Origin of the sequence: Vibrio sp. V30_P3S12P165 (genome assembly GCF_009904905.1) — a bacterium.
GTDB classification, from domain to species: Bacteria; Pseudomonadota; Gammaproteobacteria; order Enterobacterales; family Vibrionaceae; genus Vibrio; species Vibrio fujianensis.
On record NZ_WXWH01000018.1, the window covers coordinates 1 to 115343 of the forward strand.

Genomic DNA, 115343 nt, shown 5'->3' on the forward strand with positions numbered 1-115343 from the left:
GCCTTTTGATTCGATAATATTTTTATACCACCAAAAGCTCTTCTTCCGCTTACGCTCTAAAGTACCGCGACCTTCATCATCACGATCAACATAAATAAAGCCATAACGTTTTGACATCTGTGCGGTTGAAGCACTCACTAAATCAATCGGCCCCCAAGAGGTATACCCCATCACTTCAACGCCATCTTGAATCGCCTCACCCACTTGATACAGATGATCATTCAAGTATTGAATACGGTAGCCATCTTGGATTTCTCCGTTATCATCCAACTGGTCCTTAGCGCCCAAACCATTTTCTACAATGAATAACGGTAACTGATAGCGGTCGTATAAGATGTTCAGCAGGTAACGCAAGCCTACGGGATCGATTTGCCACCCCCACTCAGAAGCTTTGAGATGTGGGTTGGGAATCATATTAACCATATTGCTACAAGCCTTCTCATTCTCTACCGGATCCGCACTGGCGCAACCCGTCATGTAGTAACTGAATGAAATAAAGTCGATGGTTTCTTTTAAAGACGCTTTATCATCTTCTGTAATATTGAGCTCAACCCCTAATTCTTTGAATTTACGAGTCATGTAGCTGGGGTAGTAACCTCGCGCCTGAATATCCCCAAACATGAGCCATTCACGGTTCAGCAGCAATGTTTTCATGACATCATCGGGTTTACAAGTCAGCGGGTACTGCATTGCGCCTAAAATCATATTACCAATTTTTGCATCTGGAATGATGTCATGGCACAATTTTACCGCTTTTGCACTACCCACGAGTTGGTGGTGAATGGCCTGAAAACGGGTTTGCTCACTACAATTACGCGGCAAACCTGCGCCAGTAAATGGTTCGTGCAAGGTCACATTGATTTCGTTAAAAGTCAGCCATAGTTTGACTTTATCTTTATAACGGTTAAACACCACTTTCGCGTAATTTTCAAAAAAACCTATTACTTCGCGGCTAGCCCAGCCCTGATATTTATCGGCTAAATTGAGCGGAATCTCGTAATGAGAAAGGGTTACCAGTGGGGTAATATCGTGCTTAGCCATTTCATCAAACACACGGTCGTAGTATGCAAGGCCCGCTTCATTTGGTTCGGCATCATCACCATTTGGGAAAATGCGACTCCAAGCAATCGATACACGTAAGCAGGTAAATCCCATTTCTGCGAATAATGCAATGTCTTCGGCGTAACGATGATAGAAATCAATCGCCACATCTTTGATATTGAAGTCACCGGCTTCTCGGTAAACTAACTCTCCGAAAGCACCAAATGGTTGGACATCAGACGTTGACAGACCTTTACCATCGGTAACGTGTGAACCTTCAATCTGGTTAGCGGCAGTTGCCCCCCCCCAGAGAAATGAATCGGGAAAACAAAAACTCATTGAATTAATCTCCTTAGTTAACTTACTTTGGTTTTAACAGCGTCGTGAGCGGTGACTCTAGTTTCGCCATTTACCTGACCAAATATAACCGTCAGAATAATGGCTAACACAATCGATAAAATTGAGGCAAAAACAGTGACCCATAGCGTAATATCAACGCCTGTCGGTGGAATCACTTGTGGGAAAATCAATAGACTTGGCATCGCGAATGAATAAACGCGTGCATTGAAGTAACCGATAATGGCTGCGCCGATAGCACCTGAAATACATCCGATAACGAAGGGACGTTTTTTCGGTAAATTAACACCGTATATGGCAGGTTCCGTAATACCGAAAAGACCGGCAGTAGAAGCAGAGCCTGCAATAGCTTTCAGTTTGACGTCTTTAGTCATTAGGAACACACCAAATGCGGCCCCCGCTTGTGCAAGTACAGCAGGAACCAGTAACGGCATCATGCTATCTGAACCAATGACGGCCATGTTGTTAAGCAGAATCGGTACAAAGCCCCAATGTAAACCGAAAATAACAAAGATCTGCCAACAGCCTCCCATGATAAGTCCTGCGATAACGGGGCTGGCAGCATAAATGTGCTCATAACCGTGTGCTAAAAACTGGCTGGAATGAGTCGCTGCGGGACCAATGACCAAAAACGTCAGAGGGACCGTAACAATAATACACAGTAGGGGTGTGAAGAAGTTTTTGATTGCACTTGGTAATATTTGATTAAATATAGGCTCAAGCTTACACGAGATCCAAGCGGCAAAAATAATAGGGATGACTGAAGAAGCGTAGTTCATAAAGGTAATAGGCATACCCAAGAATGTTAGTTCTTCGTACCCAGGCACTTGCGACGCGTCAAAGGCTGCTATCATCGTCGGGTGTACTAAAGCTCCCCCTATCGCCATAGTGACAAATGGACTGCCACCAAATTTCACGCCTGATGTGTATCCCAAAGCTAGTGGGAAGAAAAAGAACAATGCATCGCTTCCGGCAAATAATAGTTGATAGGTACCACTGTCCGTCGTTGTCCAGCCAGCCGCTATAGCCAATGCTAGGCCACCTTTCAAAATTCCGGATGCAGCCATAATTCCAAGTAAGGGAGTAAAAATGCCCGAAATAATATCGATAAAAACACTCAATACGCCATCCTTGGCTTTTTTCTCGGTCGGTTTTATAACCTCTTCACTGCCCATTGTCGCCATTACCGCACGAAAAACTTGATTTACCTGGTTACCGATCACCACCTGAAATTGTCCACCACTTTCTACCGCAGCAATAACTCCGTCCAAAGCCTTAACTTGCTCTTTGTCAGCCTTACTGTTGTCATTAAGTTTGAATCTAAGACGGGTTGCACAATGTACAACACTCGTTACGTTATCGGCCCCACCAACATTGTGTATGATCTTTGCCGCAAGTTGCTCGTATTCCATAAAATGCCCTATTCAATAAATCAGGTTACCCAGTGACAAAAAGGAATAAAAAAACCCGAGAATATCCAAACTAAAAGTGGATATTCTCGGGTTTTGCCCAGCCAAAGGTAACAATCCCAAATACTAAAATTTATGTATAAAAAAACCTGACTTCTTACTCCGTCAACACTGTGAAAAGAGAAGTAAAGTCAGGTTTTGCTCGCTATTGCGATAACAATCCGTTTTGATGTCAGTGACGTTATTCTCACCGGTTTATTCGGTCAACGCCATAAAGCATCAACCGTGATTTAGATCGCTAAAAAGGCGCGTACCAGCAACAAAAAATTAGAGACAAATCACATACAACATAAGTCTAATGATCAGATCATAACACGTTGCCTCGAAATCCCCCTCATTAAACAAACTCAATGATAAATGTGTACTCATTCACACATTATCTGCTATCAATTTGAGAACACCCAATAATCCCTATAAACTAGATTTAAATAAGGATTGTTACTGATAAAGCAGGCAAAACCTAAGCTGGGTAAGATATAATTATACCTTACCCAGCTTAGGTTTTTTTATACACAAATTTAGCCAAGTAGTTTATAAATCATGCGTGTATCAAAAGTATTAAATAATAATGTACTCATTTCTACCGATGCCAATCAACGAGAAGTCGTTGTTATGGGGCGAGGAATCGGATTTCAAATGAAAATTGGAATGGAAATTGATGCAACAAAAATAGAGAAGGTGTTTACTCTCGCCTCTAGCGATACAGCTATTGATGCTCGTTATCACGAACTGCTAGAAGAAATACCGCTTGAACTTCTTGCTACGGTAGAACAAATCTTGGAACTTGCAAACTCCTCACTCACAGGAAACCTGCATTCTAGCCTCCGAATAGCTTTAGCGGATCATCTACACTTTGCTATTCAAAGACTACAAACTGGTCAGAAAGTTAAAAATGGAATGTTGTGGGAGATCAAGCAATTATATCCTGTGGAATATGAGGTTGGATTACAAGCATTGCAATTAATCAAAAAAGCATCCGGCGTTCAATTTGATGAAGATGAAGCAGGCTTTATTACTCTGCATTTAGTGAATGCACAACTGCATGAAGATATGAATAACACGATCAGTGTAACCAACCTAATCCGTGATATTATTCATATGATTAAATACAATCTCAGTCTGGATCTCAATGAAGACAGTGTCGAATTCAGGCGCTTAGTGACCCATCTAAAGTTTTTTGTTCATCGACTACTCCATCAGACAACGATCTCCGATCAAGATGATTCCTTATTCCTTTCTGTTAGAGAGAAATACCCCACTGCTTTTTCCTGTGTTGAAAAAATCAGTCAGTATGTAAACAAAAAATTCCAACATGACATGACTTCAGAAGAAATGATGTTTTTGACTATTCATGTAGAAAGAGTCAGACGAGCTACATCTTCTAGGCAAGGAGAGAGATAGTCTAATGACAGCTTACCATGATAACCTTGCTAATCAGATAGTTAAACTACTTGGTGGCTCAAGTAATATTGTCCGAGTCTCCCACTGTACAACTCGGCTAAGATTTCAGCTAAAACAAACTCCGATCGAGAACATTAAAGAAATAAAAATTCTGCCAGATGTCATTTCCGTCATTCATACTGGAGGACTGTTTCAGATCGTTATTGGTACACACGTAGAAAAACTTTATCAATCCATTCTGCCACTACTCAAACCACAAAAGCACACTAGCGTTTCTCATTGGATGGGAGCTATCATCAATACCATCACAGGGATTTTTCATCCTTTGCTGTGGCTATTAAGTGCTGGTGGAATTTTAAAAGGTTTTGTTGTTCTATTATCTAACCTTGGCTGGATAACCACAGATAGCGGCACATATCGAATTCTCTTTTCTGCTGCAGATACGATTTTTTTCTTTCTTCCTATCTTTCTCGGTTATACCGCAGCCAAATATTTCAATAGTAATCCTTTATTCAGTATGACTATTGCTGGAGCTCTGGTACACCCAGAAATTATCACCCATGTTAACTGGTTATTTTCTCAGCAAATAACAGGTCAAGAAGTCCCGTCAGAAAATTTTATGGGATTACCTATTCTTTATTTGAATTATTCTACATCCGTGATACCTATTTTATTTGCGACTTGGTTTAATGTTCGTCTAGAGCAAGCTCTGCCAAAAAATTTATCGACCTTCCTGTATAATTGGTTAACACCTTTCTTATGCTTAATCCTAACAATACCTATAACATTTTTAGTCATTGGCCCATTAAGTACTTTGATTGCAAATATGATTTCGAATGGAATACTATATCTCTACCATGCTAGTCCTGAACTAGCGGGGGGCGTAATTGGTGCAACCTGGCAGATACTGGTTGTATTTGGTATTCATTGGTGCTTAGTCCCCATCATGATGAATAATATTGCTGTAGACGGCTACAGTTTAATCATACCTCTTCTTATTCCGGCTATTTTTGGTCAAGTTGGAGCTTGTTTAGGTGTGTTTTTTAAAACTCAAAATAGAAATACTCGTGGCTATGCGGGGTCTGCTGCCATTACCGCATTATTTGGTGTAACAGAACCGGCAATTTATGGTATTACTCTCTCTAGAAAATGGCCATTTATTTTCGCCTGCCTTTCTGCAGCAATAGGATCCAGTATCATTGCCTCATTCCATGTGAAATCTTATTCAATGGGTTTATTAAGCCTTTTCTCTTTTATTCAGGTCATTTCACCACAAGGGGTAGATAACACGGTTATCGTGTGTATTTTAGCAGCATTATTAACCCTAATTTTATCGTTCATATTAACTTATTTTTTTTCGCCTCATAGTCATGATGATGCCAAAATCATAGAGCAAAACTCACCTTCGATATCTTCACTACCCTCTTCTTACCCAAAAAACTATCTACAAATAGCTAGCCCATTAAGTGGCGAGGTGATCCCCTTATCTATGGTTGATGACCCAACATTTTCCAGTGAAATCATGGGAAAAGGCATTGCTATTCGCCCAGATAACGGCACCTTATTTGCCCCTTTTGATGGCTATGTCACTTCCATCTTTAACCCTCATCACGCAATTGGCTTAAAAAGCGAACAAGGTATAGAGCTTCTTATACACATCGGCCTAGATACTGTAAAATTACAAGGTGATGGCTTTTCTTTACTGGTTCATACAGGAGAGCAAATTACCGAAGGGATGCCTCTTATCCAGTTTGATTTAAACAAAATCACTCAGTTGGGATTCGATTCCACAACCCCTATTTTAATTACTAATAGCCATGATTATTTTGAGGTGCTGAGTACAAATGAGACTTATGTAAATGCCGGCGATCGATTACTCACCACCTTATAATTTTTAGTCACACTTTAAAAGCCATTCGACCCAATGCCTTATTTGCTGTTTCAGATCATGAACGTGAATTGCTTCTACGCACACAGAAGTAAAGATTGCCGCCATCAGATAAGCGATAGAGCTTATCTTTGGGCTTTGCCGTTTGGATTTCCCTAGCCGTGAGATTATTCGCCATTTGATCCCTAAGTAATACCTGAACAAAGCTCAATTTTCGAAAAATCTAGGTATTACTCTAGACAAGCGCTTTTACGACACTTTATGGAACGCTACGAAACGGTAACTCATTGATTTTAATAACCTTAAGGCGTAAAAAAAGACGCCCTAGGACGTCTTTTTTTAGAATATGGCGGTGAGTGAGAGATTCGAACTCTCGATACGTTGCCGTATACACACTTTCCAGGCGTGCTCCTTCAGCCACTCGGACAACTCACCGTACTGGGTTAACATCTCATGCTAACGAAGCGCTAATTTAATGATTATCGAATCAATGGTCAAGCAGAAATCAGGAAAAAAGCTTAGCTTGCGCTTCATTTGCTCACTTATTGATTAATTTGCCTAAAATCAAAACGATAAACGTCTGTTCGGGAGAATAGTCATGGGTAATATTACGATAAACACTGTTCTCACGTCCAATCGCCAAGAAATAACCGTTAGGTTTTATGAGGAAAATGCCACCATGTCATCATGGCTCGCATTCTCAGCCTATTTAAGGTTAATATAAGCGCAAACTTTTCGCTGTTTATATGGAATCTCACTTTGACCTTACACGACATTCTAACGTTACCTGAATTCAAAGATAAATTACTTAATGAAGCTAAAACACATGGTTTTATTACCGCTATGGCCCTAGCACCCAATGAACTCCCACCTGAAGAGTGGTTGCCTTTTTTGTGGGGAGGAGATGATGTTGCTCCCTTTCAAGATGGTGAGATGCTAGAACGTTATTTAGAGCAAATCATCCACTTATGGAATGTATATCGCCCGGCTTTGTTTGATGGCGTTTGGGCTTGGCCCGAAGGATGTGAGCTAGATGATAACGATCTTGTCAATCAAACAACGCGAGACTTTTGTGAGGGGGTATTGCAAGGCTGGCAACTGACCCGAGATGATTGGGAAGTACTAATGCCAGAAGAGAGCCAAGATAATGCACTACTCGGGGGAGTTTTGCTCTCACTAAGCATGCTTTACGATCCTGAAACATCACTTGCAACGTTAAGCCAACAGGGGATTGACGATTTAGATCAGTTTGAGGAAATTTATAATGCAATTCCTGTCATGCTCTGTGGGCTAGCAAAGCGTGGCGGACAACTTGCGCAGGCACAATAATTAAACATCGATACAGGCATTTTAACGAGTAAAAAGCCCGCTTTTTCAGTGCGGGCTGTGGTGATCTATAAAAGCCGTATTAGGCATTGCCTTTCACTTCTTTTTTGATTTGCTCGGCAAAATCTAACATTCGATTCAATGGAATTAATGATTTTACTCGAATCGCCTCATCGACAAAAATTTCGTGTGCTTGCCCGCCTTCAAGCAGAGCTTTTTCTATTGCTTTTAAGCCATTCATTGCCATCCACGGACAATGGGCACAGCTACGACAAGTAGCTCCAGCTCCAGCGGTTGGCGCTTCGATAAGCTCTTTATCTGGCACCATTTGTTGCATCTTAAAGAAAATACCTTTATCTGTTGCAACAATCATCTGTTGCTGAGGTAGCGTTTTCGCAGCGGTAATAAGTTGACTGGTGGAACCAACCGCATCCGCAAGTTCAACCACACTGGCTGGAGACTCAGGGTGTACCAATACTGCCGCATCGGGATACAACGCTTTCATTTTACGCAACGCATCAGCAGAGAATTCATCATGAACAACACATTCTCCTTGCCACAATAGCATATCAGCGCCGGTTTTATTAGCGATATAGGAACCAAGATGTCGATCGGGGGCCCATATGATTTTTTTATCTTCAGAATCTAGATGCTCGACAATGTCTAATGCGATACTCGAGGTTACCACCCAATCGGCTCGTGCTTTAACTGCGGCGGAAGTATTCGCATAAACGACCACCGTATGCTCAGGATGAGCATCACAAAATGCCGTAAACTCATCCACGGGACAACCAAGATCTAATGAACATTCCGCTTCGAGTGTTGGCATCAAAATTCGTTTTTCCGGAGTGAGTATTTTTGCCGATTCGCCCATAAATCGCACGCCAGCAATCAATAAGGTCTGTGCTGGATGTCGATGACCAAATTTAGCCATTTCCAGCGAATCACCGACAAAGCCACCGGTTTCTTCAGCCAAGGCTTGAATCTCTGGGTCAGTATAGTAGTGAGCAATCAAGACGGCGTCTTTTACTTTTAACAACTGCTTGATATTGGCTACATAGGCTTGCTTTTCCTCTTCCGTTAATCGAACAGGTTTAGCAGGAAACGGGTATACCGTGTCGATTTTATCCAGTATGTGACTCATTGATCTTGCTCTGTGCAACGTTATGTAATACGCGCATTGTACACTGTATCAACAAAAATAGGCAAAAGTGATTCGATCACGGGGCTTGGTAAAACAAAGGCCGCTAAAAAGCGACCGATAATCGTAAACTCAAAAAGCTATCGCTTTAAGTGCTCTTTGGCAACTTTTGCCGATGCACTATTAGGATATTCATTAACGACTTGCTGATAATATTTTTCGGCTTGCGCTGAATTGTTATTTCGCGCAGCCAAATCACCTAATTTGACTAACGCATCTGCACGTTTATTTGAGTTTGAATAACTGATAACCGCAGCAAAACTTTTTACCGCTTCTTGGTCTTTTTTCTGCGCAAAATAGAGCTGACCTAGCCAGTAATGAGCATTCGGTGCAAAACTTGAGTTCGGATAGTCTTGCTGAAATTGCTGGAACGCGGCAATGGCACCAGCGTAATCCCGTTTTTTCAAGATAAGATCAACCGCATTTTGGTAAGCGGCTTGTTCATCCGCATCACTGCTAAAAGTACCGAGTGGTACTTCATCTTGACTATCATTAGCAATGTTTTCTGTAGCCGGACGTTTGGCTGCCTCACGACGCAAATTATCTAATTCAACAAACAATTCTCGCTGACGCTGCAACATCTGCTGCATGTCATAATTACTTCTTTCTATTTGCCCACGTAATTCGTTGATTTCGAGGGCCATATCATCCAACTGCTTTTGCATTCGCAGTTGCATTCGATTACGATTTTCAAGCAAACGTTCCAAGCGAGCAACCTCAGTTTCTGCCGGTGCATTGGAAGACAATGAAGCTCGTTGGGTGCTACTTCCTAGATCAGATACTGGAGCTGGTGCAGCGAACACGATGTTCGCCGCACTTGCCAGTAACGTAAGCGTAAATACGCGCTTAAGGTTACTGAACATGAGGGATACCTCAATTAGTAGACAAGAACAGCACGGCGGTTCTTAGCATAAACTTCTTCAGTTTGGCCAAGTAATAGTGGTTTTTCTTCACCATAACTTACAATCGCAATTTGGTTGGCTTGTACGCCCATTGCTTCTAAGTATTTCGCCACAGCTTGTGCACGACGCTCACCCAGAGCAATGTTGTACTCTGGTGTTCCACGCTCATCAGCATGGCCTTCAATCGTCACTTTTAAACTTGGGTTTTTACTTAAATAAGTGGCGTGAGCTGAAAGCATTTCTTCATAATCACGCGCAATTGTTGCATTATCGAACGCAAAATAAATGGTTTGAGTTTCGCGTAATGCTTGTTCCTTAAGCTCTTGCTCAGAAAGTTGTGCATTCTCATCAATGGGTGACACAACCGTTGTATCTACACTGTTTGCTTCACCAGATGTGGATTGGTTAGTTTGTGACTGAGAAGAAGCGTTTGCTGCTTCATCACTTGAACTACATGCTGTAACCGCAAGAACAGGTAGTGCAATGAGTAGCCCTTTAAGAACCTTGTTTAGTTGCATCTTATTTTCCTTACTATGAAATAATTAGTTGCTCAATTGTGAGTTTGCTATAAAAACGGAGACCATGCTGGAGCCCTAACGCGCCCATTGGTTGCTGGTAACCTTGCTTTAAATCGCCCATCTATAGAAACCATAGACAAGACATTAGCCTGATTATACATTGAACTGTAAATAACCATGCCACCATTTGGGGCAATACTTGGAGATTCATCCAACAATGTTTTTGTTAGAATTTGTACTGCTCCGGTTTCCAAATCTTGTTTTGCTAAGTTAAAACCTGAATTATTACGGTTTACCATGATAAGGAATCGCCCATCAGGGGTGATTTGCCCACCAAGATTCTGACTTCCCTGCCATGTTAAACGCTTCGTGACGTTATCGCTTAAATTTACTTGATATATCTGTGGGTTACCACCCCTATCAGACGTAAATATCAAGGATTTGCCATCTGGACTCCAGAAAGGTTCGGTATTATTTGAGCGACCTCGCGTAATTTGGGTCAATTTTCGAGTGGCAAGATCAAGCGTATACACCTGCAAGCTACCTGTTTTTGATAGCACTAAAGCCATGCTTTGTCCATCAGGTGAAAAACGCGGCGCACCATTATGACGAGGAAAAGAGGTCAGTTTCTCACGTTCGCCAGTATAAATATTCATCAAGAAAATTTCAGCTTGCCCATTCTGGAAACTAACATAGGCTAACTGGCGGCCATCGGGTGACCAAGCAGGTGACATCAGCGGTTGTTTAGAACGTAAAACGAGACGCTCATTATAGCCATCGTAGTCGGCAACTCTTAACTGGTAAGGGTAGCTATCTTTATCATTCACAACAACATAAGCGATTCGAGTAAGGAAGGCTCCTTTTTCTCCGGTTAGTTCTTCATAGACTAAATCGGCAATACGGTGAGCATACTCACGCATCCGTTTTTCAGGCACCGTCGCCACTTTATTAAATAGCACGTGATCTTTCGATAAAACCAACTGTCCATCGGCACTGAGTGCACGACTTTGACCTTGGGTCAATTGACCGCGAACAACATCAACCAGTTGATAATTAATTACATAATTGCCTTGATCATTTTGAGTAATTGATCCAGTCAACAAGGCATCAACGCCAATTTGAGTCCATGCATCAAATTTAACGTCCGCTTCATGATACGGCGTTTGTGGCATGCGGTTTGTTGCAATCGGGCTAAATTTACCACTGCGTTGTAAATCTGAGGCGATCACTGCAGAAATATCTTGAGGAAGGGGTTGATTCCCCGCCCATTTAAAAGGCACTATCGCAATGGGACGAGCTGAGTTGACGCCATCCGTTATTACCAATTCAAGCGCCCCATGGGCCAGTTGTACGCTACTGGAAATAACCAATAGCCATCCTACTAATAATCGCTTTAACACGAGCTTTTCCTTTTAATCTGGAACTACGGTTAAGTTAATATTTTTAAGCTTCTCAATGACGTCCGACTCGCCAGTTTTCGGCAGTGGGAAATTCCCTACCTGCGCAACGGCACGTTTAGTCGCAGCACAAAGACGAGAATCCCCTTCTACGATTTGCAAATCGCCAACAATTGCATCAGCGCCTGCCGGAATCAAGCGAAGGTTAACCCGGCATTGTTTACCTCGAAAACTGTCTTCTAATAATAAATTTTGCTGAATAAGTTGAGTATAAATCGCCCCCCAGCGCTCAGCTTCTGTTGCTATATACTGAGCGCGAGCGGCTGAAATATTTTGCGCTTCACTTTCCAGCCCAGAAAAAATGCTGTTTAGGGCCGCTTCTTGTTCTTTACGCTCCCGTTCAGCTTGTTGGGCGCGCTCTTTTTCAATACGCGCTTTTTCAGCGGCAGCTTTCGCCGCTTTTTCTTTGGCAATCCGTTCTTTTTCGGCTCGCTCTGCGGCTTCGCGTTCACGTTGTGCTTTCTCTTTAGCTTGCTGAGCCGCTTTTTCGCGAGCAATTCGTTCTTGTTCAGCTTTGGCCGCTGCAGCCGCTTTGGCCGCGCGTTCAGCTTCCGCCTTTTTGGCGGCCTCTTCTTTCAACTGACGCTCCGCTTCCGCTTTCGCTGCTCGGTCTTGCGCTTGACGGGCTTTTTCAGCAGCCACTTTTTGCTCTTGTTCTTTCTGTTGTCGCGCTTTTTCCGCTTCACGTGCAGCTTTAGCTTCTCTGGCTTGTTGCTCTTTTAACTGACGTACTCGCTCTTCGGCTTCTTTACGATTTCGTTCCAACCGTTCACTTTCTCGGCGCAATTTATCTAACCGTTCTTGTTCTTTTCTCGCAGCAGCTTCACGCTGGCTACGAATATGCTGAGCTTGTTGTTTGACGAGGTTAGGGTCAATAACGACCGCTTGTACCGCAACACCTCCCGCAGAGGGCGTTGTGGGAGAAAAAGTAAAATCGGCTTGCCACGCAAGAATAACCAGCAAGGCTATATGCAATACCAGCGATACCAATAAAGGGGTTTTATCTGATGCTTTGTTCGATTTATTTGCTTTCATCAACGCTTATCAGCCCATTCTTTGATATCCGTGAGTAAGCCTACTTTCGCTATACCAGCTCGACTTAATTCATCTAGCACTAAAACAATATCAGCATAAGGTGTGGCAGCATCCCCCCCAACTGCAACCGGTGAATCAGGTTTTAGGGATAATTCAGCTTTCACGCGCACAATAACATCTTGTAACGACAGTCCTCGTTGAACGTCTTCGTCATTGACACTTAACCCTAAATTTCCCGCTTTATCAATTTCAATAATGATATAGCTTGCATCACTGTTTTCGGCCAAATCTGCCGTCGATTTCGCGGTTGACGTTTTGGGTAGCTCAACCTCTACACCTTGGGTAATAAACGGTGACGTCACCATGAAAATGATCAGCAAAACCAGCATGACATCAATGTAAGGAACCACGTTGATTTCAGCTGTCATCTTCCGCTTTTTCGGTTGATAACCTGCCATCGATTATTCCTTACCCGCCATCGCTTGGCGGTGTAATATACTATGAAACTCTTCGGAAAAAGTCGCATAAGTATGCTCTAACTTGCTGACTTTACTGCTAAATCTATTATAAGCCATTACTGCAGGAATTGCGGCAAACAACCCCATAGCGGTAGCAACTAGCGCTTCAGCAATCCCAGGAGCCACCATAGCTAACGTGGCTTGCTTTACTTCCCCCAGTGCGATGAAGGCATGCATAATACCCCATACCGTACCAAATAAGCCGATATAAGGGCTAATTGACCCCACCGTTGCCAAAAAGGGTAAATGCGTTTCTAGTTCATCAACTTCACGAGAAACTGCGACCCGCATAGAACGCCCAGTCCCTTCCATCACATAGTCGGGGGAAGCTGCGTGCAATTTATGTAAGCGAGCAAACTCAGTAAATCCAGAATAAAAGATCTCTTCTACCCCTTCGATGCTGTCTTTACGCTTTTTTATGTCTTGATATAAAATTGATAAATCGTTACCTGACCAGAATTTATCTTCAAATTTTTCTGCATTTTTTTGTGCTTGAGAGAGCACTTTGCTACGGGAAATGATCATTGCCCAAGACGCAATAGACATACCAAGTAAAATCAGCATGACTAATTTAACTAATAGACTGGCCTGCAAGAACAGATCGAACATGGAAATATCAGCGGTCACTCTTTGTTAACTCCAAAATAATTGATTGAGGTATGGCTCGGGGTTTCATCTTTTGATTGTCAATACATGCTACCTTAACTAATGCTTTACACAATAGTTGCCCGTCAGGATTGACCAGCTCTTGACAGAAAATCAAGGAGGCTTTTTTCAATTCAATCAGCATACTTTTTACTTTAAGTTGCTCATCCAACCGAGCTGCGCGTACAAAATCGACGTCCGCGTGTCGGACCACAAAACCTAGGTTTTGTTCCAGCAAAGTATGTTGTGAGATCCCAATCGAGCGCAGCATCTCGGTTCTTGCTCGCTCAAAGAACTTGAGGTAGTTAGCATGATAAACCACGCCTCCTGCATCGGTATCTTCATAATAAATAGTGATAGGCCAATCGAATACTTGCATCGTCTCACAGTTTCCACGTCAAAAATGAAGCAGTTAGACTAGGTACTATACCGTATCTCTTGATGGTAAGTACAAACTGAAGCGTAAGATTTTATGCTAATATGATAAAAAAATAGCGTTACCTCAAAGAGACAACGCTATTTTTTACTCAGTTTTAACGAGTTGACTAATAATCCGTAACGGTTAACCGAACAGCCGAACTAAAAAAAAGCCCGCCATGATCGGCAACGAAAAGTATGGACTAAAAAAAATCTGCCAAATCCAGCTACGTGGTTTAAAACCAACACCAAATACCATACTAGAGCATATTCCCCAGATCAGTAATGGTGCAACCAGTACATTAAATCCACCGATACTCGCCGCATACGCTTCAGGATCCCACATGACCATCGCAACATGATAAAATCCGAGTATGATCGACAAGGCCCTAAATAAGGCCTTATCGACCCACTGGTGCAGTTTTGTCAACAAGACAAAGCCGTTATTCACTGTCTTTATCCATCATTTCACTGTGCTCTAACCAAAGAGCATTGATGATGCCAAAAGCACATGCCAGCAATACACCAAGAATCCATGCAAAATACCACATCGTTTCGCTCCTTAGTAAAGTGAGTTTTTATTATCTTCGATATACTTGTTATCCAAGCGACCGAACATTTTATAGTAAGACCACGCGGTATACGCGAGGATAATAGGCACCATCACAAACGCGATAAATGTCATTACATTCAACGTTAGCTCACTCGACGTTGCGTCCCACATGGTTAAACTATGACTTGGCTCTAAGCTTGATGGCATCACAAACGGGAACATAGCGAAGCCTGCAGTAAAGATGACCCCAGCATTTCCTAGACTAGAGGTAAGGAAAGCCAATGCACATTTTTCAAAACGAGAAGCCAAGACCGCCAATAGCGGCATAAATACCCCTAATGCGGGCGCTAGCCACAAAATTGGATACGTTTCAAAATTATGCATCCAAGCACCCGCTTCACGAACGACTTCTTTATTTAATGGGTTTGACGCCGCCGCACCGTCAATGGCACTCACTACAACATAACCGTCGATATTTTGAATCCAAAAGCCGGCGGCAACAAATAATAGACAGGTTAATAGACCCGAAAATTGGGCTGTCGCACGTGCACGAGTATGCAATTCACCCGTTGTTTTCATTTGTAGCCAAGCAGAACCTTGCATCAAAATCATAAACAAACTCACCAAACCACACACAAGTGCAAATGGATTCAATAACCCAAAGAATGAGCCGTGATAACTCGGCATAATTAGCTCATTTAATTGGAATGGAACACCTTGCAGCAGGTTACCAAACGCCACACCAAAGATAATTGGTGGCACGAATCCACTGATCGAAATACAGATATCCCATGTGTTTCGCCACTTTGGATCTTCAATTTTTGAACGATAATCCAAACCGATTGGGCGTAGCCATAATGCAGCCAATGTAACAATCATCGCGAGGTAAAAACCTGAGAACGATGTTGCGTAAACCAGTGGCCAAGCAGCAAATAAAGCACCACCTGCAGTAATTAGCCAAACTTGGTTTCCATCCCAGTGCGGAGCGATCGAGTTAATCATGACTCGGCGCTCTGCGTCATTTTTACCAAGAACAGGAACCAGCGCTCCTACTCCCATATCAAAGCCATCTGTAATGGCAAAACCTACTAGTAGTACGCCGATCAGCACCCACCAAATAAGTCGTAAGATTTCGTAATCAAACATATTGCTTTCTCCTTGGCTAGGCTTCTACTTGACGATTGACTTGATCTTCAACCGAGCTGCCATTTTGTTCGAAATGATAGCGACCTGTTTTCAAGCTGCTTGGTCCTTTACGAGCAAACTTCACCATTAAATAAACTTCAGCAATGAGGAACACAGTGTACAGCGCCAAAATCGCAAACAACGATGTCCAGATTTGACTTGCTGACAATGCAGAGGCGGCGATATTTACAGGTAAAATTTCACCTACCGCCCATGGTTGACGACCGTATTCAGCCACAAACCACCCAGCTTCTACTGCAATCCAAGGTAAAGGAATGCTCCAAAGCGCCGCTTTAAGTATCCACGGTTTTTGTTCAATTTTTTGACGACAGGTTTGAATAAAGGCCGCACCAAAGACAAACAGCATGATGAACCCACAGGCAACCATGATGCGGAAAGACCAGAACAATGGCCACACCGTTGGAATCGAGTCATCGGCAGCCGCTTGGATCTGCGCTTCTGTTGCATCAGAAACATTCTCAGTATAACGCTTAAGTAGCAGACCATAGCCAAGATCATTTTTCACTTCATTAAATGCTTGAATATTGTCTTCGGATTTGTCACCCGCTCGAAGTGCTTGTAGCAATTCATAAGCGTACATACCATTACGAATGCGATCGATATGCTCTTCACGTAAATCACGTAGACCTGTCACCTCTTTATCTAAAGAGCGAGTGGCAATAATCCCCATCACATAAGGAATCTTGATCGCGTAATCAGTCTGCATGGTTTCTTGATTTGGTAAGCCAAATAGGGTGAAGGCAGCAGGAGCTGGTTCGGTATGCCATTCAGATTCGATGGCGGCCAGCTTAACTTTTTGCACATCGCCAAGCTCATAGCCGGACTCATCACCTAGAATGATAACGGAAATAATTGCTGCCATACCAAATGAAGCGGCAATAGCAAATGAGCGGCGAGCAAACGCAACATCTCGACCTTTTAATAGGTAGTAAGCACTAATGCCCAAAATAAACATTGCCCCTGTGGTATAGCCAGAAGCCACAGTATGAACAAACTTAACTTGCGCAACTGGGTTAAGCACAACCTCAGCGAAACTGACCATTTCCATGCGCATGGTTTCAAAGTTAAATGCTGAGCCAACTGGGTTTTGCATCCAGCCGTTTGCCACCAAAATCCACAACGCAGAGAAGTTGGAACCTAAAGCGACCAGCCAAGTTACCGTTAGATGCTGACGTTTGGAGAGGCGATCCCAGCCAAAGAAGAACAAACCGACAAAGGTTGATTCTAAAAAGAAAGCGACCAGTGCTTCAATGGCGAGCGGAGCCCCAAAGATATCACCAACATAGTGTGAATAGTAAGACCAGTTAGTACCGAACTGGAACTCCATCGTTAGGCCGGTAGCAACACCAAGCGCAAAGTTAATACCGAAAAGCTTACCCCAGAACTTGGTCATGTCCTTATAGATTTGCTTATCAGTCATTACATAAAGTGACTCCATAATGGCAAGTAAAAATGCCATACCTAAAGTCAGTGGAACGAACAAGAAGTGATACATCGCTGTCAGTGCAAACTGCAACCGCGATAGATCAACGACATCAATCATGGTAACTCCTTTGTGTCGGCTGAATGACACTTTTGACATAACGCAACAACACGCATAAGTTAACGAACCATATCCAACTGTTAACTTTTTGCAATACTTTGTTGCTTTTATGTACCATTGTGGTTAGTTAATTGTTAAGCTTCAGCTAATATAGCTGTGACTAATACTAATGCCAAACCCCTTGAGTTTCAAAAGGTTTATTCATACAAAACGCTTTGATTTGGATCAATTTTCCTTACGAGAAAGCGGTTAAAAAAACAACAAAATGATATAAATCAAGAAATGTGGATATTTATCCTATAAACGAGGGCAAAATGAATCATAACAGAGCACAAATTAAACACAGATGGTTAACACCAACCTAAAATTGATTACGAATCATGCATTTTAGAAATATGTCAAAATGTGACATATATTGATAAATATTTCTCTTATCGAACTCTAGGGTCTGTTGATCTTTCGCGGTTAAATTTTGTTCGAGATAAAAGCGTTTTAATCGCGGCGAGAGGTTTGTCGCCTAGTTATTCTAAGCAAAACACCGCTCAACAAAGAGTAAAACGCTTTTAGCCGAACCCTTCGGGCAGCGTTTGTGGCTCCTTTCTACGGCGTTATCGGCTTCTCAGGTAGAGTCACTACATTTCAAAGCCTCTGCCTTGTATAAAGAAGCCACAAACGGCTGCAAAAATCAGCTCGAAAGGTCAACAGACCCTAGGTCGATAATTTTATGATTTTGTTAAACCAAAATGTAAATAAGCACGATCCGTTGCAATCCGACCTCGAGGTGTGCGCTGTAAATAGCCTTGTTGAATCAAAAATGGTTCAAGAACATCTTCAATTGTATCTTTCTCTTCGCCAATGGCTGCCGCTAAGTTATCCAGCCCAACAGGGCCACCTGAAAATTTCTCCATAATGGCGAGTAAAAGCTTTCTATCCATATAATCAAAGCCTTGATGATCAACATCAAGCATATCTAGCGCTTTATCTGCTGTTTGAGCGCAAATATGTCCGTTGCCTTTCACTTCAGCATAGTCTCGCACGCGACGTAGTAAACGGTTAGCAATACGTGGAGTTCCTCGAGCACGGCGCGCTATCTCCAATGCACCATCCGAGTCCATCGACAACCCCAAATGGTGAGCACTGCGCTGTACAATATGTTGTAAATCGGCCACGTTGTAATACTCCAAACGCTGCACAATGCCAAATCGATCTCGTAAGGGGGAAGTCAATGAGCCTGCCCGAGTGGTCGCACCAATCAGTGTAAAAGGAGGGAGATCAATTTTGATCGAGCGAGCGGCTGGGCCTTCACCGATCATGATATCTAACTGATAATCTTCCATTGCTGGGTAGAGAACTTCTTCGACCATAGGGCTGAGTCGGTGAATTTCGTCAATAAATAAAACATCATTCTCTTCTAAGTTGGTCAATAACGCGGCAAGATCGCCTGCTTTTTCCAAAACTGGGCCAGAGGTGGTCCGAATATTGACATCCATTTCATTAGCAACAATATTGGCTAGAGTCGTTTTCCCTAACCCAGGAGGGCCAAAAATCAACAGGTGATCGAGCGCTTCACGACGTTTTTGGGCCGCTTGAATGAAGATTTCCATTTGGTCTCGAACGTGATCTTGTCCTTGATAGTCAGCAAGTTTCTTCGGTCGGATAGCACGATCAATCACTTCTTCGTCCTTAAACGAAGGGTTTATCGGCGCAATAAGGCGATCGGCTTCAATCATAACAAGGTATCCATAGAGTTAGGGGCTATGTGAAAGGCAACCCTTAACGTCATCATCCATTCGGCACAGTATAGAAGATCACGTAAGGTCGATATGTCACGCCTGGCGAAAAGCAAGGTGAAATACATAGGCTTATCTGGCATTAAACCATTGATTTTAAAGCATCACGAATTAACTGCTCACTACTCATGCCGGCTTTCGCGAACTGAGCAACTGCTTTTGAGGCTTGAGCGGGTTTATACCCTAATGCCAACAAGGCACTAACCGCTTCTTCCTCTGCATTTTGTTCAGCGAATATGACTTGATGATCCAATGGGGCTGCATCTGTTGCTGGGGTCAGTAAATCTCCCGTTCCCCACCCTTTTAAGCGGTCTTTCATTTCGACCAACAGACGTTCTGCTGTCTTTTTCCCAACGCCTGGTAACTTGATCAAGGTTGATATATCTTCCCGTTCAACACATGCGACAAACTGACTGGCCGTCATGCCGGAAAGTATACCTAGGCCCATTTTAGGTCCGACACCGTTCGCTTTAATGACTTCTCGAAACAGAGCGCGCTCGCTTACGCTATTAAAACCGTAAAGTAACTGTGCATCTTCACGTACAATAAAATGGGTATAGATAATCGCCTCTTCTCCCACATCGGGTAGCTCGTAGAAGCAGCTCATTGGCATTTGTACTTCATAACCGATCCCCCCTATTTCGATTAACACTTGAGGAGGTTGTTTTTCAATCAATATTCCGCGCAGACGGCCAATCACAGTGAATTCCTTTGTTTGTATGTCAAACTTAATGGCAAGGATGATAATAAAGAACTGGATGGATAGCCAGTAAAACTCTGTGCGTCATACCAACAATATCAGCGTTACCTATAACGACCACGACGAGCACTGGTTGCTTGCCCTGCCAATGCAATCAAGGTGTTGTTGGTATTGGCGTGGCAAATCGCGACGCCTAAAGCATCTGCTGCATCAGCCTGAGGCCTCGCAGGTAATTTTAAGATCTGCTGTACCATATGCTGAACCTGAGATTTATCCGCTCCCCCAGTTCCAACCACCGCTTGCTTAATTAACCTTGCCGCATATTCATGAACCGGTAACTCGGCATTGACCGCAGCCACAATGGCACAGCCTCGTGCTTGTCCGAGCTTTAATGCTGAATCAGCATTTCTCGCCATAAACACCTGTTCAATGGCAAAGACATCCGGTTGAAACTGAGTGATGATCTCGCTCACCCCCGCATAAATCTGTTTTAATCGTAGCGGTAACGCCTGATCAGACGTTCGGATACAACCACTGCCTAAGTAGATGAGATGCCTCCCTTGTTGTCGGATCACCCCATAGCCGGTAATTCGCGATCCTGGATCAATCCCCAAAATAATTGACATCGTTGATTCCTAGTTACAGCGTCTCGTTATCTTTTTGATGATTAGAAAGATAACAGCGAGGCATTCACCTCGCTGTTTATAATAACGTCCCGGAGAACCAATTACTTACGTCGCCAAGTGGTACCGTTAGGGCCGTCTTCCAAGATAATACCTAATTCATTCAGTTTATCTCGTGCCAGATCGGCATTGGCCCAATCTTTGGTCGCACGAGAATCATTGCGTAACTTGATTAAGGCTTCAATCTGTTCGACCTGCTCTTGGCTTTCGGCTTCTCCTTGCATAAAGTGCTCTGGATCTTGATACAAGATACCGATCACATCCGCTAACTCACGCATTAATGATCCTAGCGCACTCGCTTTAAGATGATCTTCATTTTTCAATCGGTTAATTTCACGGGCCATATCAAATAACACAGAGTACGCTTCTGGTGTATTAAAGTCGTCGTTCATCGCCGAGGTAAAACGGCTAACGTACTCTTCACCACCTGCTGCAGGAACCGTCTTATCTAAGCCACGAAGCGCAGTATATAGACGCTCTAAAGAAGCACGAGCTTGAGTAAGATTCTCTTCACTGTAGTTAAGCTGGCTACGGTAATGACCCGACATCAAGAAATACCGTACGGTTTCTGGATCATAGTGCTGTAATACATCTCGAATGGTAAAGAAATTACCCAGTGATTTAGACATTTTTTCTTTATCTACCATCACCATGCCGCTATGCATCCACGTATTCACGTATTGAGTCTCATGAGCACAGCAAGATTGTGCAATTTCATTTTCATGGTGAGGGAATTGAAGATCTGAGCCCCCCCCATGAATGTCAAAATGTTCACCCAAAATAGCAGAATTCATTGCCGAGCACTCGATATGCCACCCAGGACGTCCAGATCCCCATGGAGACTCCCAGGTCGGTTCACCCGGTTTGGACATCTTCCATAATACAAAATCTAAAGGACTGCGTTTGGCGATCTCGATATCAACTCGAGCTCCTGCTTGAAGTTGAGCGAGATCTTGCTTAGAAAGTTGACCATACTGTGCAAATTTACTCACTTCAAACATCACATCGCCATTGTCTGCAACATAAGCAAATCCGCGCTCAATAAGACGCTCGACAAGGGCGATAATCTCATCGATGTATCCGGTGGCTCGAGGCTCAACATCAGGGCGTTGGATGTTTAATGCATCAAAATCAGTATACATTTCTTGAATTAAGCGCTCCGTTAACGCTTCACAGGATTCCTGGTTTTCAGCGGCACGTTTAATAATTTTGTCGTCAATGTCGGTGATATTACGTACAAAGGTAAGGTCATACCCTAAATAACGTAAGTAACGAGCCACCACATCGAAAGAAACAAACGTACGACCATGACCGATATGACAGAGATCGTATATGGTGACGCCACAGACATACATGCCGACTTTTCCGGCTGTAATGGGTTTAAATTCCTCTTTTTGTCTTGTGAGTGAGTTATAAATTTTCAACATGATCTCTATCTAATTTACCGTTAATCCCAAAATAGTTTTAGAGTATAACAACTCTATTATCGCTAGGTCATCCATTTGGTGTTTTGAATGCACAAAAAGTTAAGCTAAAATCTGTCATTCACACAAAACAAGCAAAGGTAATACACATGATCACGCTGCATACTAATTTTGGTGACATCAAAATTCAGCTTAACGAAGAGCAAGCACCAGAAACCAGCGCAAACTTTTTACAATACTGCCGTGATGGTTTTTACGACAATACCTTATTCCATCGTGTTATCGACGGTTTTATGATCCAAGGTGGTGGTATGACTTCGGGTCTACGTGAAAAAGCGACTCGTGCGCCTATTCGTAATGAAGCCAATAATGGGTTAAGCAATAAAACAAGTACTCTTGCTATGGCAAGAACGATGGATCCTCATTCTGCTAGCTCACAGTTTTTTATTAATGTAAATGACAATACTTTCCTTGATTTTAAATCCGAAAGTCGTGACGGCTGGGGATACTGTGTATTTGCAGAAGTCGTTGAAGGCATGGATGTGGTCAATAAAATCAAAGGCGTTAGTACTGGATCTTATGGCATGCATCAAGACGTTCCCCTTGATGAAGTGATCATTACCAGTACCACCATCGAAGACTAAGCTCGCCAATCAAATTACCGACGGATGGAGTGCATTGAGCACTCCACTAATTTTTATGCATACTTTATTTATTTCAGATCTTCACCTGTCACCGGCTCGTCCTGATATCACTCAATGCTTTACTCATTTTATGCGCACTGAAGCTCGAGATGCCGACGCACTTTATGTCCTCGGAGATTTGTTTGATTTTTGGATTGGTGATGATGACCCGACGCCTTTTGCCCAACAGATCAAAGCGGAATTTCAGCAACTCACTGCCGCCGGAGTCGCTTGTTTTTTTGTTCATGGCAATCGAGATTTTCTTATTGGTCAGCGTTTTGCGAAGGAAACCGGTATTGTTTTATTAGCTCAAGAAACCGTCATCCACCTTTATGGTACTCCTGTTGTGATACTGCATGGTGATACCCTGTGTACTGAAGATGTGCGTTATTTAGCATTTCGTGAAAAAGTTCATAAACCTTGGCTACAATGGGTATTTAATCGTTTACCTTATGCGATTAAAAAACGTATTGTGCAACGCGTTCAGTCAGATATCCGTCACGATAAGCAACAAAAAGCGATGGAAATAATGGATGTAACCCCCAGCGAAGTGATTCAGGTACTTAATCATCATCATGTCGATATCATGATTCATGGACACACGCACCGCCCTGCCATCCATCATTTGCCTCAGCTAGGCCATAAAACACGTATTGTACTCGGTGATTGGTACAGTCAAGGCTCGATCTTGCGTTATGCTCCACAAGGGTATGCATTGGAGTCGCGACCATTCGAATAAATGCGCTAAACTTTCTTTGAATGTACTCACAGCAATCGGCTTAAAAATCATTCATAGTGGTACATGCATGGTGTTAAGAATAACAATCACTCCAAGAAGAGCGGGTTTATGAAAAACTCCTACATTGCACGGCAACCTATTTTAGATCGCGATAAAAAAACGATCGGCTACGAATTATTGTTCAGAGATGGTCCACAAAATCGCTTCCCCGATATTGACCCTGAACTTGCTACCAGTCGACTACTTTCCGATCACTGCTGGTCGACGCATTACAATGTATTAGGGCCCTATTTGGGATTTGTTAATTTTCCTTATCAAAGCCTACTCAACCTTGTTCCAACCCTGTTTCCATGTGACAATTTGGTGGTTGAAATCCTTGAAGACTGCCCACCAACGGAAGCGTTACTTGATGCGATAAAACAATTATCCCAACTTGGTTATAAAATTGCCCTTGATGATTTTATTCCAAACCGAGCTTGGCAAGCTTTCCTTCCTTATGTTTCCATCATTAAATTCGATATTCGCCTGTTCCCGATAGAAAAAGCGCGATTTTTCATGCACAAACTCCGCGGTTCTCATATTCAATTTCTCGCTGAAAAAGTAGAAACGTATGAGGAGTTTGAACAAGCAAAGCAAGCCGGATTCGTTTATTTTCAAGGTTATTTTTTTAGTAAACCTGAATTAATCCAGCGTAAAGCACTAGAACCTTCTTTTATAACCATTATTCAATTATGCAAAGAAATAGCAAAAGAAGAGATTGATTATCAGGTGTTAGAACAACTGGTGGCAAAAGATCTTACGCTTTCTTATAAATTACTCACCTTTGTCAACGCCTCTGCCCTGGTCAGCACAAAAATACAATCGTTTAAACAAGCATTAGTCTACCTAGGGGAAGAACGATTACGTCGTTTTATCTCTTTGGTAGCGATCGCATCGACTCATCGAGATAAACCTGATTCGTTATATGGTTTATCTATTCAACGCGCTCGGTATTGTGAGCAACTTTATCAAAAAATCAACGGAACACAGACGTCAGGCAATGCGTTTTTAACCGGGATGTTCTCATTATTGGACAGCCTACTCGATCAACCGCTTGACGAGATCATTAACGACATGCCCATCGAAGATACGGTTAAGCAAGCATTATTAAACGGCGATGGGCTACTAGGACAACTTCTCAAACTCGCCAAAGCGCATGAAAAAGCCGAATGGTCTCAGGTTGCTCAACTGACCAAGCAGCTCAAGCTGACGGAGTCCGATGTCGCTTATAGTTATGACGAAGCGATCAGCTGGACTGCGGATTTATTAAATATTACCCCCTAGACGCCATCACAACATCCACTTACACTCGCTAACTCTTTTTTTATTGGATGACAGCTATGACAACTTGTTACTGTGGCAGCGGTAAAGAATATGACAATTGTTGCCAGCCTATTCATAGTGAGCCCGCTCAAGCACACAAACCAGAGCAGCTAATGCGAGCTCGATATAGTGCCCATGTATTGGGACTCATTGATTTTATTATTAATACTTACCACCCATCGTGTCTGGCTGATCAACAGCGCAAGGAGCTTGAAGATTCAATGAATAGCCAGTGGCAAAAGTTAGAGATTCTAAAGACTTGGCCAGGACGCGACGAACATGAAGGCTTTGTGCATTTCAAAGCTTTTTATCGTGCAGGACAACAGACATACTGTCTTGAAGAACAATCTCGCTTTGTGCGCGACAACCATCAATGGTTCTATATTGATGGTACATTTCCTCAACAAAATAAAATTGGCCGCAACGATCCTTGTCGCTGTGGTAGCGGTAAGAAATTTAAAAAATGTTGCGGCTAAATCATCCATCGCTAACTCGCCAAGAGCAGAATGATTATTCTTGATCGATCATCCACTTACGGAAGGCTTTGCGTTGTTCTTTATCCGCTTTTAAATAGAGAGCTTGCAGATCATCTAATAACGCATCGGAGGAAGCGGGAGCGGGGTTATGGGAGTTTACTGAAGGCTTCTCTAATGAGTTATCGATGGTTAAATAGCTCATCGTAATGGCTGCTTTTCCCGCTTGTTTATTGTATGTCACAATATCATCAACAAAATTTTGTCCAAGTACAAAACCGCTAAGAGGAACAACGTCACTCACCTGCTCAACCGGTTTTTGATTATCAAGGTCAATCAACTGCCATTCAAAATGAGCGATCTCTTTCTTGGCTTGCTGGGCGTTACGATAGTTAGGCATTTGAAAAGTTAAGGTTTGATCAGTCGCATTAAAACGTAGCACCACCAAATCACTATACACATTATCCACCGTATCGCGATTTACAAAAGGTTTTGCATAGCGAAACGCGATTTGATTGACCCCATCCGGCAGCTCAACCGTTTTGTGACTGCTTAGAAAACTGCCTTTCATCTGCGGTTTTTCTAAATTTACCACCGCTAAACTGATCTCCTCTGGTACCGTCAGTTGCACTTTAGCTTGTACTGTTGCCGTGAGAACGACTCCGACCAATAATCCCTTTATGATATGTTTCATCATGACCTCCACCTCATCCATCTCCCATAAAAAAAGCTCGGCAGCGCCGAGCTTATCTTTAACGATAAATCGCTAGATTACCAGTATACACGAGCACCGATAGCAAGATTGTTAACATCATCTTGACCGTCAGTATCATTGAAGTTGTATTCAACGTAAGTACGTGCCCACTTAGCAAACATATACTCTGCACCTAGGTATAGGTTAGTGATGTCAGCCGCTTCTTTTTTACCATTGATAAACTGAGCACCGCCGTACAGTGACGTTTTGCTCGCCACTTTGTATTTTGCACCAAGGTGGAAACCATCAGATTCCTCTTTTGTGCTGTTGACTTTATTTTTATCTTTATTGTATGCGTAAGTAATACCAACCACGCCTTTATCAGTCAGCGCATATTCCGCCGTGGCTTCAAAATAAGTTGAGTCGATATCACCGGCTGTTTTATCAGACATTGATGCACCACCAATGTGTAAAGAAAGAGCATCATAAGAACTACCAACGTACAGTTCGAACAACTCAGCATTCTCGTTATTCTCAGCTAGGTTGTACTGAGCTTTTACCCAGCTTTTACCAAGTTCCAATTGGTATTTGATCGCACTGCTTTGCCAGAAATTGTTATCTAGCCCACCACGATATGGTGCCAAGTCATATTCATAAGCGTAAATTGCGCCATAAACATCATCATAAAGCGGTGAATGTTTACCATAGGTCATCACGCCGTATTCTGTACTCATGCCAATATAATGCTGACGAAGTTCCCAGTCTTCATCGACACGATATTCTACTTTACCAATGACATCTAAGCCTTCTTCAACTGCATTGTAGACAACGTTAACACCAACACGTGAAGAACCTTGATCAATTTTTGCATCAGTATTGCTTTCATCAGTAAACTTAACGCTTTGACGAAGTTGACCATAAAAATCAACGGATACGTCATCCGCTTTAAATACTTCTGCTGCATTGACTGATGTTGCTGCTGAAGCAACCAGTAGTGCTACTAGAGTCTTTTTCATATTAATCCACTGCCTTTTCTTAGATGGGAATTCCATTTCGGTTCCCTTTGTTTTAGATGATGGTTGGCTAGCTCTGCGGCTAGTTACCATCGCCACTAAATTCGCACTTAAGATTGCAAAAGAATATGCTACATGTCAAATGTGCAAAAAAATATTTATAAAAACAACATAAAAACTTAATAAACAAAAACTTACATATAAATTTCACTTTCTTTCGAGCAACTTCTAACCAAAAAGGTCATGATTAATAAATGTAAACAAAATTAACATTTCAATATTAAACACCAATACTATTAAAAATAAGACATTGATGTAGAATATAATTTCTGTTTTAAAACAAAATTAAGAATTTATATTCGATGGATATCACTTTAATGGCATGCGCATAAAGGTTCAGTTTTTTTTTGTGAGCAAGATCTAGAATTGATTCAAAAGCATACTATTTTAAGTAACTGGGGATCGAAAGTCAGTTATCCCGCCATCGTTTAACCGGTAAAAGTGTTTAACAGGTAAAGGAACGTAGCCGAGTGAAGATCAATGAACAGCAACTGGCTGTCGTCACAAATTATGTTACTATCGCGGCTCTGCTGTTTAGGTCTCGCTATGCTCACAACAAAAATCCAACAATCCATCCGTACGAGTTATCACAATTTACAAAGTCAGTTAGATAACTTTATTCCACGCCGGGCACAGAACTACCTCGTGGCTGAAATCACCCACACCCTCTGTGGTCGCTATCACCCCTCCACACGCATGATTGTGGCAGAAGCAGGCACTGGGATCGGTAAATCACTTTCTTATTTGATGGCCAGTATTCCCGTCGCGATACTCAACCAACGTAAAGTGGTCATTTCTACCGCAACCGTTGCACTACAAGAGCAATTGGTACAAAAAGATCTCCCGCTTTATCGACGGATCACCGACCAAAATTTTTCTTTTCTCTTAGCCAAAGGACGCCAACGTTATTGCTGCACCGAAAAGCTTGCCTCAGCCAGTGGCGTTGATGGTGGCCAACTCGCGATGTTTACTGACAAGCCTGATATTCAGGATATTGAACTGCTACAAGCACTTTATCAACAATTACTAAGTGGGAAATGGGATGGCGATCGAGATGCTTGGCCAACGCCTATCAGTGATTCAATTTGGCATATGATTGTTAGTGATAAACATAGTTGTAACGGAAGTTTTACCGCTCATCGAAACTGCCCATTTCAAAACGCGCGGGCAGAACTCGACAAAGCAGATGTCATCATTGCCAATCACAGTCTGGTCATGGCAGATGCCGATCTCGGTGGTGGCGTTATTCTTCCTGAGCCAGAAAATACCATCTATGTTTTTGATGAAGCTCACCACCTTCCGCAGGTCGCACGCGATCATGCTGCGGCTTCTGCGGCCATGAAGGGCTCAGTAACTTGGTTAGAAAAACTCAACCAATCGTTAGCAAAATTTATCGCTTTGAGCGACGAAAAGCGTGCGTCTCGCTTTCATCGTGAGGCTCAAGATGCGCTACAACAATTGATCCCTGCTCTGAATCGACTCCCAAATCAATTTGAAGCCTCCGCCTTTGACGAAGGGGTTTATCGTTTTGAACATGGGGAATTGCCGGAGTGGTTAGCAACCCAAGCACAAGAACTAAAAAAAGCCAGCCAAAAACTGAATCAAGCGGTCGGCAAAACTGCCGATTTAATTGCCGAAGCCGTTAAAGATGGCACGATAGCAGCAAGATTAGGTGATCCGGCATTATCAGAGCTAGGATTTTATTTACAGAGACTAGAAAACCTTGCACAGGTGTGGCACTTGATGGCGCAACCAAACCGAGAAAAAGGCGCTCCGCTGGCGCGCTGGCTGCAAGTGAGCACTGAACGAGAAAACGATTATTTCGTTAATATTTCACCGCTGGAAATCGGTTGGCAACTTGATCAACAAATATGGAGCCGCTGTGTCGGCGCTGTCCTCGTCTCCGCAACACTCCGAGCACTCAATTCATTTCAGTTTTTTTGTCGCCAAGCTGGGATCAGTGAAAAAAATGAGGATGGTGTCCGATTTTTAGCACTTGCTTCACCTTTTGACTATCACAATCAAGCTGAGTTGCTGATTCCCAAAATGGAGTATGAACCACAAGCACCGCAATATACCGGATATCTTGCTGAGAAAGTGATCGAATATATTCAACCCAATAAAGCGAATTTAGTTCTATTTGCTTCTTACTGGCAAATGAAAGAAGTCGCAGAGAAAGTGCATACTCAATGCATTAAAAACGGTTGGTCTTTACAGCGACAAGGCGAAAAGTCGAGAAAAGAGATTTTAAACCAGCATAAGATGCTGATTCAATGTGGAAAAACCAGCATTCTTTTTGGTACAGGTAGCTTTTCGGAAGGGTTAGATTTGCCCGGTAAATTATTAGAAAATTTAATTATTACCAAAATCCCCTTTGCCGTGCCAAGCTCACCGGTCGAGCAAGCTCATGCAGAATATATTCAGCAACGAGGCGGTAATCCGTTTTTACAAATTAGTGTACCGGAAGCCAGCAAAAAATTGATTCAATCGGTTGGACGTTTACTGCGTCAAGAACAAGACTCTGGTAGAGTCGTGATGCTTGATCGTCGGATAGTCTCTAAGCGCTATGGCAAATCGTTACTCGACTCTCTTCCACCGTTTAAACGTTGCATTGAATAGGCTTGATTATTAAATATTGCTATTATACGCGGCTAGCTTTTAGGATTACCGCTTATTTTCTCGGTGACTCGCCTGTTGATTGGTTAATCTTTCTATCATCGGAGTACCATAGAGGCTGAAAACCGCTTAAGTGGCTAGCGACCGTGATGCGTTGCGATCCGTTTTACCGTTATGATTAGGACCGAACCATTCATGGAACTTGTTGAACCAACCACGTTTTTTATTCTTGCGATCGTTGCCTTTGTCGCTGGATTTATTGATGCTGTTGCTGGCGGAGGCGGAATGCTGACCGTACCAACACTTCTCTCCTTAGGGTTACCACCTCATATTGCGCTTGGCACTAATAAGCTAGCCGCAACCTTTGCCTCTTCTACGGCGGCGGTGACTTACTATCGTAAAGCTCTATTTACACCCCGTTTTTGGAAAAGAACGTTTATTGCGACTTTTATTGGTGCGGTGATCGGCACCTATGCTGTGGATGCCATCAGTACCGAGTGGTTACAAAAGGTCTTACCGCTGATCATCTTGGCCGCGGCTATTTATACCATATGGCACAAAACACCCCACACTAGCGACACTCATTTGCCTGACACCTGTACGCGAACGCACCGAAAACAGTATACGCAAGGCTTTATCCTTGGATTTTATGATGGCTTAGCCGGCCCAGGAACGGGCGCATTTTGGACCGTCAGCTCAATGGCGTTATATCGTCTCAATATTTTACTTGCTTCTGGCTTAGGTAAGGCCATGAACTTTACCAGTAATTTTACCTCATTGATAACCTTTGCTATTTTGGGTCATATCGACTGGATACTGGGACTAACCATGGGGATGTGTCTCATGGTCGGCGCTTTTGTCGGTGCTCATTCAGCGATCCGCTTTGGTGGGAAATTCATTCGCCCTGTCTTTGTGTTCGTCGTTAGTGTGTTAGCGGTTAAGTTAGCCTATGACGCTTGGTTTATTGGACTATGAAGCAACGTTTGTCTCAACTGATGGCACAACTTGAGCAGTGGAATCAGCAAGCTCAGATCATCGATCAACAGGAAAACATCGACAGCCAAGCTTGGTTTGACCCTCACTTATTTAACGCAGATCGTCGTCAACTTGCCGCTTGCGTTCAAGAAACACAACAAAACTTAACCAGACTGCAGCACTTGACTCAAACCAAAATGTCGACCACCAACACCAACCAGATAGCGCACCTTACCGAGCATTTATTTGCTCAAATAGAAGCGCTACATCGGGTCATCACTCATGGGTTAGATACGCTATATGCTGAGTCGAAGAGATTTAAAATGGGTGATGATTTCACTGATCCGCTCTCCAAGGAAGCGCTCCAGCACCAATTCGTCAAGCACCAAGAATGGGAGCAACGACTGCGACAATTAGTCCTGAATAAACAGTATGAATTTGACCATGCGCCAGCTCGTTATCATACTTCAAGATTACAAGCCTTAACGGTTGCAAAACAGCGATTGATCCGCTGTCAGCAAGCAAAAGCGGCTATCGAAGCCCAGCTTCTTATTGATCCCCGTAACTAAGAGTATTTGATCCATGAACCATCCTCCACTCAGTGATGCCCCTGATGAAGTGAAATTAGCGGTTGATCTTATTTATCTACTCGAATCGAATCAAGTTGACTTAACGGTTGCTCTTAAGGCGATTGAGCTAGTTAAACAAGATTTGGAAACTCAGTTGGCACAATCGGTGTCCCCTCCTCAGTCATAACTCGACCCCATCATAGGTTGTCTCAAGCAGTTAAATACGTACTATAGACAGCATAAAAAAATACAGCCGGTGAATAACAACGCGTCAAAAGGGATAAGAAATGAAAGTAATTAGCTTTAATATCAATGGATTAAGAGCAAGACTCCATCAACTTCAAGCCATAATTGATAAACATCAACCCGATATCATCGGTCTACAGGAAATCAAAGTCCATAATGAGGCCTTTCCGATTGAGGATGTTAAAGCTATGGGTTATCACGTTTATTTTCATGGGCAAAAAGCCCACTATGGCGTTGCTCTGCTCTGTAAACATCAGCCGATCAAAGTGATGAAAGGTTTCCCAACCGATACTGATGACCATCAAAAACGGATGATTATGGCCACTTTTTTGGATGACCAAGAAAAGCCATTCACCGTATTAAATGGTTATTTCCCCCAAGGAGATAATATCGCCCATGAGACCAAGTTTCCTTATAAGCGTCAGTTTTACCGCGATTTAATGCATTATTTAACCGAATCTCATACTCCAGATGAACAGCTTATTGTGATGGGAGATATCAACATCAGCCCTCTCGACTTAGATATCGGTATCGGTGAAGCCAACCGTAAACGCTGGTTGAAAACGGGTAAGTGCTCTTTCCAACCCGAGGAACGCGAATGGTTAGCACGCTTGCTCAACTGGGGGTTTGAAGACACGTTTCGTCAGCTGCATCCTACCGTTGAAAATCAATTTTCTTGGTTTGACTATCGTTCACGAGGGTTTGATGATAACCGCGGGCTAAGAATTGATGTCATTTTAGCCACGCCCAGCCTAGCGGCTAAATGTGTTGATGCGGGAATTGATTATCCTTTAAGGGCGATAGAAAAACCTTCCGATCATGCGCCTATTTGGGCGACGTTTGCATCAAACAATTAATCGAATATAACTAGGGTCTGTTTATCTTTCGCGGTTAAATTTTGTTCGAGATAAACAGACCCTAAACTTGTGCCCAAAGCTGAGACCAAGCAGGGCACAAGGTGTTATTGCCGTGGTGCTAAATAAGCCAAATAACGTTTTTCCGCTTGTTTAAAGCAAGCAATCACGATGAAGGTTAACCCCATATAAAATAACCCCGCAGTTAAAAACGATTCAAATGGCGCATAGTGCCGAGAGTTCACCAATCTCGCCACTCCCGTTAAATCCATAATGGTTACGATCCCTGCTACCGCGCTACCGTGTATCATAAAAATCACTTCGTTACTGTACGCAGGCAAAGCACGACGCATAGCGCTAGGTAAAATAATCCGCCGATAGGTTAACCACGGTGTCATTCCATAAGCCTTGGCCGCTTCTAACTCTCCTTTATCCAAACCGTTAATCGCCCCACGAACAATCTCTGCGGTATAGGCTGATGTATTGAAGATAAAAGCAACGAGTGCACAAAACCATGCATGCTCCCACCATGTATCTTTCACTGGAAAAAATTGATCCATCCCATAATAAATTAGGTACAGCTGAACGAGTAACGGTGTCCCTCGGAAAAAATAGATATATCCCCAAGCCGGAATCCAAACCAGTGGGTGTTGATGATTACGAGCAATCGCAAGAGGAATTGCCACCGCTAAGCCAATGATCAGAGATAACCCAACCAACCACGTTGTGATCCATAATCCACTAAAATAAAGTGGCAAACTGGCAACGATCACTGAAAAATCCATCACGACCTCGTATGCATGCTGAATTTACGTTCAACTAATTTCAGTAAACCAGTCGATACGCTGGTAAAAAATAAGAAAATCAAAGCAACGGTGAGATAAAAAGTAAAAGGCATTTTGGTTGAACCGGCAGCCATCGCACTCACCCGAACCATGTCTTCTAATCCAATAATAGAAACTAAGGCTGTCGTTTTTAATAAGACTAACCAATTGTTGCCAAACCCTGGCAGGGCATGACGAATCATCTGAGGCAGCAATATTCGTCGAAACACTAAAAATCCGCTCATTCCATAAGCTTTTGCTGCTTCTAACTCCCCTTTATCGACTGCCATAATCGCGCCGCGGAACGTTTCAGCCATATAAGCACCAAATATGAAGCCGATGGTTAACACCCCGGCAATAAATGGGCTAACATCAATGTAATCAGGGAGATAAGAAGTCCATTGGTGGTTAGGATAAAAATAAGCCAAACCGCTATTTAGCCATTCATTGAGCGAATATAAACTGTGATTCAGGAGAATTTGCCCCCCAAAAAAGATCAACATCATCAGGACTAAATCAGGGATACCACGAATGATGGTGGTATAGAGGGTCGCAATGGCCCTTGCCCAGCGAAAAGGAGCCAATTTAGCCAGAGCCCCTAACATCCCGAGTAGTATGGCAAATAGCAGCGATAATAAAGCCACTTCAATCGTCAGCAGCGCGCCTTTTAAAATCGCTACTTCGTATCCCTGTAGATTAAGCAAGCATAAACCCTCTTTCTAGGCCCTGGGAGGTTGGATACCGTGTTCAACGAGTAACCAACCTCCTAGCTTAGCCTCTAGCCAAAACATTCCCGTAGTAGATAGCCAGCAATATCACTCAATCACCATAAACATCATAGCTAAAATACTGCGCTGCTATTTTTTGATAAATGCCTTGCTCACGTAAAGATACAATGGCTTGATTGAGTCGCTTCGTTAAGTCTTTATCCTGTTTACGAACCGCAATGCCAAATCCTTCTCCAAACCACTGTGGATCCGTTAATGAAGGGCCAACAAATTCATAAGCCTCTCCTCCCACTTTATTCAAGACCCCTTCTTCTAACGCAGACGCATCACCTAACACAGCGGAAATACGCCCATTCGCTAAGTCAAGATAGGCCTCGTCAAACGAACCATAACGTACAATATTGATCGACTTACCATAGTTATCGGTCAAATATTTATCGTGAGTTGTTGCTCGCTGCACACCTATTTTTACGTCTTTCAAACCTTGCGGGCTAAAATCCAATTCGGCTCCTTTTTTAGCAATAAATCGATTAGGGATCAGTGCATATTTGTGCGTAAAATCAATTCGTTTTTTACGCTCTTCGGTAATCGACATCGCAGCAATAATCGCATCATATTTCCGTGCCAGTAGCGAAGGGATAATGCCATCCCAATCTTGTGGAACGATGCGACATTCCACTTGCATTTCTTGACAGAGAGCATTAGCCATATCCACATCAAAACCACGTAATGATCCATCCGCTTCTGTCCAACTAAAAGGAGGATAAGCGCCTTCGATGCCAAAGCGAACAACTTTCCACTCTTTTGCTTGGGCCAGCCCAGAAATGGCCGTTGCTGCCACTGCCGCCATTAATAACCACTTTTTCATATCCATACTCCTGTGATTGTTTTACTGTCTTTATTATCCATAAATATCGTCGAAATAGATGGGTGTTTATGCCCGTGTCGCTTGAAGTGACACTCGTATTAACTCGGTAGGTAACTAGGGTTTGTTGACCCTAATAAATTGATGAAATAAACTGCTTCAGCCGCTCTGACTCAGGGTAGATGAATAATTTTTCAGGCTCCCCTTGCTCTTCAACGATCCCTTGGTGTAAAAACATGACATGGCTAGAAACATCACGAGCGAATGCCATTTCATGGGTGACAACCAACATGGTTCTTCCCTCTTGAGCAAGATCTTTCATCACGCCTAAGACCTCACCCACTAATTCAGGGTCGAGCGCAGACGTAGGTTCATCAAACAATAAAACCTCAGGTTCAACCGCTAATGCACGAGCAATCGCAGCTCGTTGCTGCTGCCCTCCTGATAGGTGTCCGGGGTAATAATCTCGGCGTTCATAAAGCCCCACTTTTTTTAACAAAGCTTCAGCATTCGCGATGGCTTGATCCTTAGCAATATTGAGAACATGCACAGGTGCTTCAATCACATTTTCTAGCACTGTCATATGGGACCAAAGATTAAACCCCTGAAAAACCATCGCTAAACGTGAACGAATACGCTGAACCTGTTTATCGCTCACCGGCCTAATGTCACCTTGGCGAGTCATTTTCATTTCAATCAGTTCATTGTTAACCCAAATTTCACCAGATGTTGGCGTTTCGAGTAAATTAATACAACGTAGGAAGGTACTTTTCCCTGAGCCGGAAGAGCCAATGATCGAAATAACATCCCCTTTATTTGCCTGTAGTGAAATTCCTTTGAGCACTTCATTTTGAGCAAATGTTTTATGCAAGTTTTTGATGTCCAGCGCGGGTAGATCGGTCATGCGCTTTAACTCCCTGTATTGATTCACGTCAAGCAATCCAGCTTGATTTTTCTACAAATTAGCACTCAACCCTAACACGTGCAACATGTTATTAACCCTCTAAATAAAAATATCTAATCATTACACATGAATATTAATTCAACAAAAGCCCACTAAAGATCATATTTCTGGTCTTGCAACACACAAATAAACGACAAGATATGCAACACTTTAACAACAACACACATAGAATTTATATTGCAACGCGTTTCTTAAGTAACAATTGTTACACTCAAAAAACATCATCGACAGTTATCTATTTAGTTACAAATTGTAATATATGAAAGAAAATTTCATGAAATATCTTTCTATGTGGCTGATTTTTCTATGTTTCTGTAGTTTTATTTCATATTCATAATTAAAGTGATCAAGATCAATCACCCTATAGAATGAGCACGTTAAACTCGCTAACCAATAAAAGAGTAAATAATGCTCTATATTCATAATGTTGGTCGCTAGAAAATGCATAAGACTAATGATTATGCAACGAATACATTGTTGTGTTAGCAAGTTAAATAAAATTCAATAAAAATTTACTAACTTTTATCAATATGAGGAATCTATGTCAGACGTAGTCAATCAAGAGCGCTCAGACATCGAGACGAAAAGTTATCAAGAACTGCATCGTCCAGCATCTGAGTTTACCAGCCGCTCCGATTACTTAGATCATGAGTTGCAAATCATGAAGCCACGCCGCTTCGGGTTAAACCTTCCCGGGCGAGACTTCCGTTTTGAGTTGGAAGACTTTGTTCCTGCACTTGCAGGAACGATTGGCATTATTGCCATGTACTCTGCCGTCAGTATGTCGTGGGCGGAAGGGTTAACTCAAACTTGGGATCACATTAATCTGGGGAAAGACTTCGCTATCGAAGTGGCGCGGGTGGAAATGTTATTCCCAGCTTTACTCTTCTGTGTTCTTGCCTCAGGTTTTTTTAATCCACGAGCTAACCTAGCAGGTAACCATGGCCCAATGATTCCACTCATCGGTACCATCGCGCTTGCCGGTGCCCACCCTCTTGCACTTGCCATTTTACTGGGTATCTTCGGGTTAATATTGAGCTATTTTAAAGGTGGCTCCAAATTGGTCAACCTGACCTCGGAGGGAACAGCCGGTGGTTTGCTTATTTTCCTCGGTTTTACCGGAACCATGAGCCAAATCACCTCTATACAAGAATGGGCAACCAGTTTACAGTCTGCAAATATTGCCGCCGGTGATATGGGCTATATCGGGCTCATTGTACTGGGCGTCAACATTGTGCTTTATGCCTTCCTTGCCAAAATTAATATGCGCTGGCTGGCCATTCCCGTTTGTGCCTTTACTGGATTACTGCTGGCATTAATTTTTGGTGCGGGTTTTGATCTAAAATTTGAAACACAAACAGGTTTGCCGAATCTTAACCCTATCTACTGGTGGGGAAGCACTGAACAAGGATGGATGCTTGGTTTGCCTACCCTTGAGCACTTCATCGCCTCTTTACCTTTCGCTATTCTTGCCGTAGCTATGTGGTCACCTGATTTCTTAGGCCATCGTATTTTCCAAGAACTCAACTACCCTCGTAAAACGGAAAAAGTATTGATGGATGTGGATGACACAATGACGATGTGTTCAATCCGACAAATGGTTGGCACTGCCTTAGGCGGCGGTAATATCACTTCATCTTGGGGTACCTATATGATCCCAGCTGCGATTGCAAAACGTCCTATTCCTGGTGGCGCGATCATTCTTGGTTGTTTAGTGATGACTATCGCTATCTTAGGCTTCCCAATGGATGTTGCGGTGTGGCCTCCAGTTATGCGTGTTGCTCTACTTGTTGGGGTATTCCTTCCTTTACTAGAAGCGGGGATGCAAATGGTCAGAGACACAAAAGATTCGCAAGCAGCGGGGATTTGTATCTTTGGTTCTGCGGTTGTCAACCCTGTATTAGCTTGGGCATTAACGATGTTGCTGGACAATAACGGTCTGATTGGCGATAAATCACGTGCAGAGAAACTTTCCTTCGTCGATAAGATAATCATCCCAGGTGGTGTACTGATTATTTGTTTAATCGCCATGTTAGCGGTCGGCATGCTGGATGGTCAGTACGGGATTAAAGCTTGGCTACATTAAGCCATCGCATTGACAGAGTGAACAAGATCGGGAAACCTGTCTATACTCACTAAATATAAAGGATAGCAATTTGGGTAGTGTGAAGACACTACCCAAACTTTATCTATATTTTTTAAGTTTTATTGATTTAGTTTAAGGTTTACGATTTTTTTTTAGCTTAAATTGGCTATCAACAGGAACCAATGACAATATTTATATTCAAACTAATGTGTATGTCGATTCGACTATAGATATTGTTATTCATAGAGTGTACTGCCTCTTGTGTGATGCAAGATAGCTGGCTCAACGGCGAAACAGTACGTGTTTTTTCTACTAAAAAGGTAGGTATGTCATGGCAGAGCAATTTGCTAAAGCTTGGGAAGGTTTTGTTGCAGGTGACTGGCAAAACGAAGTCAATGTTCGTGATTTTATTCAAAAGAACTACACACCGTATGAAGGTGACGAATCTTTCCTAGTTTCTGAAGGTACTGAAGCAACCAAAAAGCTTTGGGAAAAAGTAATGGAAGGAATCAAACAAGAGAACTCAACACATGCTCCTGTTGATTTCGACACTTCTGTTATTTCTACCATCACTGCTCACGATGCGGGCTACATCGAAAAAGACCTAGAAAAAATCGTCGGTCTTCAAACTGAAAAACCTTTAAAACGTGCTCTTATCCCTAACGGTGGTATCCGTATGATCGAGAGTTCGTGCAAGGCTTATGATCGTGAACTCGATCCTGAAGTAAAAAAAATCTACACCGAATACCGTAAAACACACAACCAAGGTGTATTTGATATTTATACACCAGAAATTTTGGCTTGTCGTAAATCAGGTGTTCTGACTGGTCTTCCTGATGCATATGGCCGTGGCCGTATCATTGGTGATTACCGTCGTATCGCTCTATACGGTATTGACTACCTAATGAAAGATAAATTCGCTCAATTCACTTCTCTACAAGAGAAATTTGAAAATGGCGAAGATCTTCACATGACCATGCAACTTCGTGAAGAAATTGCCGAGCAACATCGTGCTCTAGGCCAAATGAAAAAAATGGCTGAAAAATATGGTTGTGACATCGGTCGTCCAGCAGAAACAGCTCAAGAAGCTATCCAATGGACTTACTTTGGCTACCTAGCTGCCGTTAAGTCTCAAAACGGTGCTGCAATGTCTCTTGGCCGTACTTCTACTTTCCTTGATGTGTATATTGAACGCGATATGAAAGCGGGCAAAATCACAGAAGAAGAAGCGCAAGAGATGATCGACCATTTCGTCATGAAACTACGTATGGTTCGCTTCTTACGTACACCAGAATATGATGAACTGTTCTCTGGCGACCCAATTTGGGCAACTGAATCTATGGGTGGTATGGGTCTTGACGGTCGTACTTTAGTTACACGTACCAACTTCCGCTTCCTCAATAGCTTATACACTATGGGGCCATCTCCAGAGCCAAACATCACAGTTCTATGGTCTGAACAGCTACCTGCTGGCTTCAAAAAATTCTGTGCTAAAGTGTCTATCGATACTTCATCTATTCAGTATGAAAACGATGACCTCATGCGTCCTGACTTTGAGTCTGACGACTATGCCATCGCATGTTGTGTATCCCCAATGATTGTGGGTAAACAAATGCAGTTCTTTGGCGCACGTGCAAACTTAGCAAAAACCATGCTTTACACCATCAACGGTGGTATGGATGAGAAGCTAAAAATGCAAGTTGGCCCTAAAATGCCTAAGATCACTGATGAAGTGCTTGACTACGCTGATGTGTGGGACAAGATGGATCACTTCATGGATTGGTTAGCAAAACAATACGTCACAGCATTGAACTCTATCCACTACATGCATGATAAATATAGCTATGAAGCGGCATTGATGGCTCTGCATGATCGTGACGTAAAACGTACTATGGCGTGCGGTATCGCAGGTCTATCTGTTGCTGCTGACTCTCTGTCTGCCATTAAATATGCCAAAGTAAAACCAATTCGTGATGAAGATGGTATTGCTGTCGACTTTGAAATCGAAGGTGATTATCCTAAATTTGGTAACAACGATCCTCGCGTGGATGACATCGCTTGTGAATTAGTTGAAGTCTTCATGAACAAAATCCGTTCACTGAAAACTTACCGCGATGCGATTCCAACCCAGTCAATTCTAACCATTACTTCAAACGTTGTTTATGGTAAGAAAACTGGTAATACACCAGATGGACGTCGCGCTGGTGCCCCATTTGCTCCTGGTGCAAACCCAATGCATGGCCGTGATGAAAAAGGTGCAGTGGCTTCATTGACCTCTGTCGGTAAACTTCCATTTGCTCATGCTAAAGATGGTATTTCTTATACTTTCTCTATCGTACCGAATGCACTTGGTAAAGATGAAGGTTCACAACGTGCTAACTTGGCTGGTCTAATGGATGGTTACTTCCACCATGAATCAGGCATTGAAGGCGGTCAGCACTTAAACGTGAACGTGCTTAATCGTGAAACGCTATTGGATGCGGTTAAACACCCAGAGAAATATCCACAATTGACTATTCGTGTATCAGGTTACGCCGTTCGTTTTAACTCTTTAACTGCTGAGCAGCAACAAGACGTTATCGCACGTACGTTCACTGAATCACTATAATCACTTAGTCGTTATTATTGACATCAAACCTCGCTCTTTGAGCGAGGTTTTTTTACTTGTGAACAACGTAAAATAGATGCGTTACTTTTATCTTGAGCGGTGAGATCTTGTTCCCGTGAAACGAGTTTTAAGCACAACGAAAGGTTTGACGAAGCAACTGTACCGCTACAAACCCCTATTTAATCCTCACCTTTTGTAATAAAATAACAATTAAATACAGTAAATGAGAGCAGCTTATGTCTACTATTGGTCGTATCCATTCATTTGAGTCTTGCGGTACTGTCGATGGCCCAGGTATTCGATTCATTATATTTTTACAAGGTTGCTTATTTCGTTGTAAGTATTGCCATAATAGAGATACATGGGATACCCATTCTGGTAAGGAAGTCTCCGTAGAAGAAATTATTGCTGAAGCCAAATCTTACCGACATTTTATGAATGCTTCTGGAGGAGGTGTCACCTGCTCCGGTGGTGAATCCATGTTACAACCAGAGTTTGTCCGTGACTTTTTTAGAGCAGCAAAAGCAGAAGGTATTCATACCTGTTTAGATACCAATGGCTATATTCGTAAATATACACCTGTCATTGATGAAGTTTTGGATGTGACCGATCTCGTTATGTTAGATATCAAACAAATAAAAGATGATGTTCATCAAGATCTGATTGGCGTTTCCAACAAACGCACCTTAGATTTTGCACGTTATCTGCATAAAATAGGCAAGGCTACTTGGATCCGCTACGTCGTGGTTCCCGGTTATACTGATGATGAAGAATCCGCTCATCTACTTGGTCAGTTTATTCAAGAAATGGATAATATTGAAAAAATAGAGCTTCTTCCTTATCACAAATTAGGTGCCCATAAATGGGAAGCGATGGGAGAAACCTATCCCCTAGAAGGGGTAAACCCACCCAGTAAAGAAACCATGGATAAGATTGTTTCGGTATTGAAGCAGTACCATTCAAACGTCAAATACTAAGCTTTAACCATAAAAACACCGGGATATTCCTGGTGTTTTTTTGTTCACTCTCATCGTCTTACCAACCCGAAAATGACCATCTCTACAGGTCAATCCAAACGGTTCTTGGCGCTCTATTCTAATAACGTCGATATTTTATTCTTTTAACATTAAATCTGTGTTGAGATCATGTTTCAAAAACATCGATTGCTGTTAACCTTATCTTAAGCAAATTGACCAATATTAAGTATAATGAGGCCAGCCATGGAAATGACTAATGCACAGCGTCTAATTCTATCAAACCAATATGTTTTAATGTCTCAACTCGACCCGACCAATGCCGATAAATATAAGCGTTTACAAACGATCATTGAGCGTGGTTACGAACTACAGATGTGTGAGTTAAACAAAGAGTTTGGATGCTTATCTGAAGCCGAATGTCGCGAAGTGATCGACGTAATGGAGATGTATCATGCGATGCAAGAATCTTATAAAATGCTTGATGACAGCCATCGCCAACATCTTGATGCTCGCCGCTTAAATTTTCTTGGTTATGATATTGCTTCTGAAGCACAATTAGTCAACTATGTCCGTTTTCTAGTGAGCACAGAAAAACTTTACCCGCAATTTGAGCCGAATGAACACCAATTTAACAGCCAAATTCCTATGCAAGATAAATATCGTCGCATGCTAGTAACATGGAGAAATTGCCCAAGACAATACCATTTATCGGCCAATGAACTAATGCAAATCATCAAAGCTTAATGCATCACCAACAGAACAGGGAAGCGATATCGCTTCCCTTTCGTTTTGAGTTCTAAAATAAGTAAACGATACCGATTGTGCCCATCGTGCCGGCATCACGTCCTACAACGGGGCTTTCGGAAATCCCCCCCGCTAAGTTGGTGTAACGAACGCCGCCAGAAATACGTATATTATGCGCTACCGCCCAATAAGCGCTCGCGCCAACAAAGTATTGCCCTTCCCAATTGGCATCGTATTTCTCTAATCCACTGCGAACAGCTTCTTGTGCTGATACACCATATAAATGGTTATTGAGGTTGTCAGAGTTATAAGCATACCCAATAGCAGGGGTAATCCCCCAACCTTTAAAACGCAGCGGAAAACGCCAAGCTAACTCACCATAAACACCGTTGTGCCTGCCGGCAATATCTGAGCCAATACTCGCTTCCCACATCCCGAGCATCGTGTATAGCTGGTAGCTTACTCCACCTAAAACCGTCGCTTTACGTTTATCGAGTAAACGTATTTGCGGATCATCGGAATCAGAAGGCTTAAGCGTTCTAGGATCAAAAGCAACGCGAAAGACAATATTTTGCGATGCTCCCCGCGGAAATAAACGATACCCAGCATCAAAACCGCGAAGAAAAATATGCTCACCTTCATAGCCAATGACTGGGATCACGGTTCGATTCGATGGCGTATCTTTATAAACGGCAGGAGAATAAGCCGCCGCTAATCCTAATGACCACTGAGACACTTCTGCATTCACTGCCGAAGAAATGAGCAGAAAAGAAAAAAACCATCGTCGTTTAATCCTTAAATAACGCATATTCACCCTACATTCTGTATCGATAACAAACAATAGGATAATCATAGAGCCTGAAATCTATTGATACAATCTTTGTTACACCCAAACAACTTACCGGTTCAAGTTAGTCGTCATTAAATGAATGCCCCCTGAGCATCGCCCATCATTTTCACTACAAAATTCATATTTCAGTTTTTTTAATGGGAAATACACCAGCCAAATTTCATCCCCAATTTTAAATAAACACATAATCTTTAAGCAAAATCGCTAAACTCGATCTAGGCTTAACATGTTAGGGAGTTATGTTTTTCAGCGGTTATATGTCCGATAAGACATTTAAAGAGGGGATGCACAATGAGTATTTTTGACCACTTTCAGGCCCGCTATGAAGCAGCCAAGGATGAAGAACTGTCCATACAAGCCTTTTTAGATCTATGCAAAGATGACAAAAGTGCTTATGCAAATGCCGCTGAGCGTCTACTACTGGCGATCGGCAAACCTGAACTCATCGACACCTCTAAGGATCCTCGGTTGAGTCGGCTTTTTTCTAATCGAGTAATATCTCGCTATCAGCCCTTTGCCGAGTTTTATGGCATGGAAGAAGCGATTGAACAGATAGTTTCTTATCTAAAACACGCCGCTCAAGGGCTAGAAGAACGTAAACAGATTCTATATCTACTTGGCCCTGTTGGTGGGGGAAAATCGTCGTTAGCTGAAAAGCTCAAAGCCTTGATGCAACAAATGCCTATTTATGTTCTTTCTGCTAATGGCCAACGTAGCCCAGTGAATGATCACCCATTTTGCCTGTTTGATGTGACTGAAGACGGCGATCTTCTTAAACGTGAATATGGCATAGAAAAACGTTATTTACGCTCGATTATGTCTCCGTGGGCCGCCAAGCGATTACATGAATTTGGAGGCGATATTACCCAATTTAAAGTGGTGAAGGTGCGTCCTTCTATTCTAGACCAAATCGCGATCGCAAAAACCGAACCTGGTGATGAAAATAATCAAGACATTTCCTCTCTGGTAGGAAAAGTCGACATTCGTAAACTGGAGCACTATTCCCAAGATGATCCAGATGCTTATAGCTATTCTGGTGCTTTATGTCGGGCAAACCAAGGGTTGATGGAATTCGTCGAAATGTTTAAAGCGCCCATCAAAGTGTTACACCCACTGCTCACCGCAACTCAAGAAGGAAACTACAACGGTACAGAGGGCTTATCAGCCCTGCCCTTTGATGGCATGATCCTCGCTCACTCCAATGAGTCAGAGTGGCAAACCTTTCGTAATAATAAAAATAATGAAGCTTTCTTGGATCGAGTGTATATCGTCAAAGTGCCTTATTGTTTACGAGTTTCAGAAGAAATTAAAATTTATGAAAAACTACTTGAACACAGTGAACTATGCCAAGCACCTCGTGCACCAAGTACGTTAGAGTTACTTGCACAATTTAGTGTGCTATCGCGGCTAAAAGTGCCAGAAAATTCATCGATCTTCTCAAAAATGCGTGTCTACGATGGTGAAACGCTAAAAGATACTGATCCGAAAGCCAAAAGTTACCAAGAATACCGAGACTACGCTGGAGTTGATGAAGGCATGTCAGGCCTTTCAACACGTTTTGCATTTAAAATTTTATCGCGCGTATTTAACTTCGATCAAGCAGAGGTCGCCGCAAATCCCGTTCATTTATTCTACGTGATTGAGCAGCAAGTTGAACGAGAACAATTTCCACAAGAAACGGCCGATCGTTACCTTGAATTTATCAAGGGGTATCTGGTACCTCGCTATGTCGAATTTATTGGTAAAGAGATTCAAACCGCCTACCTAGAATCTTATTCTGAATATGGACAGAATATTTTTGATCGTTACGTCACTTATGCCGACTTCTGGATTCAAGATCAAGAGTATCGCGACCCAGAAACCGGTCAACTGTTTGATCGCTCAGCACTCAATGATGAATTGGAGAAAATCGAAAAAACCGCAGGAATCAGTAATCCTAAAGATTTCCGTAATGAAATTGTTAACTTTGTCTTGCGTGCACGAGCTAACAATAATGGCCAAAATCCTGTTTGGACAAGTTATGAAAAACTACGCACCGTAATCGAGAAAAAAATGTTCTCCAATACAGAGGAGCTGCTACCCGTTATCTCATTTAATGCAAAAACTTCTTCTGAAGATCAGAAGAAACACGACAACTTTGTCGCTCGGATGATGGAAAAAGGCTATACCGAGAAGCAAGTTAGACTACTCTCCGAGTGGTATTTACGGGTTCGCAAATCCTCTTAATTGTGCAAGTGGCTCATCAATCTGTGTTGTCCTATCAAGTCACTGACCGATGAGCCACCCCGCAAAGCGTATAAGCAATGCAAGCTTATAGGTTTGACGTTTACAGGGAGAATTTCATGGCGCAATTTATTGACAGAAGGTTGAACGGTAAAAATAAAAGTGCCGTCAATCGGCAGCGTTTTTTACGCCGTTATAAGGATCAAATTAAAGAGTCCGTCGCGGATGCTGTTAATCAACGATCGATCACCAATACTGAGTCTGGCGAAGATATTTCGATTCCACAACGCGATATTAAAGAGCCGATTTTCCATCAAGGGAAAGGCGGTTTAAAAGAACGAGTGCATCCGGGCAATGATCAGTTTATTCGTGGCGATAAAATAGAACGACCTAAAGGTGGTGGCCAAGGTGACGGTTCTGGTGAAGGAGATGCCAGTAAAGATGGTGAAGGCGAAGATGATTTCGTGTTCCAAATTTCAAAAGATGAATATTTGGATATTCTATTTGAAGACTTAGCGCTCCCTAACCTTGAAAAAACGCAGCTCAATAAAATTAAAGAGTGGAAAACACATCGCTCAGGCTTTCAAACCGCAGGCGTTCCGGCCAATATTGCTATTGTCCGTTCGTTACAACAATCTTTAGCTCGTCGAACGGCCATGACCGCCGGAAAACGCCGCTTAATGCAAGAGTTAGAAGACGAACTGGAAAAGATCCAGCTCGCGGAGCCAGCGCAATTATTAGTCGAAAAACAGCTTAAAGAAGAGATAGCCGAATTAAGACGTAAAATTGACAGTGTACCCTTTATTGATACCTTTGATTTACGTTTTAAAAACTATGAAAAACGCCCAGTTCCTTCTAGCCAAGCCGTAATGTTTTGCTTAATGGATGTTTCTGGTTCAATGGATCAAGCGACCAAAGACATCGCCAAACGTTTTTATGTGCTGCTTTATCTATTTCTTACTCGGACTTATGAAAATGTCGAGGTTGTTTTTATCCGCCATCATACCCAAGCCAAAGAGGTGGATGAACATGAATTTTTCTATTCACAAGAGACGGGAGGAACCATTGTTTCCAGCGCGCTAAAATTGATGCATGACATTGTTAAAGAGCGTTATCCACAAGGAGAATGGAATATTTACGCCGCACAAGCCTCAGATGGCGATAACTGGGCAGATGATTCACCTCGTTGTAAAGAACTACTCGCCAATCAATTACTTCCCGAATGTCAGTACTTTGCTTACATAGAGATAACCCGACGCTCTCACCAAACTTTATGGTATGAGTACGAAAAGCTGATCGATACCCATGACCACTTTGCGATGAAAAACATTCGCAATGTTGAAGATATATTCCCTGTGTTTAGGGAGCTATTCCATCAGGAAACGGCATAGGGGAAACCGATATGAATCATAAAAAATCCACAATCAGCGCCAATAAAAAGCGCTTACCCGATGGGCCTGATTGGACCTTTGAACTACTTGAACAGTATCATCAAGAAATCAAACGAGTTGCCCAATATTATCGGCTAGATACCTATCCTAATCAGATAGAAGTCATCACCTCGGAACAGATGATGGATGCCTATTCTAGTATTGGAATGCCGATCAATTATAATCATTGGTCATTTGGTAAAAAGTTTATCCAAACGGAACAAAACTACAAACATGGCCAGATGGGGCTAGCGTATGAGATTGTGATTAACTCCGATCCTTGTATTGCCTACTTGATGGAAGAAAATACGGTTACGATGCAAGCATTAGTCATGGCTCATGCTTGCTACGGACATAACTCTTTCTTTAAAGGTAACTACCTATTTCAAACATGGACAGATGCCAATTCGATCATTGACTACCTTTTATTTGCTAAAAACTATCTAGCCGAATGTGAAGAAAAATATGGTATTCATGAAGTTGAACAACTGCTCGATTCTTGTCATGCGCTCATGAACTATGGCGTTGATCGGTATAAACGCCCAGAAAAAATATCCATTGCGGAAGAAAAAGCACGCCAAGAAGAGCGTGAGGCGTACTTGCAATCTCAGGTGAACGCACTCTGGCGTACGGTACCGCAAAAAGTCAAGGAAACCGAATCTCAGGCCCGCTTCCCAAGTGAGCCTCAAGAAAATATTCTTTACTTTATTGAAAAACATGCGCCACTACTTGAGCCTTGGCAGCGAGAAATTGTACGGATTGTCCGCAAAATCAGCCAATACTTTTACCCACAGAAACAAACTCAAGTCATGAATGAAGGCTGGGCCACATTCTGGCACTACACCATTCTCAACCATCTCTATGATGAAGGTATCGTCTCTGATAAATTTATTCTTGAATTTTTACATAGCCATACCAGCGTTGTGGCACAACCAGCTTACAATAGCCCTTATTATAGTGGCATTAACCCTTACGCTTTAGGGTTTGCTATGTTTCGAGATATCAAACGCATTTGTGAAGAACCAACCGAAGAAGATAAATACTGGTTTCCTGAACTAGCGGGAAGTGATTGGTTAGACGCCGTTCACTTTGCAATGCGTAACTATAAAGACGAAAGCTTTATTAGCCAGTATCTATCACCGAAGTTAATCCGCGATTTTAAGCTGTTTGCTATTTGTGATGATGACCATAAAAATTTTATTGAAATTAGTGCGATTCATGATGAATTAGGTTACAAAAAAATTCGTGAAAAACTCGCCGCACAATACAACTTGAGTCATTTAGAACCCAACATTCAAGTGTATAATGTCGATGTACGAGGAGATCGTTCTATCACCTTGTTATACATTCCTCATGAGCGGATTCCTTTGGATCCAAGCTATCATGAAGTACTCAAACATATGCACCGCCTATGGGGATTTGATGTTAAGCTCGAGGAGTTGAAAGAAAGTGGTCGATATGAATTATTAGCAACTTGCCCGAAGAAAAATGACCACGAAAGTAAACACTGATGTGCGGCTCATCAGCCGATATGATGACCGAGGTAACAAAATAACGCTGTTCCCAATCACACCAAAGCGTCGTGAACGGGAATAGCGTTATGCAATTTCAGTAAGGTAGGGATACCTTAGCGTTCAATTTTAGCTCACAGCAATAATTCGGCGAACTGCTGCGAGATCTTCTGCTGTATCAACCCCAGCTGGTGGTGCCTCAAAAGCCACTGCGACGTGGATTTTTTCACCATACCAAAGCACTCTGAGTTGTTCCAAGCTTTCAATCTTTTCTAACATACTCGGCTGCCAACGGATATAAGTATTAATAAACCCGGCCCGATACGCATAAATACCAATGTGCCGCATCAAAGGTTGAATAACCCGTTTATCTGGTAAAGCGAAATTATCCCGATCCCAAGGGATCGCGGCTCGACTAAAATAAAGTGCGTATCCGTCTTGATCCGTGACGACCTTAACCGCATTGGGGTTAAAGATTTCATCTTGGCTATCAATCTCAACAGCGAGCGTTGCCATCGGTGCTTGGCTTGATGATAAGTTATCCGCCACTTGGCGAATAATACAAGGGGGGATCAAAGGTTCATCCCCTTGCACATTGACAATGATATGATCATGATCAATCCCCATTAAGGCCACCACTTCAGCGAGACGTTCGGTACCAGACTGGTGTTCAGCCGATGTCATACAAACCGTTCCACCGAAGTTTTGCACCGCTTGCTCAACTCGATGATCATCGGTAGCAACAATGACTCGCTCAGCCCCTGCTTGCTGCGCTTGTTCATAAACCCATTGAATCATTGGCTTACCACCAATATCAGCCAACGGCTTACCCGGTAAGCGGGTGGATTGATATCGCGCTGGGATCACCACTGTAAATGACATTAGCGCCCCTCTTCCATCTTCATTGTGCGCGCTTCGGGTTCCAGTAACACCGGAATCCCTTCTTTGATAGGATAAGCAAGACGATCAAATTTACAAATTAACTCTTGATTCTCTTTATCGTAAGTTAGTTTCCCTTTACAAACCGGACAAGCTACGATTTCAAGCAGACGATGATCCATACAGTTCCATAACCTCTTTAATTGTCTTCAAAATGCACTGTTCATGTTCAGAAACTATCTGGGCAGAAACCGGTAAATACCACCAGTTAGCCTCTGCAAACTCAGTACATTTAACGGCATCTTTTTCCGTCATTATTACGTTGTCGCCTTTCTTCGCTAACACTTTCAGTTGCGACTCATCAAAAGCCTGATGATCAGCAAATCCATGTGTCACGATAGGTTTGGCACCTAATGTTTGTAGCGTTTTAAAAAAACGTTCAGGATGACCAATCCCCGCCCACGCGACTAAATCGGTCAGTTGACTCACGTCTACTCGCTCCCCAGTCACAAGATTGACCGCCAAGCTGGGCGATAAAGTCATTCCGATCTCCCCAGTTTTGGCTTGCCCACCATTGGTAATAATAAAATCTACCTCTTGCAAACGTGAAACCGGCTCTCGGAGAGGGCCAAGCGGTATCAATTGCTGATTTCCAAAGCGCCGTACCCCATCAACAACAGCAAACTCGATCTCTCTCTCTAGTGCATAGTGTTGTAAACCATCATCGGTTACAATTACCTCAACCCCGAGCGCTAAAAGCGCTTTAACGGCATTTACTCGTACCGGATCCACAGCAACAGGAGCGTGAGTGCGCTGATAAATCAGCTTCGGCTCATCACCACAATGTGACGTAGGAGTCGACTCCGTCACTAATAATGGATAGACCGGTGCTTTTCCACCATAACCCCGAGAAACAACTCCCGCTCGATAACCCTGTCGCTGTAATGTTTCCACCAACCAAATGACGAAAGGTGTTTTACCATTGCCACCAGCGGTAATGTTTCCGACCACAAAAACGGGAACAGGTGCCTTATAACTTGCTTTTTTTCCTTGTTGAAAAGCACGCCGCCGCGCTGAACTGATGAGCTTGAACACTAAACTCAGCGGCCACAACAGTGGCCACAAAAGAAAGTAGCTTAGATGACGCTCAAACCAAAGTTTTTCAATCACGGATTAATCACCGAACTGGATACGATGAAGCTGGGCATACGCGCCATTTTTAGCGATCAATTCCGCATGTTTTCCGCGTTCAATGATTTCACCATCATCGACTACTAAAATTTCATCCGCTTTTTCTATCGTTGAAAGACGGTGAGCAATCACTAAGACTGTTTTATTTTTCTGTAGCTCATCTAACGCCGCTTGAATCGCTCGTTCAGACTCAGTATCCAAGGCCGATGTTGCTTCATCTAAGATGAGAACTGGCGCATCTCTGAGTAAAGCTCGAGCGATCGCCACTCGTTGCCGTTGACCACCGGAGAGGCTGGCACCGTTTTCACCGATCATGGTATCTAATCCATCCGGCATATGTTGAATAAAGTCCATCGCATGCGCGAGTCGTGCTGCCTCTTCTATTTGCTCTCTGGTGTACTGCCCCTCTGCTGCATAAGCAATATTATTCGCAATCGTGTCATTAAAGAGGTGAACGTTTTGTGAAACAAGAGCAAAATGTTGACGTAAATTCGCTAGGGTATAATCACGAATATCATGCTCATCAAGACAAATAGAGCCTGAATCGACATCATAGAAACGGGTAAATAAGTTAGCAATGGTTGACTTCCCAGAGCCTGAGCGCCCAACTAAAGCAACAGTTTTACCTTGTGGAATAGCAAAACTGATATGAGATAACGCTGGTTTCTCCTTACCTTGGTAGGTAAAAGTCACATCTTTCACGACAATATCACCACGAACTTTATCGGTTTCAAATTTACCGTGATCACGTTCTGTTTCCAGATCCATTAACGCAAACAAGGTTTGCGTTGCCGCCATACCACGCTGAAAATCCGACGTGACATTGGTTAATGCTTTTAACGGACGCATTAAGCCAAACATTGCAGAAAAAACCACCGTAAAGGTTCCTGGTGTTAAATCGGCGCGAATGGAGTCGACACTGGCTAAGAAAAGTACAGTCACCAAGGCTAATGAGGCAATCATCTGAATAACAGGGTCAGCAACGGCTTGCGCTGATACCAGCTTCATGGTTTGCTGACGCATCCGATTGCTAACATTATCAAAACGTTTGCGCTCGACCTCTTGTCCTCCATAGCTCAAGACGACTTTATGGCCTTTTAGCATCTGCTCCGCAGAAGAAGTGACATGCCCCATGGTCGTTTGCATATTTTTCGATATTTTGCGAAACCGCTTCGAAACAACACGGATACCTAATGCAACAATAGGCGCTACGACGATCAGCACCAACGATAATTGCCAACTGTTCCAAAACATTAAGGTTAATAGGCCAATAATACTGGCCCCTTCGCGAACAATACTGACCAGTGCCCGGCTAGTTGCTCCGGCAACTTGTTCTGAATCGTATGTAATTCGAGAGAGCAAGCCACCGGTAGATTCTCGGTCAAAGAAACTCACTGGCATATGCATGAATTGATGAAAAATGCGCCGACGCATCTGCATCACAACATTCCCCGAGACCCAACTCAAACAGTAAGCAGAAACAAAGCTGCTACAACCGCGAATAAACATCAAACCTAAAATAATAAAAGGCAATATTTGTAAGAAACTGGAATCGCTGCTGCCAAATCCTTCATCCAATAATGGTTTGAGCAAAGAGATCATGTAAGTATCAGACAGCGCGTTCATCACCAGCGCGATAACCGCTAAAACTAACCCCGCTTTGTAAAGACGGATGTAGGTCCAAAGGCGCTTGAAGGTTTGCCAGGTTGTTTCATCAGAATTGAGAGACATAGAGATGCTTAATAAATATGACAATATTGTTCTTATTCTACCTCGTTACGTAGCATCTGCCTATACCAAGGGATGATTCCTCTTTTACGTAAGGCCAGCAATTGGCGATGGCCTTGATGATATAATAACGAAAGTTGCCCAGACTCACCGGTATCTTGCCAGTCAATGCCAAGGGCTTGATACCGGGCCAACACCTCAGGATGGGGTAACTGCCAGCGGTGGCCTTTCGCCAGAGACGCCAATGCCAGTTGTGGACTCACCCGCTGAATAAAGTTAAGCGTTGAAGAAGTTTGGCTACCATGGTGAGGCACTAGCATCACATCACTGGCTAATATGGCTGGCTCTCGACTTAGTAACCATTCGACTATCGCTGTCACATCTCCGGTTAACAATAGAGAGTGACCATACTCTGGCTCTTCAACCCGTACCACGCATGAGTGAGGATTTTCAGCACGTTGCACTAATCGAGGAGGCCAAAGCGCAGTAAACGTTAACCCTTGCCATTGCCAAGATTCACCTTGAATACAAGCGCGAAACCCCTCTCTTTTTTGACTAGAACGAATCCAACTCGGCGACAGCAACCGCTGAATATCATTCAGCCCTCCCGCATGATCATTATCTAAGTGGCTAATAATCACACCATCAAGTGCTGTCGCACCACGATGTAAAAGCAAAGGAGCCACCAGTGATTGAGCATAACTTCCCCCTTGCCAACTGCTTCCTGTATCATACAAAACAAAGGCATTATTTCGTTCGATCAATACCGCTAAGCCATGGCCGACATCTAACACATCAACCCGCCAACTTTTTTTATCCGGAAGGCAGATCCACATCGCCCCCATAATACAACCGATCGCCACCCAAGCTCTTAATGTCAATATTGGCCTGAAAAACCATAGGATCAGTAGCAGTAACAAGAAATACTGAATTGATAAGCTAAGATCAAGCCAACTCTGTTCTGAGAAGTTCAATGAAGAATGAAGCGGCCATAATGCCCAATCCACCCACTGCCACCACCAAGAGACCTCACTCTGGAACATGCTATAGCCAAGTAAGGCCAGAAACAGCACTGGGATGACCACCACACTAAACCAAGGAATAAACAATATGTTATAAAGAACGGAAGAAAGACTAACCCCAGCAAAAAAGTAGGCGCTCATTGGAATCATCAGTATCGCCAGTCGGCATTGTCCCCAAAGTGCTTTTTTCCACCAAATTAACTGTGGATTAAGAGTTGATATTTGATAAATCACCAGACTAACAGCGAGAAAAGATAACCAAAAACTGGCCGTGAGAGCCGTAAATGGATCCCATAATAAAACCGCGGCTAAAGTAAGGAGGATTCGCTGTGTTGCGGTCACTTTGATGTGCAACATCAGCAATAAAATCGTTAGCCAGCACATAATTAAAGCGCGCTGCGTCGGTAATGTAAACCCAGCAAGCCAAGCGTACCCTAGCGCAACAACGCCACCCAATAAAAAAGGTAGCCACAATCCACGCTTGACTATTCTGCTCAGTAGTAGGCCAAGGCCATAACCCACTCCAAACGCCATACCAATATGTAGCCCTGATATCGCAGTAAGATGAATCAACCCACTATTACGTAGCCCTAACCACTGTTGTTCAGTAATCAAACTGCGCTCGCCAAAAGTCAGCGCAAGAATAATGCCTTGTACGGCACTAAACTCCGTTAATTGCTTCACCGTTGAGTAGAGTTTTGAACGTAAATGGTTATTCGAGATCACTTGGTAGGTTGAATTAGCTTTGACATTAGCACGCGCGACCCAACGTTGACTGAGATAATACGACTCAAGATCAAATCCAACTTCATTTAGTCGTCCATAAATTGGCTTTACTTGTACCAGAAATTCAAATTGATCCCCCGGTTGTAATTCGATGGGCGCAGATAAGCGTATTTTAGGGGTCAAAAAAAATGGTAAAGCACGATGATTTATTGATCGAACCACAGCTGAACCAGAAAAACCGTGCGAAGTTGCGTTAAAAAAGCTGTTTACTTCTCCTTTTATGGTAATATCACCATCAAATTGTAAGATAATATTGGACTGCGCTCTCACTAAATTACCCTGTGTTATTATTACCAATAAAGCCAGAGCAATCCCGATGCATCCTCTGCACCGGTTAACCAGTAAACTCAGACTCAAAGCAATAAGTAGACCTAATGCTATAAACCAGTTAGGCATCCAAGGCCAATATGGGGCAGAGATCACCGTTAATGAGAATGAAGCCAGTGTCCAGTAATTCGATAAGAGAGTCATGATCCCCTATGCCAAGAAAATTTATTAAGCGTTTTATGCCAGAACACTCGGTAATTAAGCGTCAAAAGGCATTGAAAATTTTTGGCTCGCTCCTATATAACCCCAATTTATGGTGCTTAAATCGACGCTCTGCCGCTGGTGCTTTTGCTGTTGGCTTATTTATGGCTTTCATTCCGCTACCTAGCCAAATGATCATGTCAGCAGGTATCGCCATTTTATGTGGGGTTAACCTACCGCTATCGGTAGCTTTAGTCTGGATTACTAATCCCATTACCATGCCTTTTATCTTTTATTTTTCTTATAAAGTCGGGGCTTGGGTGATGAAAGCTCCGCCGCAAGATTTTCATTTCGAACTGAGCTGGGAATTTCTTCACCATCAGATGCACGCTATTGGCCCCCCATTCCTATTAGGCAGTATAATCTGTGGCACCATTGCCGCTCTTTTGGGATATTTTGGCATTCGCTGGTTATGGCGATATTCGGTCGTCCGCAGTTGGCAAAAACGTCACATAAAAAAACTGTAATCGATTCACTGATGATTCAATAACAAGAAAACACACTTGAGGTAGAAAATTGCGGACCAATCGCAACTTCGTTTGCAATTAGTTGTGGACTCATCATGAGAAAAACCCCCTTTGCACTGGCTAGGGGGAGTACTAAGACTATTTACTGCGAAGCACTGATGCCGGGTGCAGACGACTGGCTCGAGCAGCAGGATACCAAGTTGCCAATAAACTAAGCATAATCGCCGTGCCTGACACCAAAAACACATCACTCATCATCAGTTGTGAAGGTAGAAAATCAACAAAATAGATGTCTCCAGATAAAAACGAATGACCAACGAGCGACTCAAGCCCTTTCATTAAAAAAGTTAAATTCGATGCGATCACCGTTCCCACAGCACTGCCCACTAAGCTGCCGAGCACACCAGAAAAAACACCTTGCCAAACAAAAATACGTTTCACTAAACCATCGCTGGCTCCCATAGTGCGTAAAATCGCAATATCAGCGGCTCGATCTTTCACCGCCATCATTAAGGTCGATACAATATTAAAGCTAGCGACGCCAATCACTAAGACCATCACCAAATACATAATCGTTCTAACTAATTGAATATCTCGATACAAAAAACCATATTTTTGCTGCCAACTGCGTAAATAAACATATTCATGTAGAGTATTACCCACTTCACGTACTATTTGGTTGGCATTCAAAACCTCTGTCACATTAAGAGCAACGCCGGTCACCTTATTACCTAACTGACTGTATAGTTGGGCATCTTGCAAAGGTAACAGTGCGAGGTTATGGTCAATTTGTCCATTAAGATTCAATAAACCAACAATTTTCACCCGGATTCTCTTGGGCGCTTGGACCCGCCTATCATGTTGTTGCGTTGGGATCATTAACGTGATCCAATCTCCGATATTCACGGCTAATTGTTTTGCCACACCTTGTCCGAGAATGACTTGCTGCTCACCTGAAATAAACCTCTCCCAAACTTCCGGTGTCACAAACTGAGCCAGTTGGGAAACAGCGCGCTCTCTATCGGGATCAACACCGCGAACTTCGATCGCTTTCAATTGGATACCTTTTTCCGCCAACGCAGTAAACTTAACGTATGGCGCGGCAGCTTTGACTCTCGGATGAGAGGTCGCTTGCTGCACGATCCTCGGCCAATCTTCGATCGGGCCTCGAACGCCTTCTAATTCACCATGGGGAATCACGGATAAAACACGCTGTTGCAACTCTCTTTCAAAGCCATTCATCGCAGATAAGCCAACAATAATAACCGCGACCCCCACCGCTATCCCAAGCGTTGAAGCTAAAGAGATAAAGGACACCAGCTTATTACGTTGTTTAGCTCGACTAAAACGTGCCCCAATCAATAAAGACAAACTGACAAACATTATGCCTCCGAGACCGTGAGTAAAAGACCATCTTGCATATGCAGTTGTCTATCCATCTTGGCCGCTAACTGGCCATCATGGGTTACCACGAGAAAAGCCGTCGCAAATTCACGGTTCAGCTCACGCATCAAATCGTAAATAGCTAATGCAGTTTGATGATCTAAATTCCCTGTCGGTTCATCAGCTAGGACTAAATCTGGTCGATTGACTAACGCGCGCGCTATGGCCACACGTTGACGTTCGCCTCCAGATAATTCAGAAGGACGATGCTGTAACCGATGCGCAAGCCCAACGCGAGTGAGTAACTGCTGCGCAGCTTGCTTTGCTTTTGTTACCGATTGTCCCCCAATCAATAAAGGCATGGCCACATTTTCTAGTGCAGTAAAATCGGCTAATAAATGATGAAATTGATAAACAAATCCCAAATGTTGGTTACGGATTTTGGCTTGTTTATTTGAACTCAATGCGTTGAGATGATGGCCAAGAAACTCGATATTGCCACTATTGGCTTCATCTAATGCACCTAAAATATGCAGTAAAGTACTCTTACCTGATCCTGAAGAACCAATGATCGACACCAGCTCTCCACGTTGCATGTCAAAACTAACGCCTTTAAGTACTTGGGTTTCTAATTCACCTTCTTGGTAAGTTTTACAAATTTGGTGACAGCGTAAAAGGTTATTCATAACGTAAAGCCTCAGCGGGTTTAACCGCAGATGCGCGGTAAGAAGGAAATAGTGTAGCCATAAAACTCAATACAATCGCCAATAAAACCACAGCGATGATTTGCAATGGATTGATCACAACAGGCAGAGAACCACCAACAGAAAAAAGAGCCACGCCAGCCAATGCCAACAGAGCATTCAAATTCATGGCAACAATAATCCCTAACGCACCACCAACCACAGCTCCAATCACACCACTGCTCGCTCCTTGAACTATAAAAATCATCAATATTTGGCGGGCGCTCATACCTTGGGTTTTTAAAATAGCCACTTCCGCTTGTTTTTCCATCACCACCATGATCAAGGCTGAAATAATATTAAAGGCTGCCACGCCGACAATCAGTCCAAGCATCAGCCCCATAATATTCTTTTCCATCCTCACGGCTTGAAATAATTCGCCTCGCTGCTCTCGCCAATCACGCCAGTACCAACCGGTAGGTAATGTCGTTTGAGATAACTCGGTCACATCGAACGGATCCTGCAAAAAAATGCGCCAACCAGAAATCGTTTGATCATCAAAACGAAGTAATCGTCCCGCATCTCGGAGATGTGTCACCATCAGTAGCCCATCAAGATCAGAGCCGGTATTAAACATCCCAGCAACGGTAAAGTTACGCTGGCTCGGTATTCGCCCTAATGGGGTAAATTGACTCGCCTGTGTCACCATGAGTCGCACCGTATCCCCGACCGACACATTTAAATTACGCGCTAAGGTATGCCCTAAAAAAATCTGATAAGCTCCAGACTGTAAATCGTTGACTCGCCCAGCAATCAAATAATTCCGGATAGGATCATCAACGTTAGGTTCGATACCCACCATTAACCCAGCAGAAAGCTGTGATGCACTTTGTATGATTGCTTCACTGCGGACAATTGGCTCTGGCTCTTTTTGTGGTGATAATTGGCGCACAAACTCTGGCGCTTGTTGCTGCCAAGGCGTTTTCTCTTGTGCTTGACTAATTACCGCTTGTGGTAATACTCCAAGGACACGATTTTTTAATTGCGCTTCAAAACCATTCATCACAGAAAGAACAGTCACTAATGCCATCACACCAATCATGATCCCGGCGGTAGACATATAAGAGACAAAACGGCTAAACCGGTCACCTGAGCGGCCACGTAAATAGCGTAACCCAATAAAAATCGAAATAGGGTGAAACATAATAAAAACCAAATAAATAGAGTGCCGTTACTGTAACGATATTCCCGCTAAGGTTGTAGTTTTTCTTTGCTAAATCTGTGCAAGTCATCGTTTGATTGACACACATAACAAGGACATAGCTTGATTCCTAGCCGTTAATGACGATAATCAACACAGGTGAGAAGGAACCAACTATGACTGACCAAGAATTTTTTACTGTACACCACGCACTCAATATTAATGTCGAGCCTCTACCCGCTGAATTTACTTTACCTTCTCAAATGGATTTTGAAGCAGAGATTCCCACTCCATTTGTGGTTGCCAGTGAATTTAGTCAATTAGACCAATTAAATGACGCCGCTCGCTTAGAGTTAAAACACAGTGACTTTAAACACGTAATTCAGTTATTGGAAACTCAAAATAGCAAGTTGAATTTACTGCTGAGTTTTATGCTGTCTCAGCAAGATGATCCTACGCTGCGTACAACCACGACCACATTTGGCGCGAGCCAATTGACTTACCGCTCAAACACTCGCTTAGCCTTAGGCGCTCAGCTTCGGCTCAAACTGTTCATAGAGCATCCCGCGGCAGCAATATACTGTTATGGGCAAGTCATTGGTTGTGACGATGAGCAAAGCCCGGCCATCATTACCGTCAAATACACCTTATTGCGTGATAATGACCAAGACTTACTGATTAAAGCCGCACTTTATTGCCAGCAAAAATTACTACGCCAGCGCTCTTTAGATCGAAATAAATCATAACGAACCACACGACCCATGATGACAAATACTCTATTTGACCTCCCAGAACTTCGCGGTCCGGGCGACAAAAAATATCTAGGTAACTTACTAGGCGCTAGTTTAGCGCTCACCATTGCCCAAGTGGCACAGCGCCATACAAGTCACACCTTACTTGCGGTGCCCGATCCACAAACCGCCTTAAGGTTGGTGCAAGAAATCGAGCAGTTTAGCCAAGTTCCTGTTGCGCTTTTTCCTGATTGGGAAACGCTCCCTTACGACAACTTTTCACCACATCAAGAGATTATTTCCGATCGCATTGCTCGGCTGTATCAGTTACCTTCATTAGGTAGTGGCATCACGATTGTGCCGATCAGCACACTATTACAACGCCAAAGCCCTCGTGATTTTTTACTCCAGCACACACTCATGGTGACAAAAGGCGATCACTATTCGTTAGAAAAGTTACGTCTCCAATTAGAAAATTCAGGTTATCGCCATGTTGATCAAGTATTTGGCCCCGGAGAATATGCCAGCCGAGGTTCGATTCTCGACCTGTTCCCAATGGGTAGCCAAGCCCCCTATCGAATCGATTTCTTTGATGATGAAATTGATACCATTCGAACTTTCGATCCTGAAAATCAACGCTCAATCGAAGAAATTTCGCAAATTAGGCTACTACCAGCCCATGAATTCCCAACCACAGAGAATGCAATAGAAGCTTTCCGCTCTCGCTGGCGACAACGGTTTGAAGCGCGTCGAGAGCCTGAGTCTATTTATATGCAAGTCTCTAAAGGCACTTGGCCTGCAGGTATTGAATACTGGCAACCCCTTTTTTTCGAACACACAGAAACCCTATTTGATTATTTGCCAGAAAATAGCCAACTGATTACCTTGGGGCATCTCGAGGCTTCCATTGATCAATTCTTAACAGACGTGGCTTATCGTTATGATCAGCGTAATATTGACCCTCTGCGTCCCCTGCTGCCTCCTGAAGAATTATGGTTAAAAAAAGAGGAGCTATTTACTCAACTCAAACGCTTACCTCAATTACAACTCTCTAGCGAGTCGATTGATGAAAAATCTGGCCGCAGCAATCTCAATATTTCGCCATTGCCCGATCTGGCCGTACAGCATCAACAAAAAGAACCACTAAGTGCCCTGCGCCAATTTAGTGAACAATTTAACGGAAAAATTATTTTTTCGGTGGAATCGGAAGGACGTAGAGAAGCGCTATTAGAACTGTTACAGCGGATAAAACTTCGCCCACAAGCTTATCCGTCTTTTGCTCAAGCTTGGCACAGTCAAGAGAAGTTTTCCCTCGTACAAGGTTTAGCAGAAAAAGGCGTTATCTTTCGTGACCAAGATGTTGCCTTTATTTGTGAAAGCGATTTATTCGGGGCAAGAGTGGTACAGCGGCGCAAAAAAGATCGCAAACATGTCAATAGTGATGCCGTTATCCGTAACTTGGCAGAACTTAAGCCCGGACAGCCAGTGGTTCACCTAGATCATGGAATTGGTCGTTACCTTGGTTTACAAACATTGGAAGCGGGTGGTATCACCACCGAATACGTCACACTCGAATACCAAAACGAAGCCAAGCTTTATGTCCCCGTGTCTTCTTTGAATTTGATCAGCCGTTACTCTGGGGGGGCTGAGGAATCGGCCCCCTTGCATAAACTGGGTGGAGAAGCTTGGGTTAAAGCTCGGAAAAAAGCCGCAGAAAAAGTTCGTGATGTCGCCGCCGAATTATTGGATGTGTATGCTAAACGGGAATTAAAACCTGGCTATCAATTTCATCTTGACCGAGAGCAATACGCGACTTTTAAAGCCACCTTCCCATTTGAAGAAACAGATGACCAAAGAATGGCCATCAATGCCGTGCTTTCAGACATGTGCCAACCCAAAGCAATGGATCGTTTGGTGTGTGGTGATGTCGGGTTTGGTAAAACGGAGGTAGCAATGCGAGCCGCTTTCGTCTGTACCGACAATAGTAAACAAGTTGCGGTGTTAGTCCCCACCACACTATTAGCGCAGCAGCATTTTGAAAATTTTCGCGATCGTTTTGCCAACCTTCCTGTACGGGTAGAAGTGCTCTCGCGTTTTAAGTCAGCCAAAGAGCAAAAAGCGATCATGCAGGATGTGGCGGATGGTAAAGTTGATATTGTCGTCGGCACCCATAAATTGCTTTCCAGCGAATTAAAGTTTGCCGATTTAGGTTTGTTGATTGTCGATGAAGAGCATCGTTTTGGCGTGCGCCAAAAAGAAAAAGTCAAAGCCATGCGGGCCGATGTCGATATTCTCACACTGACCGCGACCCCGATTCCTCGCACACTGAATATGGCGATGAGTGGTATGCGAGATCTCTCCATTATTGCTACCCCTCCTGCCCGTCGCTTAGCCATTAAGACCTTTGTGCGACAAAGTGAAGAGAGTATCATTCGAGAATCCGTACTACGGGAAATCATGCGCGGTGGTCAAGTCTACTTCTTACATAATCAAGTGGAAACAATCGATAAAGTGGCGGCCGATTTAGAAAAACTCATTCCTGAAGCGCGAATTACGGTGGCACATGGTCAGATGCGAGAACGTGAGCTAGAACGCATCATGAATGATTTTTACCACCAAAAATATAATTTATTGGTCTGCACCACCATTATTGAAACGGGGATTGACGTTCCAACCGCGAATACCATTATCATTAACCGTGCTGATTCATTAGGGCTGGCTCAGTTACATCAACTACGGGGGCGAGTAGGTCGCTCTCATCACCAAGCCTATGCCTATTTACTCACCCCACATCCGAAAGCGATGACTAAAGACGCACTCAAACGATTAGAGGCGATTGCTTCGTTGGAAGATCTCGGTGCAGGCTTTACTTTAGCCACACATGACTTAGAGATTCGTGGTGCAGGTGAGTTATTAGGTGACGAGCAAAGTGGGCAAATTCAATCGATTGGATTCACTTTGTACATGGAAATGTTAGAACAAGCGGTTGAAGCACTAAAATCGGGTAAAGAGCCGTCATTGGATGAGCTATTACGTGAGCAAACAGAAATTGAACTCCGTATTCCAGCACTGCTACCGGATGACTATATTCCCGATATTAATACTCGCTTGTCGATGTATAAGCAAATAGCCAGCGTCTTCCATCAAGATGAACTCGCTGAATTAAAAGTTGAGTTGATTGACCGATTTGGCAAATTACCAGATGCTGCCTTAAATCTGTTAAATATTGCAGAGCTTAAACTGACCGCAGCAAGGTTAAAAATTCGTAAAATTGAGGCGCACGATAAAGGCGGTTATATCGAGTTCTATCCAAATGCTGACATTAACCCGATGTTTTTGGTTAAACTATTGCAAGCTCAGCCAAAATTATTTGCAATGGATGGCCCAACCAAGTTTAAATTTACTCGAACTTTGGTCGATAGAAGAGAAAGAATTCAATTTATTACAGACATGCTCAATGAATTCCAGCAGAATTTATTACCTGCGGCCTAACCGTTGCCAGCGCTGCGGATAAAATAGAATACGTGCTAACTGGCACACAATGACGGAGTCATAATGAAACAACTGATCCCACTACTACTTTTGCTCGTATCTATGCCTAGTTTGGCACAGCGGCAATTTGATATTGAAGTGATCATCTTTCAACGTACCGTTAATCCAGAACAGATTAACGAGTCGTGGCCTAATACGCTTCCTGAGATTAAGGTTACTCAAGCAGGAAGCTTTAATGATGTCCAATACCGTAATAGTAAAGGGGTAATCATGCTCCCTTACTCCGATTACAAACTTAATGAGCAAGTCCAGCGTTTAAGAAATCATGCCGGTTTCCAAGTCATGCTGCATACCGCATGGCGACAAGGTGATCAAGGTCGAACGCGTGCACCTATTTTTCATATTCAAGCAGGGAAAGATTACTCACAACAATTTAATCCAGATGGTAGTGAACGAGTACCAATCGAGCAAGATGAAGCTCCCATCGATGGGGTCGTTGAACAAACGATTCGCCAACCACTTTATGAGCTAGATGGCACACTGCAGATTTACGTGCAGCACTTTTTATACGCCGAAGCAGTACTGGATCTAAAAAAACCGAGCGTACGCGAAATCATGTTGCATGATCAACGTCTTGCGCTTGAAAATGAACAGGACTCAGCAGCTACCATTCAAGTCGGTCATCTCACGGCCATTTCACCGACCATGGAAACCGAATCCTTCCTTAAATCTTATCGTTTAGACCAAAAACGTCGCATGCGCAGTAGTGAAACGCACTATTTGGATCACCCACTGCTAGGCATCATTATTCAGGTTCGCCGAGTTCAATAGTTTTTTACGCCCCTTACTGGGGCGTTCTACTCTCACCGATTGGGCCAACCATGCACTGCGAATTTCTTATTAATACTCAACACTTATATCTACGCCTTATGACACTTGATGATGCACCCGCCTTGTCAAGGTTAATTTGCACTTCCCCTTCACTCCATCAATGGATCGATTGGTGCCATCCAACCTTTACTCAAGAAGAAGCCGAGCGTTTTATTTTGGCGACCCGGCTCAATTGGGTAAAAGCCCGGGCTTATGGGTTTGCGATTATTCAAAAATCGACCCAACAGTTGGTCGGGATGATCGCGATAAATGAATTCTATCCCACCTTTAATATGGCAAGCCTAGGTTATTGGATCGGCGATGCATTTCAACGTCAAGGGATGGCACTAGAAGCCCTAAATGCCATCACGGAGTGGTGTTTTAGCCAGTTACAGTTAACTCGCTTAGAAATCGTCTGCGATTCTGAAAATTTACCGAGCCAACACTTAGCTGTCGCTTGTGGTGCCAAACAAGAACAGTTAGCGAGAAATCGATTTTTGTTTAATGGTGAACCTAAAGCTGGGGTAATTTTCTCGCTTATACCGCAAGATATTGAAAAATAAATAACAAGAGATAAGCCTTTTCCCTAGGGTCTGTTGACCCTAGTCATGATTCCAATCGAAACACCAACATTTGACGACCATCACCAAATGATAATTGATAATGGTTTTCATTTGTATTATCGTTACATGAAATGATAACACCGTCAGTTTGGTAGGTCATATTGCTGTGCCTGAAATCAAAACCGTTTCTCAACGTTTTGATGCAACAACATCACAGACTCACGGCCTCTGCTTATATAATGATCAAAGGATTTGGATTCATGGCTATTCCTCGCATTACCAGTTATACACTTCCAGATACAGAACACTACCCGCTCAATAAAACTCAGTGGCAAATCGATCCAGAAAAAGCCGTTCTTCTCATTCATGATATGCAAGAGTATTTCGTAAACTTCTTTGACATCCACCACCCTCCTATGACTGATGTCATCCATCGCATTCAACGCTTAAAAACCCTTGCTAAACGTTTAGCAATTCCGGTCATTTATACCGCCCAGCCCGCAAATCAAGATCCGAATGAGCGCGCACTCCTGACCGACTTCTGGGGCCCTGGACTTCAGCAAGAAACGGCAATTATTGGCGAACTAGCACCAGAAAACGATGACATTGAATACGTCAAATGGCGCTATAGTGCCTTTAAAAAAACGCCTTTACTTCAGTTCATGCAAGAAAACAATAAAGATCAACTGATCATCTGTGGTGTCTATGGCCATATCGGAATTTTATCGACAGCACTGGATGCGTTCATGCTCGATATAAAACCTTTTGTGATTGGCGATGCTATCGCTGATTTCAGCCAAGCCGATCATATTCATACCCTAAACTATCTTGCTGGGCGAGCGGCTAATATACAAACGCTGGCAGAGGTTGAGCAACGCCTGGCAGAGAAAAAAACCGCCCTCACACTGGATCAGATGTGCTTAGATGTCGCCAATACCTTATGTCTTGAACTGGATGAAGTTGATGTAAATGAGAATCTCCTTTTCCTCGGGCTCGATTCCATTAGGGCCATGGTACTGTTAGAAAAATGGCGTCCATTTGGCGTTCATCTCACCTTTGCTCAATTAATCGAAAAGGTCACGCTCAAGGAGTGGTGGGAGCTTATTCATGATCAAACGCCTCAGCAATCCATAGAATCCACCTCGGCATAACCCTACATCCCTCAACGACAGAGCGTTGCTACCCAATCATAGGCTTAAAACGACATGCACAACTCACTATGCAAACAGGTCACTATCCGTTGGACAGAGAATGAAGTTCCCCACATCACCGCTAATGATTATGAAAGTCTTGGCTTTGGATACGGTTATGTCCATGCCCGAGACCGTTTATGTGAAGTCTCAGGGCAGGCTATTACCCTACGTGGTGAGCGTTCTAAGCACTACGGAGCCGAACAATTCTCCACCATTGGATTTTTGAAAACGACCAATCTGAACTCTGATTTAATGTTCCGCCTAAGGCTGCCTAAACCGTGGGTAGCGAATGAGCTGAATAAATTGAGCAAAAATACCCGAGCATATATCCGTGGGTATGTCGCTGGTCTTAACCACTATGTCAGCCAGATGACAGAAGAAGAACGTGCAACAATAAGCCCTGACGAGGTGCTTGTGCATTTCGAAGAAGAGGATGTGGTTCGTGCTGCAATGCGTTTTGGCATTATGAAAGAGCTGGTCGAAATCGGCCCATATCTCGTTTCTTCTGCTACTCAATGGCGCGAAACCCCACCCCACCATGCTGATGATTCGCCTCATGCGAGGCCCATCGAAGTGGAAGGGGGTTTTGGCAGTAATGCTTGGGCTTATGGCGGTGATGTGGTTGAGGGGAAACACGCTATTTTACTTGGTAATCCACATTCAGCATGGAAACGAACCCCCCATCAGCAACGCATTTATATGCATCAATACCATTTAACCATTCCGGGAGAGTTGGATGTGGCAGGAACCTCGTTTCTTGGCTTTCCTTTTCCCATGACGGGATACAATCGCCATGTTGCTTGGAGCATTTTAGATGCCGCCACCGTGACCCCTTTTGTGTTACAAAAGATGGCGATAAACCGAGTTCAAGATTCATGGCGCTACCGAATGGACGATCAAGAGAAAGCGCTCTCCCTAAAGTCGATTGTCATCGAAGTTCTTGAAGATTCGGGTCAGGTTGCATCACACTGTTATGAATTTCTTGAATCCGAATGGGGGCCGCTCTATTACCTTCCCCAACGTCCCGGAAAACCAGATGGGTGGTATGCCATTACCAACCCCGGTGAGCACAATGCCAAAGGGCTTGATCAATTTTTAGCAGCGGCCCATGCCACTTCAACCCGAGAATTTGTTACGGCAATTGAGTATCATCGTGGCATTTTATGCCAACTGATTGTGGCTGATAAGGCGGGTGATATCGCTTATGTCATCGCGGGTAATGTACCGCCCATCTCAGACCAAGAGCTGGAGCAATACCATGTGGATGATGATTCTGCCGCCTTTAACGTCCTTGATGGGACACGTTCTTGTGCATCATTACGCGATACTAACGGCCACCCATTAATAGCACCGACATCATTTTACCCAACCATTCTCTCGCGTGGCATCATCCATAACACCAACAATAGCTACAAATTTACCGAGTATGGAAAAACTCAGCCGGACTATCCTTCCGTTTTTGGTCAGCACAAAGAAAATTATCAAATAGGAAAACCGATTGCCGCGAAATTGCACTATGATCCTCGGCTCATCATGTCGGCTCAGCGCATGAAAGAACTGCTAGCAGAAGGCCCAATTACGGCTGAAAAGGTGTTACCCGTGATCTTTGACAATCGTAATTATGCGGCTGAAACCTTTCTCGATGATCTGCTGATGTTAGAAAATGTTCATTCATCCCAAGCCGTGCAACGTGCTTGTCAAGTATTACGTCGCTGGGATCGTAAAAACAATTCTCAAAGTAAAGGGGCCTTGTTATTCCATCAATTTTGGAATCGAATTGTTCAGAAAAAACTTCTCCGCGTCCCGAGTAATGGCGATCCCGAACTCGGCTCTCAACTCGATATGAGCCCGAAACATATCCCTATCATCTTACAAGCCTTAGAAGAGACCGTTTGTGAACTGGATTGTTTAGGTTTTGCATTGGATAAAGCGTGGGGAGAGGTCCTATACCAAACGACAGGTGGCGTACAGATTCCTCTACATGGTGGATCTTATCAAGAAGGGTTACTCAATGGAGAAATGCCTGCCCCCCTTTGTGAAACAGGGTTCCCTTATATTCTCTTTGGCAGCGCTTACATTCAACTCGTTACCTGGCAAGAAGGGGAGCTTGTCGTTCATGCTCTACTTAGCCATGGACAACGTGATGGAGTCGAGTCCTTAGGACGAACCGCTCAGTTAACTTTATTTGCCAATAAACAGCTCTATCACATCCCTTATTCAAAACAAGATCTAGACATGGCTGATGTGATTGACGCTTTAACTTTGTCGAGAAGCTCAAGGGATAACCGAGAAATAGCGACGTCACCGATAAAATTAACCTAATGCTAAGCCGCGAGGCTGAGTTGCGCTAAAGTCACCACAGCCTCTTCGTTTAATTGATAATCAACCCGAAAAACACGCCCATCACCAATATATTTTTTCGCAGTATGGGTCAGCTGCAACAGTAAATAACTCGCCGATTCATCCCACAAAATCAGGCGTGAGTCTTGAAAATCAAGATATCGGCGTACCCTTGGATACAGCGCTTTGAAGAGGCTTTCTTTGGCCGAAAACAGGGTGGTAATACGCTGAGTTGCACTGAGCGACAGTGAATCCAAAATGGCGGCTTCTTGCCCATCAGCAATGGCCGCTTGAATCAGAGACAATGAATGGGCCTCGATCCAACTTTCCACATCCACTCCAAGCAGTAATGTCCCATTATCGACATATTGCGCCACCGCCAACGCGAGATTTTCGTTGTGTGAAATCGACCCCACCACCCCTTCTGGCCACTGTGGAGCGCGATGTTTACCCACACTCAACCTCTGCGGCGTCACGCCCGCCGCTTGCAATGCATCACACGCAGCAACTCGACCCGCGATAAATTCCGCCTGACGTTTCGTTATCGCACTCAGCAAGTCGTCTGGCTGTGTGAGCGAATAAGGTAGCGGCTGTTGAGGTGAATAGCGCGCAACATCAAACGGGCGCAGGTGCAGCGTATAACCCCCTAATTCGATCTGCATTGCCGAGTGAAGAAAAGTGTCATTCATGTCGTTCTCGACCCAAAGGAATCACTAACGGCGTATGGTTAACCGGATCGTCAATAATCACACTTTCCAAGCCAAACACTTCCCGAACCAATTGCGCACTGATCAGTTCACTGGGGTTCCCTTCAGCAATAATTCTTCCGTGTGCCATCGCAATCATATGATCCGCATAGCGACAGGCTTGATTGAGATCGTGCAGCACCGCAATCAAGGTGTGACCACGGTTACGATTGAGATCACGAAACAGCTCTAACAGCTCAATCTGATGGGCGATATCAAGATAGGTGGTCGGCTCATCGAGCAATAGCAGAGGCGTTTGCTGGGCTAATACCATTGCAATCCATACCCGCTGACGCTGCCCTCCCGACAATTCATCCACCTGTCGTTCTGCCAGCGTTGCAATCCCTGTCACTTGCATGGCATGGTGTACCGCCCTTTCATCCTCCAAGCTCCATTGTCGAAACAACTGCTGATGTGGATAGCGCCCACGAGCAACGAGATCCAGCACACGAATTCCATCTGGTGCAATTGCACTTTGTGGGAGAAGCCCTAACTGACGAGCCAACGCTTTGGTAGCAAACTGATGAATATCATGACCATCAAGGCAAACCTGACCCGCTTGAGGTTTAATCAAACGACATAAGGTACGCAGCAACGTTGACTTACCACAGCCATTCGGGCCGACAATCACGGTGAATTGATGATCAGGAATACAGACATCAATATCATCAAACACGGTATGACTTTCATAGCCAAGACGTAAATGGCTACCCTGTAAACGCGCATTCTGCTTAATACTCATGACCTAAGCTCCTCAAGATTGAGCAGCTCATGGATCCATTGATTGCCGGATTGTGGCTGAGCAAAACGTTCTAACATACGCTGAGTGGTATGTGTTAACGTTTTGACCTGAGCATCCCCATACCGATCACGACGATAGCTCATCAAAACTCGGATACGATCTTCACCACCGACACGCTCTTCCATGACCTCAAACTGCAAGCCCAACGCCGACTCACTCTTCTCTGGGTCAACCTGCTCAAATCGCACCATGGTCTGCTCGCCGACCAGCTCTCCGTGCAGCTTGTTCTTCGCATGCAGTTGGATCATCACTTCAAATAGGTGCTGTTTACGTGTCCGTTCACCCAGTAAGGCATCTTCTACCCAATCAATCGGTACATCAGCATAATCTAACGATTGATTGATAGTATTTTTTATCTGTGTAATCAATTCCGCCACCGACTGTGCTTGATCAAAGTGCACCACATGCATCGCCAAGGTGGTGAAATAGCCTACCGTGTCAAAAAAATTGCCATCAATACGTCCTGACATTGGTGTCCCGACAATCAGTTTACTTGGTGCACCCAACTGTTTCAGTGTCAGCGAAATTGCGGCATAGACCACATTAAACAGTGAAGCACCTTGCTCACGAGCCAACTGATACAATCCTTGTACCACTTCGGTACTGAGTTTAAATTCTACCCAGCCACCGGCATCCGAGGGCTCAGAATTCGGTTGATTTTGCAACTTAGGCAGCAGCGGGACATGGAGTGGAACCCCCTCAAATTGAGCTAACCAATACGCTAAGTGGGATTCATTCCGTCCGCTGTCATGCTGCTGAATGGCGTATTCACTGAACGCCAATGGTTGGCTCTGCCATTTCGGCGCATAGCCTTTCGCCCTAGCCTGATACGCCTCGCGCAAATCATCCATTAGCAAGTTCACCGACCATTCATCCAGTACGACATGGTGGAACAAGAAAGATAAGTACTGCATACCCGAGGTTTGATCTCGTACAAAACGGAGTCGAACAGGCAATTCAGCACTTAAATCAAAGACGTGCGCGGCCTCTTGATTGAGTACTGCCTGACAATCAACCTGACCCGCTTCATCAGAGTGCCAAAACCAGCGATAGTCACTGAGTTCTTTTTCTGGCACTACAGACTGTTTGACCGTTTCCCCCTCCATCATAAAAAGCGTCCGCAGTGCAGAATGACGGTACATGACATCTTCAAAAGCTTGTCTGAATATCTCCTCATCAACACGATCTAAAAAACGCAGCGCGAATGGAATATTAAACAGTTCGTTGTAACCAAATGCAGCATAAGCTTTCCACAGTGACGCCTGTGCAAAAGAGAGCGGTACGTTTGTGCGTATGGGCGGAGCCCCCTCATTTTTTATCGGTTGAACGAGTGAATGGCTCAGCGCAACCGCATGATTAGCCAAGCCCCAAGCCGTTGGCTGGCTGAATAGGTCGTTGATATGCACTTTAATTTGATGTTCGCTTTTTAGCTTGCCGATCACACGGGTAGCAATCAGAGAATGCCCACCAAAATCGAAAAAATTGTTATGTACAGAAAACTCGGGCACATTAAGTGCCTGACCAAATGCCTCAGCTATCCGCTTAGCGATGTGCTCACGCTCATTCACTTGACGATCTATTGGGTGTGTCATGCGTACCCATGATGACGTGGTGGATTCAGGACGAATATCCTGCACTAGAGAATCAATAAATTGCTCAAGCAACCAGCTACCAATATACGGTGAAAGACGTTCACCCGTGGTCAGTTCAAGTAGTAAGTGGTTGTCACAGCTTATTCCTAGAGCCAGAATCAGGTCAAAGTCACTGTGCAAAGGCGCAAAACGCAGCGTTTCTGCTGGCATTTTTTCCGCACGCAAATGTATCGCAGGATCGATACTCCAAGTGACCAAGATACTCAACGCTTCAGCATGAGGGAGCGATAATGTTCCAGACTCCGCCATTTGCCACTGCTGCTCGACTTCATTCAGTAGTTCACGACGGCATTGATGGTGAGTATTAAGAGTAAAACACTGTAAGCCACTTTGCACAACGCGGCCGTTCAATTCATGATGACGTTGCATCACCTGCTTCGGAGCAAAAATTGTTTGCACCGCCTCTCCGCTCAGTTGGGCAATGAACTGGGCAAACGCGGTAATCGCCGCTCGCAACATCACGCCATGTTCAAGGCTGGCCTGTCTCCCTTGATGTTTTGTCAGTTGTTCGAAGACTTTTACAGGCACAGAGGTTCGCACTGTCTCAGCATGACGTTGAATGGTTTTCAGCCGTTCACTCCCCAGTAATTCGATACGATTACTCACCCCTTCACAGGTGGCAAGCCATTGATAGGCAGTTTTGAGTGGCTCTTGGCATAAATAGAGTGGATGCGCGAGTGGCCACACCAGCTCGTTAGGCTGCGTCCCTGCCTGAACATTGTGTTCACCATGATAAAAACGGCTCAGTAAACGAAACACCGTCTGCCAATTCAAACTTTGCTCGAGAATGCGATGGTGACGTATCGCCAGTATTGGCTCCTCACCCAATAATAAGCGAAATTCCATAGGAGCTTGCGAAGATAAGTTGATGCGCTCATGTTGCCAATTCAGCAGATACTGAATCGCTTCATCCCGACCATCGAATGGTATCAATTCGACTCTCTGCCTCTTAGATGTCTTGTGCTTAATCAGTTCAAAATCTTCCGTGAGTTGGTAACGGCTATCGAGCATAGGCAATGATTGGATCACCTGTTCTAGGGCCTCTAAAAGTAAGGAGAGCTTGATCTCCTTAGTGAAACGGAAGGCATTCAGTCGTTGGTGGGAACAATCACCACACTGCTGATGATGTAGCCAAACCTGTTGCTCAAAATCGCTGGCTTGCACAGTCTGTTCTCTCACACATAATGCTGTGATGACATTTTGTTCGCTCATACATCACTCCTTGTGGTTACAACCTGGAATAGGAAACGATTGAGGCTGATGAGCGGTTATCAAAGATGACCGCCAGGCATTGTCAACGAATGCAATCCACTCATTTAAGGTTGGATGAGACGCCAAAGGTAAATACCCAATATAAATTCCACACTGTGCGCTGAAACGTTCACTAAGACGTAAAATAAGCAAAGAGTGGAGGCCGAGTTGATAAAGATTCGTATCAAAAGAAAAGGAATCGGTAGGCAGTGTAAGCATTTGACTCACTTCGCTTACGACCAACTGCTTTGCATCAACCATTACAAAACTCCATGAATTTTAACAAATATCAGCCTATGAACCACGGCTAACAATCGTTAGCTCACAAGCAAGAAAATTGTGGTGCCTGTACTCAGGCACCAAAGGAGATCAGAAGTCCAATTGCAAAGACACACCGACCAAGCGTGGCTGCTGAGTCACTGCCGTATGCACGTCGTTATCAGTGATCATGGTTGGTTGAGTTGAGTTGAATAGGTTAGTAGCAAACAGCGTTGCACGCCCCATGTTGAAGTTGTAGGCCAGCTGTACGTTAGTGATCCAATCTGCATCTATCTTACCCATCTCATCATTGTCATAGTACGAGTAATAATTGTCGGTGTAATTGATTGTCGTACTGAAGACGAAATCGTTGAATAAGGTATAATCCGCACCAAAGTTCATGCTATAAGACGGCGCGCGCGGCAATTCATTACCTTCGTACTCACTGCCGCTAAACTCGTTGATCTTCGTTTTCAACAAACCAAACGATGCCGACAGTTCTAGATCTGAAATTGGAAGCCAGCGCGTGCTGAATTCAGCCCCATAAGTATGCGCTTTCTCAGCATTGATGATTTTTGTCGTCCGAGCACTAATGTAAAATGGCAGTTGCAGATCATCATAATCGTTGTAGAAGAAGTTCGATGTTAGCTCCACTTTACCATCCGCTAAGCGGTGACGGGTGTACATTTCATAGCTCCAAACATACTCCTCGTCATAAGTGTACGCGGTGTAAGGTGTATCGAAGGTCATGCCGGCTCCTCCGGCGTTATACCCCTTAGCAACCATCACACCAACCGTATGATCGCGGTTAAGTTTCCAGGCCACATCCGCTTTAGGCAGAAAGACGTTGTAGGTTTCATCAAAGTCAACCGCTACCGTTGAACTGCCACCTTTACGGGTACGATGCTCCCTCTCCAGCCGCCCAGCCAAAGTTAGATCCACCGTGGGTAACACCGTATAGGTCACTTCAGCAAAAGCAGAACTGGTTTCTGTTTTGTCGTCAAATGTACTTCCACCAAACAGATAAACGTATTCGTCTTGTGAGGAGTGATAGTAGCGTAGCCCCGCTAGACCGCGCCATTGATCGTCGCTGCTGACAAAATGCATCACTGGCTCAATATGAAATTCCGCACCATCAATATTGGCATAGGGCAAATTAATCGCTGTTCGGCGATCAATGGTAAAGTCGGTGTAGGCAACTTGGTTCTCAACGCGCACATTACCCGCGGTTTGATACTCTAAATCCCAAATAGCGCTGGTATTTTTTGTTTCAAATACAGGGCGACGTTCATCATATCGAGCGCTCTGATGCTCAGGCGAAGGAATCAGCGCTTCGTTTTGTGGGGCTTTACTGTCAAAGTGATTAACCGTCAGTTTGGTAGACAATCCTGGCAACGCAGAAGGTTCATATAGCAATTTACCCCGAGCATTAATGGTTTCGACATCACGCGGATCGCCAATCGGATCGTAAGATGGCATATCAACAAAGCTTTCTCTGGTTTGCCTATCTATCGACAGACGAAAAGCGAGTTCATTCTCAATAATAGGGCCAGATACAACGGCAGCAGTCTGCGCATAGCCTTGCTCACCGACAGAGCCACGAACCGAACTTTCCCAATGATAAGTAGGATCTTTCGATTGTAAAACGACCGCACCAGCCATCGCATTACGCCCCTGAATATAGCTTTGTGGGCCGCGATACACCTCAACCTGCTTCAAATCCCACAGAGATTGTGGGCCAAAGGCCAGTTCATTGTAAGTCAGCGAACGGCCATCAAGTGATACGTTCAAACGTGGACGAGTCCCGTTAAGAAAAGCGTTCGCACCACGAGCCGCGCCAGAGCCGTCAATACCACGAATCGCTGGCACATCGTTACCAATACCGACATCGACAATATTGGGTGTACTTTGTAGCAGATCCGTCACATTGGTCGCATTGGGCATTGAATCTATTTTGCTCTCATCAAATACAGTGACACTCGCGCTGGTTTCTTGCATTGAACGCGTCGTTTTTTCTCCATACACAGTAATGGTCGACATCGCAACGGCTGAACGACTAGAGTTCTCTTCTGTTTGAGCCATCACTAATGGGGTATGGCATAACGTCATTATTATGCCCGACAAAATGCAGATCTTTGTCTTGATTGTGGTGGGTGGGATGCTTTGTCTAACTCGCGAGGATCCTGTCATTTTTTTCTCCTTTCATCAGTATAAACGTCATACGCTCACGTTGAATTTGCACGGCTGAGCTAACCCACGGCATACAGCAAATCGACGACGTGAATGGATCGGTTTAGTCACATTCCAAATTAAATGGATGAACTACTTTAGAACTGAGAAACTTAAATGTAAAGAATTATCATTTACATTTGGTAATGATTTTCATTTTATTTTTGCTCAGAGAAAAAAGCGCTCTATGTTCGTCGAGCATCAAACGAAATGGATATCATCTTTACCGAGCAATTTTCACAAACGCGGTGTACGCGTCAGCAGCCAAAGCAGATAAAAACCGCCCACAATACCTGTCATGCGACCAATCGGCAGCGTCAGATTGAGCGGTTGCAGTTGGGTGATCAGATCCGCTACCACCATCAACAAAGCGCCCATCACCGCGCAACCATACACAGGTAACTGTGAGGCTCGTAACAAGCGGCTGATCAGTTGTGGTGCTGCCAACGCAATAAATGCAATGGGCCCAGCAGCACCAGTCGCAGTCGCAGCCAATACCACCGCGATCAATAACATAACAAGACGGATATGCTCGACCCGAATCCCTAACTGAATGGCTAAATCGTCACCCATTTCAAGCATTGCCAATGGCTTAGCCAACAACATCACCATCGGAACCAATAGCAGCGTTCCGACCATCACGGGAATCGCATGTAGCCATGTACGAGCGTGTAACGACCCTGCCAACCATAAATTGGCGGTGACCGCATTATCAATATTGCCTTTTACTAACATCAGCCCATTGAGCGCGCTCAATACCGAGCCAATGCCTATTCCGGTGAGAATCAAGCGATAACCGCCGACCACTCCCGCTTTGCGTGAGAGAAGATACACCGCAACGGCAGTCACCATACCGCCAACCATCGCCGCCAGCACGACCTGCATTGGTCCTTGTTCAAACAGCACGATTTGTGCAATCGCTCCGGTCGCAGCTCCGGTAGTAAAACCAATCACATCGGGCGAGCCCAGCGCATTGCGTGATACAGACTGAAAAATCCCACCCGAAACGCCCAGTGCCGCGCCAACAAATACCGCAGTCACAATGCGCGGTAAGCGAATATTCCAAACAATACGTTCTTGAACCGAGCTACCCTGCCCACCCATAACCTGCCATAAGTCCGGCATCGAGATGGTATAACGTCCTATTGTCAATGCATACGCCGCCAGCAGCACGACCAAGAGCGTTAACAGCAATAACCAACGTATAGAACTGACCGAATAACGCACGGATAATTCACCGCAGCGCCAAACTTGAGAAACCGGTTGAGAGAAACGACTCATAACTGTGCTATCTTCCATTTGCGAACCAAAACCACAAAAAATGGCCCGCCAATTAGCGCCACCATGATACCGACGCTGATTTCATCCGGATAACCAATCACACGACCGAGAATATCAGCGATGACCGTCAATAACGATGCAATCAACATCGAATACGGCAGCAGCCAGCGATGATCTGGGCCGACCCAAAAACGAGCTAAATGCGGTGCTGTCAACCCGACAAAACTGAGTGGCCCAGCGGCAGAGGTTGCCGCACCCGATAGCACCACAATCACGCTGGATGCCAATAACCAAATTCGCTGAGGATTAACCCCCAAGGCTTCACCCAAATCTTGCCCCAAAGAAACGGTATTGAGCGCTTGGCGAAGCGCCATGGAAAGTGCGAGCCCCACGGCCACCAGCAATGACACCGGCCACAGCACATCGTATCCTCGCCCTTGCAGTGAGCCGACCGCCCAATGGCGAAACTGATTAAACACTTCCTGATCGCTATTGACCGTCATGATATGAGTTAAAGCGAGCAAGACCACGGATAAAGCCGAACCCGCCAGTACCACTCGCACAGGATTAATGCCGCGGCGCAGCCCTGCTAGCAAATACACCGCGCCCCCCGCCATGGTCGCTCCCATCAAACCAAACCACATATAACCAAACACATCGGTAATACCAAACAGTGCAATCGCACTGACAATCGCAACAGTTGCTCCAGCATTAACGCCAAGAATACCCGGATCGGCCAACGGATTTCTTGTCAGCGCCTGCATCATAGCCCCCGCCACACCGAGTGCACCGCCAACGACTATAGCCAACAGAGTGCGTGGAATTCTAAGATAGTGCACCAATAGGTGTTCACTACTAGTAGGATCAAATGCCGTGATGGCTTGCCAAGTCACCGATGGTGCAACAAAACGCGTACCAATAAACACACTAAGGCAAGCACAACTAAGTAACAAAAAAAGTAACCCCACGATGCCCCATCTCTTACTCTGGTTTTTTCTAACCATCACCCGATGCTCAACTATTGATCTTGTCATTGTGTCGTCTTAGTTCCCAAAACGAGCCCGAATTTGATCGATAATTTCATGAGCACTGAAATAATCAATCCGAAAGGAATTAGCCCCAAGTCCATAGACCTGATTGGCTTTGACTGACGGTAAATTCGCCAGCACAGGATCATGCAAAAATGGCGGTACTTGGGCATCAGTCGCATTGAGTAAAAACGTGGTCGAAGCGGTCATTTCTATCAGGTGTTCATAGTGTGAGCGTACAAAATCATTCAACTGAACCGAGCCTGTCTGCCAAGCAGGATTCGGCTCTTCAACATCAAACCCCAATGATTTAAGTAACATTCCATGTGAACCATTCGCTGTCGCAATCGGATTCGTCACCCCGGGGCCATGGTAGCTAATGATGTTGACCTGTCCTTTGGGCAGGGTAAGCGTCGAACGAGTATTGTCAATGAAATCATCAAACTGGCTAATTTTAGCCGCAACTTTCTGTTCAATACCCGCCACTTCACCGATTTTTTCTGCTAGTTGCTGCCAGTTCTGACCGCCGTAATCGAGCACCACCGTCGGGGCAACTTGGCGCAACACCGCCAACTGCCCCAATGCTGAGTCAGCACCACTGAGCGATACAATAATCAAATCCGGTTCATAGGCGTAAACCATCTCAAGATCCACACTGCCTGCTGGCCAAAGAGGCTCTACCCCTTTTTTCTCTGCCACCGCTTGCCACTGGGCAAAATAGTGGCCATTGCTGGTGGTGGCACTCGCCACTACCGGGGCATCCACGGCAAGTAGCGTCCCTGTGATAGACACCGACGTAGAAAGAATACGTTTTGCAGGTGCCATCAACGTTGTCGTCGAACCATCGGCATTATGAAATACTCGAGGCCAATCCTGTGCCTGAGTGGGGTAACTCATCAGCAAGGTGATGAATACTAACGTTTTAATCGCATTAATGATCATTAAGTTCCTTATGGTATGAAGCCAAGCTGCATAAACCTCTTACGTCTGATTGTGTCAAATTTTGATATTTATGCAAATGATAATGATTGCCATTAGCAAAAATAAAGCTAAACTTGTTTCGCTGTGACCTCTTACTTCGGTTTCGCACTCCTGAAAAAAGAGACACCGTAACAGTAGCACTTGAATCGGTACTTGCTTTGTCGCAACCACCTCCCTTATCACCGCTATAAGTCAAGGTTTTTACATGTCAGTTAATGGGTTAACTCCACGTTGGATGCCGCTTACTCTGCCCCAGCTCGATTTTTGGGAAGAGTTTTCACTTCATCCCGACCAACCTCTTTCTACCGTCGCACACTTTATCGAACTGAAAGGAACTATCAATGAAATCGCGCTATGTCAGGCCATAACACAAACCGCCAAAGAAACGGATGTACTCGCGCTGCGGTTTAAACTGAATGAGGATGGGAAAACACCACGTCAGGCTTATGATCCAAACCGAATCCCACAAGTTGAAGTGAAAGATTTACGCCGCTACGACAAGCCTTTCGAGCAAGCCAAAAAATGGATGGAAGACGATGTGCATGCGCGCTTAAATTTACTTCAAGATCCACTCTCCGTTCAGTGGTTACTGAAACTCAGCGATGATCACTATCTATGGTACATTCGGGCGCATCACATCATTATGGATGGCTTTGGCATGACGTTGTTTGAACAGCGCTGCGCTACGCTCTATCAACACTATGTTGAACGAACCGAACTCGGTAAACCTTTCAACGCCTTTGCGGATTTTCTGAACGAAGAACAACACTACCAATCAAGCCAACGCTGCCAGCAAGATAAAATCTTCTGGCAAGCATACCTTACTCAGTCAACCCAGCTCACCATCCTCAATAAAGAAGAGGATAGTGAGGGTGAAACACTCCATGCTGCACATGAATTAACCACGACCATGAGCGATCATATCCGTCGACTTGCACAGCACGTTGGCATCGGCTGGCCTGATTTGTTGGTCACTTTATCCGGCCTTTACTTGCACCGCTATCTCGCTAAAACGTATATGGGCGCTCACAATACTATGCCACTTTGGATTCCATTTATGAGCCGCTGGGGTAGCATTGGAGCCTATATGCCAGCACTGTTGGTTAATATTTTGCCGTTATTTATTGAAGTAGACTCTCGCATCACGTTACGAGAGTATCTGACCCAAACCTGCGCAACATTACGCCAGCTCTACGCGCATGGACGCTATCGTGTCGAACAGATAGCCCGCGATCAAGGTGTAACAGAGAATAGCCGCTACTTCTTTTCACCATTTATCAACGTATTACCCTTTGATCCACCCAAATTCATCGGCTGTCAGGTAAAACACCATGTCATCACCAGTGGTCCAGCAGACGGTTTTAACCTCACTTTTCGAGGACAGACGAATGCGGATGGCTTGGTACTCAGCTTAGATGCTGATTCACAAGCGCATCCAGCAGAAGAATTTGAACAGCATAGACAACGTGTGATGATCTTTATGAATTTAGTACTGGATGAAGACGCTCTCGATCAGCCAATCGCAAAACTCTACCAAGCTATCGAAGAGCCACATGAGTAAAGTATTAGAAGCGCTATCAGGCGCTTCAGTTACCTTTTGCTTATAGCAATTGCTGTAGCTTGTACTCAATAAAGGGATTGTCAGGCACAATCTGTTGCGCAATTTCCAATAGTTGTACGGCATCTTCAGGGTTGTCTTGCTGATGCTTCACCGCAATATCCACTAATGGTTGAATATCAATGCTTGTCTGATGTTCCTTCACATGCTCTTTTTTCTCAGCAATAAGCACATTGTGAGCTTTACTCAGCAACCCCAGACGATGAGAGGAATTGGCGTTCGCTTTGTTAAGGCGCTGGTAATAGTCCTCTTTAAAGCGCAGGGTTTTAGTTTGATGGCGAAAGTGGGCAATATCGATATGCTGATGGCAAATAAAATCGATCGCTACCTGTTTATAAAAACCGAATTTATTAAGATAGGTGGCGTGAGTACCATGGCCCATGCCAAAAACTCTTAGATGGGTCAGCTCAGGATAACGCTTCGCATGGCGTTGATCGATTTTATTGGTCGGGTCATAAATGATATAGCCTTTGGCGTTTCCCAGATCTAAGTCGTGGTAATCTCCTTCCCAATCAAACTGTTGAGCAATTTCCGTACTCGAACGAGTATCCCATGGTACTAACCTTTTGTTTTTGGTGCTCACGGGATAAAATAGCAATACTTGGTTCAATTTCAGCAAATTAGCAAAAGCGCCAACGGCAAAACCGCCTCGGCTCAGTCCGTATCCCAAACGGCATTCAAAAGGTGTCAGCAAGGTCGATAGCTGCTCGAGAAAGAAAATTAAGTTACGGCTACGAAACCAGTTACTTTTTCCTAAATGCTGAAAAGCGATAATATTCACGTTCTGTTTTTGGGCAAGACGATAACCCCAAGGCGTAAAATTTGAATGTAAGTCTTGTTCCTGTAAGTTGGTGCCCGCGGGTGAGAAAGTAAATAACAGGGGTTTATTAAGATCCACAAATTGATATTTAACGAAAATATCGTCAAGTAAATCCTCACCAGACATCGGTAACTTGGCCTGTTGATCGTCTTTGGAAAGAGACAACCATTCATCCAGCCAATACAGTAACTTCATTTATCCTCCATCTAAATTGCATTAAGCAATTGTATTAAAAATCTCGTTTTTGGTGTGTCGTCTCCCCAAACGGAGCGCTATCAATCCTCTTTTAAAAACCACTGTTTGGCTTGCTCTTGAAAGTAAGCAATATCTATCTTTTGATGATGGATAAATTGTTCTGCCATTTGGTTATAAAAATCTAACTGATTAAAATCGTGGGAATATAGGCCATGCCCCATTCCAACCACCTGAAAATGGATCAACTCTGGGTAACGTTTGGCATGCAGCCTATCGATATCATCGGTGGGATCATAAACAATATAACCTTGAGCATGACCAAGATCCTTATCATGATAGCTCCCTTCCCAATCAAACTGTTGAGCAATATCGGTACTCGAACGAGTATCCCACGGCACTCGTTTTTTATTTTTAGTACTGACGGGGAAAAATAGCAGAACATGATCAAGTTGAAGCAAGCGAGCAAATGCGCTAATAGCAAAACCGCCTCGGCTCCAGCCATAACCCAAACGGCATTGGAAAGGAGATAACAACGTCGATAACGGCTCAAGAAAAGCGATCAAAGCCGGGCTACGAAACCAATTGGTTACCCCAAGATGTTGAAAGGCAATAATATTGATGTTTTGTTGTTGAGCGAAATGATAACCCCAAGGGGCAAAATACGGGTGTAGGTCTTGCTCCTGCACATTGGTACCAGAAGGGGAGAAAGTAAACAATAGTGGCTTAGTAACATCCACCAACTCATACCGAACAAACACATCGTCAATAAGGCTATGTCCAGATACTGGTAGGCGGTCTTGCTGCTCTGGTTGAGAAAGAGAGCCCCATTCATTCAACCAGTACAGTAACTTCATTTCACTTTCCCAACTCAGCAACACCCGCCGCGCACTTTACCAAAAAAACGCTCAAGATGATATTTGAAATCAAAATACTGACGCCCTGCTAACCCGTACACCGAGTATGCCCGGTTTAACTACTCTCAAGTAATTTTGACACTTGCTCTACATTTTTACAGGTGAGTAGTAAGCGAGCATCGACGGGCTTGTTAAACATCTGACTGAGTTGTGTCGCAATGCTTTTGATATGTGAAGGCCGCAGCCCTGCTTGAATAAATGCAGAATGTTCGGTTAATGTCGTTGCCCGCTCCCCCAACACCTGCTGATAAACACCCAGGATCACTTGCCACGGTTGCGTTTGACTGGCTAAGCGTGCGTCTCGGCTCCTCTGATACCGTTCTTCTTCTACAACCTCTTCCAAGTGTTGATCCTTTATTGATGTCAACTGGGCAAGTAAAGCTCGTTTGTCTTTTTTCCCATTTGCCGACAAGGGAAAATGCTCAAGCGCAATAAAACGCTGTGGCATATGGGATGCAGGCAAACAGTGATGAATCATTTCTCGCCACTGAGTGACACTGAAAGGCTCTCTCTCACTGACATAAAACAGGGCTAACTCCGTATCCCCCGTGAATGAATCCACATAATCAATGACCGCTAAATCGCGAACTTTGGTGGCATTGAGCAACACTTTTTCCACATCTGGCAGTGAAATTCGTATTCCTCTTACTTTGACATACCCATTGACTCTTCCTGAAAAAATAAGGCGACCATCGTCTCGATAGTAACCCAAATCCCCGGTTTTAAAGGCTCGAACCCGCTCTCCTTCGGGGGTCGTTATCTCTATAAAATCATGCTGAGCAAGCTCGCCATCCATTAGATAACCAAGCGATAAGTTAACACCGCAAATCACCATTCGACCGATCACGCCCTGAGGGCAATGTTGATGTGCTTGATTAATGAGGTAGTACTGATTCCCGGGTAGCGGCTCACCATAGGGAATCAGATTGATATCCTCATCAACCAGTTCATGCCAAATGCTCCAAATCGTGGTTTCGGTCGGCCCACCCAGTGAGAATAGTCGCGCTAAGGGTAAGCGTTCACGCAGTGTTTTAATGGTCTGCGGTTTGATGTAATCACCGCCCTGCGCTATCAAGCGCAGCGATTTCCCTTGAGACTCAGACTGACACGCCAATAACATTTCCAAAATAGCAGGAACCGAGCACCAGAGCGTGACCCGGTGACGATCGACTAACTCATTCCATTGCAAGGCATCTTTTTCTGCTTGAGGCGGAGGAATGACCAGCGATGCTCCGGCGCATAATGAACCCAGCACATCAAAAACAGACATATCATGATGAAACGGTGTCACTGACATTAATACATCACTCTCATTCACCTGCCATTTAGCCAGCGTTTGATACAACACATTGGATGTCGCTTTATTGGTGAGCACCACACATTTAGGCTGACCTGTCGTACCCGAGGTGTAGAGATAATAGGCAGGCTCCTCACTGTCGCTGCGTCTGCTCAAGGTCTGTTCATCTGGCAAGTTTACTCTTTGTTGCGCCGGTTGCAGCAGTTCATTCAGTGTGACGCTATAATTCCGCCCCTTAAATTCGAGTGTTTTATCTATCGTCACCACCAAAGAAGGTTGGCAGTGAGCCAATAGATAAGCTTTACGCTCCGGTGGGCTCGCGGTATCAATCGGTACCCAAACGAGGCCTGCTAATGCGCAACTTAATGTAACCATCACGTGTTCTGCACTACGTGGCAAACAAATCGCCACAACATCACCGGATGTCATCCCTCTGGCGTGTAACTGAGCGATGATGCCCAACACCTGTTGTCCGAGCTGTCGATAACTCCAACACCGCTCTTTACAAATCAGCGCGGTACGATCTTGTGGCTGCCCAAACAAGCGTTCAGCTAACGTCACAAGAAAAGGAAACGGCGCAGTCTTCGGCGGCGTATCATTGAAACAATAGTGGCTTAAATCCAGCGCTTCACGGCTATACCACTGTAAGCTCTGGCGAGCGATCATCCCCAGAGCTGCACGTTTCCAGCTTTCAAGCCAAGCCCGAACTTGCTCCACTCCCAGCGCCTGTGTGACATAATCGGCACTCATGTGTAGATTTTTCTGTGCATCGTAAGTGAAACGAAAATCGATCGCTATCTGTGGTGTTTGCGTTAAGCCGTCATATTCTTGGATAGAATGATGTTTAGGTAACGTTTCCCATCCCAGCCCATTGGTGACCACAATAGGCAGAGGAATCGTTTGGGATGGCAGTTGGCTCAACAACAAACGGTTAAGGTCAACGCCAGAGAACGCAAGATGCGCCATCCCTTCAGCAATATCTCGCTGCACGCCCAGCGCTTGATGTTGGAAATCTTGTGATTCAAGAGAGTAGTTAAGCACTAAAAAGCTGGATTGGTTACTCAATTGACCGGTTTGAAATGGCGAAACGGGCAAACCGATACACAATGCGCTCTGCGGGCACCAAACCGCGACCGTCTGCATCACCAGTGTGGTCAATAAACTATTTGGAAACAGCCGAGCCTCAGCGGCCAGTTTAAACAGAGCCCGCGCCTCTTCTCGACTTAGGGTGATCGTTTCTCTCGCATAGCTGGGCTGATAAATGGTATTAAGGGGCTGACGCCAAGGTAATGCCATAGGCTCTGTGACATGAGAGAGTTTCTTTTGCCAGTAATCTTGAGCAATACCGCGTTGCTCATCACTGGGATTTCTCGCCATCAAAACGCTAGGCATGATGAGAGGTTGAGGTGTGACCTCGAACATACGAGCAAGTATATAAGAAATGGAGTGTCCATCCGAAATCAGTGCATCAAAACTCGTCAACACCATATGGCTAAAAGCGGTACAATCCTCAACATCCTCCGCCTCTTTTGGTAGTGACACAACCCAGACTTTCCACGGTGATAAGGATAAATCATGTCGATAATGCGACACCTGTTCGATCAGTTGATCCGCCTTCTGTCGAGCCTGTGTTCGGCTTAGATCTCGCCAATCACAGTGGGTTAAATTCACCAACGCCTCGTCACTCACCCACTGAGTTAAAGCACTCTCATCGATACGTGTTCGAAGCACTGGAAGGGTCTGCACCATCGAAGCCAGACGGGTTTGCAGCAGTGCAAGATCGACCTCACCACGATAAACTCTAAAATCCTGCATAGCGACCCCGCCTAATGCTAAGTGTTCACTACGGCCAACTAAATAAGCCTGTTGTAATCGAGTCAGTGGTTGCTCACTATGACGTTTTTCTTTGGCAGGAGAGATGGTTGGCTTAGCGGCATAAGGTTGTAACAACGTCTCTGGATGCTCTGCAATATCGCTTAGTAAGTCAACATAACGCTCGAACAGAGCACGATAAAACGCTAACGGAACGCTATCAACGCGAACATCCCAATTAATCAGCACACCACTGTTGTAGGGTACAATTTGCGCATCAAGCAAAACATGCGCCCCCTGAGAGCTAGCCCATATCATGTCACCTAAGGTGTCATGCACTTGAGCGGAATACAGATCACCATCGAGATTCCAACCCGAAGTAAACACCACCGGTGAAGTTTGTAGACAACCTTGCCGACGAGAAAGGTCGCGCATCACGTTCACACCACTATAATGTCGATGTTCAAGACAGGCGATGAGTTGATGCTGCGTTTGTTGACAGTGTGTCAAAATCGACGCTGTTGACGAACAATGGGCACTGAATAATGTTAGGTTGGCAAAATCACCAACGGTATGACTAAACGCTTGTGGGCGTACAAAAAGCGGCACATTGATACGCAATGAAGGCTGATTCAGTGCATTGGCTAACACTAGGTTAAACAGGCTTAATGATAGATCCGTTAAACTGATATGGTGGTGAGTTGCCAACGCGGTTAATTTTTCCCGTTGCGAGGCATCTAACTGTGCGGCTAACCGCTCGGTATGCAGAAATGGCTGAGAGCCAGCCGCTTTGTGCTCAGGTAGCTGAGGCGCGGGCGCAATGTCATCTAATATTCCTTGCCAATATCGTCGATCACGGGCAATGAGTGCTTGCTGATCATCCGTCACAGACTGAGTCAGATAGCCTGAAAATGAGGGGGGCTTCTCTTGCGGGGATGATCCATGATACGCACGAACTAAATCTTCAATAATAATACGAAAACTGGGCGCATCTGCAGCAATCATGTCGATATCCACATGCAAACGAAAACCGTTGTCAGGCAGAAGTGTTAAGGTAAATTCGGCCCCTTGTCCTTGATTAAGCGCGAGTTTCTGATGCATTTTTTGCTTACGTAGTGCAGCGCCATCTCTTTCACATTCGGCCGCATTTTTTTCTCGCCAATCGATTAAAAACAATTGATGCCAATCAGACAGATCGCTAACTCGCCACTGGCCCTGTTCAGAAACCGTAAGCCTTAACATCTCATGTTGGCAAAACACGGTGTGTACCGCCTGTGTTAAACGAACAGTGTCGATTTCACGACCTTCAAATTCAATATAAAGATGAGCGGCATCACCAGTTAATGAGCTAGTAGGTTGCCGACCAATCCAATAGGCTGCCTGTAACGTTGTCATGTCATGCATGGTCATTTTTCTACGCCTCAGTTGTATTTTATTGACTGGCTATTATTGTTACAGACAAAACACAAAAATGACAATGGTTATCATTTGCATTAAATGCTTGACAACAAAATCAAGCAGTGCTGATAATCACCCAATCAATTTTTGATAATAATTATCATTTACACCTATAAACCACCATCCCTCCAGGATACAGAGTCAGGTTGAGGAATATTCATGCCAATTTTCGACAATGTCATACGCTCTACTACCATCGGCCAATTGCCCTTTGTGGAAGCACTACTTAGCGATATCCCAACGAACGAGAAGCAAAGAGCGTTTATCAAACGACAACGTCACCAGATTGCCGCTATTCTAGAAGGTCAAGATCCAAGGCTGTTAGTGATTGTCGGCCCTTGCTCTATCCACGATCCTCAGCAAGGTTTAGAATACGCTCATAAACTTGCAGCGGTGCAAGCCCAGTATGCCGACCAACTGTTGATTGTGATGCGGACCTATTTTGAAAAGCCACGTACCCGTACTGGCTGGAAAGGTTTCATTGTTGACCCTGATTTAAATGGCACACACAACATGGTTAAAGGCCTTACGATGGCGCGAACTTTTCTACGTGAGGTGATCAGCCTTGAATTAGCAACCGCTACCGAATTTCTCGATACCCATCTCTATCCCTATTTGTGCGATCTGATCTGCTGGGGAGCCATTGGAGCCCGCACCACCGAATCTCAAATTCATCGTCAAATGGCATCAGCACTTCCGTGTCCAGTTGGATTTAAGAATGGTACCGACGGCAACGTCACTATTGCGATTGATGCCATTTATTCCGCGCAAACAGAACATGTGATGGCAATCCCCGGAACTCAAGGTGTACCAAACTTAGTCATGTCTCATGGTAACCCACACGGACACCTGATCCTGCGTGGTGGGAAAGTCCCGAACTATCATAGCCATGCGGTAATTTCCGTTGCCAAACAACTGGAAGAGAATGCACTTAATCCACGCCTTATTATTGATTGCAGCCACGGTAATAGTCTGAAAAAAGCGCACAATCAACAAGTAGTTGCTAACGATATCGCCACACAGTTGCGGGCAGGAGAAACCTGTATCGCAGGAGTAATGTGTGAAAGTTTTCTCAAGCAAGGTCATCAGACATTAGGAAAAAATCCCCTGATACCGGGCCTATCAATCACTGACGAATGCCTAAGCTGGGAAAACACCTTATCCTTGTTAGAGACTCTCGCTCAGGCAATGAATGACGTAAAGAGCCAGCGCTACTCGACGGTTGCTTAATCTCAATGAGTATCTATCCATCCCAAACAACTTGGTATAGCAGGTAGTAAGCCAGTCATTGAAACCCCATGCGCATAGATAGACAATATGATAGATAGACGATGCGATTGGGGCCAATCAATATTGCCAGAGTACTGATGCGAATATCACCGACGCTTCAAGTGGTATTGGTGTTAGTTATCTAATGTCGCACCACCATCCACTCGCAAATCATGCATGGTGATGTGATTGGCGGCATCCGAGAGTAAAAACAAGATGGTGCGTGCAATATCAACAGGTTCGGCTATTTTTTGCAGCGGAATACCAAGGCGATAAGTGACGGCATCGCCAGAAATAGCCTGCGCTTCACCATAGCTCTCGGTCCATAATTGCATCTGCATATCGGTACGCGTTGAGCCCGGGCTAACAATATTACACCGCACGCCATAAGAGGCCAGCTCAATTCCAATGCATTTCACCAGCATATGCAATGCTGATTTCGAAGCACCATAAGCGCCCATATTAGGACGTGGGGTATTGGCAGCGTTGGAGCCAACAATCACCATCGAGCCACGCTTTGCCTCTTTCATTGAATGACTTAACGCCTGCATTAGATTGAGAATACCGAATGTATTGACCATGAATGTCTCATGTATCTGCTCAAATGGCATCTCGTGAATCGCACCTAAATGTAAAATTCCAGCACAGCTTACCAGATGATCGATAGGGCCATATTGCTGCTGAAGGTCGGCCATCATATCGGCAACCCTATCAATTTGAGCCACATCTAATTCTGCACATTGCAGTTGTTGCCCGTAACTTACGCGTAATAATTCCGTATTACTTAGTAAGGTTTGCATTCGCACATCCGTTGCTACCACCTTAGCGTTCTGCTTGAGCAATTGCTCGACCACACTCAAGCCAATTCCTCTTGCCGCTCCAGTAACCAATACGGTTTGATTGTTTAACGATACATCCATTTTTATAACCCTTTATAGAATTTGTCTCTCACCATTAATGATTGATTTAACAATCCATTTTTTACCAACAAAATGAGATCTTAACCTCAAAATAATAATGATACTTATTATTAAATAGCAATGATAATACTTATCATTTATGGCAACATAACTATATCGAGTTCCTGATGCATTGGCAATTGGCGCGGCTTCAACGTCATGAAACAGGAACATCAGGCTGCCGATATCATCAGAAAGGAAAAGAAGGGTTCCAAATGCAACGTCAAGTCATTGGCTATACAAAAATGGAAAATGAAGTGCTGAGCGAACAACTCGAATCAGCCCCATTTTTCTTTGCTTCTCCGACCCATACCATGATGGGCCTAGGCATAGAACAAGACATTCACCAACCGATCCGTTTTGCTCAATTAGCGGAGCAAGCGTATACCATGTTACAAGCGGCAAAGCGTCATGAAGCGGATAACCCCGTCCTGTTTGGGATCGTGCCATTTCATGAACAGTACCCAACACGCTTTGTTATTCCCAAACAACTATGGGTCTCGAGCAGTACCCGGTGTTCTACTAATAGAATGAATAATCTGCCGTCAAACGCGAAAGTGATTTCCTCGCCTTCCGGTCAACATTACCGCCAAGGGGTCACCGATCTGCTCAATCTATTTGCGAACACAGAGCTGGCTAAAGCCGTGTTATCAAGAGCCATAGAAGTTGAAACGGATGCAGATATTCATCTACCAAACCTACTTCGCAACCTCTTATCCATCAACACGAAAGGCTATACCTTCGCCGCAGATATTACTCCCGGTATCAAATTAATAGGAGCCAGCCCTGAATTGTTGATCGCCAAAAAAGGCAACTCTGTGACCTCCAATCCCCTTGCTGGATCACGCCCGCGCACTTCAAATGAAGCGCATAATGAAGCGGCACGTTTATCGTTACTCAACACACAAAAAGATCTCTATGAGCACAGCGTAGTGGTAGAGGAAGTGGAACGTATTTTGAGCCAGTATTGCCACAATCTCTATACCCCGATGACGCCATCGGTTATCGAAACACAGACCATGTTACATCTTTCTACCTTGCTAGAGGGTCAAACCATCGACACCAACCTCAACGTGCTTAGTATTGCCTCCCAGCTTCACCCTACCCCAGCAGTGTGCGGCTATCCTCGCGCTCATGCTTATGAAGCCATTCGTGCGATTGAACCATTTGATCGAGGCTACTTCACTGGCATGGTTGGCTGGTGTGACTCGCGTGGCAATGGAGAATGGGTGGTGACTATCCGATGCGCAGAAGTGCAAAAAAGACAGATGAAGGTATACGCCGGAGCTGGCATTGTTAATGAATCAGAACCACAGCGCGAATTAGATGAAACGGGAGCTAAGATGAGCACGATTTTGTCTGCCGCAGGCATTCAACTCAATGAACAACTGACCGCCTAGGAAGTCCGATGAAAAAACCACCAGAACTTGACTACACACCATGGCCACAAGCATTAGCCGATCAATACCGAGCCCTTGGCTATTGGCAAGATAAAACCCTGCTAGATTATTTACGGGAAAGTAAACAAAAATACGCTGAATATGACGCGATTATTTGCGAACAACGTACCATCACTTACCGAGAACTTGTCGATAGTGCTGCACAGTTAGCCGCGGGATTTCATCGGATTGGCTTACAACGTGGCGATAATGTGGTGTTGCAAATGACCAACATCGCTGAATTTTATCAGTGTTTTTTTGCACTACTACAAATTGGGGTTCGCCCAATACTGGCACTGCCAGCCCATCGTCAGATGGAAATACGCTATTTCTGCCAACATGCCGATGTTAAGGCCTATTTTATTGATGGCCAAGCGACGACCTTCGATTATCAAGCGTTAGCCGCAGAGATCCTCCAACAATGCCCAAGTGTTAAACACATCATTGTCCGAGGTAAGGCCTGCGACCCCCGCTTTATTTCTTTGAACGAATGCTTTCAACCACCAATACAAGAACAGTATGCTCACGCCAATGACGTGGCCTTTTTCCAACTCTCAGGAGGAACCACAGGGACTCCCAAGCTGATCCCACGTACCCATAATGACTATGCTTACAGTGTTACTGGTAGCGTTCAGATCTGCCATTTTGATCACACGACGCGGTTTCTGTGTGTTCTGCCCGTTGCGCACAACTTTCCGCTCAGCTCACCGGGAGCATTAGGGGTGTTTTGGTCTGGAGGCTGTGTGATTCTCACCCAAGATCCCGCACCACAAAGTGCATTTGAAATGATTGAGCGCCATCGTGTCACCGTCTCTGCCTTAGTGCCCCCTTTGGCTCTACTATGGATGGACTATGCAGAAAAAGCCACACAGGACATTTCTAGCCTTGAGTTACTGTTAGTTGGCGGCGCTAAATTCAGTGAAACTGCCGCACGAGCATTACCGAAAAAGCTTCATTGCCGCTTACAGCAAGTGTTTGGTATGGCGGAAGGGCTAGTCAACTACACTCGATTTGAAGATAGCGAACCAATCATTGCCAGTACTCAAGGCCGGCCTATGTCACCCCATGATCAAGTTCGAGTGGTCGATGACGAAGGAAACGATGTAGCAATCGGTGAAGAAGGTTTTCTACTTACTCAAGGACCATATACCATTCGTGGTTACTACCGTGCCCCTGCACATAATGAGCACTCATTTACTGCTGATGGTTTTTATCGTACTGGCGATCTGGTGAAGCGTACCGCTGAAGGTCACATCATTGTCACGGGACGAGAGAAAGATCAGATTAACCGCGGAGGTGAAAAAATAGCCGCAGAAGAAGTAGAAAACTATCTGTTACGTCATCCTGCCATACACGATGTTGCTCTGATCGCCGTACCTGACGATTATCTTGGCGAGCGCAGCTGCGCAGTGGTGGTAACACGCTCAGAGCACACAATAAAAGCACTGGAACTAAAACGCTTTTTACGTGATCTCGGCGTGGCCGATTTCAAAATCCCCGATCAAATACAGTTTATTGATACCCTGCCCAAAACGTCGGTAGGTAAGGTGGACAAGAAAAGTTTACGAGCACTTTATAGCCAAACTTCACCGAAACAGCATCAACGAACAGGGGGAAATGGCATCAAAACCATCGTAAGAGCAGAGATCACGTGAGAAATACAATAAGCAAGCGCAGAAAACCCTGCGCTTGCTGTTTAGCCTAGTTGAAGCCGATCACTCAAACTTGTTTGGATTATGCGACCCACTGAGTTGTAGCCACTCTGGCAGATTAATGAAGTTTGAGATTCGGTCTCAGTACTCGGTTAATCCTTCCCACCAACATCATCAGTCCCGTTTTTATCACACCATGCAAAGCCATTTGGTGCATGCGATAAAGTGAAATGTATACAACGCGTGCAATACGGCCTTCAACCATCATTGAACCTTTGGTTAAATTCCCCATCAAGCTTCCAACGGTAGAAAAACGGCTTAATGAAACGAGCGAACCATGATCTTTATAAAGGTAAGGTTTCAGTTCACGACCATTGAGTTTAGCAACGATATTTTTGAAGGCTAAACTGGCCATCTGGTGCGCAGCTTGTGCTCTTGGTGGGACAAAAGAACCATCAGCTTGGGTGCATTGCGCTAAGTCGCCGATCACAAAAATATCATCGTCTCGCGTGGTTTGTAGTGTCTCTTTAACCACTAACTGATTAATTCGGTTCGTTTCTAGGCCCGCAATATCTTTCATAAAATCAGGCGCTTTAATTCCTGCCGCCCACACCATAATCGTCGCGGTAATTTTTTCACCGTCTTTCGTGGTTAAACCATCTTTTTCAGCCTGTGTCACCATGGTTGACGTTCGAACATTCACACCAAGCTTGGTCAGTTCGCTATGAGCGGCGGCTGAAATTCTTGGAGGTAAGGCGGGTAAAATACGCTCTCCCGCTTCTACTAAGTTGACATTTAGCTTACTTGAGTCAAGATCGCCAAAGCCATAAGTACGCAATTCTTTCACTGCATTATGTAATTCAGCCGAGAGTTCAACGCCCGTCGCTCCCGCTCCCACAATCGCAATATCAACGGTACCGTTGCCATTTTTTGCATGAAGTTTTAGAAACTCATTATTCATTTCGGTGCGAAAACGATGAGCTTGTTCAGGGCTATCCAAGAAAATACAGTGCTCACGAACCCCAGGAGTATTGAAATCATTAGACGTTGAACCAATCGCTAGCACCAGTAGATCATAGTGCAGTTCACGCTTAGGCATCAACAGCTCACCATGCTCATCGGTCAGCTCACTCAAGACAATTTTTTTGCTGTCTCGATCAATCGCTTCCAAACTACCGAGTTGAAAATCAAAACTGTGGTTTTTAGCATGTGCCCGATAACTTAAAGCGTCAACGCCCTCATCCAACGAACCTGTTGCTACTTCATGCAGCAAAGGTTTCCACAAATGGCTAGAATTTCGATCAACTAAGGTCACGCTAGCACGATTTTTACGTCCCAAAGTTCGTCCCAGTTTCGTTGCTAGCTCAAGCCCTCCAGCTCCGCCACCGACTACAATAATACGTGTCACAATTATCACCTTTAAAAGTTTTAATAATCAGCTTCAGCATCAATAACTATGCTGAAATTTTAAAATTAGAGTCGTAGGTCTGTAGAAATCAGAGTGCTCATCAATGAATCTTGTTCTTTTTATTATGTTATTTAAATGTTTTGCCGCCCAATGCTTACCGAGCAAATATTAATTTTTATCCTTTTCGTACTAAGCACGGGGTAGCGCAAATTTTCTCATTTGCTAATTTTTCATACTCTACCTATTTTTTGACACCCATCAAGTTTTTTATTCTTGATTAATTATATAGAGTAAAATAAGGCCGCCATATGTTGATTAACGGTTAACAATTGGTAAACACCTGAATAAACACAAAAGCGAGAGGGAGTGAGAATGAAGGGATAAACAATATTGGGTATTAAAGCAGCTCCACTATCGAAGCTGCGTATTGATTTAAATTAAGCCCCTTTAAAGGCCTTAATCGACTGTAGATGTTGCGATATTTTCTTAAATTTATGCGGCTGCTCATCATCCCAGATAATTTGATAATAGTCTTGTAGCTCCTGAGCGGCCTTTTGATTGTCTAAGACTTCATCATGGCGAGAAAGAAAAACCAGACAGCGGCCCTTATTTTTCATACGATACTGTTCGACACATTTTGTCGCAATATCTTCATACTCTTCCGGCCGGTCAATTTTCCCTGTCATGGTGTTTTCTGGATGCAAATTAGGGTTAAACATCACCTGTTTTATCCCACATAAAAAACCAATTCGCTCAGACCAATACCCGCCAAGACCGACACCACAAATGACAGGATCCGGATCATTGGATAATTCAATCGCTTTATGAACTTCTTTTAATAAGTGCTGCATATCATGCTTTGGATGTTGAGTGCTATAACTGATAAAACGAACATCATCATCGATAAACTGTAATTGCAGCACTTTTTCGTGATTTCCAGGACTTGTTGAATCAAATCCATGTAAATAAATAATCATACAACCCTACCCCCCGCTTACTGAAGATTTTAATTTACACATGAAAGGGATGGTTTTAAAGCGCTAAATGCTCACTTCCCCCGATTGTCTGGTGACGAAGACTCAGCCAGCAGTTGGTCTTTAAAATGCACAGCTTGCTGATAATACTCTTCGTCGCCCCATAACTGATAAGCCACTAAATACCAAAGCATCGCCATCATTTTAACCTTAGGTTGCCATGCTTTTACGCCTTCAACCCACCGATCAACCTGCTGAATATTCCGTAGCTGACAATAACGAAACACTGCGTCCAGTAATTTTTCCCCAGCCACATCAATACTGATGGCCAGATCCAAACGGGGGTCAGCCATACTGGCATATTCCCAATCAATGATCCGGTAACCTGTTTCTGTTTTTATTAAGTTATAGCCCGCTAAGTCAAAATGACACAAGGTTAGTGGCAATGATTCACAGTGAGGCAACGTTCGCCACTTTAAATATAACTGCTCAAAAGATGGCGTTTTAAGCTCTGATTTAAGTTGTAACCAGTAATGATCAACGCGAGCAGTATAATTAAAAGGAGGAGCCGGAATTCGAGCGCTCTCTAATTGATGGACCTGTGCCAGTACTTTGAGAATATGCTCCCATGCCCCCTCTTCGGTTAGCACGTTTCCAGCGATCCATTCCACTAACAAACCTTGATCATTAATAGTGATCGCTTTAGGGCCAAGGCGGCTGTTCTCAATTGCTTTCAGAATCTGATATTCTTGAAAGCGAGAAATAGAAAACCCTTTTGTCAAAAGGGTATTGGGACGCCAAACAAACGCAAGCTCGGCTGACAGGGTAATTTTCCAACATCGATTGGTTAGCCCTCCAGTCAGTGTTTGCGCATATTCAGGCGTTGAGGTAAAGAAATGAGTTAACGACTGTAATGTCGGATCGAGTTGACAGGCCTCACGCCATGACATCCTTGCCATTTCTCACCTCGTTAATAAGCAAACATCAATGTTTACCAACCTAAGAAACTTTTCGACTGTTGTTTACGAATTTCTGTTTCATCAGCCCATTCGATTAACCCTGTCTTTAAGTCCATTAGACGCATCGTCATTTTATAGTAGACATCTTTATCACTACCGGCATTTTTTACAATGCTAGATAAATTGCCATACAACATATACTGCGCCCCAACCATTTTACCAAATTGAATGGCTGTACTTTGATCAACAAGCTCATCATTATTTTGGAAATTAAGCTGTGCACGCACCGCATCCACTCGGTCCATATCAACAAAACGGAACTTACCAGAATTCAACATTTTGGTACTGATGGTGTCGGTGATCGATTCGGTATCAATGTGTTCACTGGTCTTATTTTTGATCCGCTCAACAAAGACGATGGGACGTGCATCACGTGTAATAGCAGCGACCGAACCGGACATCATCATGCTATCAACCATATCAGCCGCTATTTTTTGTAAATCGGTAGACCCAAAATCAACGGTGACCGTTTCAACAGCTTGAGCATCACCATAGCTAACGCGGTTAGAACAGCCACCGAGCAACACCACAAGACCAAGAAGCGCTACAATACTTTTATTCATTTTTACCCTCTACTTATCCTATCCACTAATTATCCAGTTCGCGAATCTGAACACGAAACTGCTTACCTTGTGGATTAACCGATACTTCTGACAGTGATCGTGTTTCATCACCACGTAAAATGACTGATGTCCAAGGCCCTGGCTGAATATTCACTTCCAACCCATCTGCATCATACCAATAGAAGCGGTATTGTAGATGTTGATCCCCACGATATTGACTTGAAAGACGTACAATGCCTCGAGTTTTTCCATACACATTTTGAGTTGAAATATCATCAATCTGTATGCGACTCGCCAGAACGCGATCCCCAAATAAGACTTGCTGACTCGCGCCATCAATACTTAGCCCCGTAGTATGGCTTGTACAAGCGCTCATTAACCACACCGCTAACAGTGTAACGACTATTTTTTTCATCATAACCTTCCCAACTGTTTATGCCAAAGCGTGGAATGACGCCCCTGACGAGATAACCAAACCAAGGTCGTTCCACCTTCAGGCACGGTGAATCGATAATGTTGCGTACCAACTTGTAACACTTGTTCACCTGCCGCGACAATTGCACTGCTGGTCACTACTCGTTCGGGCAAGGTTAACCAGCTACGAGTGTCTGGTTGCTCGGTTAATGTATTAAACACATTAAGAATCAAGTTTCCAAACCCATCACTTTGTGTGCTTTCTTTGCGAATTTGATCTTTTACTACCACTCGCAACACTTGTCGAATCACCATCGTAGGCATTCGCTCAGATAAATCGTTGTGCGCCATTGCATTAACGTCCACGACCACGTCACCCTTTAGCGGTGACTGATTCAGAATTAACGGCGCAAAAACCTCTTGCTGACTCGATGCATAATAAGGTAATGCTAAAGAATACAATGCGGTATTGCCTCGGCTGTCAGATAAAGGTAAAGATAATCGCCACTCTTGCCTTGGATCAACCACACCCAATTCTTCAATAATAATCACTCGTCCCTGCTGCGCTTGTCGTGAAGTTGGTGAGCCATAACGCTCATTTAGCTGACGCAAGTCGTCTCTCATCCCCAACCGTTGGGCCACTCGTCGTACTCCATCAATCACCACTGGGTTATTTTCCGCTACAGCTAAAGCACGCCGATAATCGACATAAGCACTGTTTAAATCATTCGCTGCTTCGTATAGAAGAGCGGAAAGATAGAATAAATAGCCATTCTGCACCGCTTGTAGCCTTGTACCCGCATCTGGATATTGAGCTAATATCGCACCTAAATTAGGAGAAACGCCTGTACTACGCAGCTCTTTTTGTACCCGTTCTAATTCGGCCTGACGATTTTTTCGCGCTTGTTCTTGAACCAAGTTCGCACGCCGCATTTCCACAAGTGCACTTTCTAACTGATTACGTTGAAGATAGTTCAACCCCAAATAAAGGTGCAAGAATCCTAATTCATAATCAGCGGGAGTATACTCACTTAAATTATCATTGAGTGCCAATGAACTCACACTCGTCGCCGTTGAACTGAGCGAGATGACTGCTTTTTCTTGCTGCTGAGTGACCGCGGCAACGGACATGTCTAGTGCGGCTTTACTTTGCACATATTGCTGAGCGAGGAAATAAACACGCCCCTTTTCTAAATTATCAAGAATATCGCCCGCTACGGGTTTGGATACATATTCCGTTGCACTTGAATAATCGCCCGCTTTTACCGCTTGATAAAGCGCTTTATTTTGGACGCTATAGTGACTAAATAGGTTGCCAGCGCTGAACTGGGCACAGGCATTAAGTAATAAACAGACGAGTAATAGGAATAGAGGTCGTAAATATAAGCTCACGCGATTGTCCGCCTCAAACAAAAGTGAAACCGTTAAGCAATGGCCCAACGCTGGGCCATATCAAGTTAACCAATCAATAATGGCCCGAGCGGTCGACCACCAACTAGATGCATATGAATATGGTAAACCTCTTGCCCTCCATGAGCATTACAATTCACCAATAAACGGTAACCATCTTCGGCGATGCCTTCTTGTTGAGCAATTATCTTTGCCACCGTAAATAATCGCCCGAGTGCTAGCTCATCCTCTGCTTGTACATCATTAACGGTGGGAATCAATTTGTTAGGGATAATTAAGATATGACTCGGAGCTCTTGGATTAATATCTCGAAAAGCAGTCACAAGGTCATCTTGATAAAGGATATCCGCAGGAATGTCTTTACGGATAATTTTACTGAAAATGGTTTCTTCAGCCATGAAGTTCTCCATCAATAGAATAATGAGATTATTAGGTTTATCTGAGTATGCGACAAGGGGCATTAAACCTCAATAAAAAGCACAATCCAGTTATCAAAATCAACAATTGCATTCATAAATGGAATGGCAAAAAGTGTTTTTGCAGCTCTCGTCATAAAATGCGTTTTTTAATCTCCATACAATACTGATTAATTTGTTAATTTTTTATGACCGTTTGTCATAACGATTAAGACCATCAAAGGTAAGTGTTGTAGACCACATGTTTTATATAAAAACAAGTGCATTTAACACGGTTTTATATTAGATGCGTCATATTTTTAATGAGAGAATGTTCAAGGGAGAGATGCATGCAAGGTTCCGTTATTAGGCGTATGTATGCCGGATTTACACTAATTATTATTATGTTTGCCATCACCGTCATGATCATGATGGATGGTATGAAGCAAATCCACTCCAACTTTCAAGGGGTTTCAAAATCTGCATTACCACTCGTGTCATTGTCTAACCAAACCAGCGTACAACTTCTATCCGCGGACAAATCGTTTAAGGATTTTTTAACCACTCAAGATAATGAGCGAATGGCAGAAAGGCGCGCCGAATTCGTTCAAGCACAAACCGAATTTCGCACCGTATTACAACAATTAGCACAAGCAAGCACTGCTCACCCCGATCTTGAAGAACGCATTGACGAGTTACGAAAGCTAGAACAACGTTACTTTACCGAAGCTTATGATGCAATGAGCAACTACCAAGCGATGTTTACGTCACAAGAGAAAGTACAACAGTCAACGCGTAAATTTCAGCGTCTGCACTCTGAGCTTAGTGTGGGCATGAAAGAGTATGTGGATGACCAAAGTAGTATTTCAGTTAAAGTTATGGCAAAAAGTTACTTCATCAAACTTCGTGATGCTGAAGTAATTACCTCTGATGCGCTTGCTAGCTCTGATGTGGCTTTCGTTGAAGAGGCGGTGGCAAATAACCGTAAAGCCGTGGCTCACCTCAATTACTCTTATCGAGGACTCACCGCTCAGCTCCCTGAACTCAAGAAGGTGTTTGATGACTCGGTTGCCCAATTTACTCAAGATATTGGACAAAAAGGTGGGGTGCTGGATCAACATAATGAGTACTTAAAAGCTCGTACTGCCTTATATGATAATATTGCCAACTTAGCGGCTGAAGTCGATCATGCGATGGTCATTCTTGATTCATTCAACCAAACCGCTACGCAAGAACTCAATGCAGCCTTAACAGAAGCAGCCGAAGTTTATGATTTAGGCGTATATCGAGCGATTGGTATTGGGATTTTAGTGGTCTTACTTGCTACCGGTATTGGCTATCATATCGCACATAGTGTACGTAGCCCACTCAATCGTATTCTTGCTACTCTCGAAAGCCTCACACAAGGTGATATGACCAAGCGTATTGAAGTCCGCTACAATAACGAATTTGCTCGAGTCAGTACCCACATCAACTCACTGGCAAACAACCTACATGATATTTTGGTCAAGTTAAATGAAGCTTCAGATAATTTAACTGCCACGGCAAATAGCAATCAATCGACCTCACAAAGTGCACAAAACAAACTGAATGGTCAACGAGAACAAACCGCGAATGTGGCCACAGCGATGACAGAAATGGCACATTCCGTTCAGGAAGTCGCGCATAGCGCGCAAAGTTCGCTGCACATGGTTCAGCAAGTTGAAAGTGCTTCTGAATCCGGCCGACAAGTGATGAGCAATAATATTTCTACCATCAATCAATTAGAGTCTCGTCTTAACGACTCGGTCCATGCTGTCGGTGAATTACATAAAATGAGTAGCCAAATTGGTTCTATTTTAGACGTCATCCGTAACATAGCCGAACAAACCAACTTACTCGCCCTGAATGCAGCCATTGAAGCCGCTCGAGCAGGAGAACAAGGTCGAGGTTTTGCCGTGGTGGCCGATGAAGTTCGCGTCTTAGCACAACGAACGACCGAGTCAACATCAGAAATTGAAACGATGATCAGTAACCTTCAAAACAGCTCTGGTACCGCAAGTAAAGTGATTGAAACTTGCATGCAAGATATGGAGCAATCGGTTGAGCAAGCCTCTAGTGCTAACAGCGCAATGGAAGAAATCCAAGCGCTGATTATAGAGATTAGCCAAATGAGCACTCATATTTCTCAGGCCGCAGCAGAACAAAGTGAAACCACCAGCTCAATCGCACGGAGTATAGAAGATATTAACCATATCGCGGACGAAAGCTACCAAGCCATGAATCAAATCGCACAGACGAGTGAGAGCCTAACCCAACTTGCCAATCAGCAAGGTCAACTCGTCCATAGGTTTAAGTTATAAGATACCAATATGGCTGATTTTTCAAGCAACGAGAATGCGGTTCTCGGTATCGATTGTTAGCCTAACGTCAAAACTGCTCATCAGGGTGACTTTTCTATCCGGTCACCCTTGTTTTTTTGCTCGCTCACCGTTATATGATGAGCAGGGCTTGCTTCATTCTTTTCTTTTTCCCCCATTTTGCAAGCCAAACATGAGGATAGAATATGGCTGTTCATGTTGGCATTATTGATCAAGATCCAGTACGTTTGATCACCCCCTTATTAGATAATCGAACCGTTAGTCGACACATTGTCTTCATCGGTGATCAAACGCAAAAAGTGATGTATGCTCGTCTACATACCGTATTAGAACAACGTGATATCACTTCTGAGTTCTTTGAAATTCCTTACGAAGCTAATATTAACGAAACCAAGTTAGCCATCCGTCGGCTCGCCGATGAGCTAAAAAATCGCCAAGTCGAAGTAAAACTGAATGCCAGCTGTGGGCTACGCCATCGGTTATTATCTGTTTATGAAGTATTTCGAACTCATCACTGGCCTATTTTTGTCGTAGAGCCCCGGAGCGATCGACTGTGCTGGCTCTATCCAGACGGCAGCCAAGATACTCAAGTACAAGACAATATTACGATTGCCGATTATTTGACTATTTTTGGCGCACGAGGAGAATTTAGCGAATATAACCGCCCTCCTCTGTTAGATCAAAAGTTGTACCAGCTCGGTGAGCGGTGGGCTAGCCATGCGTTAGAGCTGGGGCCAGGCCTTGCTACCCTAAATTACTTAGCGACGACCTGTCGTAAAGAACAGCGGTTAGATGTTGTGCTCTCCGATAAACAACAAGGTTACCGTGAACTCAATTTATTGATCACGGATCTGGTAGAAGCCAATATTGCGACATACCAGCAAGGTTTACTCACTTTTGCCGATGAAGATGCGCGCCGATTTGCCAACGGCGAGTGGTTAGAAACGCTGGTACACAGTACGGTTAAACAGATACAAGATATTATGCCAACCATACAAGATCGGTCACTTAACGTCCAAGTTTACCGTCAACTCGGTGAGCGAGAAGTGCGTAATGAATTAGATGTCGCAACGGTCGTCAACAATAAACTACACATTATAGAGTGTAAAACAAAAGGGATGCGTGATGATGGTGACGATACTTTATACAAGTTAGAGTCATTACGCGACTTACTTGGCGGGCTGCAAGCCCGTGCGATGTTAGTGAGTTTTCGTCCATTAAGACATAACGATATTACACGTGCAGAAGATTTAGGGCTTGCTCTGATTGGGCCTGATGAATTGAAAGATCTAAAAACACATCTAACGCGTTGGTTTCAAGCTGCAGGAGGTGGCGAACTCTAAGCGCAGGTTCAACCAAAGAAAAAGCCCAATGGGCTTTTTCTGCTGAATCTTATATGGCACTGATGGAAAACTAGCCATCATCTTCAGTAAAGTTTGATGGTAACGTCGTTTTCATTTGATTCCATATTTGCGCACTTTCAAGACCATAGTGGCGAATGACTATCGGTAATTGATCCCGATCACCAGAACAACACACGTCTAGCAAGTCACGATAAAAAGATAATGCTAACTGACGAGCTTCAGCGTTAGAAAAGTAATAACTCCCCACTCGGTCATACAATTTTTTCAAACCATTAAAGATCAAACCGTAGATTTGATTGCCGGAATGAAAGGCTAAACGCTGAAATAACATATAATCATAAAAATTAAATGTCTTCGCTATGAGCATTTCTTCACGGGTATATTCCTCGTTATCAGTTTCATCTTTGATGTGCTGTTTAATTTTATCAGCGTATGGCGAGGTGGTAATAAAGACATCCCAGGACTCAGCCGCTAATAATGCTTCGCAAGATTCAATCACATTGCTAATTGTCCGCTCTGAGCTCTCTTTATTAATCTTGAATGCGTAACGCATGAATATCGGACTAATATTGGTTCGCGCGGCAAGTAAATCTTCAACGATACTGGTGGCATTTTCAGCATCCAATGTCATTAATGTGTCGAGAATATGTAAACCTGAGGTTTCCATAAACTGATTTACTTTAGTCGGCTTACCATGCTGAATGGTTAACCAACCATCTCGTGCAAGACGCTGAAGAACTTCTCTTAATGTCGTTCGAGTAACACCAATCAGCTCCGAAAGCTCTCGCTCGGCAGGTAAAATAGATCCCGGAGGGAAACGACCATTCCAAATGCTTTCAATAATGTATTTTTCTGCAAAACCTGCTGGGCTTTTTGCTTTGATGACCATTAACTACTCATCCAGTTTCTAATTTATTTGGGTCGAATAGCACTCATCATACCACTAGTTTTCATTGAGCGGAAACAAACCATTATTAAACGCATCACATCACTACCATTAGAGTAACAACTCTATTTCAATCGTTCATCAAGATAATATCCGCTCATTTATTCAATTTAATTTATCAAAAAGTAATAGTGAAAAGCACGCTCGTGTGGTTTACTCACACTCGATCATCCACTACTCTTCTATATCCGAAATAGGGCTTGACCATTTTATAGGTTCATTAAACCATTAATTGGTCAACGTTCAATCAATAAGGAGAGCTGTGAATTTATTCATTTAGTGCGGTTCGCGCCTAAGCACCCTCCGTGCTTATTCTTTTAGGGAATGAATCAGTAAAAGTGTGAACTTATCCGTTTATAGTTTTACTCAGTCATTATGAGAAATGATTCCATTAGATTCTTCACACCAGAAATCCAACGTTGTTAACCACCAGCCATGAAGAGCGATTCACTGGCTAATCAACCTTGGATCAATGAAGCGTCTAATCTGACTAACACAAGAGTAATTATCATGCCGATATCACTCGGAAGCGCCTTTATTAAGAATTTTTTAGGTAAAGCACCAGACTGGTACAAAATTGCCATCATTGCCTTTTTAATCATCAATCCGATTGTTTTCTTTTTTATTCATCCTTTTGTGGCCGGTTGGTTACTGGTGGCTGAATTTATTTTCACACTAGCCATGGCATTAAAATGCTACCCACTACAACCTGGTGGCTTGTTAGCTATTGAAGCAATCGCCATTGGTATGACAAGTCCAGACCAAGTCAAACATGAGCTAGTAGCAAATATTGAAGTTTTACTTCTGCTGATGTTTATGGTCGCAGGTATCTACTTCATGAAGAACTTATTGTTATTTATCTTCACTAAGATTCTGTTAGGTATCCGTTCAAAATTGATTTTATCGATGGCTTTTTGTGTTACGGCGGCTTTTCTTTCTGGTTTTTTAGATGCACTGACCGTAATCGCGGTCATCATTAGTGTCGCGGTTGGGTTTTACTCCATCTACCACAAAGTTGCCTCAGGACAACCGTCGGCCCCGTCTCACGATCATACTCATGACGAGCAAATACCAGAACTGACTCGTGATGACTTAGAAAACTATCGCGCATTTTTACGCTCGCTACTGATGCATGCTGGGGTCGGAACGGCTTTAGGTGGTGTGATGACGATGGTTGGCGAACCACAAAACCTGATTATTGCTGACCATGCTGGCTGGCTGTTTGGTGAATTTTTAATTCGTATGTCACCCATCACTGTACCTGTTTTTATTTGCGGACTTCTCACCTGCCTATTGGTCGAACGTTTTAAAATATTTGGTTATGGAGCAGAACTACCAGCCAATGTTCGCCAAGTCTTGATGGATTTCGATAGCGAAACTCGCCTGCATAGAACGCAACAAGATATCGCTAAACTTTGGGTTCAAGCGATTATCGCGGTCTGGCTCATTGTCGGATTAGCGCTACATTTGGCCGCTGTTGGCCTCATCGGTTTATCCGTGATTATTCTTGCGACCAGTTTTTCAGGTATCGTCGAAGAACATGCTTTAGGTAAAGCATTTGAAGAAGCCTTGCCGTTTACTGCACTGTTAGCTGTTTTCTTCTCCATTGTTGCGGTGATTATTGATCAACAATTATTTACTCCGATCATCGACAGTGTGCTGCATATTGAAGATAAAGGTGTACAGCTCGCTCTGTTTTATATCGCCAATGGTCTACTGTCGATGGTATCCGACAATGTCTTTGTCGGCACGGTATACATCAGTGAGGTGCAATCTGCATTAACGCACGGATTGATTTCTCGCGATCAATTCGATCTCCTTGCGGTGGCAATCAATACGGGCACAAACCTCCCTTCTGTTGCAACACCGAATGGACAGGCTGCTTTCTTGTTTCTGTTAACTTCAGCACTGGCACCATTAATCCGACTGTCTTATGGACGAATGGTGGTCATGGCTTTGCCATATACTATCGTAATGAGTTTAATCGGTTTAGGCGGGATCATTTTCCTACTCGAGCCCATGACTAGCTACTTTTACGAGATGGGTTGGATCACTCATCATAGTCTCAAAGCCGCCGCTGCTATTGTTGGTCATTAAAAATTTGTATTGAATAAGAAACTATTCCACGCTAAAAAGCTCTGAATACTAGAACAAGCCATTGATGCCAATAAACATCAATGGCTTGAATATTTTCTTAATTACGCAAGGATGATGATGTGAACGCTCTTTTGCAACTCCAACGTTTCTCTCATAATCGCCTCTCTTGGGCTCTATTATTCATTTTCGTGCTCTTCTTTGAGCTTTGTGCCCTCTATTTCCAACATATAATGATGCTGTCCCCATGTGTGATGTGTATTTATGAACGAATCGCAATGTTGGGTATCGGTGTAGGAGCGTTCATTGGCCTACTCAATCCCAAACAGCGAGGACTTCGCTGGTCAGGATTTATTGTTTGGGGGATAAGCGCCTACCAAGGACTCACCCTTTCTATCGAGCATGTGGATTACCAATTAAATCCGTCGCCATTTAATACCTGTGATCTGTTTGTCACGTTTCCAGATTGGGCACCACTCAACCAGTGGGTACCTTGGATGTTTGAGGCTTATGGGGACTGTAGTGACATTTCTTGGCAATTTATAACCTTGACGATGCCACAATGGTTAGTGGTTATTTTTGTTGGTAACTTGATAGCGCTTGCTGCTGTGTTAGTGGCTCAGTGTCTTAAGCGGGCAGCATAAACAATAAAAAGCCCACCAAGCGGTGGGCAAATAAATTGTGTGAATTACCAATTAAAAGAAGTACTTGAAACGTACACGAACGCCGACATCTTGGTCATCGTTATCGTTATCCACTTTAGAGAAGTAAGATCCAAGGTAGATAGAGAAATCTTGCACATCCATCACATTAGCAATCTCATAAGATGCCCAAGTGGTATTCATTTTCTCTTTGCTGCCCGTGTCAGTTTCTGAATAGATATGGCCTAAACCAAAACGTTTATACTGAATAACAGCACCGATTGAGGAGTCTTCTTGATCAGTGGTATCAAAATCACGGTACGCATAACTTACATCTAAGCTAAAATCTGACACCGCATATTTAATGGTTGCCCCATAGCCAAGATAATCATTCTCAGCATCTGCCTTATCCGCCGTTAAATTCGCTTCCATACCGGCGGCAAAGCGCAGACTATCTGTTGCCTGAAAAGCGACAACCGGTCGCACAAACACAGCATTTTGATCCGCACCACTATTTTCTTTAAACAGTGATCCTACTTCAAAATACAACTTATCGAGCGATTTTGCATAGCTTACTTGGCCATAATCACCACGGCCTCGAGCGTCTTTTAAGCGATAAGGTTCAATAACATTATTATTCACATCGACTTTTGCAAAATCGAGCATGGTATCTTGCCCAACAGGGAACATATCAAACGCTTCAAAACGCCCAATTTTCACTTCCCAATCCGCTTGGCGACCCATTGCGAAGAAGGCATCATCTAAATCCACATCACCCGTTGATTTCAGTAGTGGCTGAACTTGCACTTTCAGATAATGATCATTGGCAACAGCACGCTCAGCAGCAATTTGCACCAAAATCCGGCCACTTTGACTAAAATCTTGACGATCTTGGTTCTTTCTTTCTTTATCCACCACATTGAGATCATACTCAACGTCACCACCAATCGTGAATAGACCCTTTTCATTTTCAACGCTGATCCCAGCATGTGCTGCCAGTGCTGTAGAAACTAAAACGGAAGCAAGCGAAAGTTTACCAAAGGTATTAAATTTCATTATTATCTCCATTGACCTTAAGGCCATTATCTTGATTTTATTGGTTTAATGCTTTTCCTTAGCGCTACTCAGAAATGAACATAGATTAGGGGATACATTGTTGAAATGTGGCAACCTTTTCATTCCCGAGGTCAGCAACCACTGTACATGTGCCTCCTTGCATGCTGCCGACGGTGGAGAGTCTACATTTACCAAAACCATAGAAACCATGAATCCGATCACACAAGGAACCGTTCCCACTCAATGAATGATAAGAAATATTTCCTCCATCACGCTTATGGAATTAATTTGGATAAGAAATAAAATAGTGGCATGATTATTATTGTTAATTTTTTTATTGAAAAAAATAATTCAGCAACGGAATGTAAATAAATGGCATCGGGAGATCACTCAAGATGAGATGATACTCAAACCATTTGGCGTTACAGGTAGGCGACAAGTGAGTGACAAATTGGTCTGGAATCAATTTCAACAGCCGTAGGCTGGCCTTTGGTGAGAGACACGGATGGTTCTTATCATCTCCATGGGCATAGACAGGCTATGCAATTGGCGTGAACAAACGTAGCCAGCCCCCCTACAACTTCAAGTAGGAGGGTATAAAAAGTAGTTTTGTGTATCACGAGTTAAATCTTGAGGATAAAAATAAAGAAAATTGCGAGATAGAAAGATTAGGTTCCGTTGACCTTTCACGGTTAAATTCCATTCGAAAGGTCAACAGTACCTAGCTCACGCTCAGCAGTATAAGATAAAGAAACAGACATTAATTTTTAAGGTCAACAGCCCCTAGTAGGCGCGGGCGCGAGTACTTCTCGATTACCATTATGCCCCGGAGCGCTGACAATGCCTTGCGCTTCCAGTTGTTCAACAATACGAGCGGCACGGTTATAACCAATTTTAAAACGGCGCTGAACACCAGATACAGAACCTCGACGACTTTCAACCACATGCTCGACAACTTGGTCAAAAAGAGGGTCTATGTCCTCATCCTCTTCCATTTTTTCACCTGGTAACAATCCATCCGGCCCTTGATCGCCATTAATGATGTCACTGATATAATTCGGTTTTCCACGCGCTTTCCAGTTATTCACGACCGCATGAACATCGTCATCAGAAGCAAAAGCACCATGCACACGAATGGTATGGCTAGAGCCTGCTGGTAAATAAAGCATGTCGCCCATCCCTAATAACGACTCGGCACCACCTTGATCCAAAATGGTTCGTGAGTCTGTTTTGGTTGAAACAGTAAAGGCAACTCGCGTTGGAATATTTGCCTTAATCAATCCGGTAATCACATCGACCGACGGTCGTTGAGTAGCCAGAATAAGGTGAATACCCGCTGCACGTGCTTTTTGAGCTAAACGCGCAATTAACTCTTCAACCTTTTTACCGACCACCATCATTAAATCGGCAAACTCATCGACCACCACGACAATATAAGGCAGTTTTTCCAACAATGGGGGTTCGCTGTCCATACTTTCCGAATCATTCCAGAGAGGATCATGAATCGGATGCCCTGCTTGTGCGGCCATTTTCAGCTTATCGTTAAAGCCTTTTATATTTCTGACCCCTAACACGGACATCAATTTATAACGACGCTCCATCTCGCCCACACACCAACGTAATGCGTTAGACGCATCTTTCATATCGGTGACGACTTCCGCAAGTAAATGTGGGATCCCTTCATAAATCGATAATTCCAACATTTTCGGATCAATCATGATAAAACGAACATCTTCTGGCGTAGATTTATACAGCATACTCAGAATCATGACGTTCACACCGACCGATTTTCCGGAACCTGTCGTTCCCGCAACGAGAACGTGAGGCATTTTGGATAAATCGGCGACGACAGCTTCACCCGCAATATCCTGCCCTAACACAATGGTCGTTGGCGATTTTGATTCTTGAAATTGGTGACTACTGATCACATCCGACAAATAGACCGTCTGGCGGCTCATATTCGGTAGCTCCAAGCCAACATACGGTTTACCTGGAATCACCTCGACAACCCGAACCGCCATAGCTGAAAGAGAACGAGCTAAGTCCATGGATAAACTAGAAATACGGCTTACCTTTACTCCAGGTGCTAAATCTAACTCAAACCGGGTAATAACTGGCCCAGGGAAGATATCCACAACTTGTGCTTGAATTTTATAATCAGCCAATTTCGATTCCACTAAACGGGCAATCTCTTCTAAAGCGGCTCGGTCAATAAAGTTTTCTCGTTTTTCTGGATGATACAGCAACGCCAAAGTCGGCATCGGTTCTGCTGGCTTGGGTAAATTAACCTCTTGCTGCATCAAAAATGGATTCTGTTTAGCCGCGAGGTTGGCTTGAGCTTCAGATACCAAGGTTTGAAAAGCCTGTACGTCTGGATCGTCAGCATCACTTTCCTGCTCTCTTGTCGATGTTTCAGGCTGTATATTGGCTTGCTCCTCTACCACTGGCGTTTCAAGCACATCTAAGGTTGAAATCATCGGTTCTGTAGATTCTTCATCCCAATCAGACTGAGACAATGAAGCCATTGTCTGGCTACCATCTTGTGTTTCTGGTTCGATGAATTCCGTTGATGGCCGCAGCGAAGCATGCGGATTAAGATGCGTTTTTTCTAGGTCGACTTTTGTATCTTCAGCATAATCATCGTTTTGATACGCCGCATTTTCTAGCTCTTCAATCGTGGTATACAGCTGCGCCTCGCGGACAGTTTCTTGAGATAATGTTTCAAGCTCAGTGGTCGCTGAAGGTTCGTCCCCCCGATGGGAAACAGACAACTCAACCGGATTTGGCTGCTCTTTTTCCGAACGAGGCTCAGGGATATGAATATTAAAACGTCGCTCTTGTGGCTCGTTTTGGTTTTGGTCTTCTTCGATTGATAATGAACTCATAACTGACTCATCCGGAGCCTGTTGATCATGTTCAGAGAGAGGAGAAAATGCGGAGACGTTAGGTTCTAACAGTTGTGGAGCCACTAATTCGGATTTTTCACCACGACAACGGTTGACTAACCACTGAAAGGCACGGATGGTAAACTCTCCTAACCACTCGACAATAGTTAACCAAGAAATACCCGTAAGTAAGGTAAAACCCGCCCCCCACAAAAAAAGTAACACCAGCGTTGTGCCTAATAAATTTAAGATGGGCAAAGCCAAGCTAGTCAATACATCGCCAATCACACCGCCAGAAGAAAAGTACCAGATGTCATCAAAATTAATATCAGCAAGGCCACAACTGGTTAAAATCAATATGGCTAGGCCCAATAACCTTGTTCCCCACAAGGTAAAATCGAGCCGTTCATCTTCCTCTCTCGCTCGTAAAAAAACCCAAGCACTCAACGTTAAAATGATCGGTAATAAATAGGCTAATGAGCCAAAGACAAAAAATAGAGTATCTGCGATCCAAGCACCAATCATTCCTCCTGCATTTTGAATATCAGCGCCCCAAGCAGTTTGAGACCAAGAAGGGTCAGCAGGATGAAAAGTAACCAGCGCTACCGCTAATAAAATGGAAAAGAGTACCGCTAAAATTAGCCCACACTCTTTTAATCGTTGTTTACCGTTCAAGCGCAAAGACTGAGGCTCTTCACTGGTCTTGACGATCGTTTCAACTTTATGATTGTTCTCTTTGAACATAAACCAACTTGACTATGATAATGCCCAATATGTTATACACTATACGCATATCGGAGCGATGAAAACAGTCCGAGCGGCTACTGCCGCTCGGTTTGTTTATAGATTTAACCATACCAAGGTAAAAAACCCAATCTATCTCGGTCAGAATGTGGCAAGAACTCGCTATTCCACTGACAGAAACAGATTAACGGGTCTTAATCACCAGTTGGTTGGTTTGTTTGACTTCTTCCATGACCACATAAGTGCGAGTATCATTCACACCAGGCAGACGCAACAACGTGTCCCCCAAAAGCTTGCGATACGCCCCCATGTCTGAGACTCGAGTTTTGAGAAGATAATCAAAATCACCAGAGACTAAATGACACTCTTGAATATCATCCAGCTTTTGTACCGCAGTGTTAAATTGTTCAAATACATCTGGTGCACCACGATTCAACGTGATCTCAACAAACACGAGCAGTGAAGCATCGAGATATTGAGGGTTGAGTAACGCAGTATATCCGGTGATATACCCTTGACGCTCTAAACGACGTACACGTTCTAAACAAGGAGTCGGTGAAAGCCCTACTCGCTTGGATAATTCAACGTTTGAAATACGACCATCTTTTTGCAACTCATTTAAGATATTGCGATCAATCCGGTCAAGATCCTTGGACGGCCTTTTATAGTTGTCTGCCATTTTTTATTCCACCTTATTACTTCCTTGCAAAAAAATATACTATAACTTTTTGATATTCAGCATCAAACTTTATATATGCACAACTAAACTAGTTATAAATTCGATACAACGTGACTACATTCACTAACCCTACAACTAAGGAGTCAGGATGATAATTGGCATCCCAAAAGAAATCAAAAACCACGAGTATAGAGTGGGAATGATTCCTGCTAATGTGAGAGAACTTCTCACTTATGGCCACCAAGTGATTGTCGAAACCCATGCAGGCACAGGTATCGGTTTCTCAGACGATGATTACATCGCTGCCGGGGCATCCATTATTCACTCTGCTGCAGACTTATTTGCGCAAGCAGACATGATTATAAAAGTTAAAGAGCCTCAGGTTGTAGAACGATCGATGCTAAAAGAAGGACAAATTCTATTTACCTATCTACATCTTGCCCCAGATTTTCCACAAACTGAAGCACTTATCAAGAGTAACGCGGTTTGCATCGCCTATGAGACTGTAACAGATCATATGGGACGCTTACCACTATTAGCCCCTATGTCTGAAGTAGCAGGTAGAATGGCAATACAAGCCGGAGCGCTTACCCTAGAAAAATCACAAGCCGGTATGGGCTTACTCTTAGGTGGCGTACCCGGTGTCGCACCGGCCAAAGTCGTTATCCTTGGCGGAGGGATGGTTGGTGCCAATGCGGCAAGAATGGCTATCGGTTTAAAAGCGGACGTAACCATTTTAGACCGAAATGTGGATGTACTCCGAAAGCTAGACCAAGAATTTCAAGGGCGAGTCAAACTGCTTTTCTCCACCAACGAAGCAATTGAACAGCAAATTCTTGCCGCCGATCTCGTTATTGGAGCCGTACTCATTCCGGGGGCCACCGCACCCAAATTAGTCACTAAAGAGCATATTAAACGAATGAAGCCCGGTTCTGCCGTTGTCGATGTTGCCATTGACCAAGGTGGCTGTTTCGAGACATCTCGCCCCACTACCCATGACAACCCAACTTATGTGGTCGATGACGTTGTCCATTACTGTGTCGCGAATATGCCCGGAGCGGTTGCTCGCACATCGACTTTTGCTCTCAATAACGCAACGCTTCCCTATATTATCAAATTAGCTAACCAAGGCTATCAACAAGCATTGCTGAGTGACCCCGGATTTTTGAAGGGCCTCAATGTCATTCATGGCCAAGTTACCTGTCGAGAAGTTGCCGATAATTTCAAACTACCGTATGTCTCGCCACTTGATGCCATTAACCGATTAAGTGAATAAAGCCAATCAATAGCCGGGGGATACCCGGTTATCTTTTTGTGCATGAATCACAAGGTTTCTCGGTGTGATAGCTCGCCGACAAAACTCACCGATCTCAACTCGATACCCTTGCTCTTGTAGAAATAGCGCCCGATCCAAAACAAGCCACAACTCAAGTAAACGTTGAAAACCATGTTGAACTAAACTGAGTCGCTCCATTTTCCAAAAACGCTCAATACCTTTTTGATGATAATATTCAAAATGAATAGTGGGTAAGGTCATGCCCTTTTTAGCGGCCGCCCAACAACAAAAAGCCTCAAAGCCTTCATTTAACTGCGACTTTTTAACACTCGGGGTCGGAAGGTATTCTTGATAACCGAGTTCAGCTTTTAACAACTCATCCCATCCGAGTCGGTAGGTCATTTCCAACCAACGATGGCGCTTAACACGCTCCCCTCCGGTCACGGTTTCCTGCAACGGGATTCTCAATTCATTCCGAGTCAAATTCAAAGCAGATCGTTTTGCTAGCTGAGAAAGAGGACTATAATATTCACCTTCAATCAAATGATAACAACAAGGAGAAAAGGTAATGGCCGCTAACTGATTCGTCACCGCATACTGCAATAAGCGAACATGTAAATCACCACAGGCATGCAATGCAACGGCATGCTGATGCGCTTTAAATAAACGCTGGCTGCGCACATCCAATGCATCACCTTGAACAAAATTCATCCTTAACCCTAAACGATCCGCCTCCAATTGGCCTTGCTCACATAATGCCTCTTGGTATTCAAAACTCACCACGGGATGAGATGAGTGAGAGGCAAGCCAACGGCCAAGGTATCCTTTACCCGAACACCACTCTAACCAAGCTTCACCTTGATGTCGACTGACCAGAAAAGCCCCCAAACTTTTTATCTGCACAAACTTACGACCAGGAACCCCAGGATAAGGCTCACTATACGCCTCACAAAAATCATTCGATTGCCCATTCGATAACAACAGACGCAAAGATTGAACAATATGATCAAGTTTAGGGATATGGACCGATAGCATAGCTATTAATGGTTCAGGCTGCTGTTTCAATTCAGCAACCTGTTCATTTGAAAGGGTACTCAACCACGCCTCTAACTCAGGAGCTATTGAAGACCAAGGCGCTGTTGCTAAGCCACTATCATGAAAAGGCTCAAAACGCCAGAAAGGCTGCGTCTGACTAAGATAAGTATCAATGTATTGAAAACAATCGCGCATGCGCCCTCCTCAAATAATGGCCTATTTTAGAGTGGTACTTATGAGGAGGAAAGCATTAGCGTACCGGCAGCTCGATATCTTTAAACATCTCTTCGATTTCAGCATTAGATTTTAAAGAAATCGCACGCTCAACCACAGGTCTGGTTAAATGAGGAGCGAAACGTTCCATAAAATCATACATATATGTGCGCAAAAAAGTACCACGACGAAAACCAATGCTCGTGGTACTCGCACCAAAAATGTGGCTGGCATCAATGGCCACTAAATCAGTGTCTTGCTCTTTATCAATCGCCATACTGGCTATCACCCCAATCCCCACCCCCATTCGAACGTAAGTTTTAATCACATCAGCATCCGTGGCCGTAAACACCACTCGAGGATGCAACCCAACACGATTAAAGGCGGTATCAAGTTCTGAACGCCCAGTAAAACCAAACACATAAGTGACCAAAGGGTAAGCCGCAACATCTTCAATGGTAACAGAAGCTTTCTGTGCCAATGGGTGATCGTGAGGCACAACAATGGAGCGATTCCAATGGTAGCAAGGCAACATGATCGCATCTTGATATAAATGGAGTGCTTCAGTAGCAATGGCAAAATTGGCAATACCCTTAGCGATCGCCTCAGACATTTGACTCGGCGTGCCTTGGTGCATATGCAAAGACACTTTCGGATAGCGAGCAGTAAAACCTTTAATTACATCAGGTAATGCATAACGAGCTTGGGTATGGGTGGTTGAAATATTCAACGTGCCCATTTCTGGATGAGTATGCTCTGCGGCAACCGATTTAATGCTTTCTGTTCGCGCAAGAATTTCGGTGGCAATCCGGATAACCTCTTGACCAGCATGGGTCACTTGGGTCAAATGCTTGCCGCTGCGCTCAAAAATCTGTATCCCGAGCTCATCTTCTAATAAGCGAACTTGTTTACTGATACCAGGTTGTGAGGTATACAAACTTTCTGCTGTCGCCGACACATTTAAGTTATGATTGACCACTTCTACAATATATTTAAGTTGCTGCAACTTCATAATTTATCTTATTTCCTTCTGAGAAGTGCGACATCGCCGTTCTATGGTTTATAATGATTAGTTATAACGCTTCACGAACACAATGCAAAGAGCTTACAATAAATAGTTGTACAAACGCGGCACATTTCGATCATCATTAAGAAAAATGAGCGCCTACCCTAAAAATGATCGCTCTGTTGCATTTTTTTATGCGGCAAGCACAAATAATGCACATTGACTCTTGGTAGATGGTGTAGAGAGAAGCTAGGATAGTGTATGCTCTGGCATTGGGCCTTTTAAAAAAGATACGGATTTTATGAATATAGGTTTAATTATCGCTCTGGTGGCCATTCTATTGGTTTTAATCTTGGGTTATAACATCATGCTGCAATACAGACTCAAGATTGAAACAACCAAAAAACAAGAGTCAGCAAGGTACCTAACCATTATTGATGCTACCGAAGACTTAATCGGCAATGCTCATCATCTTCCGTTTAGTAAAGATCTACTTGTTTGCTTGAATACCCGTATTCTTGACGCCCTACAAAATATGTTAGATCTCGATCCAAAAAATAAGCAATTAGCTCAACGTGTTGAAAATATGCAGACACAAATCCAACACCTAAAAGAAAACCACCCGGGTGGAGAAAGTACTACATTTAAAGTCCCGACTAGCGATAAGCAAGCCATCGTCATGCTAAAATTAGTCAAACGGTTACGTGATACTATCCGTAGTGAACATAATAAAGGCCGTTTTGATACCCAAGCTTATGTCACTGAAAATGCTCGATTAGAAACCATACAGATCCGTATTAATATCGAAAATGTCATTAAACGAGCTAAAGATTCAATTGTTCGAGGCCAACCCGGAACCGCCTTACAGTTACTTCGCAAAGGATTAGACGTGCTAAGTACCAAAAATGACAGTTATTCTCATCAAGCTCGAGAAAAGTTACAAGCCATGTATGATGAAGTCGAATCACGTCGCCAAACCAAAAATGCATCTGAAGTTCAACAACGTGAAGAAAAAGAACGAGATAGTGATATGGAAGCGCTCTTTGGTGAAAAGAAAAAGTGGTAATAATCTCCCCCACTACTCACCTATTCATGGCAACATAATATATGAACTTTTTAATGGCTTATGATCAACAATACACCCGCTATTGAACAGCTAATCAATCCACTTAAGCAATTTCTCGCTTGTGCAACCCCCGATGCTTGGCTTAATGAAGCTCAAAAACCCGAAAATCTGTCAATTATCCTCCGTGACCACTTATTGTGTGAGCTGAAAGCCGCACAAAGCGCTATGTTTTTACTTAAACGCTACGTAGTGACAGAGGAAGGAAGCCGGCAACTAAGCCAGTTATCAGCACCTTATGAGCAGTTTGCTTACAAATGCGTCGGTAACCTCAACACGTTACAAGGAAAAAATCAGCTCTCCAAGTCTATTCAAGCGAAGCCAAACTGCCTTTATGGACAAGCGATGATTGATAAAATGGTACTCTTGATCAAAGAAGAGCTGCATCATTTTTATCAAGTACTTGAACTTATCCAACAAAAGGGATTTGAATATCAGCCAATTAACGCTAGTCGATATGCTAAGGGGATGCTTAAACACGTCAAAACGTATGAGCCCGATGCACTCGTCGATAAGCTTATTATTGGCGCATTTATTGAAGCCCGTTCATGTGAACGTTTCGCAAAACTAGCACCTTATTTAGAGCACGATGTAGGAAAATTTTATTTTTCTCTTTTACGCTCAGAAGCACGACACTATCAAGACTACTTGGAACTCGCAGAACAGATTGCAAGTAAAGATATTTCAGAACGTATCGAGCACTTCGCTAATGTTGAAGCTAAATTAATTTCCTCACCGGATAGCGACTTTAAGTTCCATAGCGGTATTCCGACATTTTCAGCGTAAACTCAACTCAGCGTAAACTCAACCAAGCAAAAGAGGTGTTCAAATCACCTCTTTTGCTGCTATTGA

The 115343-nt window shown here is 43.8% G+C and carries 95 protein-coding genes and 1 tRNA gene; 37 read left to right on the forward strand and 59 right to left on the reverse strand.

Annotated features, from left to right (window positions below):
* Positions 1-1380 (reverse strand): glycoside hydrolase family 1 protein (locus CAG57_RS04045; RefSeq protein ID WP_161430492.1); only part of this gene is annotated, 1380 nt, incomplete at its 3' end.
* Between the two features lie 17 nt (positions 1381-1397).
* Positions 1398-2810: a PTS transporter subunit EIIC gene (locus CAG57_RS04050; protein ID WP_161427180.1), complete on the reverse strand. Its 1413-nt coding sequence runs from the start codon at positions 2808-2810 to the stop codon at positions 1398-1400.
* Positions 2811-3407: 597 nt separating this feature from the next.
* Between CAG57_RS04050 and licT the strand changes: the two genes are divergently transcribed.
* Together licT and CAG57_RS04060 are read left to right on the forward strand one after the other, a co-directional pair.
* On the forward strand, positions 3408-4268 hold the full coding sequence (gene licT, locus CAG57_RS04055) for a BglG family transcription antiterminator LicT (protein WP_161430981.1): 861 nt from the start codon (positions 3408-3410) through the stop codon (positions 4266-4268).
* Positions 4269-4272: 4 nt separating this feature from the next.
* Positions 4273-6159: a beta-glucoside-specific PTS transporter subunit IIABC gene (locus CAG57_RS04060; protein ID WP_161434060.1), complete on the forward strand. Its 1887-nt coding sequence runs from the start codon at positions 4273-4275 to the stop codon at positions 6157-6159.
* 344 nt (positions 6160-6503) lie between these two features.
* Here the strand turns inward: CAG57_RS04060 and CAG57_RS04070 are convergent.
* Positions 6504-6591: transfer RNA gene (locus tag CAG57_RS04070), tRNA-Ser, on the reverse strand.
* 324 nt (positions 6592-6915) lie between these two features.
* On the opposite strand from CAG57_RS04070, the gene CAG57_RS04075 reads away from it, so the two are divergent.
* Entirely contained in the window at positions 6916-7485 is a 570-nt protein-coding gene (locus CAG57_RS04075) for a UPF0149 family protein (RefSeq protein ID WP_161427554.1), read from the forward strand.
* A 79-nt stretch (positions 7486-7564) separates the two neighbouring features.
* On the opposite strand, the gene nadA is transcribed toward CAG57_RS04075, so the two are convergent.
* The 16 genes from nadA to cysS all read right to left on the reverse strand — a co-directional run bounded on the left by nadA (position 7565) and on the right by cysS (position 22077).
* Entirely contained in the window at positions 7565-8626 is a 1062-nt protein-coding gene (gene nadA, locus CAG57_RS04080) for a quinolinate synthase NadA (RefSeq protein ID WP_161427553.1), read from the reverse strand.
* Positions 8627-8763: 137 nt separating this feature from the next.
* On the reverse strand, positions 8764-9546 hold the full coding sequence (gene ybgF / locus CAG57_RS04085) for a tol-pal system protein YbgF (protein ID WP_161427552.1): 783 nt from the start codon (positions 9544-9546) through the stop codon (positions 8764-8766).
* Between the two features lie 14 nt (positions 9547-9560).
* Positions 9561-10103 (reverse strand): peptidoglycan-associated lipoprotein Pal, encoded by a 543-nt coding sequence (pal, locus tag CAG57_RS04090; RefSeq protein ID WP_099612210.1) that lies wholly within the window; start codon positions 10101-10103, stop codon positions 9561-9563.
* Positions 10104-10150: 47 nt separating this feature from the next.
* Entirely contained in the window at positions 10151-11503 is a 1353-nt protein-coding gene (gene tolB, locus CAG57_RS04095) for a Tol-Pal system beta propeller repeat protein TolB (protein WP_161427551.1), read from the reverse strand.
* Positions 11504-11515: 12 nt separating this feature from the next.
* The gene (tolA, locus tag CAG57_RS04100) at positions 11516-12595 is read right to left on the reverse strand and encodes a cell envelope integrity protein TolA (protein ID WP_161427550.1); all 1080 of its coding nucleotides are present in this window, start codon (positions 12593-12595) and stop codon (positions 11516-11518) included.
* The gene (tolR, locus tag CAG57_RS04105; protein WP_161427549.1) at positions 12595-13053 is read right to left on the reverse strand and encodes a protein TolR; all 459 of its coding nucleotides are present in this window, start codon (positions 13051-13053) and stop codon (positions 12595-12597) included. Before tolR ends, tolA begins: the two co-directional genes overlap by 1 nt.
* A 3-nt stretch (positions 13054-13056) precedes the next feature.
* On the reverse strand, positions 13057-13740 hold the full coding sequence (tolQ, locus tag CAG57_RS04110) for a protein TolQ (RefSeq protein ID WP_161427548.1): 684 nt from the start codon (positions 13738-13740) through the stop codon (positions 13057-13059).
* Positions 13730-14137 (reverse strand): tol-pal system-associated acyl-CoA thioesterase, encoded by a 408-nt coding sequence (gene ybgC / locus CAG57_RS04115; RefSeq protein ID WP_161427547.1) that lies wholly within the window; start codon positions 14135-14137, stop codon positions 13730-13732. Before ybgC ends, tolQ begins: the two co-directional genes overlap by 11 nt.
* Before the next feature lie 183 nt (positions 14138-14320).
* Positions 14321-14626, reverse strand: a complete 306-nt coding sequence (ybgE, locus tag CAG57_RS04120; protein ID WP_099612205.1) for a cyd operon protein YbgE — start codon at positions 14624-14626, stop codon at positions 14321-14323.
* A complete protein-coding gene (gene cydX, locus CAG57_RS04125; protein WP_000270284.1) occupies positions 14619-14726 on the reverse strand; it encodes a cytochrome bd-I oxidase subunit CydX in 108 nt (35 codons plus the stop codon). Before cydX ends, ybgE begins: the two co-directional genes overlap by 8 nt.
* Before the next feature lie 11 nt (positions 14727-14737).
* Positions 14738-15874, reverse strand: coding sequence for a cytochrome d ubiquinol oxidase subunit II (gene cydB, locus CAG57_RS04130; protein ID WP_099612204.1), 1137 nt, complete (start codon positions 15872-15874; stop codon positions 14738-14740).
* A 16-nt stretch (positions 15875-15890) separates the two neighbouring features.
* Positions 15891-17477 carry a cytochrome ubiquinol oxidase subunit I gene (cydA, locus tag CAG57_RS04135; protein ID WP_161427546.1) on the reverse strand — a complete coding sequence of 529 codons (1587 nt, stop codon included), beginning with the start codon at positions 17475-17477 and terminating at the stop codon, positions 15891-15893.
* 722 nt (positions 17478-18199) lie between these two features.
* Positions 18200-19207, reverse strand: a complete 1008-nt coding sequence (gene ruvB, locus CAG57_RS04140) for a Holliday junction branch migration DNA helicase RuvB (protein ID WP_099612202.1) — start codon at positions 19205-19207, stop codon at positions 18200-18202.
* A gap of 142 nt (positions 19208-19349) precedes the next feature.
* The gene (ruvA, locus tag CAG57_RS04145; RefSeq protein WP_161427819.1) at positions 19350-19967 is read right to left on the reverse strand and encodes a Holliday junction branch migration protein RuvA; all 618 of its coding nucleotides are present in this window, start codon (positions 19965-19967) and stop codon (positions 19350-19352) included.
* A 104-nt stretch (positions 19968-20071) separates the two neighbouring features.
* Positions 20072-20593, reverse strand: coding sequence for a crossover junction endodeoxyribonuclease RuvC (gene ruvC, locus CAG57_RS04150; RefSeq protein WP_161427820.1), 522 nt, complete (start codon positions 20591-20593; stop codon positions 20072-20074).
* A 101-nt stretch (positions 20594-20694) separates the two neighbouring features.
* Positions 20695-22077, reverse strand: coding sequence for a cysteine--tRNA ligase (gene cysS, locus CAG57_RS04155; protein ID WP_161427821.1), 1383 nt, complete (start codon positions 22075-22077; stop codon positions 20695-20697).
* Between the two features lie 146 nt (positions 22078-22223).
* Here cysS and CAG57_RS04160 point away from each other — a divergent pair, with 146 nt between their 5' ends.
* The 4 genes from CAG57_RS04160 to CAG57_RS04175 all read left to right on the forward strand — a co-directional run bounded on the left by CAG57_RS04160 (position 22224) and on the right by CAG57_RS04175 (position 25334).
* Complete coding sequence (locus CAG57_RS04160; RefSeq protein ID WP_161427822.1) at positions 22224-22718, forward strand: peptidylprolyl isomerase; 495 nt, start codon at positions 22224-22226, stop codon at positions 22716-22718.
* A gap of 55 nt (positions 22719-22773) precedes the next feature.
* Positions 22774-23496 (forward strand): UDP-2,3-diacylglucosamine diphosphatase, encoded by a 723-nt coding sequence (lpxH, locus tag CAG57_RS04165; RefSeq protein ID WP_099612197.1) that lies wholly within the window; start codon positions 22774-22776, stop codon positions 23494-23496.
* 108 nt (positions 23497-23604) lie between these two features.
* Positions 23605-24819 (forward strand): EAL and HDOD domain-containing protein, encoded by a 1215-nt coding sequence (locus tag CAG57_RS04170; RefSeq protein WP_161434058.1) that lies wholly within the window; start codon positions 23605-23607, stop codon positions 24817-24819.
* 56 nt (positions 24820-24875) lie between these two features.
* Positions 24876-25334 carry a YchJ family protein gene (locus CAG57_RS04175; RefSeq protein ID WP_161426815.1) on the forward strand — a complete coding sequence of 153 codons (459 nt, stop codon included), beginning with the start codon at positions 24876-24878 and terminating at the stop codon, positions 25332-25334.
* Between the two features lie 34 nt (positions 25335-25368).
* Here the strand turns inward: CAG57_RS04175 and CAG57_RS04180 are convergent, their stop codons facing one another.
* The gene (locus tag CAG57_RS04180) at positions 25369-26028 is read right to left on the reverse strand and encodes a DUF2057 family protein (protein WP_157928708.1); all 660 of its coding nucleotides are present in this window, start codon (positions 26026-26028) and stop codon (positions 25369-25371) included.
* Between the two features lie 74 nt (positions 26029-26102).
* Positions 26103-27041, reverse strand: a complete 939-nt coding sequence (locus tag CAG57_RS04185) for a porin (protein WP_161426816.1) — start codon at positions 27039-27041, stop codon at positions 26103-26105.
* Positions 27042-27608: 567 nt separating this feature from the next.
* On the opposite strand from CAG57_RS04185, the gene dinG reads away from it, so the two are divergent.
* From dinG to xthA, 5 genes are all read left to right on the forward strand, one after another.
* Positions 27609-29717 carry an ATP-dependent DNA helicase DinG gene (dinG, locus tag CAG57_RS04190; RefSeq protein WP_202598368.1) on the forward strand — a complete coding sequence of 703 codons (2109 nt, stop codon included), beginning with the start codon at positions 27609-27611 and terminating at the stop codon, positions 29715-29717.
* A 192-nt stretch (positions 29718-29909) separates the two neighbouring features.
* Positions 29910-30689: a sulfite exporter TauE/SafE family protein gene (locus tag CAG57_RS04195; protein WP_099612192.1), complete on the forward strand. Its 780-nt coding sequence runs from the start codon at positions 29910-29912 to the stop codon at positions 30687-30689.
* Complete coding sequence (priC, locus tag CAG57_RS04200) at positions 30686-31258, forward strand: primosomal replication protein PriC (protein WP_161428530.1); 573 nt, start codon at positions 30686-30688, stop codon at positions 31256-31258. The genes CAG57_RS04195 and priC overlap by 4 nt, the downstream gene beginning before the upstream one ends.
* A 13-nt stretch (positions 31259-31271) precedes the next feature.
* The gene (locus tag CAG57_RS04205) at positions 31272-31445 is read left to right on the forward strand and encodes a DUF2496 domain-containing protein (RefSeq protein ID WP_161428531.1); all 174 of its coding nucleotides are present in this window, start codon (positions 31272-31274) and stop codon (positions 31443-31445) included.
* 100 nt (positions 31446-31545) lie between these two features.
* Positions 31546-32361 (forward strand): exodeoxyribonuclease III, encoded by an 816-nt coding sequence (gene xthA / locus CAG57_RS04210; RefSeq protein ID WP_161428532.1) that lies wholly within the window; start codon positions 31546-31548, stop codon positions 32359-32361.
* 104 nt (positions 32362-32465) lie between these two features.
* Here xthA and CAG57_RS04215 read toward each other — a convergent pair whose 3' ends face one another.
* The 4 genes from CAG57_RS04215 to CAG57_RS04230 form a co-directional block, all read right to left on the reverse strand.
* Positions 32466-33143 (reverse strand): ABC transporter permease, encoded by a 678-nt coding sequence (locus CAG57_RS04215; RefSeq protein WP_099612188.1) that lies wholly within the window; start codon positions 33141-33143, stop codon positions 32466-32468.
* Positions 33143-33886 carry an ABC transporter permease gene (locus CAG57_RS04220; protein WP_161428533.1) on the reverse strand — a complete coding sequence of 248 codons (744 nt, stop codon included), beginning with the start codon at positions 33884-33886 and terminating at the stop codon, positions 33143-33145. The genes CAG57_RS04215 and CAG57_RS04220 overlap by 1 nt, the downstream gene beginning before the upstream one ends.
* A gap of 115 nt (positions 33887-34001) precedes the next feature.
* Positions 34002-34778 carry an ABC transporter substrate-binding protein gene (locus CAG57_RS04225; protein WP_161428534.1) on the reverse strand — a complete coding sequence of 259 codons (777 nt, stop codon included), beginning with the start codon at positions 34776-34778 and terminating at the stop codon, positions 34002-34004.
* Between the two features lie 130 nt (positions 34779-34908).
* Entirely contained in the window at positions 34909-35679 is a 771-nt protein-coding gene (locus CAG57_RS04230; protein ID WP_161428535.1) for an ABC transporter ATP-binding protein, read from the reverse strand.
* Positions 35680-36280: 601 nt separating this feature from the next.
* On the opposite strand from CAG57_RS04230, the gene CAG57_RS04235 reads away from it, so the two are divergent.
* The 4 genes from CAG57_RS04235 to CAG57_RS04250 all read left to right on the forward strand — a co-directional run bounded on the left by CAG57_RS04235 (position 36281) and on the right by CAG57_RS04250 (position 42154).
* Entirely contained in the window at positions 36281-37825 is a 1545-nt protein-coding gene (locus CAG57_RS04235) for a DUF3360 family protein (protein ID WP_161430678.1), read from the forward strand.
* A 331-nt stretch (positions 37826-38156) separates the two neighbouring features.
* Entirely contained in the window at positions 38157-40433 is a 2277-nt protein-coding gene (pflB, locus tag CAG57_RS04240; protein WP_099612186.1) for a formate C-acetyltransferase, read from the forward strand.
* A 236-nt stretch (positions 40434-40669) separates the two neighbouring features.
* A complete protein-coding gene (gene pflA, locus CAG57_RS04245) occupies positions 40670-41410 on the forward strand; it encodes a pyruvate formate lyase 1-activating protein (protein WP_161433798.1) in 741 nt (246 codons plus the stop codon).
* Positions 41411-41653: 243 nt separating this feature from the next.
* A complete protein-coding gene (locus CAG57_RS04250) occupies positions 41654-42154 on the forward strand; it encodes a YfbU family protein (RefSeq protein ID WP_099612184.1) in 501 nt (166 codons plus the stop codon).
* Positions 42155-42206: 52 nt separating this feature from the next.
* On the opposite strand, the gene CAG57_RS04255 is transcribed toward CAG57_RS04250, so the two are convergent.
* A complete protein-coding gene (locus CAG57_RS04255; RefSeq protein ID WP_161426899.1) occupies positions 42207-42962 on the reverse strand; it encodes a MipA/OmpV family protein in 756 nt (251 codons plus the stop codon).
* 333 nt (positions 42963-43295) lie between these two features.
* Between CAG57_RS04255 and CAG57_RS04260 the strand changes: the two genes are divergently transcribed.
* The 3 genes from CAG57_RS04260 (at position 43296) to CAG57_RS04270 (ending at position 48168) form a co-directional block, all read left to right on the forward strand.
* Positions 43296-45230, forward strand: coding sequence for a PrkA family serine protein kinase (locus CAG57_RS04260; RefSeq protein ID WP_099612182.1), 1935 nt, complete (start codon positions 43296-43298; stop codon positions 45228-45230).
* Positions 45231-45346: 116 nt separating this feature from the next.
* Complete coding sequence (locus tag CAG57_RS04265) at positions 45347-46618, forward strand: YeaH/YhbH family protein (RefSeq protein WP_099612181.1); 1272 nt, start codon at positions 45347-45349, stop codon at positions 46616-46618.
* 11 nt (positions 46619-46629) lie between these two features.
* A complete protein-coding gene (locus CAG57_RS04270) occupies positions 46630-48168 on the forward strand; it encodes a SpoVR family protein (protein ID WP_099612180.1) in 1539 nt (512 codons plus the stop codon).
* Positions 48169-48297: 129 nt separating this feature from the next.
* Here CAG57_RS04270 and kdsB read toward each other — a convergent pair whose 3' ends face one another.
* From kdsB to CAG57_RS04295, 5 genes are read right to left on the reverse strand one after another with little or no spacing between them, the layout of a single operon-like run.
* Entirely contained in the window at positions 48298-49050 is a 753-nt protein-coding gene (kdsB, locus tag CAG57_RS04275) for a 3-deoxy-manno-octulosonate cytidylyltransferase (protein WP_161426897.1), read from the reverse strand.
* Positions 49050-49229 carry a Trm112 family protein gene (locus CAG57_RS04280; RefSeq protein ID WP_099612178.1) on the reverse strand — a complete coding sequence of 60 codons (180 nt, stop codon included), beginning with the start codon at positions 49227-49229 and terminating at the stop codon, positions 49050-49052. The genes kdsB and CAG57_RS04280 overlap by 1 nt, the downstream gene beginning before the upstream one ends.
* Positions 49210-50217, reverse strand: a complete 1008-nt coding sequence (lpxK, locus tag CAG57_RS04285) for a tetraacyldisaccharide 4'-kinase (RefSeq protein WP_099612177.1) — start codon at positions 50215-50217, stop codon at positions 49210-49212. Before lpxK ends, CAG57_RS04280 begins: the two co-directional genes overlap by 20 nt.
* Positions 50218-50220: 3 nt before the next feature.
* Positions 50221-51969, reverse strand: a complete 1749-nt coding sequence (gene msbA / locus CAG57_RS04290; RefSeq protein WP_099612176.1) for a lipid A ABC transporter ATP-binding protein/permease MsbA — start codon at positions 51967-51969, stop codon at positions 50221-50223.
* A gap of 32 nt (positions 51970-52001) precedes the next feature.
* On the reverse strand, positions 52002-54245 hold the full coding sequence (locus tag CAG57_RS04295; RefSeq protein ID WP_161426896.1) for a DNA internalization-related competence protein ComEC/Rec2: 2244 nt from the start codon (positions 54243-54245) through the stop codon (positions 52002-52004).
* Positions 54246-54253: 8 nt separating this feature from the next.
* Here CAG57_RS04295 and CAG57_RS04300 point away from each other — a divergent pair, with 8 nt between their 5' ends.
* Entirely contained in the window at positions 54254-54769 is a 516-nt protein-coding gene (locus CAG57_RS04300; protein WP_161426895.1) for a DUF2062 domain-containing protein, read from the forward strand.
* A gap of 138 nt (positions 54770-54907) precedes the next feature.
* Here CAG57_RS04300 and lolE read toward each other — a convergent pair whose 3' ends face one another.
* Genes lolE through lolC form a run of 3 tightly spaced genes read right to left on the reverse strand, consistent with a single transcriptional unit; the run spans position 54908 to position 58039 of the window.
* Entirely contained in the window at positions 54908-56152 is a 1245-nt protein-coding gene (gene lolE / locus CAG57_RS04305) for a lipoprotein-releasing ABC transporter permease subunit LolE (RefSeq protein WP_161426894.1), read from the reverse strand.
* Complete coding sequence (gene lolD / locus CAG57_RS04310; protein WP_099612172.1) at positions 56152-56838, reverse strand: lipoprotein-releasing ABC transporter ATP-binding protein LolD; 687 nt, start codon at positions 56836-56838, stop codon at positions 56152-56154. The genes lolE and lolD overlap by 1 nt, the downstream gene beginning before the upstream one ends.
* Positions 56831-58039, reverse strand: a complete 1209-nt coding sequence (gene lolC / locus CAG57_RS04315) for a lipoprotein-releasing ABC transporter permease subunit LolC (protein WP_161426893.1) — start codon at positions 58037-58039, stop codon at positions 56831-56833. Before lolC ends, lolD begins: the two co-directional genes overlap by 8 nt.
* Positions 58040-58212: 173 nt before the next feature.
* On the opposite strand from lolC, the gene CAG57_RS04320 reads away from it, so the two are divergent.
* From CAG57_RS04320 to CAG57_RS04345, 6 genes are all read left to right on the forward strand, one after another.
* On the forward strand, positions 58213-58782 hold the full coding sequence (locus tag CAG57_RS04320; RefSeq protein ID WP_099612170.1) for a PilZ domain-containing protein: 570 nt from the start codon (positions 58213-58215) through the stop codon (positions 58780-58782).
* Positions 58783-58797: 15 nt separating this feature from the next.
* Positions 58798-62259, forward strand: coding sequence for a transcription-repair coupling factor (mfd, locus tag CAG57_RS04325; RefSeq protein ID WP_161426892.1), 3462 nt, complete (start codon positions 58798-58800; stop codon positions 62257-62259).
* 63 nt (positions 62260-62322) lie between these two features.
* On the forward strand, positions 62323-63090 hold the full coding sequence (locus tag CAG57_RS04330) for a peptidoglycan binding protein CsiV (protein ID WP_099612168.1): 768 nt from the start codon (positions 62323-62325) through the stop codon (positions 63088-63090).
* Positions 63091-63140: 50 nt separating this feature from the next.
* Positions 63141-63692 (forward strand): GNAT family N-acetyltransferase, encoded by a 552-nt coding sequence (locus CAG57_RS04335; protein WP_161426891.1) that lies wholly within the window; start codon positions 63141-63143, stop codon positions 63690-63692.
* 260 nt (positions 63693-63952) lie between these two features.
* Positions 63953-64843, forward strand: a complete 891-nt coding sequence (locus CAG57_RS04340) for an isochorismatase family protein (RefSeq protein ID WP_099612166.1) — start codon at positions 63953-63955, stop codon at positions 64841-64843.
* A gap of 54 nt (positions 64844-64897) precedes the next feature.
* Positions 64898-67207, forward strand: a complete 2310-nt coding sequence (locus CAG57_RS04345) for a penicillin acylase family protein (protein ID WP_161426890.1) — start codon at positions 64898-64900, stop codon at positions 67205-67207.
* Positions 67208-67209: 2 nt separating this feature from the next.
* On the opposite strand, the gene CAG57_RS04350 is transcribed toward CAG57_RS04345, so the two are convergent.
* The 8 genes from CAG57_RS04350 to fepB form a co-directional block, all read right to left on the reverse strand.
* Entirely contained in the window at positions 67210-67914 is a 705-nt protein-coding gene (locus tag CAG57_RS04350) for a 4'-phosphopantetheinyl transferase family protein (protein WP_161426889.1), read from the reverse strand.
* Positions 67907-68713 carry an ABC transporter ATP-binding protein gene (locus CAG57_RS04355; protein ID WP_161426888.1) on the reverse strand — a complete coding sequence of 269 codons (807 nt, stop codon included), beginning with the start codon at positions 68711-68713 and terminating at the stop codon, positions 67907-67909. Before CAG57_RS04355 ends, CAG57_RS04350 begins: the two co-directional genes overlap by 8 nt.
* Complete coding sequence (locus CAG57_RS04360; RefSeq protein ID WP_161426887.1) at positions 68710-71637, reverse strand: condensation domain-containing protein; 2928 nt, start codon at positions 71635-71637, stop codon at positions 68710-68712. The genes CAG57_RS04355 and CAG57_RS04360 overlap by 4 nt, the downstream gene beginning before the upstream one ends.
* Before the next feature lie 3 nt (positions 71638-71640).
* Positions 71641-71937 (reverse strand): acyl carrier protein, encoded by a 297-nt coding sequence (locus CAG57_RS04365; protein WP_099612164.1) that lies wholly within the window; start codon positions 71935-71937, stop codon positions 71641-71643.
* Positions 71938-72045: 108 nt separating this feature from the next.
* The gene (locus CAG57_RS04370; protein ID WP_237665806.1) at positions 72046-74124 is read right to left on the reverse strand and encodes a TonB-dependent receptor; all 2079 of its coding nucleotides are present in this window, start codon (positions 74122-74124) and stop codon (positions 72046-72048) included.
* A 276-nt stretch (positions 74125-74400) separates the two neighbouring features.
* Positions 74401-75462, reverse strand: a complete 1062-nt coding sequence (locus tag CAG57_RS04375; RefSeq protein ID WP_443083779.1) for a FecCD family ABC transporter permease — start codon at positions 75460-75462, stop codon at positions 74401-74403.
* Positions 75441-76448: a FecCD family ABC transporter permease gene (locus CAG57_RS04380; RefSeq protein ID WP_443083780.1), complete on the reverse strand. Its 1008-nt coding sequence runs from the start codon at positions 76446-76448 to the stop codon at positions 75441-75443. The genes CAG57_RS04375 and CAG57_RS04380 overlap by 22 nt, the downstream gene beginning before the upstream one ends.
* Before the next feature lie 39 nt (positions 76449-76487).
* A complete protein-coding gene (fepB, locus tag CAG57_RS04385; RefSeq protein ID WP_443083781.1) occupies positions 76488-77426 on the reverse strand; it encodes a Fe2+-enterobactin ABC transporter substrate-binding protein in 939 nt (312 codons plus the stop codon).
* Positions 77427-77658: 232 nt separating this feature from the next.
* Here fepB and CAG57_RS04390 point away from each other — a divergent pair, with 232 nt between their 5' ends.
* Positions 77659-79014, forward strand: coding sequence for a condensation domain-containing protein (locus CAG57_RS04390; protein WP_237665807.1), 1356 nt, complete (start codon positions 77659-77661; stop codon positions 79012-79014).
* Positions 79015-79054: 40 nt separating this feature from the next.
* Here CAG57_RS04390 and CAG57_RS04395 read toward each other — a convergent pair whose 3' ends face one another.
* The 3 genes from CAG57_RS04395 to CAG57_RS04405 all read right to left on the reverse strand — a co-directional run bounded on the left by CAG57_RS04395 (position 79055) and on the right by CAG57_RS04405 (position 85519).
* Complete coding sequence (locus tag CAG57_RS04395; RefSeq protein WP_161427776.1) at positions 79055-80086, reverse strand: cytosolic protein; 1032 nt, start codon at positions 80084-80086, stop codon at positions 79055-79057.
* An 80-nt stretch (positions 80087-80166) separates the two neighbouring features.
* Entirely contained in the window at positions 80167-80940 is a 774-nt protein-coding gene (locus CAG57_RS04400) for a cytosolic protein (protein WP_161427775.1), read from the reverse strand.
* 115 nt (positions 80941-81055) lie between these two features.
* Complete coding sequence (locus CAG57_RS04405) at positions 81056-85519, reverse strand: amino acid adenylation domain-containing protein (protein WP_237665750.1); 4464 nt, start codon at positions 85517-85519, stop codon at positions 81056-81058.
* Positions 85520-85726: 207 nt separating this feature from the next.
* Here CAG57_RS04405 and CAG57_RS04410 point away from each other — a divergent pair, with 207 nt between their 5' ends.
* Entirely contained in the window at positions 85727-86797 is a 1071-nt protein-coding gene (locus CAG57_RS04410; protein WP_170887027.1) for a 3-deoxy-7-phosphoheptulonate synthase, read from the forward strand.
* A gap of 173 nt (positions 86798-86970) precedes the next feature.
* Here CAG57_RS04410 and CAG57_RS04415 read toward each other — a convergent pair whose 3' ends face one another.
* Positions 86971-87756 carry a 2,3-dihydro-2,3-dihydroxybenzoate dehydrogenase gene (locus CAG57_RS04415; protein ID WP_099612158.1) on the reverse strand — a complete coding sequence of 262 codons (786 nt, stop codon included), beginning with the start codon at positions 87754-87756 and terminating at the stop codon, positions 86971-86973.
* A 254-nt stretch (positions 87757-88010) separates the two neighbouring features.
* Here CAG57_RS04415 and CAG57_RS04420 point away from each other — a divergent pair, with 254 nt between their 5' ends.
* Both CAG57_RS04420 and CAG57_RS04425 read left to right on the forward strand, forming a co-directional pair.
* Positions 88011-89195: an isochorismate synthase gene (locus CAG57_RS04420; RefSeq protein WP_161427387.1), complete on the forward strand. Its 1185-nt coding sequence runs from the start codon at positions 88011-88013 to the stop codon at positions 89193-89195.
* Between the two features lie 8 nt (positions 89196-89203).
* A complete protein-coding gene (locus tag CAG57_RS04425) occupies positions 89204-90889 on the forward strand; it encodes a (2,3-dihydroxybenzoyl)adenylate synthase (RefSeq protein ID WP_099612157.1) in 1686 nt (561 codons plus the stop codon).
* 115 nt (positions 90890-91004) lie between these two features.
* On the opposite strand, the gene CAG57_RS04430 is transcribed toward CAG57_RS04425, so the two are convergent.
* The 7 genes from CAG57_RS04430 to hinT all read right to left on the reverse strand — a co-directional run bounded on the left by CAG57_RS04430 (position 91005) and on the right by hinT (position 97072).
* Positions 91005-92294 (reverse strand): FAD-dependent oxidoreductase, encoded by a 1290-nt coding sequence (locus CAG57_RS04430; protein WP_161430510.1) that lies wholly within the window; start codon positions 92292-92294, stop codon positions 91005-91007.
* Positions 92295-92731: 437 nt separating this feature from the next.
* Entirely contained in the window at positions 92732-93271 is a 540-nt protein-coding gene (gene ycfP / locus CAG57_RS04435; protein WP_161430413.1) for an alpha/beta hydrolase YcfP, read from the reverse strand.
* A 71-nt stretch (positions 93272-93342) separates the two neighbouring features.
* Positions 93343-94227 carry a phosphotransferase gene (locus CAG57_RS04440; RefSeq protein ID WP_099612156.1) on the reverse strand — a complete coding sequence of 295 codons (885 nt, stop codon included), beginning with the start codon at positions 94225-94227 and terminating at the stop codon, positions 93343-93345.
* Between the two features lie 32 nt (positions 94228-94259).
* A complete protein-coding gene (gene lpoB / locus CAG57_RS04445; RefSeq protein WP_099612155.1) occupies positions 94260-94850 on the reverse strand; it encodes a penicillin-binding protein activator LpoB in 591 nt (196 codons plus the stop codon).
* 25 nt (positions 94851-94875) lie between these two features.
* Positions 94876-95265, reverse strand: coding sequence for a YcfL family protein (locus CAG57_RS04450; RefSeq protein WP_099612154.1), 390 nt, complete (start codon positions 95263-95265; stop codon positions 94876-94878).
* On the reverse strand, positions 95265-96656 hold the full coding sequence (locus CAG57_RS04455; protein ID WP_161426917.1) for a hypothetical protein: 1392 nt from the start codon (positions 96654-96656) through the stop codon (positions 95265-95267). Before CAG57_RS04455 ends, CAG57_RS04450 begins: the two co-directional genes overlap by 1 nt.
* A 65-nt stretch (positions 96657-96721) precedes the next feature.
* Positions 96722-97072 (reverse strand): purine nucleoside phosphoramidase, encoded by a 351-nt coding sequence (gene hinT, locus CAG57_RS04460; RefSeq protein ID WP_099612640.1) that lies wholly within the window; start codon positions 97070-97072, stop codon positions 96722-96724.
* Between the two features lie 347 nt (positions 97073-97419).
* Here hinT and CAG57_RS04465 point away from each other — a divergent pair, with 347 nt between their 5' ends.
* Positions 97420-99411, forward strand: a complete 1992-nt coding sequence (locus tag CAG57_RS04465; protein WP_161430411.1) for a methyl-accepting chemotaxis protein — start codon at positions 97420-97422, stop codon at positions 99409-99411.
* 203 nt (positions 99412-99614) lie between these two features.
* The gene (locus CAG57_RS04470) at positions 99615-100772 is read left to right on the forward strand and encodes a DUF1887 family protein (RefSeq protein ID WP_161427347.1); all 1158 of its coding nucleotides are present in this window, start codon (positions 99615-99617) and stop codon (positions 100770-100772) included.
* A 70-nt stretch (positions 100773-100842) separates the two neighbouring features.
* On the opposite strand, the gene fadR is transcribed toward CAG57_RS04470, so the two are convergent.
* Positions 100843-101682, reverse strand: a complete 840-nt coding sequence (gene fadR, locus CAG57_RS04475) for a fatty acid metabolism transcriptional regulator FadR (protein ID WP_099612151.1) — start codon at positions 101680-101682, stop codon at positions 100843-100845.
* 567 nt (positions 101683-102249) lie between these two features.
* Here fadR and nhaB point away from each other — a divergent pair.
* Positions 102250-103836, forward strand: coding sequence for a Na(+)/H(+) antiporter NhaB (gene nhaB, locus CAG57_RS04480; RefSeq protein ID WP_161427452.1), 1587 nt, complete (start codon positions 102250-102252; stop codon positions 103834-103836).
* A 119-nt stretch (positions 103837-103955) separates the two neighbouring features.
* Positions 103956-104477 carry a disulfide bond formation protein DsbB gene (gene dsbB, locus CAG57_RS04485; protein ID WP_161427453.1) on the forward strand — a complete coding sequence of 174 codons (522 nt, stop codon included), beginning with the start codon at positions 103956-103958 and terminating at the stop codon, positions 104475-104477.
* Positions 104478-104528: 51 nt separating this feature from the next.
* Here the strand turns inward: dsbB and CAG57_RS04490 are convergent, their stop codons facing one another.
* The 3 genes from CAG57_RS04490 to lrp form a co-directional block, all read right to left on the reverse strand.
* On the reverse strand, positions 104529-105530 hold the full coding sequence (locus tag CAG57_RS04490) for a carbohydrate porin (RefSeq protein WP_161427454.1): 1002 nt from the start codon (positions 105528-105530) through the stop codon (positions 104529-104531).
* 773 nt (positions 105531-106303) lie between these two features.
* A complete protein-coding gene (locus CAG57_RS04495) occupies positions 106304-109159 on the reverse strand; it encodes a DNA translocase FtsK (RefSeq protein ID WP_161427923.1) in 2856 nt (951 codons plus the stop codon).
* 184 nt (positions 109160-109343) lie between these two features.
* Positions 109344-109838 (reverse strand): leucine-responsive transcriptional regulator Lrp, encoded by a 495-nt coding sequence (lrp, locus tag CAG57_RS04500; protein ID WP_004726475.1) that lies wholly within the window; start codon positions 109836-109838, stop codon positions 109344-109346.
* Positions 109839-109986: 148 nt separating this feature from the next.
* Here lrp and ald point away from each other — a divergent pair, with 148 nt between their 5' ends.
* Complete coding sequence (gene ald, locus CAG57_RS04505; RefSeq protein WP_161427924.1) at positions 109987-111114, forward strand: alanine dehydrogenase; 1128 nt, start codon at positions 109987-109989, stop codon at positions 111112-111114.
* A gap of 6 nt (positions 111115-111120) precedes the next feature.
* On the opposite strand, the gene CAG57_RS04510 is transcribed toward ald, so the two are convergent.
* Both CAG57_RS04510 and cysB read right to left on the reverse strand, forming a co-directional pair.
* Positions 111121-112344 (reverse strand): methyltransferase, encoded by a 1224-nt coding sequence (locus CAG57_RS04510; protein ID WP_161427925.1) that lies wholly within the window; start codon positions 112342-112344, stop codon positions 111121-111123.
* Between the two features lie 55 nt (positions 112345-112399).
* Positions 112400-113374 (reverse strand): HTH-type transcriptional regulator CysB, encoded by a 975-nt coding sequence (cysB, locus tag CAG57_RS04515; RefSeq protein ID WP_161427926.1) that lies wholly within the window; start codon positions 113372-113374, stop codon positions 112400-112402.
* A gap of 295 nt (positions 113375-113669) precedes the next feature.
* Between cysB and CAG57_RS04520 the strand changes: the two genes are divergently transcribed.
* Together CAG57_RS04520 and miaE are read left to right on the forward strand one after the other, a co-directional pair.
* Positions 113670-114434: a DNA repair protein gene (locus CAG57_RS04520; protein WP_099612144.1), complete on the forward strand. Its 765-nt coding sequence runs from the start codon at positions 113670-113672 to the stop codon at positions 114432-114434.
* Between the two features lie 60 nt (positions 114435-114494).
* Complete coding sequence (gene miaE / locus CAG57_RS04525; protein WP_161426969.1) at positions 114495-115277, forward strand: tRNA isopentenyl-2-thiomethyl-A-37 hydroxylase MiaE; 783 nt, start codon at positions 114495-114497, stop codon at positions 115275-115277.
* Positions 115278-115343: the final 66 nt, after the last annotated feature.

Excerpts from the sequence above, each read along its gene's own strand:
- CAG57_RS04050 (WP_161427180.1), bottom strand. The coding sequence starts at position 2,810 with ATGGAATACGAGCAACTTGCGGCAAAGATCATACACAATGTTGGTGGG.
- licT (WP_161430981.1), top strand. The coding sequence starts at position 3,408 with ATGCGTGTATCAAAAGTATTAAATAATAATGTACTCATTTCTACCGAT.
- CAG57_RS04060 (WP_161434060.1), top strand. The coding sequence starts at position 4,273 with ATGACAGCTTACCATGATAACCTTGCTAATCAGATAGTTAAACTACTT.
- nadA (WP_161427553.1), bottom strand. The coding sequence starts at position 8,626 with ATGAGTCACATACTGGATAAAATCGACACGGTATACCCGTTTCCTGCT.
- ybgF (WP_161427552.1), bottom strand. The coding sequence starts at position 9,546 with ATGTTCAGTAACCTTAAGCGCGTATTTACGCTTACGTTACTGGCAAGT.
- pal (WP_099612210.1), bottom strand. The coding sequence starts at position 10,103 with ATGCAACTAAACAAGGTTCTTAAAGGGCTACTCATTGCACTACCTGTT.
- tolA (WP_161427550.1), bottom strand. The coding sequence starts at position 12,595 with ATGAAAGCAAATAAATCGAACAAAGCATCAGATAAAACCCCTTTATTG.
- tolR (WP_161427549.1), bottom strand. The coding sequence starts at position 13,053 with ATGGCAGGTTATCAACCGAAAAAGCGGAAGATGACAGCTGAAATCAAC.
- ybgC (WP_161427547.1), bottom strand. The coding sequence starts at position 14,137 with ATGCAAGTATTCGATTGGCCTATCACTATTTATTATGAAGATACCGAT.
- cydX (WP_000270284.1), bottom strand. The coding sequence starts at position 14,726 with ATGTGGTATTTTGCATGGATTCTTGGTGTATTGCTGGCATGTGCTTTT.
- cydB (WP_099612204.1), bottom strand. The coding sequence starts at position 15,874 with ATGTTTGATTACGAAATCTTACGACTTATTTGGTGGGTGCTGATCGGC.
- cydA (WP_161427546.1), bottom strand. The coding sequence starts at position 17,477 with ATGATTGATGTCGTTGATCTATCGCGGTTGCAGTTTGCACTGACAGCG.
- ruvB (WP_099612202.1), bottom strand. The coding sequence starts at position 19,207 with ATGATTGAAGCCGATCGCCTTATTGCGCCGATAAACCCTTCGTTTAAG.
- ruvC (WP_161427820.1), bottom strand. The coding sequence starts at position 20,593 with ATGTCAATTATTTTGGGGATTGATCCAGGATCGCGAATTACCGGCTAT.
- cysS (WP_161427821.1), bottom strand. The coding sequence starts at position 22,077 with ATGTTGAAAATTTATAACTCACTCACAAGACAAAAAGAGGAATTTAAA.
- CAG57_RS04160 (WP_161427822.1), top strand. The coding sequence starts at position 22,224 with ATGATCACGCTGCATACTAATTTTGGTGACATCAAAATTCAGCTTAAC.
- lpxH (WP_099612197.1), top strand. The coding sequence starts at position 22,774 with ATGCATACTTTATTTATTTCAGATCTTCACCTGTCACCGGCTCGTCCT.
- CAG57_RS04170 (WP_161434058.1), top strand. The coding sequence starts at position 23,605 with ATGAAAAACTCCTACATTGCACGGCAACCTATTTTAGATCGCGATAAA.
- CAG57_RS04175 (WP_161426815.1), top strand. The coding sequence starts at position 24,876 with ATGACAACTTGTTACTGTGGCAGCGGTAAAGAATATGACAATTGTTGC.
- CAG57_RS04180 (WP_157928708.1), bottom strand. The coding sequence starts at position 26,028 with ATGATGAAACATATCATAAAGGGATTATTGGTCGGAGTCGTTCTCACG.
- CAG57_RS04185 (WP_161426816.1), bottom strand. The coding sequence starts at position 27,041 with ATGAAAAAGACTCTAGTAGCACTACTGGTTGCTTCAGCAGCAACATCA.
- dinG (WP_202598368.1), top strand. The coding sequence starts at position 27,609 with ATGTTACTATCGCGGCTCTGCTGTTTAGGTCTCGCTATGCTCACAACA.
- CAG57_RS04195 (WP_099612192.1), top strand. The coding sequence starts at position 29,910 with ATGGAACTTGTTGAACCAACCACGTTTTTTATTCTTGCGATCGTTGCC.
- priC (WP_161428530.1), top strand. The coding sequence starts at position 30,686 with ATGAAGCAACGTTTGTCTCAACTGATGGCACAACTTGAGCAGTGGAAT.
- CAG57_RS04205 (WP_161428531.1), top strand. The coding sequence starts at position 31,272 with ATGAACCATCCTCCACTCAGTGATGCCCCTGATGAAGTGAAATTAGCG.
- xthA (WP_161428532.1), top strand. The coding sequence starts at position 31,546 with ATGAAAGTAATTAGCTTTAATATCAATGGATTAAGAGCAAGACTCCAT.
- CAG57_RS04215 (WP_099612188.1), bottom strand. The coding sequence starts at position 33,143 with ATGGATTTTTCAGTGATCGTTGCCAGTTTGCCACTTTATTTTAGTGGA.
- CAG57_RS04225 (WP_161428534.1), bottom strand. The coding sequence starts at position 34,778 with ATGAAAAAGTGGTTATTAATGGCGGCAGTGGCAGCAACGGCCATTTCT.
- CAG57_RS04230 (WP_161428535.1), bottom strand. The coding sequence starts at position 35,679 with ATGACCGATCTACCCGCGCTGGACATCAAAAACTTGCATAAAACATTT.
- CAG57_RS04235 (WP_161430678.1), top strand. The coding sequence starts at position 36,281 with ATGTCAGACGTAGTCAATCAAGAGCGCTCAGACATCGAGACGAAAAGT.
- pflB (WP_099612186.1), top strand. The coding sequence starts at position 38,157 with ATGGCAGAGCAATTTGCTAAAGCTTGGGAAGGTTTTGTTGCAGGTGAC.
- pflA (WP_161433798.1), top strand. The coding sequence starts at position 40,670 with ATGTCTACTATTGGTCGTATCCATTCATTTGAGTCTTGCGGTACTGTC.
- CAG57_RS04250 (WP_099612184.1), top strand. The coding sequence starts at position 41,654 with ATGGAAATGACTAATGCACAGCGTCTAATTCTATCAAACCAATATGTT.
- CAG57_RS04255 (WP_161426899.1), bottom strand. The coding sequence starts at position 42,962 with ATGCGTTATTTAAGGATTAAACGACGATGGTTTTTTTCTTTTCTGCTC.
- CAG57_RS04260 (WP_099612182.1), top strand. The coding sequence starts at position 43,296 with ATGAGTATTTTTGACCACTTTCAGGCCCGCTATGAAGCAGCCAAGGAT.
- CAG57_RS04265 (WP_099612181.1), top strand. The coding sequence starts at position 45,347 with ATGGCGCAATTTATTGACAGAAGGTTGAACGGTAAAAATAAAAGTGCC.
- CAG57_RS04270 (WP_099612180.1), top strand. The coding sequence starts at position 46,630 with ATGAATCATAAAAAATCCACAATCAGCGCCAATAAAAAGCGCTTACCC.
- kdsB (WP_161426897.1), bottom strand. The coding sequence starts at position 49,050 with ATGTCATTTACAGTGGTGATCCCAGCGCGATATCAATCCACCCGCTTA.
- CAG57_RS04280 (WP_099612178.1), bottom strand. The coding sequence starts at position 49,229 with ATGGATCATCGTCTGCTTGAAATCGTAGCTTGTCCGGTTTGTAAAGGG.
- msbA (WP_099612176.1), bottom strand. The coding sequence starts at position 51,969 with ATGTCTCTCAATTCTGATGAAACAACCTGGCAAACCTTCAAGCGCCTT.
- CAG57_RS04295 (WP_161426896.1), bottom strand. The coding sequence starts at position 54,245 with ATGACTCTCTTATCGAATTACTGGACACTGGCTTCATTCTCATTAACG.
- CAG57_RS04300 (WP_161426895.1), top strand. The coding sequence starts at position 54,254 with ATGCCAAGAAAATTTATTAAGCGTTTTATGCCAGAACACTCGGTAATT.
- lolE (WP_161426894.1), bottom strand. The coding sequence starts at position 56,152 with ATGTTTGTCAGTTTGTCTTTATTGATTGGGGCACGTTTTAGTCGAGCT.
- lolD (WP_099612172.1), bottom strand. The coding sequence starts at position 56,838 with ATGAATAACCTTTTACGCTGTCACCAAATTTGTAAAACTTACCAAGAA.
- lolC (WP_161426893.1), bottom strand. The coding sequence starts at position 58,039 with ATGTTTCACCCTATTTCGATTTTTATTGGGTTACGCTATTTACGTGGC.
- CAG57_RS04320 (WP_099612170.1), top strand. The coding sequence starts at position 58,213 with ATGACTGACCAAGAATTTTTTACTGTACACCACGCACTCAATATTAAT.
- mfd (WP_161426892.1), top strand. The coding sequence starts at position 58,798 with ATGATGACAAATACTCTATTTGACCTCCCAGAACTTCGCGGTCCGGGC.
- CAG57_RS04330 (WP_099612168.1), top strand. The coding sequence starts at position 62,323 with ATGAAACAACTGATCCCACTACTACTTTTGCTCGTATCTATGCCTAGT.
- CAG57_RS04335 (WP_161426891.1), top strand. The coding sequence starts at position 63,141 with ATGCACTGCGAATTTCTTATTAATACTCAACACTTATATCTACGCCTT.
- CAG57_RS04340 (WP_099612166.1), top strand. The coding sequence starts at position 63,953 with ATGGCTATTCCTCGCATTACCAGTTATACACTTCCAGATACAGAACAC.
- CAG57_RS04345 (WP_161426890.1), top strand. The coding sequence starts at position 64,898 with ATGCACAACTCACTATGCAAACAGGTCACTATCCGTTGGACAGAGAAT.
- CAG57_RS04350 (WP_161426889.1), bottom strand. The coding sequence starts at position 67,914 with ATGAATGACACTTTTCTTCACTCGGCAATGCAGATCGAATTAGGGGGT.
- CAG57_RS04355 (WP_161426888.1), bottom strand. The coding sequence starts at position 68,713 with ATGAGTATTAAGCAGAATGCGCGTTTACAGGGTAGCCATTTACGTCTT.
- CAG57_RS04360 (WP_161426887.1), bottom strand. The coding sequence starts at position 71,637 with ATGAGCGAACAAAATGTCATCACAGCATTATGTGTGAGAGAACAGACT.
- CAG57_RS04365 (WP_099612164.1), bottom strand. The coding sequence starts at position 71,937 with ATGGTTGATGCAAAGCAGTTGGTCGTAAGCGAAGTGAGTCAAATGCTT.
- CAG57_RS04370 (WP_237665806.1), bottom strand. The coding sequence starts at position 74,124 with ATGACAGGATCCTCGCGAGTTAGACAAAGCATCCCACCCACCACAATC.
- CAG57_RS04375 (WP_443083779.1), bottom strand. The coding sequence starts at position 75,462 with ATGGAAGATAGCACAGTTATGAGTCGTTTCTCTCAACCGGTTTCTCAA.
- CAG57_RS04380 (WP_443083780.1), bottom strand. The coding sequence starts at position 76,448 with ATGGTTAGAAAAAACCAGAGTAAGAGATGGGGCATCGTGGGGTTACTT.
- CAG57_RS04390 (WP_237665807.1), top strand. The coding sequence starts at position 77,659 with ATGTCAGTTAATGGGTTAACTCCACGTTGGATGCCGCTTACTCTGCCC.
- CAG57_RS04395 (WP_161427776.1), bottom strand. The coding sequence starts at position 80,086 with ATGAAGTTACTGTATTGGCTGGATGAATGGTTGTCTCTTTCCAAAGAC.
- CAG57_RS04400 (WP_161427775.1), bottom strand. The coding sequence starts at position 80,940 with ATGAAGTTACTGTACTGGTTGAATGAATGGGGCTCTCTTTCTCAACCA.
- CAG57_RS04405 (WP_237665750.1), bottom strand. The coding sequence starts at position 85,519 with ATGACCATGCATGACATGACAACGTTACAGGCAGCCTATTGGATTGGT.
- CAG57_RS04410 (WP_170887027.1), top strand. The coding sequence starts at position 85,727 with ATGCCAATTTTCGACAATGTCATACGCTCTACTACCATCGGCCAATTG.
- CAG57_RS04415 (WP_099612158.1), bottom strand. The coding sequence starts at position 87,756 with ATGGATGTATCGTTAAACAATCAAACCGTATTGGTTACTGGAGCGGCA.
- CAG57_RS04420 (WP_161427387.1), top strand. The coding sequence starts at position 88,011 with ATGCAACGTCAAGTCATTGGCTATACAAAAATGGAAAATGAAGTGCTG.
- CAG57_RS04425 (WP_099612157.1), top strand. The coding sequence starts at position 89,204 with ATGAAAAAACCACCAGAACTTGACTACACACCATGGCCACAAGCATTA.
- ycfP (WP_161430413.1), bottom strand. The coding sequence starts at position 93,271 with ATGATTATTTATTTACATGGATTTGATTCAACAAGTCCTGGAAATCAC.
- CAG57_RS04440 (WP_099612156.1), bottom strand. The coding sequence starts at position 94,227 with ATGGCAAGGATGTCATGGCGTGAGGCCTGTCAACTCGATCCGACATTA.
- lpoB (WP_099612155.1), bottom strand. The coding sequence starts at position 94,850 with ATGAATAAAAGTATTGTAGCGCTTCTTGGTCTTGTGGTGTTGCTCGGT.
- CAG57_RS04450 (WP_099612154.1), bottom strand. The coding sequence starts at position 95,265 with ATGAAAAAAATAGTCGTTACACTGTTAGCGGTGTGGTTAATGAGCGCT.
- hinT (WP_099612640.1), bottom strand. The coding sequence starts at position 97,072 with ATGGCTGAAGAAACCATTTTCAGTAAAATTATCCGTAAAGACATTCCT.
- CAG57_RS04465 (WP_161430411.1), top strand. The coding sequence starts at position 97,420 with ATGCAAGGTTCCGTTATTAGGCGTATGTATGCCGGATTTACACTAATT.
- CAG57_RS04470 (WP_161427347.1), top strand. The coding sequence starts at position 99,615 with ATGGCTGTTCATGTTGGCATTATTGATCAAGATCCAGTACGTTTGATC.
- fadR (WP_099612151.1), bottom strand. The coding sequence starts at position 101,682 with ATGGTCATCAAAGCAAAAAGCCCAGCAGGTTTTGCAGAAAAATACATT.
- nhaB (WP_161427452.1), top strand. The coding sequence starts at position 102,250 with ATGCCGATATCACTCGGAAGCGCCTTTATTAAGAATTTTTTAGGTAAA.
- CAG57_RS04490 (WP_161427454.1), bottom strand. The coding sequence starts at position 105,530 with ATGAAATTTAATACCTTTGGTAAACTTTCGCTTGCTTCCGTTTTAGTT.
- CAG57_RS04495 (WP_161427923.1), bottom strand. The coding sequence starts at position 109,159 with ATGTTCAAAGAGAACAATCATAAAGTTGAAACGATCGTCAAGACCAGT.
- lrp (WP_004726475.1), bottom strand. The coding sequence starts at position 109,838 with ATGGCAGACAACTATAAAAGGCCGTCCAAGGATCTTGACCGGATTGAT.
- ald (WP_161427924.1), top strand. The coding sequence starts at position 109,987 with ATGATAATTGGCATCCCAAAAGAAATCAAAAACCACGAGTATAGAGTG.
- CAG57_RS04510 (WP_161427925.1), bottom strand. The coding sequence starts at position 112,344 with ATGCGCGATTGTTTTCAATACATTGATACTTATCTTAGTCAGACGCAG.
- cysB (WP_161427926.1), bottom strand. The coding sequence starts at position 113,374 with ATGAAGTTGCAGCAACTTAAATATATTGTAGAAGTGGTCAATCATAAC.
- CAG57_RS04520 (WP_099612144.1), top strand. The coding sequence starts at position 113,670 with ATGAATATAGGTTTAATTATCGCTCTGGTGGCCATTCTATTGGTTTTA.
- miaE (WP_161426969.1), top strand. The coding sequence starts at position 114,495 with ATGATCAACAATACACCCGCTATTGAACAGCTAATCAATCCACTTAAG.